69 protein-coding genes and 1 pseudogene are annotated in these 82,390 nt (G+C 73.2%); 27 read left to right on the forward strand and 43 right to left on the reverse strand.

Going from position 1 to position 82,390, the window contains the following annotated elements; all coding sequences use genetic code 11:
• The 10 genes and pseudogenes from Sru01_RS00585 to thrC all read right to left on the reverse strand — a co-directional run.
• Positions 1 to 831: hypothetical protein (locus Sru01_RS00585; protein ID WP_373869473.1), on the reverse strand; the 831-nt coding region annotated here is incomplete at its 3' end.
• 677 nt (positions 832 to 1,508) lie between these two features.
• Positions 1,509 to 2,264 (reverse strand): annotated as a pseudogene (locus Sru01_RS00590) (L-threonylcarbamoyladenylate synthase); the annotation flags it as partial.
• A gap of 58 nt (positions 2,265 to 2,322) precedes the next feature.
• Positions 2,323 to 3,177, reverse strand: a complete 855-nt coding sequence (gene prmC, locus Sru01_RS00595; RefSeq protein ID WP_203981809.1) for a peptide chain release factor N(5)-glutamine methyltransferase — start codon at positions 3,175 to 3,177, stop codon at positions 2,323 to 2,325.
• Between the two features lie 26 nt (positions 3,178 to 3,203).
• Positions 3,204 to 4,256, reverse strand: a complete 1,053-nt coding sequence (gene prfA, locus Sru01_RS00600; protein ID WP_203981810.1) for a peptide chain release factor 1 — start codon at positions 4,254 to 4,256, stop codon at positions 3,204 to 3,206.
• A gap of 111 nt (positions 4,257 to 4,367) precedes the next feature.
• Positions 4,368 to 4,586 carry a 50S ribosomal protein L31 gene (rpmE, locus tag Sru01_RS00605; RefSeq protein ID WP_203981811.1) on the reverse strand — a complete coding sequence of 73 codons (219 nt, stop codon included), beginning with the start codon at positions 4,584 to 4,586 and terminating at the stop codon, positions 4,368 to 4,370.
• 230 nt (positions 4,587 to 4,816) lie between these two features.
• Positions 4,817 to 5,464: a response regulator transcription factor gene (locus Sru01_RS00610; protein WP_203981812.1), complete on the reverse strand. Its 648-nt coding sequence runs from the start codon at positions 5,462 to 5,464 to the stop codon at positions 4,817 to 4,819.
• 54 nt (positions 5,465 to 5,518) lie between these two features.
• Positions 5,519 to 6,838: a sensor histidine kinase gene (locus Sru01_RS00615; RefSeq protein WP_275412126.1), complete on the reverse strand. Its 1,320-nt coding sequence runs from the start codon at positions 6,836 to 6,838 to the stop codon at positions 5,519 to 5,521.
• 405 nt (positions 6,839 to 7,243) lie between these two features.
• Positions 7,244 to 9,262 carry a transcription termination factor Rho gene (rho, locus tag Sru01_RS00620; protein WP_203981813.1) on the reverse strand — a complete coding sequence of 673 codons (2,019 nt, stop codon included), beginning with the start codon at positions 9,260 to 9,262 and terminating at the stop codon, positions 7,244 to 7,246.
• A 451-nt stretch (positions 9,263 to 9,713) separates the two neighbouring features.
• Positions 9,714 to 10,628, reverse strand: a complete 915-nt coding sequence (gene thrB / locus Sru01_RS00625; protein WP_203981814.1) for a homoserine kinase — start codon at positions 10,626 to 10,628, stop codon at positions 9,714 to 9,716.
• Between the two features lie 101 nt (positions 10,629 to 10,729).
• Positions 10,730 to 11,788: a threonine synthase gene (gene thrC, locus Sru01_RS00630; protein ID WP_203981815.1), complete on the reverse strand. Its 1,059-nt coding sequence runs from the start codon at positions 11,786 to 11,788 to the stop codon at positions 10,730 to 10,732.
• Between the two features lie 353 nt (positions 11,789 to 12,141).
• On the opposite strand from thrC, the gene Sru01_RS36090 reads away from it, so the two are divergent.
• Positions 12,142 to 13,749 carry a glycosyltransferase gene (locus Sru01_RS36090; protein ID WP_203981816.1) on the forward strand — a complete coding sequence of 536 codons (1,608 nt, stop codon included), beginning with the start codon at positions 12,142 to 12,144 and terminating at the stop codon, positions 13,747 to 13,749.
• A gap of 324 nt (positions 13,750 to 14,073) precedes the next feature.
• Here the strand turns inward: Sru01_RS36090 and Sru01_RS00640 are convergent, their stop codons facing one another.
• The 5 genes from Sru01_RS00640 to Sru01_RS00660 all read right to left on the reverse strand — a co-directional run bounded on the left by Sru01_RS00640 (position 14,074) and on the right by Sru01_RS00660 (position 20,785).
• Complete coding sequence (locus Sru01_RS00640; RefSeq protein ID WP_203981817.1) at positions 14,074 to 15,876, reverse strand: glycosyltransferase family 2 protein; 1,803 nt, start codon at positions 15,874 to 15,876, stop codon at positions 14,074 to 14,076.
• Positions 15,873 to 17,024 (reverse strand): glycosyltransferase family protein, encoded by a 1,152-nt coding sequence (locus Sru01_RS00645; protein ID WP_203981818.1) that lies wholly within the window; start codon positions 17,022 to 17,024, stop codon positions 15,873 to 15,875. Before Sru01_RS00645 ends, Sru01_RS00640 begins: the two co-directional genes overlap by 4 nt.
• On the reverse strand, positions 17,024 to 18,310 hold the full coding sequence (locus Sru01_RS00650; RefSeq protein WP_203981872.1) for a homoserine dehydrogenase: 1,287 nt from the start codon (positions 18,308 to 18,310) through the stop codon (positions 17,024 to 17,026). Before Sru01_RS00650 ends, Sru01_RS00645 begins: the two co-directional genes overlap by 1 nt.
• A gap of 104 nt (positions 18,311 to 18,414) precedes the next feature.
• Entirely contained in the window at positions 18,415 to 19,797 is a 1,383-nt protein-coding gene (gene lysA / locus Sru01_RS00655; protein WP_203981819.1) for a diaminopimelate decarboxylase, read from the reverse strand.
• 127 nt (positions 19,798 to 19,924) lie between these two features.
• Positions 19,925 to 20,785, reverse strand: a complete 861-nt coding sequence (locus Sru01_RS00660; RefSeq protein WP_239136675.1) for a DALR anticodon-binding domain-containing protein — start codon at positions 20,783 to 20,785, stop codon at positions 19,925 to 19,927.
• A gap of 119 nt (positions 20,786 to 20,904) precedes the next feature.
• Here Sru01_RS00660 and Sru01_RS00665 point away from each other — a divergent pair, with 119 nt between their 5' ends.
• The 4 genes from Sru01_RS00665 to Sru01_RS00680 all read left to right on the forward strand — a co-directional run bounded on the left by Sru01_RS00665 (position 20,905) and on the right by Sru01_RS00680 (position 25,227).
• Positions 20,905 to 21,531 (forward strand): Uma2 family endonuclease, encoded by a 627-nt coding sequence (locus tag Sru01_RS00665; RefSeq protein WP_203981821.1) that lies wholly within the window; start codon positions 20,905 to 20,907, stop codon positions 21,529 to 21,531.
• 78 nt (positions 21,532 to 21,609) lie between these two features.
• Positions 21,610 to 22,242, forward strand: a complete 633-nt coding sequence (locus Sru01_RS00670; RefSeq protein ID WP_203981822.1) for a LysE family translocator — start codon at positions 21,610 to 21,612, stop codon at positions 22,240 to 22,242.
• A gap of 331 nt (positions 22,243 to 22,573) precedes the next feature.
• Positions 22,574 to 23,929, forward strand: a complete 1,356-nt coding sequence (locus Sru01_RS00675; RefSeq protein WP_203981823.1) for an MFS transporter — start codon at positions 22,574 to 22,576, stop codon at positions 23,927 to 23,929.
• Positions 23,930 to 24,018: 89 nt separating this feature from the next.
• Entirely contained in the window at positions 24,019 to 25,227 is a 1,209-nt protein-coding gene (locus tag Sru01_RS00680) for an NAD(P)/FAD-dependent oxidoreductase (protein WP_203981824.1), read from the forward strand.
• 126 nt (positions 25,228 to 25,353) lie between these two features.
• On the opposite strand, the gene dmpG is transcribed toward Sru01_RS00680, so the two are convergent.
• The 9 genes from dmpG to Sru01_RS00725 are packed head-to-tail and all read right to left on the reverse strand — an operon-like array spanning position 25,354 to position 33,711.
• Positions 25,354 to 26,367, reverse strand: a complete 1,014-nt coding sequence (gene dmpG / locus Sru01_RS00685) for a 4-hydroxy-2-oxovalerate aldolase (RefSeq protein ID WP_203981825.1) — start codon at positions 26,365 to 26,367, stop codon at positions 25,354 to 25,356.
• Positions 26,367 to 27,284, reverse strand: coding sequence for an acetaldehyde dehydrogenase (acetylating) (locus tag Sru01_RS00690; RefSeq protein ID WP_203981826.1), 918 nt, complete (start codon positions 27,282 to 27,284; stop codon positions 26,367 to 26,369). The genes dmpG and Sru01_RS00690 overlap by 1 nt, the downstream gene beginning before the upstream one ends.
• The gene (locus Sru01_RS00695) at positions 27,263 to 28,558 is read right to left on the reverse strand and encodes a carboxylesterase/lipase family protein (RefSeq protein ID WP_203981827.1); all 1,296 of its coding nucleotides are present in this window, start codon (positions 28,556 to 28,558) and stop codon (positions 27,263 to 27,265) included. Before Sru01_RS00695 ends, Sru01_RS00690 begins: the two co-directional genes overlap by 22 nt.
• Positions 28,555 to 29,556 (reverse strand): amidohydrolase family protein, encoded by a 1,002-nt coding sequence (locus tag Sru01_RS00700; protein ID WP_203981828.1) that lies wholly within the window; start codon positions 29,554 to 29,556, stop codon positions 28,555 to 28,557. The genes Sru01_RS00695 and Sru01_RS00700 overlap by 4 nt, the downstream gene beginning before the upstream one ends.
• Before the next feature lie 57 nt (positions 29,557 to 29,613).
• Positions 29,614 to 30,186 (reverse strand): 3-hydroxyanthranilate 3,4-dioxygenase, encoded by a 573-nt coding sequence (locus Sru01_RS00705; protein WP_203981829.1) that lies wholly within the window; start codon positions 30,184 to 30,186, stop codon positions 29,614 to 29,616.
• A complete protein-coding gene (locus Sru01_RS00710) occupies positions 30,183 to 30,617 on the reverse strand; it encodes a RidA family protein (protein WP_203981830.1) in 435 nt (144 codons plus the stop codon). The genes Sru01_RS00705 and Sru01_RS00710 overlap by 4 nt, the downstream gene beginning before the upstream one ends.
• Positions 30,614 to 31,396, reverse strand: coding sequence for a 2-keto-4-pentenoate hydratase (locus Sru01_RS00715; RefSeq protein ID WP_239136666.1), 783 nt, complete (start codon positions 31,394 to 31,396; stop codon positions 30,614 to 30,616). Before Sru01_RS00715 ends, Sru01_RS00710 begins: the two co-directional genes overlap by 4 nt.
• On the reverse strand, positions 31,393 to 32,229 hold the full coding sequence (locus tag Sru01_RS00720) for a 2-keto-4-pentenoate hydratase (protein WP_203981831.1): 837 nt from the start codon (positions 32,227 to 32,229) through the stop codon (positions 31,393 to 31,395). Before Sru01_RS00720 ends, Sru01_RS00715 begins: the two co-directional genes overlap by 4 nt.
• 9 nt (positions 32,230 to 32,238) lie before the next feature.
• The gene (locus tag Sru01_RS00725) at positions 32,239 to 33,711 is read right to left on the reverse strand and encodes a 2-hydroxymuconic semialdehyde dehydrogenase (RefSeq protein ID WP_203981832.1); all 1,473 of its coding nucleotides are present in this window, start codon (positions 33,709 to 33,711) and stop codon (positions 32,239 to 32,241) included.
• A 121-nt stretch (positions 33,712 to 33,832) separates the two neighbouring features.
• Between Sru01_RS00725 and Sru01_RS00730 the strand changes: the two genes are divergently transcribed.
• A complete protein-coding gene (locus Sru01_RS00730) occupies positions 33,833 to 34,783 on the forward strand; it encodes a LysR substrate-binding domain-containing protein (protein WP_239136668.1) in 951 nt (316 codons plus the stop codon).
• 107 nt (positions 34,784 to 34,890) lie between these two features.
• Here the strand turns inward: Sru01_RS00730 and rph are convergent, their stop codons facing one another.
• Both rph and Sru01_RS00740 read right to left on the reverse strand, forming a co-directional pair.
• Positions 34,891 to 37,530 (reverse strand): rifamycin-inactivating phosphotransferase, encoded by a 2,640-nt coding sequence (gene rph / locus Sru01_RS00735; RefSeq protein ID WP_203981833.1) that lies wholly within the window; start codon positions 37,528 to 37,530, stop codon positions 34,891 to 34,893.
• 59 nt (positions 37,531 to 37,589) lie between these two features.
• On the reverse strand, positions 37,590 to 38,405 hold the full coding sequence (locus Sru01_RS00740; protein WP_203981834.1) for an oxidoreductase: 816 nt from the start codon (positions 38,403 to 38,405) through the stop codon (positions 37,590 to 37,592).
• A 130-nt stretch (positions 38,406 to 38,535) separates the two neighbouring features.
• On the opposite strand from Sru01_RS00740, the gene Sru01_RS00745 reads away from it, so the two are divergent.
• Positions 38,536 to 39,132 (forward strand): TetR/AcrR family transcriptional regulator, encoded by a 597-nt coding sequence (locus Sru01_RS00745; protein ID WP_203981835.1) that lies wholly within the window; start codon positions 38,536 to 38,538, stop codon positions 39,130 to 39,132.
• Between the two features lie 318 nt (positions 39,133 to 39,450).
• Here Sru01_RS00745 and Sru01_RS00750 read toward each other — a convergent pair whose 3' ends face one another.
• Positions 39,451 to 40,821 carry an MFS transporter gene (locus Sru01_RS00750; protein ID WP_203981836.1) on the reverse strand — a complete coding sequence of 457 codons (1,371 nt, stop codon included), beginning with the start codon at positions 40,819 to 40,821 and terminating at the stop codon, positions 39,451 to 39,453.
• Positions 40,822 to 40,953: 132 nt separating this feature from the next.
• Between Sru01_RS00750 and Sru01_RS00755 the strand changes: the two genes are divergently transcribed.
• Positions 40,954 to 41,835, forward strand: coding sequence for a LysR family transcriptional regulator (locus tag Sru01_RS00755; RefSeq protein WP_203981837.1), 882 nt, complete (start codon positions 40,954 to 40,956; stop codon positions 41,833 to 41,835).
• A 25-nt stretch (positions 41,836 to 41,860) separates the two neighbouring features.
• Here the strand turns inward: Sru01_RS00755 and Sru01_RS00760 are convergent, their stop codons facing one another.
• The 3 genes from Sru01_RS00760 to Sru01_RS00770 all read right to left on the reverse strand — a co-directional run bounded on the left by Sru01_RS00760 (position 41,861) and on the right by Sru01_RS00770 (position 43,911).
• Positions 41,861 to 42,607: an SDR family oxidoreductase gene (locus Sru01_RS00760; RefSeq protein ID WP_373869474.1), complete on the reverse strand. Its 747-nt coding sequence runs from the start codon at positions 42,605 to 42,607 to the stop codon at positions 41,861 to 41,863.
• Between the two features lie 169 nt (positions 42,608 to 42,776).
• The gene (locus Sru01_RS00765; protein ID WP_203981839.1) at positions 42,777 to 43,025 is read right to left on the reverse strand and encodes a DUF397 domain-containing protein; all 249 of its coding nucleotides are present in this window, start codon (positions 43,023 to 43,025) and stop codon (positions 42,777 to 42,779) included.
• Entirely contained in the window at positions 42,961 to 43,911 is a 951-nt protein-coding gene (locus tag Sru01_RS00770; RefSeq protein WP_203981840.1) for a helix-turn-helix domain-containing protein, read from the reverse strand. The genes Sru01_RS00765 and Sru01_RS00770 overlap by 65 nt, the downstream gene beginning before the upstream one ends.
• 409 nt (positions 43,912 to 44,320) lie before the next feature.
• On the opposite strand from Sru01_RS00770, the gene Sru01_RS00775 reads away from it, so the two are divergent.
• Positions 44,321 to 44,560 carry an ATP-binding protein gene (locus tag Sru01_RS00775; protein WP_203981841.1) on the forward strand — a complete coding sequence of 80 codons (240 nt, stop codon included), beginning with the start codon at positions 44,321 to 44,323 and terminating at the stop codon, positions 44,558 to 44,560.
• 83 nt (positions 44,561 to 44,643) lie between these two features.
• Here the strand turns inward: Sru01_RS00775 and Sru01_RS00780 are convergent, their stop codons facing one another.
• Together Sru01_RS00780 and Sru01_RS00785 are read right to left on the reverse strand one after the other, a co-directional pair.
• Positions 44,644 to 45,048: a hypothetical protein gene (locus tag Sru01_RS00780; RefSeq protein ID WP_203981842.1), complete on the reverse strand. Its 405-nt coding sequence runs from the start codon at positions 45,046 to 45,048 to the stop codon at positions 44,644 to 44,646.
• 258 nt (positions 45,049 to 45,306) lie between these two features.
• On the reverse strand, positions 45,307 to 46,578 hold the full coding sequence (locus Sru01_RS00785) for an alpha/beta hydrolase family protein (RefSeq protein ID WP_203981843.1): 1,272 nt from the start codon (positions 46,576 to 46,578) through the stop codon (positions 45,307 to 45,309).
• A gap of 296 nt (positions 46,579 to 46,874) precedes the next feature.
• Here Sru01_RS00785 and Sru01_RS00790 point away from each other — a divergent pair, with 296 nt between their 5' ends.
• Positions 46,875 to 47,303: a VOC family protein gene (locus Sru01_RS00790; RefSeq protein ID WP_203981844.1), complete on the forward strand. Its 429-nt coding sequence runs from the start codon at positions 46,875 to 46,877 to the stop codon at positions 47,301 to 47,303.
• Between the two features lie 32 nt (positions 47,304 to 47,335).
• On the opposite strand, the gene Sru01_RS00795 is transcribed toward Sru01_RS00790, so the two are convergent.
• A complete protein-coding gene (locus tag Sru01_RS00795) occupies positions 47,336 to 49,318 on the reverse strand; it encodes a glycosyltransferase family 2 protein (RefSeq protein ID WP_203981845.1) in 1,983 nt (660 codons plus the stop codon).
• Between the two features lie 112 nt (positions 49,319 to 49,430).
• Here Sru01_RS00795 and Sru01_RS00800 point away from each other — a divergent pair, with 112 nt between their 5' ends.
• Together Sru01_RS00800 and treS are read left to right on the forward strand one after the other, a co-directional pair.
• On the forward strand, positions 49,431 to 51,143 hold the full coding sequence (locus tag Sru01_RS00800) for an asparagine synthetase B family protein (RefSeq protein WP_203981846.1): 1,713 nt from the start codon (positions 49,431 to 49,433) through the stop codon (positions 51,141 to 51,143).
• 313 nt (positions 51,144 to 51,456) lie between these two features.
• On the forward strand, positions 51,457 to 53,157 hold the full coding sequence (gene treS / locus Sru01_RS00805; protein ID WP_203981847.1) for a maltose alpha-D-glucosyltransferase: 1,701 nt from the start codon (positions 51,457 to 51,459) through the stop codon (positions 53,155 to 53,157).
• A gap of 43 nt (positions 53,158 to 53,200) precedes the next feature.
• Here the strand turns inward: treS and Sru01_RS00810 are convergent, their stop codons facing one another.
• Genes Sru01_RS00810 through Sru01_RS00820 form a run of 3 tightly spaced genes read right to left on the reverse strand, consistent with a single transcriptional unit; the run spans position 53,201 to position 56,779 of the window.
• Positions 53,201 to 55,465: an FtsX-like permease family protein gene (locus Sru01_RS00810; protein WP_203981848.1), complete on the reverse strand. Its 2,265-nt coding sequence runs from the start codon at positions 55,463 to 55,465 to the stop codon at positions 53,201 to 53,203.
• A gap of 6 nt (positions 55,466 to 55,471) precedes the next feature.
• Positions 55,472 to 56,230 (reverse strand): ABC transporter ATP-binding protein, encoded by a 759-nt coding sequence (locus Sru01_RS00815; RefSeq protein ID WP_239136670.1) that lies wholly within the window; start codon positions 56,228 to 56,230, stop codon positions 55,472 to 55,474.
• A 42-nt stretch (positions 56,231 to 56,272) separates the two neighbouring features.
• Positions 56,273 to 56,779: a PadR family transcriptional regulator gene (locus Sru01_RS00820; RefSeq protein ID WP_203981849.1), complete on the reverse strand. Its 507-nt coding sequence runs from the start codon at positions 56,777 to 56,779 to the stop codon at positions 56,273 to 56,275.
• A gap of 132 nt (positions 56,780 to 56,911) precedes the next feature.
• Here Sru01_RS00820 and Sru01_RS00825 point away from each other — a divergent pair, with 132 nt between their 5' ends.
• The 6 genes from Sru01_RS00825 (at position 56,912) to Sru01_RS00850 (ending at position 63,685) form a co-directional block, all read left to right on the forward strand.
• Positions 56,912 to 58,171, forward strand: a complete 1,260-nt coding sequence (locus Sru01_RS00825; protein WP_203981850.1) for an ABC transporter substrate-binding protein — start codon at positions 56,912 to 56,914, stop codon at positions 58,169 to 58,171.
• Between the two features lie 164 nt (positions 58,172 to 58,335).
• Entirely contained in the window at positions 58,336 to 59,664 is a 1,329-nt protein-coding gene (locus Sru01_RS00830) for an ABC transporter substrate-binding protein (protein ID WP_203981851.1), read from the forward strand.
• A gap of 290 nt (positions 59,665 to 59,954) precedes the next feature.
• Positions 59,955 to 61,337, forward strand: a complete 1,383-nt coding sequence (locus tag Sru01_RS00835; protein ID WP_203981876.1) for an ABC transporter permease — start codon at positions 59,955 to 59,957, stop codon at positions 61,335 to 61,337.
• Positions 61,334 to 62,230: a carbohydrate ABC transporter permease gene (locus tag Sru01_RS00840; RefSeq protein WP_203981852.1), complete on the forward strand. Its 897-nt coding sequence runs from the start codon at positions 61,334 to 61,336 to the stop codon at positions 62,228 to 62,230. Before Sru01_RS00835 ends, Sru01_RS00840 begins: the two co-directional genes overlap by 4 nt.
• 90 nt (positions 62,231 to 62,320) lie before the next feature.
• Entirely contained in the window at positions 62,321 to 62,968 is a 648-nt protein-coding gene (locus Sru01_RS00845) for a hypothetical protein (RefSeq protein ID WP_203981853.1), read from the forward strand.
• Between the two features lie 39 nt (positions 62,969 to 63,007).
• Positions 63,008 to 63,685: a uracil-DNA glycosylase gene (locus tag Sru01_RS00850; RefSeq protein ID WP_203981854.1), complete on the forward strand. Its 678-nt coding sequence runs from the start codon at positions 63,008 to 63,010 to the stop codon at positions 63,683 to 63,685.
• A 16-nt stretch (positions 63,686 to 63,701) separates the two neighbouring features.
• On the opposite strand, the gene pgm is transcribed toward Sru01_RS00850, so the two are convergent.
• Entirely contained in the window at positions 63,702 to 65,342 is a 1,641-nt protein-coding gene (gene pgm / locus Sru01_RS00855; RefSeq protein ID WP_203981855.1) for a phosphoglucomutase (alpha-D-glucose-1,6-bisphosphate-dependent), read from the reverse strand.
• 213 nt (positions 65,343 to 65,555) lie between these two features.
• Between pgm and Sru01_RS00860 the strand changes: the two genes are divergently transcribed.
• The gene (locus Sru01_RS00860; protein ID WP_203981856.1) at positions 65,556 to 66,326 is read left to right on the forward strand and encodes an SAM-dependent methyltransferase; all 771 of its coding nucleotides are present in this window, start codon (positions 65,556 to 65,558) and stop codon (positions 66,324 to 66,326) included.
• Positions 66,327 to 66,344: 18 nt separating this feature from the next.
• Here Sru01_RS00860 and Sru01_RS00865 read toward each other — a convergent pair whose 3' ends face one another.
• Positions 66,345 to 67,244: a winged helix-turn-helix transcriptional regulator gene (locus tag Sru01_RS00865; protein ID WP_203981857.1), complete on the reverse strand. Its 900-nt coding sequence runs from the start codon at positions 67,242 to 67,244 to the stop codon at positions 66,345 to 66,347.
• 66 nt (positions 67,245 to 67,310) lie between these two features.
• Between Sru01_RS00865 and Sru01_RS00870 the strand changes: the two genes are divergently transcribed.
• Genes Sru01_RS00870 through Sru01_RS00880 form a run of 3 tightly spaced genes read left to right on the forward strand, consistent with a single transcriptional unit; the run spans position 67,311 to position 70,010 of the window.
• Positions 67,311 to 68,129: an ABC transporter permease gene (locus Sru01_RS00870; protein WP_203981858.1), complete on the forward strand. Its 819-nt coding sequence runs from the start codon at positions 67,311 to 67,313 to the stop codon at positions 68,127 to 68,129.
• Position 68,130: 1 nt separating this feature from the next.
• Complete coding sequence (locus Sru01_RS00875) at positions 68,131 to 69,096, forward strand: ABC transporter ATP-binding protein (protein ID WP_203981859.1); 966 nt, start codon at positions 68,131 to 68,133, stop codon at positions 69,094 to 69,096.
• A complete protein-coding gene (locus Sru01_RS00880; RefSeq protein WP_203981860.1) occupies positions 69,093 to 70,010 on the forward strand; it encodes an ABC transporter permease in 918 nt (305 codons plus the stop codon). Before Sru01_RS00875 ends, Sru01_RS00880 begins: the two co-directional genes overlap by 4 nt.
• A gap of 6 nt (positions 70,011 to 70,016) precedes the next feature.
• Here the strand turns inward: Sru01_RS00880 and Sru01_RS00885 are convergent, their stop codons facing one another.
• On the reverse strand, positions 70,017 to 70,316 hold the full coding sequence (locus Sru01_RS00885) for an MTH1187 family thiamine-binding protein (RefSeq protein ID WP_203981861.1): 300 nt from the start codon (positions 70,314 to 70,316) through the stop codon (positions 70,017 to 70,019).
• On the reverse strand, positions 70,317 to 71,606 hold the full coding sequence (locus Sru01_RS00890) for a cryptochrome/photolyase family protein (RefSeq protein ID WP_203981862.1): 1,290 nt from the start codon (positions 71,604 to 71,606) through the stop codon (positions 70,317 to 70,319). It lies immediately after the preceding gene.
• Positions 71,607 to 71,771: 165 nt separating this feature from the next.
• On the opposite strand from Sru01_RS00890, the gene Sru01_RS00895 reads away from it, so the two are divergent.
• From Sru01_RS00895 to Sru01_RS00905, 3 genes are all read left to right on the forward strand, one after another.
• Positions 71,772 to 72,728: a MerR family transcriptional regulator gene (locus Sru01_RS00895; protein ID WP_203981863.1), complete on the forward strand. Its 957-nt coding sequence runs from the start codon at positions 71,772 to 71,774 to the stop codon at positions 72,726 to 72,728.
• A 298-nt stretch (positions 72,729 to 73,026) separates the two neighbouring features.
• Positions 73,027 to 73,551, forward strand: a complete 525-nt coding sequence (locus tag Sru01_RS00900; protein ID WP_203981864.1) for an RNA polymerase sigma factor — start codon at positions 73,027 to 73,029, stop codon at positions 73,549 to 73,551.
• Positions 73,552 to 73,579: 28 nt separating this feature from the next.
• Positions 73,580 to 73,741: a hypothetical protein gene (locus tag Sru01_RS00905; protein ID WP_203981865.1), complete on the forward strand. Its 162-nt coding sequence runs from the start codon at positions 73,580 to 73,582 to the stop codon at positions 73,739 to 73,741.
• Between the two features lie 11 nt (positions 73,742 to 73,752).
• On the opposite strand, the gene treZ is transcribed toward Sru01_RS00905, so the two are convergent.
• The 3 genes from treZ to glgX are packed head-to-tail and all read right to left on the reverse strand — an operon-like array spanning position 73,753 to position 79,932.
• Complete coding sequence (gene treZ, locus Sru01_RS00910) at positions 73,753 to 75,504, reverse strand: malto-oligosyltrehalose trehalohydrolase (RefSeq protein ID WP_203981866.1); 1,752 nt, start codon at positions 75,502 to 75,504, stop codon at positions 73,753 to 73,755.
• Between the two features lie 52 nt (positions 75,505 to 75,556).
• Positions 75,557 to 77,785 carry a malto-oligosyltrehalose synthase gene (gene treY, locus Sru01_RS00915; protein WP_203981867.1) on the reverse strand — a complete coding sequence of 743 codons (2,229 nt, stop codon included), beginning with the start codon at positions 77,783 to 77,785 and terminating at the stop codon, positions 75,557 to 75,559.
• Between the two features lie 41 nt (positions 77,786 to 77,826).
• On the reverse strand, positions 77,827 to 79,932 hold the full coding sequence (gene glgX, locus Sru01_RS00920; protein ID WP_203981868.1) for a glycogen debranching protein GlgX: 2,106 nt from the start codon (positions 79,930 to 79,932) through the stop codon (positions 77,827 to 77,829).
• A 270-nt stretch (positions 79,933 to 80,202) separates the two neighbouring features.
• Here glgX and Sru01_RS00925 point away from each other — a divergent pair, with 270 nt between their 5' ends.
• Together Sru01_RS00925 and Sru01_RS00930 are read left to right on the forward strand one after the other, a co-directional pair.
• Positions 80,203 to 81,087, forward strand: coding sequence for a sulfotransferase family protein (locus Sru01_RS00925; protein ID WP_203981869.1), 885 nt, complete (start codon positions 80,203 to 80,205; stop codon positions 81,085 to 81,087).
• Positions 81,084 to 82,259 (forward strand): glycosyltransferase family 4 protein, encoded by a 1,176-nt coding sequence (locus Sru01_RS00930; protein WP_203981870.1) that lies wholly within the window; start codon positions 81,084 to 81,086, stop codon positions 82,257 to 82,259. The genes Sru01_RS00925 and Sru01_RS00930 overlap by 4 nt, the downstream gene beginning before the upstream one ends.
• Positions 82,260 to 82,390 lie beyond the last annotated feature (131 nt).

Below are 82,390 nucleotides of genomic sequence, written 5' to 3' on the forward strand. Positions count from 1 at the left end.
TCCGTCCACCTTGGGTGTGTCGTCCCCCTGCGGGCCGTCCACCTTGGGCGTGTCGTCCCGTTGTGTCGGCTCACCCGGTGGCACCGCGTTCGGTTCCGCCCGGGGCGCCGGATCGTGATCCGGCCGGCCGGTCGGTGCGGGCCCCCGGTCGGTGCGCTCCCCCTCGGGCGCGTGGTCCCGGTCGCTCTTGGGGGCGTGGTCCTTTTCACCCTTGGGCGAGTGATCCTTGTCGCCCTTGGGGGAGTGATCCTTGTCGCCCTTGGGTCCATGGTCTTGATCGCTCTTGGGCGCATGGTCCTTGTCGCCCTTGGGGGAGTGATCCTTGTCGTCTTCGGGCGCGTGATGCTGCTCGGACCGGTCGTTCCTGGGTGCCGGGCCGCCGTCGTCCTTGTCGGCCTTCGGGGGGTGCTGCCGGTCCGGGCCATCGCCCTTGGGGGTGCCGTCCGGAGCGCCGGGGGACGCATGCTTCTTGTCACCCTTGTCGGCACCGTCGGATTTCTTACCCTTATCGGGATCGTCGCTCGGGCCATGCCCGGTGGGTGGGCCCTGCCGGTCAGGGGCGGTGTCTTTCATCCCCTTGGGACCGGTATCCGAGTCCTTGTGCTTTTCCTTCTTCTCCAACAGGGCCAGCCGGGCGTTGACATCCTTGACCAGGGCGTCTCCGGCCGCGGCGACCTGGGAGGGCCGCTGCCCCGCGGGCACGGACAGGCCCGCCGCACCGGTGAGCTGGGTGACCCGGGCCTCGACGCTGCGCATCTGGGCACCGGCCCGGCCGACCTCGGCCAGCAGCTCGCGCACCAGCTTGGGGTCCATTCCGTCCAGCTTGCCCATGGGCGTCTCCCTGGTCGTGGTCGCGCTCCCTGGTCGATCCGCGCGACGGCCCGGCCATCCGCTCGCCGCCCATGCTCTCTCGTCACGCGCCGTGACTCAAGAGCACGGACGTGCCTCACGGTACCGACGCGGCCGGAATCGACGGCCGCTTGATAGCCATCCGGCATCGGTCGTCCCCGACGGCGGCCCCGGACCCACCGGGTGGCGCCGCCCGGCCCGCCAGGTCGGATCACCCGCCAATGGTCTTCGCCACCCGCGATCGTCAGGTGACCGCCGCACCCGCCGAACCGGGCAGGTCGCGTGAGCGCCGGTGACCACGTCGGCCACCGGGCCCCGCCTCAGCCGGCCGCCGGCCCCTCCGGGCCGGTCGGCCTCCCGGCCGGGTCGCCGGGCTTCGCACCGTTCACCCGCTCGTCGACGGCGGCCGGCTTCGCCTCGGCCGCCGGCGTCTCGCCATCGACGGGCTTCGCCTCGTCCACGGGCTTCGCGCCGTCCGCCGGCCCGGCCTCAGCCGCCGGCTTCACGCCGTCCACCGGCTTCACCTCGTCCACCGGCTCCTCGGTGTCCACCGGCTTCACGCCGTCCGCCGGCTTCACGGCGTCCGAGGGGCGCACGTCGTCCGCCCGGTCCGCCGCGTTCGCGGGCCTGACGTCCCCGGCCGCGGGCACATCGTGCACCGGACGCCGGTCGTCGGCGGGGTCGGTACCGTCGGCGGGCTGCTCGCCGGCCGACGGGGCCGGGGCGGGAGCCGCGGCGGTGGCCGGGGCCGCGGGCTCGTCCTCGTGGCCGGAGTCGGTGGCGACGTAGCCGATGACGCCGCGCAGCCTGCCCACCGAGATCGCGCCCTGGCGCAGCACCCGCGGCACCGCGGTGGTCAGGTCCACGATCGTGGAGGGCACGTTGTCGGCGCACGGGCCGGCGTCGAGGTAGACCGCGACGGACTCGCCGAGTTGCTCCTCGGCCTCGGCGGCGGTGGTCGCCGGCGGTGCCCCGGACCGGTTGGCGCTGCTCACCGCCATCGGGCCGGTCTCCTTGAGCAGCTCCAGCGCCACCGCGTGCAGCGGCATGCGGACCGCGACGGTGCCCTTGGTGTCGCCGAGATCCCAGTTCAGCGAGCGGCTCACCCGGCAGATGATCGTCAGCGGGCCCGGCCAGAAGGTGTCGATCAGGTCCTGGCCGTAGGTGCCGAGATCCTCCACCAGGGCGGTCGCCGCGCGGACCGTGCCCACCAGCACGGGGACCGGCATGTCACGGCCCCGGCCCTTGGCCTCCAGCAGCGCCATCACGGCCGAAGGGCTGAAGGCGTCGGCACCGATGCCGTAGACGGTGTCGGTCGGCAGGACCACCAGCTCGCCGGCCTGGACGGCGGTCACCGCAGCGGCCAGCCCGGCGGTCCGCCCCTCGGCGTCGGAGCAGTCATAACGTCGACTCACGACGGTCATCCTTCCATGCGCGGCGGGGCGCGCCGGCCGGTACGCCGGCGCCGGCCCGCTATTCCTGGCCGTAGCGGGCCGTGACGAAGCGGTCGCGGCCCGCCAGATCGGGATGGTCACGAATGTCCCGCCAGCCCCGGTCCTCGGCGAACTCCAGGTAGACCGCCGATCCCTGCTGGTCGGCGTGCTCGACCGCGACCAGGCCGCCCGGGCGCAGCAGCCGCCGCGCGGTGCGCTCCACGGCGCGCACCTCGTCCAGCCCGTCGTCGCCCGAGCCGTACAGTGCGCGCGCCGGGTCGTAGTCGCGGACCTCCGGGTCGCGCGGGACCGCGCCGGGCGGGATGTAGGGCGGGTTGGAGACCACCAGATCGACCTGGCCCGCCAGCTCGGGCAGGCAGTCGGTCAGGTCCTCCGGATGCAGGACGACCCGGCCCTGCCCGTATTCGACGATGTTGCGCTTGGCCCAGCCGTAGGCGAGCGGGTCGACCTCCACCGCGTGCACCCGGGCCAGCGCCACCTCCTGGGCGATGGACAGGGCGATCGCCCCCGAACCGGTGCCGAGGTCGACCACGAGCGGCGCGGCGACGTCCATCTCGCGCAGCCGGTCGATCGCCCAGCCGGCCACCACCTCGGTCTCCGGTCGCGGGACGAAGACGCCGGGGCCCACCTCCAGGGACAGGTACCGGAAGTAGGCACGGCCGGTGATGTGCTGGAGCGGTTCGCGGGCCTCGCGCCGGGCCACGCCCTCCCAGAAGAGGGCGTCGAACTCCGAGTCGGGCACCGTGTGCAGCTGGCCCCGCCGGACACCGTGGACGAAAGCCGCGATCTCCTCGGCATCGGTCCGCGGCGAGGGCACCCCCGCCTCGGCCAGCCGGGCGGTGGCGAGGGCGATCTCGTCCATCAGCAAGGTCATGGGAGCTTCGTCACATCAGGTCGTCGTCATGAGTGGGCGGCGAGCTTCTCTGCCATCTCGGCGTCGGCCAGGGCCTGGATGACCGCGGAGAGCTCGCCGTCCAGCACCTGGTCCAGGTTGTAGGCCTTGTAACCTACCCGGTGATCGGAGATCCGGTTCTCCGGGAAGTTGTACGTTCGGACGCGCTCGGAGCGGTCGACCGTGCGCACCTGCGACCGCCGCTCGGCGGACGCGGCGGCGTCGGCCTCCTCCTGGGCGATGGCCAGCAGCCGGGCGCGCAGGATGCGCAGCGCCGACTCCTTGTTCTGCAGCTGGCTCTTCTCGTTCTGGCAGGAGACGACCACGCCGGTCGGCACGTGGGTGATCCGCACCGCCGAGTCGGTGGTGTTGACGCTCTGCCCGCCGGGCCCGGAGCTGCGGAACACGTCGACCCGCAGGTCGTTCGGGTCGATCTGCACCTCGACCTCCTCCGCCTCGGGATACACCAGCACGCCGGCGGCGGAGGTGTGGATGCGCCCCTGCGACTCGGTGACCGGCACCCGCTGCACGCGGTGCACGCCGCCCTCGTACTTCAGCCTGGACCAGACACCGTCCGCGCCCCGGCCCTTCATCGCGACCGTCACGTCCTTGTACCCGCCGAGGTCGGAGTGCTGGGCGTCGATGATCTCGGTCTTCCAGCCGGCCCGCTCGGCGTAGCGCAGGTACATCCGCAGCAGATCGCCGGCGAACAGGGCCGACTCCTCGCCGCCCTCACCCGCCTTGATCTCCATGATGATGTCCTTGCCGTCGTTGGGGTCACGCGGCACCAGCAGGTGGCGCAGCCGTTCCTCCAGCGGGGCGATCCGGCCCGCCAGCTCGGCGGCCTCCTCGGCGAACGCCTGGTCCTCGGGGGCGAGCTCCCGGGCCGCCTGCAGGTCTTCGCGCACGCCCTCGAGCTCGCGGTAGGCGGTGATGATCGGCGTCAACTCCGCGTACCGCCGGCCCAGCGTCCGCGCCAGGTTCTGGTCCGCGTGCACGGCGGGATCGGCGAGCTTGAGCTCGAGCTCGGCGTGTTCGGCGAGCAACTCGTCGAGATTCACCGCGTGTCCTTCTTCCTTGCCATCCGGCGCGAACCTGGGCCATCACCAAGAACGCCGACCCGGGCACGCCCCCAGGACGGGGGCGGTTCCGGGCCGGCGTTCCTCGCGGAGCTACTTGCTCGCGGCCTTCTTGCCGAAGCGCTTCTCGAAGCGGGCCACCCGGCCACCGGTGTCCAGGATCTTCTGCTTGCCCGTGTAGAACGGGTGGCAGGCGGAGCAGACGTCGGCGTGGATGACGCCGTTCTTCGCGGTGCTGCGCGTGGTGAAGCTGGCGCCACAGGCACAGGTCACCTGCGTGATGCCGTACTCCGGGTGAATGTCGGGCTTCATTTTCGTCCTCTCTGGGCGCGGCCGCCGGGTCGCCCTCGTCGCTCGCGGTCGGACCGACACGCGGGGCGGGCGGGAACCGGAACCGCCATGGTTCGGCTACCAGTGTGCCAGATCCTGTAACCCGGCCAGGCCACGGATCATTCCCGCGCTCCCCGACCCCCGCGCGCCCGGCACGGGGGCCCGCGGGCGATCTCCGCCCCGGCGGGCCGGCCCGGCCGCCGCAGGCGGCCTCACCGGTCGGAGCCGAGGTAGGCGAGCACGGCGAGCACGCGCCGATGGTCGTCGGGAGCGGGATCGAGACCGAGCTTACCGAAGATGCCGGAGATGTGTTTCTCCACCGCCCCGGCGGTGACCCCCAGCCGGCCGGCGATCGCGGTGTTCGACCGGCCCTGGGCCATCAGGTGCAGCACCTCCGACTCGCGGGCGCTGAGCGCGGCGACCGGGTCGCCGCGGCGCCGGCTCAGCAACTGGCCGACCACCTCGGGATCGAGCACCGTGCCGCCGGCCGCCACCCGCCGTACCGCGTCGAGAAACTCCGCGACATCGGCGATCCGCTCCTTCAGCAGGTAACCGACGGCCGCCGCGCCGCGGCCGACCAGCTCGGTGGCGTACCGCTCCTCGACGTACTGCGACAGCACCAGCACCGGCAGCCCGGGCCGGTGGCGCCGCGCCTCGATCGCCGCCCGCAGTCCCTCGTCGGTGTGCGTGGGCGGCATGCGCACGTCGACGACCGCCAGGTCCGGCCGATGCTCCCGGACCGCCGCCACCAGGCCGGGACCGTCGCCGGCCGCCGCCACCGTCTCGATGTCCCCGTCGGCGAGCAGCCTGACCAGCCCTTCCCTCAGCAGCACCGAGTCCTCGGCTATCACCACTCGCATCTCGTCCCCCTCCGGTACCGGACCGGGCGGGTCGCACCGCCACCGGTCATGTGATCACCACTCCACCGGCAACTCCGCGCGGACGACGGTCGGACCACCGGGCGGGCTCCGCACGGTGAGGGTGCCGTCGATCGTGGCCGCCCGGTCGGCGAGGCCGGCCAGGCCGCCGCCGGCCCGGACCCGCGCCCCGCCGGCCCCGTCGTCGCCGACCTCGACGACGACCCGGCCGCCGCGCCGGCCGACCCGGACCGACGCCCGGCCGGCCGAGGCGTGCTTGGCGGCGTTGGTGAGCGCCTCGGCCACGACGAAGTAGGCGATGCTCTCCACGGCCGGCGGCGGCCGCTCGTCGATCTCCACCGACACCGAGACCTGCACCGGCGCCCGGGCCGCCAGGGACGACAGGGCCGCGTCCAGGCCGCGGTCGGTGAGGATGGCCGGATGGATGCCCCGGGCCAGGTCCCGCAGCTCGGCGATGGCGGCCTTGGCGCCGTCGTGCGCCTGGGCGATCAGCGCCCGCGCGGCGTCGGGGTCGGTGTCGAGCTTGGCCCGGGCCCGGCCGAGGTCCATGGCGACGGTGAGCAGCCGCTGCTGCGCGCCGTCATGCAGGTCGCGCTCGATGCGGCGCCGCTCGGCCTCCGCGGCGTCCACCCCGCGGGCCCGGCTGGCCTTCAGGTGGCGCACCCGGACCTCGTCACCGGGACCGAGCAGGGCGACGGCCAGGGCGCCGTGCAACCAGGCCAGGCCGCGGACCGCGTACAGGGTGGCCACCAGCAGGACCAGGCCGGCGGCGGCCCAGGCCAGCCCCTCGGGCACGCTGTCGATCACCACGTTCCCGTTCACCACGGTGCGGCCGCCGGCCGCCACCAGGGCCGGCTGGAGGAGGAACGCGGCACAGCAGACGGCCAGGATGATCGTGACGAGGAACTCGACCAGGCCGAGCGGGAACAGCAGCAGCAGGTAGCCGAGATCCTTCCAGGTGGCCGGGTCGCCGAACAGCGCCGCCAGCCGGCGTACCGGACCGCCGGCCGGGGACGGCCGGTACGGGTCGGGGATGGCCAGGCCGAGGGCGAGCCGGAGCATCCGCCGCTCCAGCATGGCGCCGCCCCGCCACAGCAGCATCGTCACCAGCAGGAGCGGGAGCCCGGCCCAGACGAGCATGGTCACCAGCGCCACCGGGATGGCGGTGGCCAGGATCACGAACCACGTCACGCCGGACACGGCGCTGACGACCGTGATGTACGGCAGGGCGCGCCAGGTCGCCGGATCGACCAGCAGGCCCAGCGGGCCGTGCGGGCCGAGCGGGACCCGCAGCCGCAGCGGCCGTCGTTCCGCCTGCCCGGCCGCCATCGCGCCCTCCCTCCGAATCCCGGTCACCGGGTGTCTCCCGGTGGGACGAGCCTGCCAAGGCCGGCGGCCCGGCACCATGGTGCAGGCCGTACCCGGCCACCTGGGGCGGGCCCCACCTCCGGCCGTGACCGCCGCAATCGCCGCGCGGGTGACCGGCGGCACGCGGCGCGCCGCCGCACGGTGACCGCCCGGCGCCCGGCACCACGAAGCGTGCGGTACGCCGCGCCCGGAAACGGCGAGTGCCGGACGGAGGGCGGCCCGCCGGAAACGCCTAAATCGCCGGAAACGCCGAAGACACGGCGGGCCGGGTGGCACCACCGTGTCTTCGGCGGACGGGTCGGTTCGATGGATCGCGACACGCATGCCGGCCCACCGGACCGCGACGGGGACACCGGCCGGCCGCGCGGGTCCGCGCGGCCGGCCGGCGCCGCGTCAGTCGCGGTCGGAGCTGACCGTGGTCTTCTGCACCTGCAGCAGGAACTCGGCGTTCGACTGCGTCTCGCGCATCTTCTCCAGCAGCAGCTCCAGAGCCTGCTGCATGTCGAGGGCGTGCAGCACGCGGCGCAGCTTCCAGACGATCTGCAGCTCGTCCTTCGACATCAGGATCTCCTCCTTGCGGGTGCTGGACGCGTCGACGTCCACCGCGGGGAAGATCCGCTTGTCGGCCAGGGAACGGCTGAGCTTGAGCTCGGCGTTGCCGGTGCCCTTGAACTCCTCGAAGATGACCTCGTCCATCTTGGAACCGGTCTCGACCAGCGCGGTGGCGAGGATCGTCAGCGAGCCGCCGTTCTCGATGTTGCGGGCGGCACCGAAGAAGCGCTTCGGCGGGTACAGGGCCGTGGAGTCCACACCACCGGACAGGATGCGCCCGGAGGCCGGAGCGGCCAGGTTGTAGGCGCGGCCGAGCCGGGTGATCGAGTCGAGGAGCACGACCACGTCGTGGCCCAGCTCCACCAGGCGCTTGGCGCGCTCGATGGCGAGCTCGGCGACCGTGGTGTGGTCCTCGGCGGGCCGGTCGAAGGTCGAGTGGATGACCTCGCCCTTCACCGACCGCTGCATGTCGGTGACCTCTTCGGGACGCTCGTCCACCAGGACGACCATCAGGTGGCACTCGGGGTTGTTCCGGGTGATCGCGTTGGCGATCGCCTGGAGCACCATCGTCTTGCCCGCCTTCGGCGGCGAGACGATCAGCCCGCGCTGGCCCTTACCGATCGGCGTCACCAGGTCGATGATGCGCGTGGTCAGAATGTTGGCATCGGTCTCCAGCCGCAACCGCTCCTGCGGGTACAGCGGGGTCAGCTTGGCGAACTCCGGCCGGCTGCGCGCCTGCTCGGGATCCATGCCGTTGACCGTGTCGAGCCGCACCAGGGCGTTGAACTTCTCCCGGCGCTCGCCGTCGCGGGGCTGGCGCACCGCACCGGTGACGACATCGCCCTTGCGCAGGCCGTTCCGCCGGATCTGCGCCAGCGAGACGTACACGTCGTTGGCGCCGGGCAGGTAGCCGCTGGTGCGCACGAACGCGTAGTTGTCCAGGATGTCGAGGATGCCGGCGATCGGGATCAGGACGTCGTCGTCGCCGACCACCGGCTCGTTGCTGTCGAAGCGGTCGCGGCCCCGGCGGTTGCGCTCCCGGAACCGGCCGCGGCGGCCGCGGCGGTCGTCGTCACCCTGGACCTGCAGGTCGCGGCCCTGGTCACGATCGCGACCCTGGTCACGGTCGCGACCCTGGTCGCGGTCGCGACCCTGGTCGCGGTCCCGGCCCTGCCCTTGGTCCCGGCCCTGGTCGCGGTTCTGGTCGCGGCCCTGGTCACGGCCCTGGTCACGACGGCCCTGCGATTCGCCGGCGTCCGCGGCACGTGCCTCGGGCCGGTTCGCGTCGCCACGGTTGTCGGGGCGGTTGTCACCACGATCACCACGGTCCCGCCGGTCGCCGCGCGAACGGCGCTCGCCGCGCTCGCGGCGCGACTCGCCGCGCTCGGGGCGCGGGTCGGCCTGGGGATCGGCGGGTGCGGCGGCGGGCGCCGCGACGGCGGCCTGCTCGGCCGGGGCGGCCTCGACCTGGGGCTCCTCGCGCGTCTCGGCGACGGCCTCGGCGGGCGCGGGGCGGGAACGCTCCCGGCGGCTACGGGCCGGACGCTCGACGACGGCGGGCTCGGCGGCGACCGCCGGAGCGGGCGCGGCGGGCGCGGCGGCCTCGGAGGAAGGGGCACCGTCCGCGGACGATACGCCCTGCTTCTCCTGGATGGCCGCGATCAACTGGCTCTTGCGCATCCGGCCGGTCCCGCTGATGCCAAGGCTCGACGCCAGAGCCTGCAGCTCAGGCAGCACCATGGCGGCGAGCCCGGTACCGGAGCGACGGCGCGGCCGGGCCGCGGCGCGGGTGGGGGTGTCGCCGGCGGCCGACGGCGCGGCGCCGGTGGCGTCGGAGAGGAGTTCGGTGGTGTCGCTCAACTAAAAGGTCCTTCCCAGGGGTCGGGCACCGGCCATGATCAGCCAGGCGTCCCGGTGATGCGACCCGGCGGGACAGACCGGGTCGGGCCAGGCGAATTTCTTGGGTGTCGGGGTGCCGGTGCGTCGGACCGGCACGTGGCCGTCACCGTCGAGATTCGGGAGCCGTTGGGGGTCCGGGGGTCGCCCCCCGGCTGGTTACCGCCGACCAGATGTCGATGCCAGACGAACGCGCATGTCCCCGATCACCCCGCCTCTCGACACGCCAACCGGATGTGGAGCAACCGGAGACGATGGATTCGAGAAGCCCGCTGTGCGGCCTACGTCTCGCGACGCAGGGCGCGACCCAGCGATGTATGGCTGACAAGCACGCACCCGCAACGGGGGCATCTGGTGCGGCTATCAGCCTAACATCACCAGCGCACACTGCTATTCCCTGAAGGTCGAAGATGCATCAGCGTGTCTCGGGAAAATGGACGCTCGCCCCGGACCGGTCGACGTCCAGTAGCTGGATGTGCCAGTCACTACCCACTTCCGACGCGATCGAATCATGGGTGTCCGACGTTCCGAACACCAGAATCGTCGGACCGGCCCCCGATACGACGGCGGGCACCCCCGCCGCGCGCAGACGTTCTACCAGATCGGCCGTGCCCGGCATCGCAGGCGCGCGGTAGGTCTGGTGCAGGCGGTCCTCGGTGGCGGCGAGGAGCAACCCGCTCTCCGGGCGCCGGGTGAGGGCCGCGATGAGCAGGGCCGCGCGTCCGGCGTTGGCCGCCGCGTCGGTGTGCGGCACGTCCTTCGGCAGCAGCCCGCGCGCCTCCGCGGTGGCGAGCCGGGTTCCCGGCACCAGCACCACGGGCCGGACCTCCCCGTGCGGGCTCAGCCCCAGCTTACGCGGTGTACCGGAGGGGTCGGTCCAGGCGATGGTCAGGCCGCCGGTCAGGCACGGCGCCACGTTGTCGGGATGGCCCTCGATCTCGGTGGCCAGCGCGAACACCTCGTCGTCCGGCAGATCGGGCGCGGCCAGCGCGCGACCGGCGAGCAGGCCGGCGCAGATGGCCGCGGAGGAGGACCCGAGGCCGCGGGCGTGCGGGATGCGGTTGCGGCAGCGCAGCCGCACGCCGGCCGGCTGCGGCACGCCGGCCCGGTCCAGCACGGCCCGCAGCGACCGGACGACCAGGTGGCCCTCCCCCGGGTCGAGCTCGCCCGCCCCCTGACCTTCGACCTGGACCTCGGTCGGGCCGCCGGGCAGCAGCTCCGCCGCCACCTCGTCGTACAGGCCGAGGGCGAGGCCCAGCGAGTCGAACCCCGGGCCCAGATTGGCACTGGTGGCCGGCACCCGGACGGCCACGGTGCGGCTGGCTGGCATCGATCTCCTCTTGCTTGGTGGGCGCACCGCCCGGCCCGCTTTCGGGCGCGCGGGCTCCGGCGGGCGCCGCCGCCGGCCCCCACCCGCCCCGCGGACGGCGGTCAGGCGAGCTTGAGCGCGGCGGCGGCCTCGAAGGCGTCGACCGGGATCGTCAGCGGGGTGGGCGCGCCGGAGATGGCCCAGTCGGGGTCCTTCAGCCCGTTTCCGGTCACCGTGCACACCACCCGCTCGCCGCCGGCCAGCAGGCCCTGCTCGTGGGCCTGGAGCAGGCCGGCGACGCTCGCGGCCGAGGCGAGCTCCACGAACACGCCCTCCTCCTGCGCGAGCAGCCTGTACGCCGCGGCGATCTGCCGGTCGGTGACCGCCTGGATGTCGCCGCCGGACTCGTCGCGGGCCGCCTCGGCCAGCGCCCACGAGGCGGGGTTGCCGATCCGGATCGCGGTGGCGATGGTGTGCGGGTGGGTGACCGGGCTGCCGCCGACGATCGGCGCGGCGCCGCTGGCCTGGAAGCCGAGCATGCGCGGGCGCCGGGTCGCCACCCCGTCCGCCGCGTACTCCTGGTAGCCCATCCAGTAGGCGGAGATGTTGCCCGCGTTGCCCACCGGGATGCAGTGCACGTCCGGCGCGTCGCCGAGCACGTCGACGATCTCGAAGGCGGCGGTCTTCTGGCCCTGCAGGCGGTGCGGGTTGACCGAGTTGACCAGGGCGATCGGGTAGTTCTCGGCGAGCTTCCTGGTCATCTCCAGGCAGTCGTCGAACGAGCCGTCGACCTGGAGCAGCCGGGCGCCGTGCACCAGGGCCTGCGCCAGCTTGCCCATCGCGATCTTGCCGCGCGGGACCAGGACGGCGCAGGTCAGCCCGGCGCGAACCGCGTAGGCGGCGGCCGAGGCCGAGGTGTTGCCGGTGGAGGCGCAGATGACCGCCTTGGCGCCCTCCTCCACGGCCTTGCTGATGGCCACGGTCATGCCGCGGTCCTTGAAGCTGCCGGTCGGGTTGAGTCCTTCGACCTTGAGGTGGACCTCGCATCCGGTCAGCGCGGACAGGCGCGCGGCCGGCAGCAGCGGCGTACCGCCCTCCAGCAGCGTGACCACAGGCGTCGTCCCGCTCACGGGTAGCCGGTCGCGGTACTCCTCGATAAGGCCACGCCAAGCCCTGAACATCGTCGCTCCTCCCGCGGCCGTGCGGCGGTGGCACGGCGGCGTGTCACAGGGGTCCGCCCCCGGCGGTGTCAGGCACGAGTCTACGGCGGGCGGGTCCCTCCCCGCGCGCGCCGTCCACTGGCTGGACCGGCCGCGCTGTCCCCTCCATCCTCCGTCATGGGGCGGGCGCCCGTCGCGCCGGCCACCGGATTCGGCAACATCGGAGAAACCGCGGGGTCGCGGGCTCTCATGAACCTCCAAGGATCTTTGGGTATGGTCGGCCTCTTCTGGCGGCCACCGCTCCGCCTTCCACCTGGCCGGAGGCCCCAGGGTCTCGTCGACGCATGTGACCGGAGGGAAGAGGCGTCCTGCTGATGACCGAAACGCGCGGAGGGCCCGCCGAGGGCCCGGCGGGCGGTGCCGGAGCGGCCCGGCCGAGGATCCGGCACAACGATTACTCGCCGCTGGTACCGCCGGCGCTCGGCTCCTGGACGCCGGAGCTGACGGTCAGCGTGGTGATCCCCGCGCACGGGGGCGGGCACCGCCTGGACCTGACCCTGGCCGCGCTGGCGGCGCAGACCTACCCGGCGCGGCTGATGGAGGTCGTCGTGGTGGACGACGGCAGCGAGCCGCCGCTGCGGCTGCCGGAGATCAGGCCGGAGCACACCCGGCTGGTACGGGCGCCCGGCGACGGCTGGGGGGCGGGGCACGCGGTCAACACCGGGGCGGACCGGTCGGACGGCGAGATCGTCCAGCGGCTGGACGCGGACATGGTCGTCTTCCGGGAGCACATCGAGGCGCTGATGCGCTGGCAGCACCTGACCGACTACGTGGTGACGATCGGGGGCAAGGTCTTCGCCGAGGAACCGCCGCTGACCGCGGCCGAGGTGCACCGCGCGGTGCGCGAGGGCACCGTGGAGTCGCTGTTCGACATGGCGGCGGCGGTGCCGAGCTCGACCGAGGCGACGATCCGCCGCCTGGACGGGCTGCGCGCGAGCAAGAATCCCTACCACGTCTGCACCGGGGCCACCGTCTCGGTGCGCCGCTCGCTGTTCCGGCGGGTGGGCGGCCTCGATCCGGCGGTGCGCCGCGGCCAGGACACCGAGTTCGCCTACCGGCTGGCGCAGGCCGGGGCGGTGTTCGTCCCGGACCTTTCGGCGCGCGCCGTCCACCTGGGGCTGCCCGCGCAGCGGGTGGACACCGAGGCGACGGTGCGGGTGGTCGCCCCGTTCCTGGCCCATCGGGTGCCGCTGCGCCGTGACCTGCGCAAGGAACCGGGCCGGCGCTGGCTGGTGCCGTACGTGGAGGTCGTGTTCGACGTCGCCGGCGCCACCGAGCCTCAGGTGCGGGCGGCGGTGACCGCGGCGCTGGGCGGGAGCCTGCCCGATGTCGCCGTCACGCTGGCCGGGCCGTGGGACGAGTTGCCCGAGGGCCGCCACCGGGTGCTCGGCGACCCGCGCCTCGAGGCGCGGCTGGTGCGCGAGCACTTCCGGCACGATCCGGCCGTCCGGCTGGCCGCGGCGGCGGCGGACCCGGCGCCGGTCCCGTTCCGTTACTCCGGTCCGGTGGACGTACCGCTCGCCCGGCGGGCCCTGGAGACGATGATCAAGGTGCTCACCGAGGAGCGGGCCGGGCTGCTGCTGATCGCCCTGCCCGGCGGGCGGACGGCCCGGCTGGAGCGCACCGAGGCGGTGAACCGCGCCCGCCTGCTCGCGGCGCCCGGCGAGGACCTCGACCAGGTGATCGAGCAGACCCACGGGGTGGTCCGCGAGCAGGCCCGGCGGTTCTGGCCGGCGCCCGCCGGGGACACCCGGCCGGACGCGCCCGCACCGGCCCAGACCGGCACGCCGGCGCCGCGGCGGGCCGAGCCGGACGCGGACGACCCCGGGCCGCCCGGCGAGGGCGATACCCGGGCCGCGGCGCCCCACCCGAGCGCCCGGAGGCTGGTCGGGCGGCTGCGCACGGTGTTGCGCGGCAGATGAGAGGACTCCCCTCCCCCACGTGCTCGGGGGCGGGGCGAGAGTGGCGGCGGGCCGGCCCGTGCGACGGCCGGCCCCGCCGCGACTCGCCGGGCCGGGACACGCGGTGCGAGCGCGTGTCCCGGCCCGAAAGCGCGGCCCTTGCGGGCCCAGGCCGGCGGGCGGCGCCGGCCGGCCCGTCCGACGACCGAGAGGCGGCCGGCATCGTCGCGCAACCGTGCGACGGACGGCCCGCCCGCGGCGCCCTGGTGCGCCCCTCATGACCGGTCGGCCGCCGGACACCCGGCGCCGGCGATCAACCGGCGAGGCCGGGCGGATCGGCCGGCATCAGCGCGTGGGACCGGGCGGATCGGCGGGCTCGGCGGGGCCGGGCGGCAGGTCCGCGGCGGCCGGGAGCGCCGCGGCGTTCCCCGGCGGCGGCCCGCCCGGCCGCCGGGCGGAGATGCGCTTCATGACCGCGCGGAACCGGCCGGTGCGCAGCGCGGCGATCTCCCGCCGCAGGGCGCCCGCCTCCCGGCGCAGCCCGCCCACCTCGCGGCGCAGCTCGACGGCGCCGGACCGCCAGCGGCCCGCCTCCTCGCGCCACCGGCCGACCTGGCCGCGCAGCCGCTCGACCTCCTTGGTCAGCCGGGCGATCTCCGCCTCGCTCTCCAGCCGGGCCCGGTAGGCGGCGCGGCGGCCCCGTGGCGGTTCCGCCCCGGCGGCGGGCCGGAAGCCGAGCGTCTCGCCGTCGGCCCAGACCGTGCCGTACAGCTCCTCCACCAGGTCGTCCAGGGCGTGCGACCCGGCACGCGGGCCGTGCAACGCCGGGCCGGACGGCTCCGCCCGCGCGGACGCCTCGCCCGTCTCGGCGGCGGCGACCAGCGCGGCGCGGGCGAAGGCGGCGCGGCGCTCCAGCCGGGCGGTCACCACGGCCTCCGGCGTCTCGTCGAGCAGCACGCCGACCAGGCCGTGGTCGCCGTCCACCGCCAGGTCCAGCAGCGCCGCCAGGGTGTCCTCGCCGGGCACCCGGCCCGCGGGCAGCAGCAGGCGGAACGGTGCCGATCTCGGCGGGGCGGCGGTGACGAAGCGTACCCGGCCCTCGTGCGCGTAGTGGCCGCGGACCAGCGCCAGGTCCAGCCGGGGATCGGTGAGCGGGGCGCGCCGCTCGGGGGCCAGGCCGTCCCACGGACCGGCCAGCAGCACGGCGACGTCGGGCACCGTGCCGGCCAGCACGGCGTCCACGGTGGCCCGGGTGTCCTCGTACCCGCCGGCCTCGACCAGCACCTCCAGGTAGGGCACCTTCCACCGGCGCGCCGGGTGGCCCCGCAGCCAGCGGTAGGCGGGGATGCGGTCGGCGATCAGTGCGTGGCTCACCCGGTCGATGGGCGCCTTGTCGCGCATGCGCATGGACGGGCCCAGGTGGAAACCGCGGGCCAGCGGCTCGGGGACGAACACCGCGCCGGCCTGCGCCAGCCGGTATCCCATCTCGGTGTCCTGGCCGAGGAACAGCTCCTCGTCCATCGGACCGGCGGCCTCGACCAGCCGGCGGGCGACCGAGGTGGCGCCGCCGACGTGCAGGCTGAAGGCGCGGGCGGAGCCGCGGGTGAGACCGTCGGTGCGCGCCACCAGGTCGACCAGCCACCGGTGCGGCTCGGCGGGCTCGAACAGCGCCCCGAGGTCGCCGGCCGCGCCGACCTCGGCCGGGGCGGGCAGCGGGGCGGTGGTGAAGCGGAGGTAGCCGGTGACGACGAGGTAGGGGGCCAGGTGGTGCCACCGCAGGTGCGCCTCGACCTCGTGCCGGTCGGGCACCACGTCGGAGTCCAGCCAGTGGATCACCTCGCCGGTGGCGGCGGCCAGCCCGGCGTTGCGCGCGTCCGCCCGGCCGGGTGTACGGCAGACGATCAGCCGGGTGCCCGCGGGCCGGGCCGGCGGCAGCCGCAGCGGCGGGCTGCTGCCGTTGTCCACCACGATCACCTCGGTGAGCTCGGCCGGGTAGGTCTGGGCGGCCAGCCCCGCGAGCACCAGGTCCAGCTTCTCCTGGCCGCCGTAGGCCGGGATCACGACGCTGACCCGCAGGCGCGGGGTCCACGAGCCGAGTTCGGGCGGGGACAGGACGGTGTGGTCGTTGCCGCGGACGCGAGGGATCATGCGATTTCCAGGATGTGGCTCGGCCGGAAGCCGCGCCACTGTCCGGTGGCCACCCGCAGGAAGTGCGCGAGCGGGAGCTGCCAGGTGTGGCCGGCCGCGAGCGTGCGGCGCAGGACGTAGCCCAGGCCCTGGGTGCGGTAGATGCGGGCGCCGGCCGCGTGCGCCGCCTTCAGGAACCGGGAGTCCACCCCGCGGACCACCCTCTCGAATCCGCCGATCTCATGGAACTTCGCCCGAGGAACCAGGATGGTACCGCCGGCCACATGATCGGACCACACCTCGCTCTTGTAATCGGTGCGGCGTACCGTGACGTCCAGCGGCTCCAGGTAGAAGAACTCCGCCGCGGTGCCCACGATGTCGGCGCCGCTGTAGGAGCGGGCGAGCAGCAGGTCCGCCAGATGCTCCGGGGAGTACCAGTCATCGTCGTCCCATTTGGCGATGTCCGCGCCGGCCGCCCGGTCCGCCGCCCGGTCCAGCACCTCGCCGAACGGTACGTCCGCGCCGGCCTCCAGCACCGTGATCGGCAGCGGGAACGCCGCCACCGCCCGCCGGACCTCCTCCTGCCCGGCCGGGACGCCGTGCAGGGCGAGCACCACCTCCACCTGGACGCGCCGCTGCCGGGCGATCTGCGCCAGCGCCCCGCCCAGCAGGTCGGGCCGCCGGCTCGCCATCACCACGCTGACCTGCGGCGCGACCCCGTCCTTGGTCCCATCACCCGGCGCAGCACCTGACCCGGCGTACCGGGCCGCGTGGCGGCGCAGCCGCAGGCTGTGCTCCTCCCGGCGCAGGTCCGCCACCGAGCGCGGCCCACCGTCGCGGTCGCCGTACCGGCCGGGCGCCCAGGAGGTGAGCAGGCCGGCCAGGCCGGGATCCGCACCGGCCGCCCAGGCAGGCACCTCGCCCTCGGCGTACACCGGCACCCCGGCCGCGGCCAGCGCGCGGACCGTCTCCAGCACGCCCGCCGGCTCGGCCGGCCAGCGCACCGCCACCCCCTCGAACGGGCGCAGCCGGCCGATGTCGGCCGCGGCCGGCGGGGTCGCCGCAACCGCCCCGGCGAGCACCGGCCGCCCGCCGTCGAACGACAGCTCGGCCGGGCCCTCGGCGGGTGTGCGGACGTACCCCAGGGGGGTGGGATCGCCCTCGGCCATCAGGGGTTCTCGTCGCCTTCCACGCGCATCACGCTGGTCACGCCGCGGACGATGTCCAGGCCGCGCAGGTCCTCGATCGTGGCCGACAGCGCGGCGTCGCTGGCCCGGTGGCTCACCAGCACCAGCTGGGCGTCGTCACCGCGCCCCTCCTGGCGGACGGTCTGGATCGACACGTCGTGCCTGGCGAAGATCTCGGCCACCGTGGCGAGCACACCCGGCTTGTCGGCCACGTCCAGCGACACGTGGTAGCGGGTCACCGTCTCGCCCATCGGGTGCACCGACAGGTCGGCGTACGTCGACTCCTGCGGCCCGCAGGTGCCGGCCAGCCGGTTGCGGGCGACGGCCACCAGGTCGCCGAGCACCGCCGAGGCGGTGGGCGCCCCGCCGGCCCCCTTGCCGTAGAACATCAGCTGGCCGCCGGACTCGGCCTCCACGAACACCGCGTTGTAGGCCTCCCGGACACCGGCCAGCGGATGGCTGCGCGGGATCATCGCCGGGTGCACCCGCACCCCGACCGTCCGCCCGTCGTCGGCGCGGGCGCAGATGGCCAGCAGCTTGATCACGTATCCCATGGCGTTCGCGCTGGACACGTCGGTCGAGGTGATCTCGGTGATGCCCTCGCGGTGCACGTCGGCGGCGGTGACCCGGGTGTGGAAGGCGAGGCCGGCCAGGATCGCCGCCTTGGCCGCGGCGTCGAAGCCCTCCACGTCGGCGGTCGGGTCGGCCTCGGCGTATCCCAGCGCCTGGGCCTCCTCCAGCGCGTCGGTGAACGAGGCGCCGGAGGAGTCCATCTTGTCGAGGATGTAGTTGGTGGTGCCGTTGACGATGCCGAGCACCCGGTGCACCCGGTCGCCGGCCAGCGACTCGCGCAGCGGGCGCAGCAGCGGGATCGCCCCGGCCACGCTGGCCTCGAAGTAAAGATCGGCGCCGTGCCGCTTGGCCGTCCCGTGCACGGTGGCGCCGTCCTCGGCGAGCAGCGCCTTGTTCGCGGTGACGACCGACTTGCCCCCGGCCATCGCGGCAAGGATCAGCGACCGGGCCGGCTCGATGCCGCCGATCACCTCGACCACGATGTCGACGTCCTCCCGGGCGACCAGCCCTTCGGCGTCGGTGGTCAGCAGGGCCGGGTCCACCTCGCCGTCCCGCTTGCGGCCCAGGCGCCGGACGGCGACCCCGGCGAGCTCCAGCGGAGCGCCGATCCGGGCGGCCAGGTCGTCGGCCTGCTCGCCCATCAGCCGGACGACCTGCGACCCGACCACCCCGCAGCCGAGCAGCGCGACCCGCAGCGGGCGGCCGGGCTCGCCGGCCCGCTCGTGCCGGCCCCGCCGGACGGCGGGCCCGTCCTGCGCGGACTCCACGCTCACCGCGGGCTCCGCCGGTGCCACCGGTTTCACAGTTGCCCCCTAAGCAGGTCGTCCTCGGTCTCCCTCCGCATGATGACCCGGGAGACGCCGTCACGCACCGCCACCACGGCGGGCTTGGGCAGGTAGTTGTAGTTGTGGGCCAGCGACCGGCAGTAGGCGCCGGTGGCCGGCACCGCGAGCAGGTCGCCGGCGGTGACGTCGCGCGGCAGCCAGACGTCCCGGACCACGATGTCGCCGCTCTCGCAGTGCTTGCCGACGACCCGCGACAGCATGGGCGGCGCGTCGCTGGACCGGGAGGCCAGCACGCAGCTGTACTCGGCGCCGTACAGCGAGGTGCGCAGGTTGTCGCTCATGCCGCCGTCCACGCTGACGTAGGTGCGCAACCCCTCGACGTCCTTGACCGTGCCGACCTCGTAGATCGTCACGCCGCCCGGCCCGGCGATCGTGCGGCCCGGCTCCACGGTGAGCCGGGGCACCGGCAGGCCGGCGTCCTCGCAGACCCGGCTGACGATCTGGCGCAGCCCGTCGGCGATCGGCTTGATGTCGGGCGCGTCGTCGGACTCCAGATAGGCGATGCCGTAGCCGCCGCCGAGGTCGAGCTCGGGCAGCACCACGCCGTGTTCCTGCTTGATCTGGGTGAGCAGCACGGCCAGCCGCCGGGCCGCCACCTCGAACCCCGCGGTGTCGAAGATCTGGGAGCCGATGTGGGAGTGCAGGCCGACCAGCTCCAGCTGGGGCAGGGCCAGCACCCGGCGCACCGCCTCGGCCGCGGCGCCGCTGCCGAGCGACAGGCCGAACTTCTGGTCGTCGTGCGCGGTCGCGATGAACTCGTGGGTGTGCGCCTCGACGCCGGTGGTGACCCGGATCTGCACCTTGGCCCGCACGCCGAGCTCCTCGGCCAGGTAGCCGACCCGGGCGATCTCGTCGAACGAGTCGACCACGATGCGCCCGACGCCGGCCCGCAGGGCCCGCTCCAGCTCGGCCGGCGACTTGTTGTTGCCGTGCATCGCGATGCGCTCGGGCGGGAAGCCGACGCTGAGCGCCACGGCCAGCTCGCCGCTGCTGCACACGTCCAGGCCGAGCCCCTCCTGGTCGACCCAGCGGGCGACCTCCTTGCACAGGAAGGCCTTGCCCGCGTAGTAGACGTCGTCGCCGTGGAAGGCGGCCTTGAAGTCGCGGCAGCGCGAGCGGAAGTCGGCCTCGTCGACGACGTACAGCGGCGTGCCGTACTCGCGGGCGAGGTCGCGGACGTCGGCGCCGGCGATGACGATCGTCCCGTCCCGGCGGGCGGAGTTCCGCGGCCAGATGGCGGGCACGAGCGAGTTGAGGTCGGCGGGAGCCTGCGGAGGGCGCTCTTCGGGCAGCACGTCCGCGTGGCGGTCACCGGCCGGGTGGGCGAATCGACTCACCTGAACGAGGCTATCCGACCCGGTGATCCCGCCGCGCCCGCTGCTCAACCTGCGAGACGGCCGGCTGAAAGATCTTCCGGGCGGACCGGCGGACAGCGTACCGTTTTCAGCCCTTTGCCGGTTTTAACTAGATTTTGCGGGGAGGGGGGACCCCCAGCTCCGCCATCCCCTCCCCCAGAACCCGGCGGACCGCCCGCGCCTGCCACCGGCGCGCGACGTGCACGCCGGCCGCCGGCTCGTCCCCGGACGGCAGCGCGGGCGCGTGCTCGAAGGCGTAGTGGTACGCCAGCGCGAGCCGCTCCAGGTACGCCCGCCGGGACGGATCGCGCCGCGCCCGCCGGCTCGGCACCTCGGCCAGCAGCCGCACCACCGCCCGATCATGCGGACCGGCCAGCTCCTCGCCGCGGAACCCCGCCGCGCCCTCGGCGGCCCGGGCCGGCTCGTCCCCGAGGGAACCCGCGCCGGGCGCGGCGGCCGCCAGATCCCGCGCCCAGCGGGCCACCCATCCGGCGCGCACGTAGGCGTACCTGACCACGAAGCCCGGGTTGTCCCAGGTCCGCGGGAAGTCCGGCCACCACTCCTCCACCGGCCCGCCCGCCGCCGGCACCGGCATCGGCCCGCCGGTCACCGGCACGACCGGCTCCGGCCCGTTCCGCGCGCCGGCGCGCCAGCCCGCCCGCGTCCCGGATTCCGGCTCGAGTTCCGGTTCCGGTTCCGGCTCGGGTTCCGGTTCCGGTTTCGGCTCGGCGAGGATCTCCCGGACGATGTCGCCGGGCACCGCGGGCTCGATGAGCAGCAGGCCGTCCGCCCGGACCCGCACCGCCCGCACCTCCGGCAGGGCGCGCAGCCGCGCCGCCAGCTCCCCGGCCGCCGCGGGCCAGGCGCCGCCGCCCCGCGCCAGGGCCGCCGCCGAGACGTACACCGCCGCGCGCTCCCACGACCCGCCAGGCGCCGGCGGCGCACCCAGCACCGCCGTCACCGCCCCCATGAACACCCTCCGCAGCCTACCGGCCACCCGGCCGCCACGACCGTCTCCCAGAACCGGGCGCACCTCACCCGGGCGCCGTAGGCTGGGCGCCAGCAGCGGACATCGACGAGGAGATCCTGGTGAAGGCACTGCCGGACGACAGCTGGCTTCGCAAGATCCGCCCGCAGCCCGCGCAGGTGACCGCCGAGGAGTACGAGCAGCTGCCCGAGGAGATCGCGAGGGCGATCGAGATCGTCGACGGCCACGTCGTCTACTGCGCGGCACCGACGCCGAACCACCAGACGGCCGGACGGCGGCTGGCCAACATGCTGGAGCGCCATGCCCGTGCCGTGATGGCGCAGGGGCACGAGTGCCTGACCGTGAACAACGACGTCGACCTGCGGTTGCGGGACGTCCCGCTGCTGAACCGGCGCCCCGACGTGGCGCTCTACCGATGCCTCGACGAGGAACGCGGCGAGCGGCTCCGCGCCGAGCACGCGCTGCTGGTGGTCGAGATCGTCTCGCCCGGTTCAGAGACGCAGGATACGACCGACAAGCTGGGCGAGTACGCCAAGGCGGGCATCCCGCACTACTGGATCGTCCGCCTGGACCGCACCGGCGTCTCGATCATCGAGCGTTACCGGCTGGACCGCGCGTCCATGCTCTACAAGCACGTCGGCACCTTCATGAAGGACGAGCCCGGGGGCCCCCCGAGCATCGCCAATCCCATCCCGATGGTGATCGACTGGTCCGACCTGCTGTTCTGACGGGCCGCGGGATCGACGGAGGTCTCCGCCGATCGCTAGAGTCGTCCGGAAGATCCATTGACTCACCCGGGAGGAAGCATGAGCTCGGGACCGCAGGTGCTGGCGTTCGCCGGGGTGGTGCTGCTGGGCGCGATGTCCCCCGGCCCGGACTTCGCGGTGGTGGTCCGCCGCTCGGCGCTGTCCGGCCGGCACCGGGGCATGGCCGCGGCGGTGGGCGTCGCCGCGGGCGTCTTCGTCTGGGCCGCGGCGGCGGCGACCGGAGTCGCCGCCCTGGTCGCCGCCTCGGCCTTCGCGTTCACCGCCGTGAAGATCGTCGGCGCCGCCTACCTGTTCTACCTGGGGATCCGATCCCTGCACGCCGCGACCCGCCGCCGGCAGGCCGCGCCGGAGCCGACGGGCGGGTCCGGGGACGGCGGGTGGGCGGCGTTCCGGGAAGGGCTGCTCTGCAACGTGCTCAACCCCAAGGCGGCGGTGTTCTTCCTGGCGCTCATGCCGCAGTTCGTGTCCGCGGACGCGTCGCTCGCCGACACGCTGGCGCTGTCGGCCGCCGGGCTCGCCGCCGCGCTGGCCTGGTTCCTGGCGGTGGCCAATCTGGTGGGCGCGCTGCGCCGGCTGTTCGCCCGGCCGGCCGCGCGCCGGGCGATCGACGCCGTCTCAGGCGCCGCGCTGATCGCCCTCGGCGTCCGCCTGGTCACCACCTCGCGCACCTGACCTCACTCCGCCACCGCCCGGGCACCCGGACCGGTCCGTTCCGGTTCCAGGAAGCCGGGCGCGTGTCGTCCGCCGTGCCCCGGCGAGTCCCCGCCGCTCGCGGGTGGCGTACGGCAGTCCGGTTCGCAGGCCCGTACCGCCGCGGCCGATCGGACGGTTTCCACCTCAGCGTCACCATGGATATATCAATAACCGCATAGCTTCACCTCGAAAAGCTATTTGACCCGCATATCTCCCGGTTCACAGACTGACTCCATCACCGGAACCGACGTGAACCTCGGGGGGCGGCCACCGGGCCGCAACGTGTCGGCGTCAAAGAAGGGAGGGAGCTATGAGCGACTCCACCCGTACGCATTCGAGGGCTCCTCGGTCGAAGGCCAACAAGGTCGCGTTCGCCAGCCTGATCGGCACCACGATGGAGTGGTACGACTTCTATCTCTACGGCACCGCCGCCGCACTGGTGTTCAACAAACAGTTCTTCTCGTCGCTCAGCCCCACCTCCGGAACGCTCGCCTCGTTCGCGACGTTCGCCGTCGGGTTCCTCGCGCGCCCGCTCGGCGGGATCATCTTCGGGCACTTCGGCGACCGGGTCGGCCGGAAGGCCACCTTGGTCGTCTCATTGCTCGTCATGGGGCTCGCGTCGACCATGATCGGGCTGCTGCCCACCTACGCCGACATAGGACTCTGGGCCCCGGTGCTGCTGGTCGCGCTGCGGCTGCTTCAGGGCATCGGCCTCGGCGGCGAGACCAGCGGCGCGGTGCTCATGTCCGTCGAGCACGCCCCCAGCGCCCGCAGCAACTTCTTCGGCGGGTTCCCGCAGATGGGGGTACCGGCCGGCCTGGTGCTGGCGAATCTGGTGTATTTCGCGGCGACATCCCTGTCGACGGCGGAATCGTTCACCACCTGGGTCTGGCGGGTGCCGTTCGTCCTGAGCATCGTCCTGGTCGCCATCGGGCTGGTCATCCGGCTGCGCCTCACCGAATCGCCGAGCTTCAGTGCCGTCCGGGAAAAGGACGAACTGGTCGACATACCCGGGTGGGCCGCCCTGAAAGGCCACTGGCCCAAGATCATCGCAACCGTGCTGATGGTCACCGCCGCGTCCTCCTGCTCCTACGTCTTCACCGTGTTCTCGCTCTCGTACGGTTCGGCGAACCTGGGACTGGACCGCCAGACGCTCCTGCTCGGCGTCACCATCGGCAGCGTGCTGTGGCTGCTGTCCATCCCGTTCTGGTCGCGCGCCGCCGACCGGTACGGGCGCCGGCGGATCTTCCTGTTCGGATCGGTCGTGCTGCTGCTGGCGGCCGCCGCCTACTTCCCCATCTTCAACATCGGCACCACCCTGACGGCCGGCGTGGCGTTCCTCTGCATGGCGTTGACCACGCCGATCTCCCATGCGCTTCAGGGCAGCATCATGGCCGACGTCTTCCCGGCGGCGATGCGCTACTCCGGCATGGGGATCATCCTCGGGCTCGGCTCGCTCATCGGCGGCACCGCGCCGCTGATCGCCACCGCCCTGTTCGCCGGCGCCGGGACGACGACCCCGGTCACCCTCTATCTGGTCGGCATCTGCACGACCAGCCTCGTCGCCGCGATCGTGCTCTTCCGGCTGGCGCCCGGTATCGACAAGGGTCAGCATCTCGGGGCGCCGATCCCCGGGCCGGCCCGCGACCCCCAGCCGACCGTCTGACCCCTCCACGACCGTGGCGGGCCGGGCCGGGTGCCGGCGGGCCCGGCCCGTCACGTTGACCGACCTTTTCCGTGAAAGGATTACTACACATGGTGGACATACTCATCATCGGTGGCGGATTCGCCGGGGTGTGGAGCGCCGCAGCCGCGGCCAGGGTGCGCGCGGAGACCGGCTCGGACCTGTCGATCACCCTGATCGCCCCCGGCAAGGATCTGGTCATCCGGCCACGGCTGTACGAGGCCGACCCGGACCGGATGCGGGTGCCGCTGGACCGCTTCCTGACGCCGATCGGTGTGCGCCACGTGCCGGCGACCGTGTCGTCCATCGACGCCGGGAACCGGACCGTGACGGCGATCGACCGGGGCGGCCGGCCGCTGGATTTCCGCTACCGGCGGTTGGTGCTGGCCACCGGCAGCCGGTTGCGGCCCGCCGGCATTCCCGGTGCCGAACATCTCCATGACGTGGACACCATCGAGCGGGCGGTCGCCCTGGATCGTCATCTGCGCGGCCTTCCCGAAGGCCCCGGCCGCCGGACCGCCGTGGTCGTGGGAGCCGGGTTCACCGGTCTGGAGGTGGCCACCGAACTGGCCGGCCGGCTGGCCGCCCTCGCGGATCCGGCCGACCCGGCGGACCGTCCGCGAGTGGTGCTGGTCGAACGCGCCGGCGAGATCGGCCCGGATCTCGGCCCCGGCCCCCGGCCCGCCATCGCCGCCGCTCTGGACCGGCTGGGAATCGAGGTCCGGCTGGGGCAGAGCATCGCCTCGGTGGCACCCGGCGCCGTGTCGTTCACCGATGGCACCGAACTGGCGGCGGACACGGTCATCTGGACGGCGGGCGTGCAGGCGAGCCCGTTGACCGCGCAGATCCCGGGCCGGCGGGACGCCCTCGGACGGTTGCAGGTGGACGGGCACCTCCATGTCCCGGAGGCCCCCGGCGTTCTGGCGGCCGGCGACACCGCCGCGGCCACCGCCGAACCGGGACACCTGGTGCTGCAGTGCTGCCAGCACGCCATCCCTCTCGGCAAGTACGCGGGCCACAACGCGGCGGCCGGCCTGCTCGGCCTGCCGCTCGCGACGTTCGACCCCGCCCCGTACGCGACCTGCGTCGACCTCGGCGGTGCGGGAGCGGTGCTGACCAGCGGCTGGGAGCGGACCGTGCTGAGCACCGGCGACGCGGCGAAGCAACGAAAGATCGCCACGAACCAGGAACGGATCTACCCGCCGCTCGACGACGCCGCCGAGATCCTGCGCGCCGCCGACTACCGCGTGGGGATCCGCCCGCCGGCCGCCCGGATCTGAGCCGCCCCGGGCGGCCGGGCCCTCCGCCCGGCCGCCCTCGCGCGGACCGGACCGGCCGCCCCCACATACCGCGAGATAGCACGAGGTCCCCTGCCGATCCTCGGCAGGGGACCTCGTGCTCGTCGCTCACGTCCGGGACTTCACCAGGTCGAGCGCCACGTCGACGATCATGTCCTCCTGGCCGCCCACCATCCCGCGCCGGCCGACCTCGACCAGGATGTCGCGGGCCGGCAGGCCGTATCGCCGGGCGGCGTCCTCGGCGTGCCGCAGGAAGCTGGAATAGACGCCGGCATAGCCGAGGGTGAGGGTCTCCCGGTCCACCTGGACGGGACGGTTCTGCAGCGGGCGTACGAGATCGTCGGCCGCGTCCATCAGGGCGAAGACGTCACAGCCGTGCGCCCAGCCCATCAGGTCGGCCACCGCGACGAACGCCTCCAGCGGGCAGTTCCCGGCTCCGGCGCCCATCCCGGCGAGCGACGCGTCGACGCGCCGGACGCCGCTCTCCACCGCGACGACCGAGTTGGCGACGCCGAGGCCGAGGTTGTGATGGGCGTGCACGCCGATCTCGGTGTCCGGGTCGAGCACGTCCCGGTAGGCGCGGATCCGCTGCCGGATGCCGTCCATCGTCAGGCGCCCGCCCGAGTCGGTGACGTAGACGCAGTGCGCTCCGTACGATTCCATCAGCCTGGCCTGCCGGGCCAGCTCCTCGGGCGGCGCCAGGTGCGCCATCATCAAAAACCCGGCCACGTCCATGCCGAGTTCGCGGGCCGCCGCGATGTGCTGCGCCGCGACGTCCGCCTCGGTGCAGTGGGTGGCGACCCGGACGGAGCGAACGCCCAGCCGGTGCGCGCGCCGCAGGTCGGCGACCGTGCCGATTCCGGGAAGCAGCAGGGCGGTCAGCGTGGCCCGGGAGACCACCTCGGCCGCCGCCGCGATCCATTCCTCGTCATCGTGGGCGCCGGGACCGTAGTTGACGCTGGAGCCGGCCAGTCCGTCGCCGTGGGTCACCTCGATCGCGTCCACCCCGGCGGCGTCCAGGGCGGCGGCGATCGCCCGGACCTCGTCGACCGTGTAGCGGTGGCGGACGGCGTGCATGCCGTCCCGCAGGGTCACGTCCTGCACGAAGATTCGATCCGTCATCACGCGGCCAGCCTTTCGGCCACCCGCAGCGCCGCGGACGTCATGATGTCGAGGTTGCCGGCGTAGGCGGGCAGATAATGCGCCGCCCCTTCGACCTCGAGGAACACCGAGACCAGCCGTCCGGGACCGCGAAGGCCCGCGAACCCGGCGAGCGGGTCGCCGGGGCCGATCCGGCGGATCTGCACGTCCTGCTTGAGCCGGTAGCCGGGAACGTAGGCGGCCACCTCGGCGACCATCCGCCGGACGGACGCGACGAGCATGTCGTCGTCACCCTCCCCCACCACGCAGTAGACGGTGTCCCTCATGATCAGCGGCGGGTCCGCGGGGTTGAGGATGATGATCGCCTTTCCCCGGGCGGCACCACCGACCCGTTCCAGCGCCCTGGCGGTGGTCTCGGTGAACTCGTCGATGTTCGCCCTGGTCCCGGGCCCCGCGGAGCGCGACGCGATCGATGCCACGATCTCGGCGTAGTGCACCGGAGTGACCCCGGACACCGCCGCCACGATCGGCACGGTGGCCTGACCACCGCAGGTGACCATGTTCACGCCGGGCGAGTCCAGGTGCTCGCCGAGGTTGACCGCCGGCACGACATAGGGGCCGAGCGCCGCGGGCGTCAGATCGATGATCTTCTTGCGGTAGGGGGCGAGAACCTCGGCGTTGTGGCGGTGGGCGCCGGCCGAGGTGGCGTCCAGTACCACCGCGATGTCCTGGAAGCCGTCCATGTCCAGCAAGCCCTCGACCCCTTCGTGGGTCGTGGCCACGCCGAGCCGGCGGGCGCGGGCCAGCCCGTCGGACCGCGGGTCGATGCCGACCATGGCCGCCATTTCGAGCGTCCGGGAGGTCCGAATCACTTTGATCATCAGATCCGTGCCGATGTTGCCCGATCCGATGATCGCTACCTTGCTCGGGAATGCCATTCCTCTCCTCCGATGTCCGGTTCCGCCAGCCGGGAGAAGCCGGTGGTCTCATCGCCCCGGCAGAAGGCGGCGAAGGCCGCCGTCACCGCCCGGCCGAACGTCTCGACGGCAGGGCCGGTCCCGGCGAGCGGCGCCACCCGGGCGTCGGCGAACGTACCGAGATGGAATGGCACGTCCGCCAGATGGCAGGCGCCGAGCCGGGCACCATGCCGGGTGAACGGCGAGGGACGGGCGTAGCGCACCCGGGTCACCGGGCCATGGTGCGCGCGCGCGACCTCGTCCGCCGGGTCCACGAACACCTCGCGGGTGCGCGCCGCCACCTCCGCCGGCGGGACCGTGCCGGCCGCCGCGTACAACCGCATCTCCTCGGTGGTGGTCGACACCAGCAGCGGTATCCGGCCGGCCGCACCGGCACGGACGGCCTCGACCGGGTGGCGGGGCAGCAGGCTCCCGTCGACCACCGGCGCCACCGGCAACACTCCCGCGACGAGCCGGCGGCCGGACATGGCGACGTCCTGGGCGGCCAGCAGAGCCCGGAGCGGCACCGACCCGAGGCCGGCGCCGCGACCGAGCGCGCGCCGCACCGCGGCCGCCTGATCGGCGGCCTCGGCCGGCGTGGCGAATCCGTACGGTACGGCGCTGAGCAGCGCGGCCCGGGCGAACAACCCGCGCGCCTCCGGGCAGGTCATCAGGGCCAGCACGCTGGTGCCGCCCGCCGAGTGCCCGGCCAGGGTGACCCGATCGGGGTTCCCGCCGAACGCGGCCGCGTTCGCCCGCACCCAGCGCAACGCGGCGATCTGGTCGCGCAGGCCGAGGTTCGCGGGGGTGGCGTCGTGGTGGCCGAAGCCGAGAAAGCCCAGCCGGTAGTTCACCGTGACGACGACCAGCCCGTGGGCACGCGCCAGTGCCGCGCCGTCGTACATCGCCTGCGCGCCTGATCCGGACACGAAGGCCCCACCGTGCAGGAAGACCAGCACCGGCCGCCGTTCGCCGTCACACCCGGGAGTCCAGACGGTGAGGGTGAGGCAGTCCTCCCGGCTGCGCGCCGCGTCGAGCGCCAGCCCTGGAACCCAGGCCATCCGGCCGGGCCGCTGGGCGGCCGGCGGCCCATGGTCCCGGGCGTCCTGCTCGCCGGACCAATGCTCCACCGGCTCCGGCGGGGTGAAGCGCCGGGCCGGCGCGGCGTAGCGGACCCCGCGAAAGGTCACGGCTCCGCTCTCGTCGTGGCCGCGCAGCAGACCTCCGGTGACCCTGGCCCGCGCGGCGGTGCTCATGGCCGGTCCAGCCCGAAGAACTCCCGGGCGTTGCCGCCGAGGATGCGGCTTCGCGCCGCGTCGGTGAGCTCGGCGCATTCCCGCACGGTGGCGCCCGGGCTGAGCTCCCCGAGCGGGAAAGGGTAGTCCGTACCGAGCATGACACGCTCCACGCCCATGACGTCGACCAGCAGCCGGAGCGCGCGCGGGTCGAAGACCGCCGAGTCGACGTAGAAGCGGGAGACGTACTCCGACGGCGGCACCGGCGAATCGGCGCGGACGATGTCGCGGTTGCGCCAGGCGTTGTCGGCCCGGCCGAGGAGGTAGGGGAACGACCCGCCACCGTGACAGAAACAGAGCCGCAGTGACCGCGGGAGCCGCTCGAACGCCCCGGAGAGGATCAATCCGAGAATGCTCCGGTGGGTTTCGGCGGGCATGCCGACCAGCCACGAGAGCATGTGGTGGCCCATGCGCCCGGCCGCGAGCATGTCCCATGGATGGACGAGTACCGGCATGTCCTCTTCGGCGCAGTGGGCCAGGAACTCCACCAGCGCGTGATCGTCGAGATCGCGGTCGCCCACATGGTTGCCGATGTGCACACCGCGGTGCCCCGCGGCCGCCGCCTTGGTGACCGTCTCGGCGGCCAGCCCGACGTCCTGCAACGGGACCTGGCACAAGGGCAGCAACCGATCGGGGGCCTGGGCGCAGTGCTCCAGGATCCGGTCGTTCACCAGATCGCACCAGTCCACGGCGCGGCCGGCGTCGGCGGCGTACCCGAACATCAGCGGGGTCGAGGAGACCACCTGCAGGTCGACGCCCAGCGCGTCCATGTCCGCGAGCCGGCGTTCGGGGTCCCACAGCGCCTGGCCCACCGGACGGTAGGGGTCGTCACCGCTCATCATCATTCCGGTGCCGTCTTGGTGCACGCGCAGCCACGGCTCGCCCGCGCCGGCCAGGATCCGGCTCTCGGCGCGGGAGATGGCCGGGAAGACATGGGCGTGCACATCGATGACCGTCACGGGATCTCCGTTCGTCCAGCCGGCCGTGAACGCGGCCGGAGTGGCGCTCTGCGCGGGTCAGGAGCGAGAGGCGGTGACGGGCCGCAGGTCGGCGGGCCACTGCCGGCCGGGATGCCGGGCGCCGCAGTGCGGGCAGGTCCGGTCGCCGGCGTAGAAACGCTCGAAGAGCGGCGGCAGGTCGTCGACGATGGAGCGCAGCTGCACCTCCGACCGGTGGACGAGGTGGTGGCACTCCATGCAATACCACTCGAAGGCATCGATGTCGCCGGCCGGGCGGGTGAACTCCACGACCAGCCCGATGCTGCCGGGCTCCGGCCGCTGCGGCGAGTGCCGCACGTGCGGCGGCAGCAGGAAGACGTCACCCTCGTTGATCTGGACGTCCACCGGAGGCCGGCCCTCCTCCTCCATGACGCGCAGCACCATGTTCCCGCTGAGCTGGTAGAAGAACTCCTCCAGCGGGTCGTCGTGGAAGTCGGTCCGCTGGTTCGGCCCGCCGACCACGGTGACGATCAGCCCGGTGTCCTCCCAGATCTGTACGTTGCCCACCGGCGGCTTGAGCAGCTCTCGGTGCTCGTCGATCCAGCGCTGGAAGTTGAACGGCTGGCCGTGGGACAGCGGCGGCAGGCTCATGGTGCGGATTCCTCTCTGGGACGGGGGATGTGCGCGACGCAGGCGATCTCGATGAGCAGGTGCGGGTGCGGCAGCTGGTGTACCGCGACCGTGGTGCGGGCCGGGCCGTTCTCGTCGAAGTACTCGGCGTAGATCTCGTTGTACCCGCCGAAGTCGTTCATGCTGACCAGGTAGGTGGTCACGTTGACCACGTCGGCGAGATCACCGCCCGCGGCGAGCAGGAGCGCGCGGACGTTCTCCAGCACGGCGCGGGTCTGCAGCCGGATGTCCAGCCGGGTGACTCCCATGTCATCGGCGGCCGCGCCCGCGAACGTGCCGTCCGGCCGCCGCGAGCTGGTCCCGGACACGAACACCAGATCGCCCGCGCGCCGCAGGTGCGGGAACCGGCCACGCGGCCGGGCCGCTCCCGGCACGATGATGGCGTCGGTCATCGGACGGTCACCTCGACCTGCCCGAGCCCGCTGCCGACCACCCGGACGTGGGCCTTCGGCGGCAACGGCACCGCGGCGGTCGCCGCGCCGGCGAGCACGATCCAGCCGGGCTCCAGCTCGATTCCGGCCGCGCCGGCCAGCCGGGCGGCGGCCGCCAGCGACCGCAGCGGATCTCCGAGGATCGCGGCCGAGGAACCGGTCGCCACCGCCCGTCCGTCGATCTCCAGGATCAGCCCGGTGTTGGCGATGCCGGCCGGTGGGTGCCACGGCCCGACCCCGAAGGCCGCCGCCGAGGCGTTGTCGGCGATCACGTCGGGCAGGGTGAACCGGAAGTCCTGGTACCGGGAGTCGAGCACCTCGTAGGCGACCGCGACTCCGGCCACCGCGGCGGCCACCTGGGTCGGCGGAGTGTCCGCGGAGATCGGGCGGCCGAGCAGGAAGGCCACTTCCGGCTCGATCCGCGGATGGACGAGACCCCCACCGTCGAGCGTGCCGCCGTCCTCGATGAGCATCCCATCGCTCAGCAGCCCCCAGATGAGGTCGTCCACCCCCATCTGCGCCATCTTCGCCTTGCTGGTGAAACCCAGCTTCACGCCGAGCGGTCGCTCGCCCCGAGCACGACGCCGCTCGAACGCCGCCCGCTGCACCTGGTAGGCGGTGGGGACGTCGAGCGGCGTCGTGTCGGCCGGCCGGGAGACCATCCGGCCGGAGCGGGCGGCGTCATCCAGGATCTCCGCGAGCGCCGCCACGTCGATCGGGCCGGTCGATGTGTCGTTCATGTGTTCTCCTCGGCGGCGAAGGCCACCCGGACGTCGCCGAGTCCGGCGATCCGGGCCTCCAGGACGTCACCCGGGGCGACGGTCACCACCGGGCCCAGGGCGCCGGTGAGCACGGTGTCTCCCTCCCGGAGCGGCCGGCCGAGCCGGACGAGCGTGTCGGCCAGCCACAGCGCCGCGTTCAGCGGATGCCCCAGGCACGCCGCGCCGATTCCGGTGGACACCTGGTCGCCCCGCCGCTCCAGGACCATCCCGGCGGTCCGCAGGTCCACGTCCCGCAGCCGCACCGGCCGGGTGCCGAGCACGTAGCGTCCGGCACTGGCGTTGTCGGCGACCGTGTCGGTGATGGTGATGTCCCAGTCCCGGATCCGGCTGTCCACCACCTCGATGGCGGGCAGCGCGAACGCGGTGGCGCGGACCAGGTCGGCGATCGTGTGGCGCTCGCGGGTGAGGTCCCGGTCCAGGACCAGCGCGACCTCGGCCTCGGCCCTGGGCTGGAGCAGCGCCCCGGCGGGGATCTCGGCTCCGTCCGGTACCGCCATGTCGGCCAGCAGCAGGCCGAAGTCGGGGGTGTCCACGCCGAGTTGTCGCTGGACGGCGGGTGATGTCAATCCGATCTTGTGACCGACCGGTCGCCGGCCCTGGGCCAGCCACTCCCGGGTGAGGCGTTCCTGTACCTGGTAGGCGGCGGCGAGGCGGTCGTCCCCGGTGCCGATGAGGTCACGCACGGGAGCACAGGGAGCGCCGGTGGCGTAAGCGGCCCGGAGCCGCCCGGCCGCCGTGTCGAGCGCCGTGTCGAGCGCCCCGTCGAGCGCGGTTTTGGATGTCCCGGTCACTGCCCCACCTCAGATCTGGACGCAGACGTTGACGGGCTCGGAGAAGAAATCGAGGGAATGCTCGCCGCCTTCTCTGCCGATCCCCGAGGCCTTCATGCCACCGAAGGGGGTTCGCAGGTCGCGCACGTTCCAGCAGTTGACCCAGACGGTCCCGGCCTCGATCCGGGACGCCACCCGATGCGCCCGGGAGAGGTCCCGCGTCCACACCGCCGCCGCCAGTCCGTACGGGCTGTCGTTGGCCAGCAGCACCGCCTCGTCCTCGGTGTCGAACGGGGCGACGTGGCAGACCGGCCCGAAGATCTCTTCGCGGACCGGCCTGGCGTTCTCCGGCAGACCGGTCAGTACCGTCGGCTCGACGTAGAATCCCTGGTCACGGGCGTCACCGAAGACGGGTACGCCGCCCCCGGCGACCACCGTGGCGCCCCCGGCAGCGGCCATCCGGTAATAGGACAGGACCTTGTCCCGGTGGTCCGCCGAGATCATCGGCCCGTAGCCGGTGAGCGCGCGGGCCCGCTCGCCGAGCGCCGCGACGAACTCCGCGAAGATGGGCCGCTCGACGTACACCCGCTCGGTGCACAGGCAGATCTGGCCCGAGTGGGCGAACGCCGACCGCAGGGTCCCGGCCACCGCCTCGGCGGGATCGGCGTCGGCGAAGACGAGCGCCGGGTTCTTGCCGCCGAGTTCGAACGAGACGGGCGTCACGTTGGCCGCGGCGGCCCGCATGATGGCACTCCCGGTGGCCGACGCCCCGGTGAAGGCGATCGCGTCCACCCCCGGATGGGCGGTCAGGAACTCTCCGGCCCCGCCGGGTCCGTGGCCGTGCACCAGGTTGAACACCCCCGGCGGCGGCCCCACCTCGTGGATCACCTCGGCGAGCAGTGCCGCGCTGCTCGGAGTCTCCTCCGACGGCTTGGCGACGACCGTGTTGCCGGCGGCCAGGGCCGGCGCGACCTTCCAGGTCATCAGCAGCAGGGGCAGGTTCCACGGCGAGATCACCGCGACCACCCCGAGCGGGCGCCGCAGCGAGTAGTTCAGGACCCGGCCGGATCCGGCGCTCCAGCCGGGGATGGCGGTGTGGTAGGCCCGCTCGGCGCTTCCGTAGAGCAGGTCGGCGTAGGCGCGGAAATTGCCGATGGCGCGAGGCACGTCGACCGTCTCGGCGAACGCCCGTGGCCGTCCGGTGTCCCGCACCTCCGCGTCGACGAACTCGTCGAACCTGTCCTGGATACGGCCGGCGATCCGGCGCAGCAGCGCGGCGCGGTCCTCAGGGCAGGTATCGCCCCAGGGGCCGCGCAGCGCGGCACCGGCCGCGCTCACCGCCTCGTCGACGGTGTCCGCCGAGCACTCGGGGACGTGCCCGACGACCGTCCCGTCGGTGGGGTCCACCAGCGGAAAGGTGTCGCTCTCCCAGCGGGACGCCCCGGCCACGTAGGCCGGCACCCTGGCCGGCACCCTGGCCGGCTCGGACGCTCGCCTCTCCATCACCATTCCCTCCGCCGTACTCCGGCGACGGCCGGACATCTGCAATGGTGTGCGAGACTCATATAACAGTCCAATACTGTTCTCGCCCGCAGATATCACCAACTCGTCATAGGGAGAGCTCATGGCCATGCGTGCGGTCGACCTGCTGAACGGGCGGCTGAAGCTCCGGCACCTGGTCCTGCTGGTCGCCATCTCCGAACAGGGCAGCGTCCTGCACGCCGCCGACCGCCTGCGCCTGGCCCAGCCGGCCGTCACCCGGGCGCTGCGCGAGGTGGAGGACCTCCTCGGCGTCCAGCTGTTCGTGCGGCACCCGCGCGGCGTGACGCCGACCCTGTTCGGCCACACGTTCATCGAGCACGCCCGCACCGTCCTGGCCGAACTCCGCCGGGCCGAGGAGCGGATCGGCGAGCTGGCCGACGGCACGGCCGGCACCGTGACCGTGGGAACGCTGCTCGCCGGATCCAACGTGTTGCTGCCCCGGGCGATCGCGGCACTCAAGTCCGAGCGGCCGGGCATCACCGTCATCGTCCAGGAGGCGACGTTCGACGCCCAGGTACCCCGCCTGCTCGACGGGGAGATCGACCTGATCCTCGGCCGCCTCAACCCGATCGAGGACGCGCCCGCCCTGCGCCAGGTCAGGCTCTACAGCGAACCGGTCCGGCTGGTCACCCGCACCGGCCATCCCGCCCATGATCTCGCCGACCCGGTGCTGGCCGACCTGCTCGCCTTTCCCTGGGTCCTGCCCCTGGAGCAGACGGCGCTGCGAACGGAACTCGACCAGGTCTTCCGCTCCCAGGGGCTCACGTTGCCGGCCGACCGGGTGGAATGCACCTCGATGCTGACGATCCGCGCCCTGCTCCGGGACACCGACATGATCGCGGCCCTGCCCGACCTGGTCGCCCGGGCCGACCCGGAGCTGGCCCCGTTGCCCGTGCCGCTCCCCTCGGTACGCCGCCCGGTCGGCGTGACCCTCCCGGCCGGGCGCCCGCTCACCCCGTCGGCGCATCTGATGCTGAAGTGGCTGCACCGCCAGGCCGCCGAGTTGCTGACCGCCCTCGACGCCACCGGCTGACGACCTCTCCCCCGGGTCCCCGGGGCCACCGCACACCGGGACGGCGCCAGGCGGCCCCGGCCCCGACCGCCGGGTGCCCGGCAGGGACGATCTCGCGGTGCCGGCGATCAGGCCGGGGACAGCACCTCCACGTACCCCTCGGTGCCGTTGACCCGGATGAGGGCGCCGTCGGGGATGCGGGCGGTCGCGCCCTGGACGCCGGCCACCGCGGGCAGGCCGTACTCGCGGGCGATCACCGCGCCGTGCGTCATCACCCCGCCGACCTCCATCACCACGCCCTTCACCGAGACGAACAGCGGTGACCAGCTGGGATCGGTGAAGGGCGTCACCAGGATGTCCCCCTCTTCCACCTCGGCGCCCGCCATGCCCGCCAGCACCCGGGCCCGTCCCTCGACGACGCCGGAGGACACCGCCACGCCCGCCAGGGCTCCCTCCGGCCGGGAACCGCCGGCGTACCCTCCGTCCAGCACCTCGCCCTCCGAAGTGATCACTCGGGGCGGGGACAGCCTGCGGTGCCGCTCGAACGCCTCCCGCCGCTCGGCGATCAGGTCCTGGTCCGGCCGCCCGGTCCGCACCGCCTCGCGGAACTCCGCCAGCGACAGGAAGTACACGTCCTCGGGAGCGCCGATCACCCCTCGACGGGCGAGTTCCGCGGCCTCGGCCATCAGGGCCTGCTTGTAGAGGCCGTACCGCTGCAGCAGGGCGTGCTTGGAGTACTCGCGGTACCCGATGAAGTGCCGCAGCAGGCTCATCCGGCGCGCCGCCTTCCGCCGCCGGCGGCCGGTCAGCCGGCCCAGCAGCCCTTCCATCGCGCGCTCGGCGGCGGCGCGCCCCTCCGCCAGCCGGGCCTCGCGCGCTCCCGGCGGCAGGCCGCGGACGTGGCCCATGATGAGCGGCACCAGCAGGGTCGGGTCCTCGCTCCAGCGGGTCCGGGTGATGTCGATGTCGCCGGAGCAGTGCATGCCGTACCTGGACAGGTAGTCCTCGATGGCTCGCCGGACCTCCGGGCCGCCCGCCAGGCCGTCGAGACCGGTGAAGAAGGTGTCCCGTCCGGCGCGCGGGAGGTACTCCGCCACCTCCGGATGCCGGCGGACCACGTCCGCGACGTCCAGCAGGTCCAAGCCCATGGCGGCCACGACGTTGTGGTCGGCGGACCGGGCGATCAGGTCGGCGGCGTTCCGCACGCCCAGCCAGGACTCCATGTGCTTGTCGACCCAGTTGGCCGACTGGATGCCGAGGAACGCCGCGGCCACGCTCACCGGGTCGAACATGATCCGGGTGAGCTCCCGGTGGTCCTCGACGATGAACGCGAACACCTCCTCCCCGGCCCGGCCGGCGATGGCCCGGCGCAGCGCCTCGACCGAGGCCTCGTTCTGCGCGATGAGCCGCGGGACCACCCCGGGGTCGTCCTGCCGGGCGAGCCGCCGGTACTGGCGGGCCATCGGCCAGAAGCCGCCCTCGCCGAAGTTCAGCACCGACGTCCGGCCGCGGGCCAGCGTGCGGGCGAAGTCCTTGCGGTCCAGCACGGTGCGCAGCGCGTCGGCCATCAGCACGTCGACCTGGCCGAGGCTCTTGAGGGTCACCGGCCGGGCCCACCAGGAGGACAGCTCGTGCGACATGTCCTTGTAGAAGCGGCTGCCGGCCACGCTCATCGGCGGGCGGCCCAGCTTCTCGTCCAGCAGGGCGAAGAACGACAGCCCGAGCGGGGTGAAGGCGTCGGTCATCATCTGCCGGTGCCCGTAGGAGATGTAGACGTGGCCGCGGCCGTCGCCGGACTCGGGGACCGGGTAGAGCGTGGTGATGGGACGGCTCTGCAGGATGTGGAAGTCGTCGCCGGCCAGCGCCCATTCGATGTCCTGGGGCGTGCCGAAGTGCGCCTCGATCCGGCGGCCCAGCTCCGCCAGCCGGCGGATCCGCGCGTCGGTGAGGGTCTGCGCGTGGCCGCCCACCAGTGGCCGTTCCTCGGTGCCGCCGTCCGGCGCGGCGCGCAGGGCCCGCGTCTGGACGCCGACCTTCCGGTCGATGATCCGGCCGGCCCGCACCCGGTAGGTGTCGGCGTCGACCAGGCCGGACACCAGCGCCTCACCCAGGCCGAATCCCGCGTCGATCGAGGTCACCGTGCGGTTACCGGTGACGGGGTCGGCGGTGAACATGATGCCGGCGGCGTCCGGCAGGACCATCCGCTGCACGACCACCGACACCCGGACCGCGCGGTGGTCGTAGCCGTTCCTGATCCGGTAGACCACGGCGCGGTCGGTGAAGGCGGACGCCCAGCACCGCCGGACGTCCCGGATGATCCGCGCGGCGCCGCGGACGTTGAGGTAGGTGTCCTGCTGCCCGGCGAACGAGCTGTCCGGCAGGTCTTCGGCGGTCGCGCTGGAGCGGACCGCCCACGCCGCGCCGGTCCCGTCGGCGCCCGTGCCGCCGAGCGCGTCCAGCAGTCCGATGATCTCCCGTTCGATCTCCGCCGGCACCGGCCGGGCCTCGATGGCGGCACGCACCCGGGCGGCGGCGCCGGTGATGGCGTGCCGGTCGTCGGGCCGCAGGCCGATCAGGGCGTCGATCAGCCGGCCGATGCCGGGATCGGCCTCGACCACCGTCCGGTAGGCCTCGGTGGTGACGCAGAAGCCGTCCGGGACCCGGACGCCGTCGATCCGGGACAGCTCCCCGAGGTTGGCGCCCTTGCCGCCGACCAGCGGGAGCAGCGTCTTGTCGATCTCGGAGAACGCCAGCACGTAAGCGCTCATGGCAGCAGCACCTGATTTCTTGGTATGGCGCGTGAAGGGAGTGGGCAGCGGGGGGATCGTCAGCGGGCGACGATCCGGTCGAACAGGCCGGCCGGCAGCAGCCGGTCGAGCAGCAGCAACGGCCTGGCCAGGTAGCCGACGGCATATCGTGGCCGGGGCGAGGAGGCGCCGAGCGCCCGCAGCACGGTCCTGGCCACGACCCGCGGGTCGGACACCTTGCCACCCGGCGCGTAGATCCGCTCCCCCGCGCGGGCCTGGGCCTCGGCGACGTCCCGATAGGCGCCCTGCCCGGACACCGCCCGCAACCGCTCGGACATGCCGTCGTCGAACTCGGTGCGGACCAGCCCGGGCTGGATGACGACGACGTTCACCCCGAACCGTCGCACCTCCTGGCGCAGCGAGTCGGAGTACCCCTCCAGGGCGTGCTTGGAGGCGTAGTACCAGGCGGCCAGCGGCAGCGACACCTCGCCGCCGATCGAGGAGATGTTGACGATCAGACCCGAGCGGCGCTCGCGCATGTGCGGCAGCACGGCGCGGGTCAGCTCGGCCAGGCCGAACAGGTTGACCTCGAAGAGGCGCCGCGCCTCGTCGACCGGGACGTCCTCGATCGCGCCGCGCAGGCCGGCGCCGGCGTTGTTCACCAGCACGTCCAGCCGCCCGTGCGCGTCGAGCACGGTGCGCACGACGCGCTCGACGTCGCCGGGGTCGGTGATGTCCATGGCCAGCGGGTGGCCGCCCGCCCGGCGGAGGCCCTCCATCCGGGCCACCCGCCGCGCGGCGCCGTAAACGGTGTGGCCGGCGCCGAGCAGTTCGAGCGCCGTGGCGCTGCCGATGCCGGAGGAGGCACCGGTGACGAGGCAGATGCGGGGTTCCATGGCAGGACCTTCGGCGATGCGGGACGGAGAACGGCAGGCGGTACCGGCCGTCCGGCCGGGGCGGACCGGACGGCCGGTTATTTACGATACAATACAGACCTGTATTCGAATAAGGGAGGGTGGTCCCGGAATGAGGGGCGACACGGCCCGGCCCCGGCGACCCGGCCGGCCGCGCAGCCAGGAGGCCGACGCGGCCATCCTCGCCGCCGCGCTCGATCTGCTGCTGGAACGCGGCGCCGACCAGACCAGCATCGAGCAGGTCGCGCAGCGCGCGGGGGTGACCCGCGCGACGGTCTACCGGCGATTCGCCGGCAAGACCACGCTGCTGATCCAGGCGATCGAGTCCCGGCACGCCGACCACGACCCCGCCGCGCTGCACTGGCCGGACGTCGGCCGCATGCTCGCCGACTGGGCCGGCTACCTGAGCGGTCCGGGCAACCGCAAGATGCTGCGCCGGCTGTACAGCGCCGCCGACGACTATCCCGAGCTGCTGCAGGCCTACCGGGACACCCACGGCCACCAGCGGGCCGCCGCGGTGCGCGCCACCCTGGAGCAGGCCCGGGACCGGGGCGAGCTGGCGCCGGACACCGATCTCGCGGCCCTGCAGCATCTGCTCCAGGGCGCCGTCCTGCACCACCTGGTGACCTTCCCGGACACCACGCCCACCGAGGAGATCGAGTCCTACCTCGCCGCGGTGACCCGCCAGGCCGGCCACCGGCCCCCCTGAACTCCTGCGACCGACGTGGACCGCCCCCGGTGTCCGCCCGGCATCACCTCCGGTGCCGGCGCGGCAAGGGCGGCCGTCAGCCGAGCATGCTCCCCCTGCGCACCCGCGCCGCCGCGCTCGCCGCCATCGCGTCCCTGGTCCTGGCCGCGCCGGCCATGGCCGCGTCGCCCACGGCCGGCAGCGCCGGCACGGTGGCTCGGGACAGCCGCCCTAGCTGCTAGCCGACCGGAGGGGGCAACGACGGCCTCCGCGGGGCATCCCCACCCCCTGCACCTCAGCGGGCCGCCGTCACCATGCGGCCGGCGGCGGCCCGCGCCATCAGCCGGCCGGCCGGTTCCGGTATCCGGCGGCGAACGCCGGCCCGGCGATGGCGCACACGGCCGCCGATAGCAGCAGGGCCCAGCCGGTGCCCGCGGTGACGGCGGCGCCCATGACGGCGACGCCGAGCGTGGCACCGACCTGGCGGACCGCGTTCAGCAGGCCGCCCGCCGCGCCGGCCGCACCGGCCGGCGCGGCGTCGACGGTGGCGGCGACCAGCGCCGGCAGCGCGAAAGAGACGCCGAATCCCGTCATCAGCAGCCCTGCCGCGATCCACGGGTAGCCGGCGCCGGCGAAGACGGCGCCGGCCAGCACCCCGCCGCCCGCCGCCAGCAGTCCCAGCCCGGCCAGCACCGGCCGCCGCGGGCCGATCCGGGCCACGATGCGTCCGGTGATCAGCGGGTTGGCGGCGAACGGAAGCGTCAGCGGCAGGAAGGCCAGCCCGGTCCGCAACGGTTCCAGGTGCCGCTCCTGCTGCAACAGCAGCGGCAGGACGAACAACCCGCCGGTCAGCGCGAAGTTGACCGCCGCGGCGGCCAGCAGCACCGCCCGCACCCGGCCCGCCCGCAGCAGGGCCCGGTTCAGCACCGGTGCCAGGCTGCGCCGTTCCAGAACCCGGAACACCGCCCCGGCCACCCCAAGCCCGGCCAGGGACGCCACCACGTGACCCCACGCCCGCGCACCGGCGGCGATCAGGACATCGGTGCCCAGGGCCAGCACCGCCGCGGCCGCCAGCTGGGCGGGCCAGTCGATCGGGCGGGCACCGCGCGGACAGGCCACCACGCGGCCCCGTATCAACACCAGCACGCCGAGGCCCAGCGGCACGTTGACCAGGAACACCGACCGCCACCCGGCGGCGCCGACCAGCGCGCCACCGATGATCGGTCCTGCCGCGACCGCCGCGCCGCTGGTGGCGGCCCACGCCGCGACCGCCCGCGCCCGGGCGACCGGCTCCGGATAGAGCCGGGCGATCATCGCCATCGACGCGGGCACGCAGGCCGCCGCGGCGATGCCCAGGACCGCGCGCAGTACCACCAGCACCCACAGCACCGGGGCGAACGCGCTGAGCAGGGACACCCCGGCGAAGACGACGATGCCGCCCCGGAAGAGCCGTTCGGCGCCGAAGCGGTCCGCCGCCGCCCCCGCCGACAGCAGCAGCGCGGCGAAGGCCACCGTGTAGCCGGTCACGGCCCACTGCAGCCCGGCCATCGACGCGTGCAGGGACGCGGCCAGGTCCGGCTCGGCGACCGACAGCACCGTCATGTCCAGCAGCACCATGAAATAGCCCAGCGAGATGCCGAGCAGCGCCCGGGCCCGCCCGCGGCGGGGAGGTGCCGCCGCCAGGGCGGCGGACGAGTTCACATCGGTCATGTCTGAACGGCTCCAAGAACGGCGAACGGAAACGACTGAAGGAACTGTGCGGATGCGCGGGCCGCCCGCTCCACCGGTGCTTTCGCCTGCGGCGTTCGGAATTTCCGAACGCCGCAGGTGGTTGCCGTCCGCGTGGAACTGCGCCAGCTCCGGGCCTTCGCGGCGGTCGTCCGGCACCGGACGGTGACCGAGGCCGCCGCCGCCCTGGACCTGGCCCCCTCGTCGCTCTCCCAGCGGATCCGGACGCTGGAGGACACGCTCGGGGTGGCACTGTTCGTGCGCGGCCCAAAGGGGATGGAGCTCACCCCCGCCGGGGAGCGGCTGCGAGGCTGGGCCCACACCCTGCTCGACCAGGCCGACCAGGCCGTCCGCGATGTCCGGGGCCACCGCCGGCGGCTACGGCTCGGCGCGCTGGAGACCCTGGCCGGGCACTACGTGCCGAGGGTCCTCGCCCGGTTCGCCGAACGCCGGCCAGACATCGAGGTGGCGGTCCACGCCGACCGCGCCCGGGACGGCCTGCTCGCCGACGTGGCCGAAGGGCGGCTGGAGGCGGCCCTCCTGCTGGACTCCGGTACCGGGATCGGCGGGCTCGGCTTCCCCGCCCCCGCCCGCCCGCTCGATTTCCTCGACCTGGACGCCGTTCCGCTTTCGCTGGTCTGCGCGCCGGGCCACCCGCTCGCCGGCCGGACCGCGCTGACTCCCGACGACCTCCGGAGCGAGCGGCTGCTGGTCAACGTGCCGGCCTGCTCCTTCTGGATGGCGGGGAACCAGATCCTCGGCCCCGGCCCGCAGCGGATCAAGGCCGGCGGCGTCCCCGTCATGCGCGCCTGGGCCGAGCATGGACTCGGGATCACCCTGCTGCCCCGGTTCGCGGTCGCCGACGGCCTCCGCGCCGGCAGCCTGGTCGAGCTGGACCTGCCGCTGCCGGATCTCAGCCTGCGGCTGGTCTGGCGGGCGGACCGCGAATCGCAGCCGGGGATGCGCGAGATCCTCTACGCCGCCGCCCGCCCCTGACCCGCCTGGCCCCGCAGCCCCGTGATCAGGCCGTGAAGCCGCCGTCGACGTGCAGGGTGGCCCCGGTGATGTATCGGGCGCCGTCCCCGGCGAGGTAGCCGACCGCCTCGGCGATCTCCTCAGGAGCGGCGTACCGGCCCAGGGCGGTGATACCGCTGATCGTCTCGGCGAACGGGCCGCCGGCGGGGTTGGCGTCGGTGTCGGTCGGCCCGGGGGCCACCACGTTCACCGTGATCCCGCGCGGGCCGACCTCCCGGGCCAGCGCCCGGGTCAACCCGGTCAGGGCGCTCTTGCTCATCGAGTACAGCGCCAGCCCGGGGAACGGCACTCGCTCGGACACGTTGCTGCCGATGTTGATGATCCGGCCGCCCTCGGCCAGATGCTTGAGCGCGGCCTGGGCAGCAGCGAACGGCGCCCGCACGTTGACGGCCAGCGTGGCGTCCACCTCCGCGAACGTGACCTGCTCCACCGGGCCGGGCAGGTAGACGGCGGCGTTGTTGACCAGGATGTCCAGCCGGCCGAACTCGGCGGCCGCCCGATCCACCGCCCCCGCCACCGCCGCGGCGTCCACGCTGTCCGCCTGGATCGCCAGGGCGCGCCGCCCGGCGAGCTTGATCCGGTCGGCCACCGCGCCGGCCCGCTCGGCGTCCTGCCGGTAGGTGAAGGCGACGTCCGCGCCGTCCTCGGCCAGCCGCACCGCGACCGCCGCCCCGATGCCCCTACTCCCGCCGGTGACCAGCGCCACCTTGCCCGTCAGATCGTTTCTGTTCATGCCGTCCATCGTGGCGGGCCCGGCCCGCCCGGGTCCGGCGCCGATCGGACCCCTGTTTCCCGCGAGAATCGGACCCCGCACCAGGCCGAACCCGCCGGCCACCGGCTCCCACGCGCGCTCGGCGATCAGCCGGTCTCACCGGAGCCGTGGCGTTCCTGAAAGCCGCGGCTCAACTTCCGCTGCCGGACACCCGCTGCCCGGTCGCCCACCGGGCCGGGGGGTCGAACTCCCGGTTCAGGACTCCCTGCCAGAAAGCCACGTATTCCTCAGGAGTGAAGCACAGCCGGGGGCCGTCCGGATCCTTGGAATCCCACACTTCTACCTGATCCTGCTTAATGTCCACTACGACACAGTTACCGTTCTCCGTGCTGAAGCTGGATTTTCTCCCGGGATACGGCGAGAGTGGGCTTGCCGCCACCTTGCGCCTCCTTCGCAGTGAGCTCGCGAGCGCTCATGCCATCGACGAGACCGGCGATCAGATCGTAGGAACTTTGCGAGCTCAACGCTCTTCCTGCAATATGTCCCCACATGAGGGTATATCGCCGCACCTCAGGTTCGGACTGGAGGATGAGGCCACTTGTTGCTTGCTCGACGTAGACCACCCCCCGGCCGTCGGCCTCGCAGAATTCCAGCAGGTCGAACGCTCCCGCCATGGCCGCGTGCGCGCCGACGGCGAACGGGAGGATCTGGATGGTGACGTTGGGCAGCCGGGCCATCATCAGCAGATGCCGGAGCTGTGATCGCATGATCTCGACACCGCCTACCTGGCGGTGGAGCACCGCCTCGTCGAGCACGACGAGCAGCCGTGCGGCGCATCCTTCCCGGACGAGCACCTCCTGCCGGGCCTGCCGCACCGCGACGGTCTCATCGACATCGATCGCGCCCTCGACGTCGGTCGCCGTGATCACCTCGCGCGCATAGTCCGGAACCTGCAAGATCCCGGGCACGACCTGCGGGTGATAGCTGCGGATGACCGCCGCGTCCGCTTCGAGCCCCAGGTACACCTCGAACTTCGGTTTCAGCCCCTTCCGGAAGCGATGCCACCAGTCCCGGGTGCCGGCACGACGAGAGAGTTCGAGCAGTTCCTCCCGGCGGACACCATCCGTCACCTGATACAGATCGAGCAAACTTTTTACATCTTTCGGACGTATACCACGTTCGGCGCGTTCAACGCGGCTGACCCACGAGGCATCGCATTCCATTTCCCTTGCGACATCCTCCAGGCTTATACCGCGAGCACTCCGGAGCTTGCGCAGCTCCTGGGCGAGCCTGCGCCGCTGGGCAAGTGGACTCGTATTGCGCACGCGGCTTTTCCCTTCTTAACAGATCTAATCTGGACAGAATCCCAGCGAGCACACGCCGTTTTTGGCAAACTGCCTGAACTCGCTTGCCAACCCAGTTGGACCGTAGACAAGATGCCATCATGCCAGCGACAGACACGCTGCGCATTCGATCGAACACGAATCGCAGTTCGACGACATGGGGACCTATCCAAAGGAGCCTCGATGAGCGGAAGTCCGGGTGGGGTGCGCGGAGCAAGTTGGGGGGTACCCCCAGATCTCGCCGCGGTAGGGGCGGCGCGACGGCGGGCCCGGGAAGTGCTCGACCTCTGGCGGTTCGGCGATCAGACAGACGACGTCCTCGTCGTGATCGGGGAACTGCTCGCGAACGCCGTCACACACGGGTCACCACCCGTGAAGATGTCGCTTGAAGATGTCGCTCTGGCTCACGCCCGACAAGTTGTGCGTCCGGGTCACCGACCACGGCTCTGGACGCCCGCAGCAGCTGGATCTAGGCCTCGACGCGACCCATGGCCGGGGAATGCCCATAGTGGCCGCGCTGGCCACTACCTGCGGCGTCTTGCCGCTGCCGTGCGGCACCGGCAAGACGGTGTGGGCGCGCTGGCACCGCACGCACACCGTCCCGTCGGCGGCTCATGGTCAGCGGCGTTGACGCCGGAGGGAACCTGAGAACACCTAAGAACAAAGGAAGAGCCCGCCCCCGTGACGGGGCCGGGCTCCGGGAGGGGCGGGGCGTCAGGCGGGGCGGCGGAGGGCGGTGAGCTGGAGGGCGGCGAAGGCGGCGACCACGACGGCCTGGAGGACGGCCCAGACGGCGCCGAGGGTGGTGAACGAGACCAGGCCGAGGGCCACGACGGCGACGCTCTCCAGGGCCCAGGCCACGTTCACCACGATCACGGCGCGGACCGCGTTGACGGGTGCGGCGGGGCGCCGGGCGAGCAGGCCTACCGCGATGCCGTAGACCAGCAGGAAGGCGCCGATGGCGCGCAGCAGGGCCGGGTCCGGGCCGAGCAGGTCGGCCAGCGGGCCCGCGGCGACCAGATAGGCCAGGCCGTTGGCCCCGGTGACGGCCGCGTCCAGGCCGAGCGCGAGGCGGAGGAGTCGGGTGCGGTCCGCGGTGGCGGCGGTCAGGGCGGTCATCTCATGCTCCTTCGGAGTTCGTCCGTTGAGAGAACCGTCCCATCCCGCCCCGCACCCGCGCGATTACGCGCCAGGTAATCCCCCTGCCTCCCGCACCGGGAATGTCCGTGCCCCGGACCCGCGACCGAGGGCCGCCTGGGACGCGGGAGACGCCTCGCGCCACCGGTCAGGTGGAGGTCCCCGCCGGACCACCCTGGAGGAGTCCGCTCGGGCCGCCCGGCCGCCGCCGCGACGTCGCCCCGGCCGGTTCGCCGCCGGTCAGGGGTTCTGGAAGGTGACCTCGGGATAGGCGGTGGACGGTCCGGCCAGCAGCGGCGCGTCCTTCCCGCGCAGGCTCCGGTCGAAGAAGGCGCCCACGTAGGCCCGGGTGATGTCGGCCGACCGGCCGCCCGGCAGCGGCGCCTGCGGGTCGGTGACGCCGAGCTGCTCGCCCAGGACCGGGATGTCGATGAACGAGAAGTGCCCGGTGTCGCGTACGGTCAGCCAGCGCTTCCAGCCGTCCAGGCGCGCCCAGTCGCGCGGCCAGCTGGTGTCGGTCGAGCCGGGCGAGTGCCCGGCCGCGGTGCCGATCATCATGAACGGCCGCCCGCCGAGCCCGGCCGGGGGCACCGGCGCGAAGAACGTGCCGTCCAGGTTCACCCCGGCGCGGACCCGCCGGTCGGCCGCCATGACGCTCGCCGCGGCGTTGCCGCCCAGGGAATGACCCACCGCGCCGACCCGCCTGGTGTCGATCATCTTCCAGCGCTTCCAGGCGGGCCGCCGGTCGCTCGCACCGTCATCGGACGCCGGTGCCCGGCGGCCGGCCACCGCGTCCAGGACGAAGGAGAGGTCGGCCGCCCGGCCGGTGGCGGCCTTCGCCAGCAGCTTCCGCTCTTCGTCCTGCGCCGGTGCCGCCTCGATGACGTCGCAGGCGACGCAGGTCAGAGTCCGGCCGCCGGGGAAGGTGGTGCCGAAGGACTCGTAGGCGTGGTCGACCAGCGCGACCACGTAGCCGCGCGAGGCCAGCTCCTCCGACAGGACGCTGAGGGTGGCCCGGTTGAGCGAGAAGCCGGGCGACGCCAGCACCAGCGGGTGCCGCCCGCCGGCGGCCCGGGCCCCGGCGCGGGCGTTAGTCCGGGTCGCGGCCAGCCGCTCCGGCTCCAGCAGTTCCTCCTGCCCCTGGGACTTCAGCAGCAGGCGGGCCTCCTCGACCGTCAGGTACGGTGCCGGGGTGCCGCCATCGGTCCGGCGGGCCGGGTAGTACATCGAGACCATCAGCTCCCGGCCACGGGCCGACGGCACCCACGGGTCGCGGCGGCTCGTGTCGAGAAGGTGCAGCACGTCCCGGCCCACCGCATACGGCCCGGTGGGCGCGGGCAGCCGCAGATCAACCGCGGCGGCGGAGCCGCCCGGACCATGCGGCAGGCCTCCCCGCGCCGGACCGGAGACGGCGGGGACCGCTGCCGCCGACGACGGTGGCGCGGTGACGGTGACGGTGACGGTGACGGCCGGCAGGACGAAGGCCAGGACGGCGGCCCGGCGGATGGGCATGACCACGGGAATCCGTTCGATAAGGGGCCTTCATCGGGAAAGGCCTGGATTCCCGAAACTAGTGATCGGACGATCACGGCCCATCGGCCGATCGGCGAGAGCTACCCCTGACCTTCGTCAGGGGTCCCCGCCCGCGGAGCGGCTCCGCGGGCCGGCCATCCCGTGCCACCTGCCGGATGGCCGCCGGTCGATGCCGGAGCCCGTCTCCCCGACTCGGCCCGGCACGCACCGTCGCGGGCCTGGGAGGTACCGGTGCCGGACGGGTACCTGTCGGTGCCGACCGGCAGGATGCCGGCATGGAACCGCGCATCTCCGTGATCACGCTCGGCGTGGCCGACCTGTCCAGGTCCTACGAGTTCTACAAGCACGGCCTCGGGCTGCCCACCACCCGTACCCCCGACCAGGGCATCGTTTTCTTCACCACGTCCGGGACGGCGCTGGCGCTCTATCCCTACGACCGGCTCGCCGAGGACGTCGGTCCCGGCTGGGACGTGCCCCGGTCCAGGTTCACCGGCATCACCCTGGCCCACAACGTGCGCGAACGCCGCCAGGTGGGCGAGGTTCTCGCCCTGGCCGCGGCGGCCGGCGCCGAGATCGTCAAGCCGGCCGCCGACACCTTCTGGGGCGGCCACTCCGGCTACTTCGCCGACCCGGACGGCTATCTGTGGGAGGTCGCCTGGGGCGCCTTCGAGATCGACCCCGACGGCTCACTCCAGATCCCCTGACCTCTCCCTCCCGGCCCCGCCCGGCGGAGTGGCTAGATCAGGGCGAGGACGGCCGGGTCGGGGGTGGGGTGGGCGACCTGGGCGGAGGAGAGCAGGGCGGGGGTGGGCGGGCCGGCGGGGAGCTGGAGGTAGGAGAAGCGGTCGGCGGAGTAGACACGGACGCCGTCGGCCCGGCACTGGCGCATCAGCGCCTGGTCCCAGTCCTCGGAGACGTCGGCGATGCCGAGCTCGACCAGCGCGGGCCGGCGGGCCAGCACGGTGCCGCCGGTGATCTCGGGGAGGAACCGGTGCTCGGCGCCCGGCCGGCGCAGCAGGGTGGTACCGGCCTCGGCCAGGTGGACGTAGTGGCCGGCCTTGCCGACGATCTCGGCCTCCACCGCGGCGAAGTGGCGCACCAGGTCGGCCAGGTAGTGCTCACCGTACCGGTCGCGCGGGTCGAGCACGGCGACCAGGTCGCCGTCGGCCAGCCGGATCGCCCGGTCCAGTGCGGCGCCCCGGGTGACCGGCCCACCGGTCTCCCGGATCACCAGATCGCCCGGGTGGACGGCGCGGGCGGCCTTCTCCACCACGGCGGCGTCCATCCCCTGCACGGCGATGACCAGCTGCCCGGCCGGGTACGCCTGCCCACCGGCCGCGGCCAGCAGCCGGTCCAGCTCGTCCGGCCCGGTGACGGCGGCGACGGCGGTGATCGCGGCGGCGTTGCGCACCGAGGCCAGGCCGGCGCCGTCCAGGATGGGGTCCAGCAGCGGGGTCACCGGCACGGTGGCCCGCCAGGCGAGGTGGGCCTCGGTGGCGCAGTCGGTCTCGGCGGCCAGGTAGTCGCGCACCTTTGCCGCCGCCGTCTCGTCCGGGGCGATCGGGGCGGCGAGCTGCATGATCGGCGTGCCGCAGGCGGCCAGCTCCTCCACGGTCCGGGCGTCGGCGTCCGGGCCGGCCAGCACCATGGCGACCGACCGGTAGGCGGTGAGCAGGTCGTCGTAGGTCGCCTTGGGGCCGGCCAGCGGCCGCCAGCCCGCGCCGGCCGGCGGCTCGCCGGTCAGCGCCGCGCCGAGCAGGCCGACGCCGGCCCGCTCGCCGGCCGCGGGCAGCGGGTTGTGCACCCGGGGCTGCACCGCGAGCGGGAGGACGCCGACCCGGTCGTACTTGAGCGCGGCCCGCCATTCCCGGGCCCGCGCCTCGGAGACCGCCAGCACGAGATCGAAATGCGTCGCCGCCGGCACCGCCTCCGACAGCGGGCCGCCGGAGTGCCAGAACACCGTGCGGATGCCGCGCCGGCCGCACTCCTCGACCAGGTCGCGCAGGCCCCGGGTCCGGCCGGCCAGTTCCTCCAGCCAGCGTCCGCCGTTGCCCTGCAGCGGCCCGGGGCGCACCGACTCCACGAACAGCAGGTTCGGCCGGTGCTGGTCGAGCATGGCCGCCCAGTTGTCCGGCCCGAAGTTGGTGACCTGGCGCCACTCGTACCGCAGCAGCGCCTCGGTGCGCCGGTCGACGATGGCCGCCACGGTGAGGTAGGGCCGGGCCAGCGGGCCCTTGGGCACCACGAAGTGCTCGGCCATCGCCGGGGAGACCCGCGGCCCGGCGGGCTCGGCGGGCACCGGCGGCACCGGCTCGGGCCCGGCGAGCGGCTCGGGCGCGAAGTCGGCGCGCCGGGGGGCGGGCCGCTTGTGCACCGGGGCGCGCAGCGTGCGGGCCACCTCGCCGGGTTTCCTGGCGTTGATCGCGTCGCCGAGCTTGGACCACCGGCTGTCCTGCAGCGACTCCAGCTTCCACTGGGCGGCCGCGGCCTGGTAGCGCTGCTCGGCGAGATTCTTGGCGAGGCGGGCCGCCTGCCGCTCGGCGGCCTTCAGCCGGGCCTCGGTCTCGCGCAGCCGGGTGCGGGCCTCGGCCTCCGCGGCGGCCGCCCGGGCGAGCCGCTCCTCGTAGTCGGCCAGCAGCCGGGTGAGCTCGGCGGCTCCCGCGGCCGCCTCGACGGCGGCCTCCAGCGCGCGCCGGGTGCCGTCCAGCTCTTCGTTCATGCCATCACCGTGTCCCAGACGTCGAGCGAACATAATCGCAGATCTCTGCGGACCATCCCGAATCACCGCGACTCCGTAAACTCTGCACGTGCTCGCCGAGGGGAGAGGTCCCATGCGCAACGGGAATTGGCCGGACTACACCGCGCGGCCGTACGTCTGCGGCGCGATCGGGGCGGCCGACCCGGCCCGGCTGGACGTGCTGCGCGCCGCCGGCCCGCCGGTGGGCGAGGTGCACCGGACGCCGGGCGCGGCGCTGTACGCCTCGGGGCCGCTCGCCCCGTACGCGGGCAGCGCGGTCGCCGGCCCGGCGGACGCTCCTGCGGGCGGCGGCACGGGTGGCGGAGCGCGGTTCGCCTGGGGCGAGCGGCGGCCGGACGGCGCGGGCCCGTGGCTCACGGTGGCCGAGACCTTCGAGACGCCGGGCCTGATCGACGAGCCGGAGGCGGTCACCCTGCACACCGGGGCCTTCGGCCTGGTGGACGTCTACTACCTGTCCGACGGCGACGCGGTGTACTTCGCCGGCCACATCGAGCCGCTGCTCGCGCTGGCCCGCCGGCCGCTGGAGATCAACTGGGACGCCTGGGCGGCCATTCTCAAGCTGACCTACCCGCTGCTGGAGGACACCCCCTACCGGGAGGTCCGCCGGCTGCCCGGCGCCACCGCGCTGGTGTGGTCCCGGTGGACCCGCACGTTCGCGGTGGACCGCCGCGCGCCGCGCTGGGTGCGCGAGGAGCCGTTCGACCGGGGGGTCACCGGCGGCGACATCGTCGCGCTGCTGCACGAGGCGCTCAAGCCGTTCGACGACCGGCCGGTGCTGGTGCCGGTGAGCGGCGGGTACGACTCGCGGCTGCTCGCCTCGGTGGCGGTGGCCCGCCGGATGGACGTGGAGTCCTGGACGACCAGCCCGGACGACGGCCTGGACAACGACCTGGACTTCGCCCGGCACGTGACCGCCGCGCTCGGCGTGCCGCACCGGGTGGTCCCGCAGGACGCCGGGGCCTATCCCGACGAGGCGCGGTGGACGGCCCGCCGGCTGGAGTACCTGACCAGCCATCACGCCTGGTACGCGCCGTTCGCCCGCGAGGTGCACCGGGCCGGCCGGCCGGTGGTGGACGGGCTGGCCGGCGGCCCGCTGATGAAGAACTTCCTGATCACCGCGGACGCGGTGGGCGCCGGGTCGTCGGCCGACCGGCGGGCGGCGCTGCTGGCCGCGCTGGCCACCGGGGATCCGCACATCCCGGTGCTGTCGGAGCGGGCCGCCGCATTCGTCGACGACCGGGTGGCGACCGCGTTCGGGCAGGCCACCTCGATGCTGCGCGGGCACCGCTCGGAGCTGCCGCTGAGCGTGCTGCACACCCGCACCGCGCGCGGCATCGCCCGTTCGCCGGTCAACCTGGTCGGCCCGGAGGTGACGCCGGTCTTCCCGTTCCTGCACCCGGACTTCTTCGACGCCGCCCTGTCGGTGCCGGTGGCCCGCAAGGAGGGCGGCCGGTTCTACCGGGAGATCCTCCGGGCGGCGAACCCGCGGGTGGCCGCGCTGCCGTCGACCAACGCGGCGCTGCCGCACCGGCGGGTGCCGCTGCGCTCGGCCGGCCCGGCGGCGCGGGCGTGGGGCCACCGGATGCTGCGCCAGGCGGCCACCGTGCCCGGCCTGCTGTCCGCGCCGATGCTGGAGGTGGTGGCCGCCGGCCCGGACGCGCTGGCCGCGTTCGGGTCGTGGAACTCCCGGTTCTGGCTGCGCGGGCTGGTGCTTTTCGGTTCCTGGTTGACCGACTACCAGGACGTGCTCGGCGACCGCACGCCGCCGTGGGCGGCCGAGGGCTGAGCGGTACGGCCGCGACCGGGTCACCGGCCCGGTGACCTGCTATGACACCGTCCCACCACGGAGGGTGCGTGCGGTGATACGCGAGCATTCCACGGAGTGACGAAGATTACCCGGAAAGCCCGCTGGGCGAGATCGCGGATCACCGCCGGACATCCGTAATGGCCTGCTAGTCTTCCGCGAAACAGCGCCGAAACACGTCGCACGCCGAGGTCACCCCTGCGGCGGCGGCGTCGGGCGGGAGCCGCAGGGATGACGGCTCCGGCGGCGCGGTCCCCTGTGTGCATCGCCCTACTTTCTCCATGCGAGCGAACCTATGAGCGCTTCACCCTGCCCGGAAACCGGCCCCGAGTCGGTCTCCGAGGAGTTCATCTCGACCGACCCCCGGTGGTACAAGCGGGCCGTCTTCTACGAAGTGCTGGTGCGCGGCTTCCGCGACTCCAACGGCGACGGGACCGGCGACCTGCGCGGCCTGATCGAGAAACTCGACTACCTGCAGTGGCTCGGTGTGGACTGCCTGTGGTTGCTGCCGTTGTACGAATCGCCGCTGCGCGACGGCGGGTACGACATCGCGGACTACATGAAGATCCTGCAGGAGTTCGGCGACCTGGCCGACTTCGTGCAGCTGGTCGAGCAGGCCCATGCCCGGGGCATCCGCATCATCACCGACCTGGTGATGAACCACACCAGCGACCAGCACCCGTGGTTCCAGGCCTCCCGGCACGACCCGGAGGGCCCGTACGGGGACTTCTACGTCTGGTCCGACGATCCCACCGGCTATCCGGACGCGCCGATCATCTTCGTCGGGGCCGAGGACTCCAACTGGACCTACGACCCGGTGCGCGGGCAGTACTACTGGCACCGGTTCTTCCACCACCAGCCGGACCTCAACTACGAGAACCCGGCGGTGCAGGACGCCATGCTGGAGGTGCTGAGGTTCTGGCTGGACCTCGGCATCGACGGCTTCCGGCTGGACGCGGTCCCCTACCTGTTCGAGCGCGAGGGCACCGCCTGCGCCGGGCTGCCGGAGACCCACGCCTACCTCAAGCGGGTCCGGGCCGAGGTGGACCGCCTCTACCCCGACCGGGTCCTGCTCGCCGAGGCCAACGGCTGGCCCGAGGACGTGGTGGAGTACTTCGGCGATCCGACCGTCGGCGGCGACGAGTGCCACATGGCGTTCCACTTCCCGCTCATGCCGCGCATCTTCATGGCGGTGCGCCGGGAGTCGCGGGAGCCGATCTCGGAGATCATGTCCCGCACCCCCAAGCTTCCGGAGAACGCCCAGTGGGGCATCTTCCTCCGCAACCACGACGAGCTGACGCTCGAGACGGTCACCGAGGAAGAGCGCGACTACATGCACGCCGAGTACGCCAAGGACCCGCGGATGCGGGCCTACCTGGGCATCCGGCGCCGGCTGGCCCCGCTGCTGGACAACGACCGCGACCAGATCGAGCTGTTCACCGCGCTGCTGCTGTCCATGCCCGGCTCGCCGGTCATGTACTACGGCGACGAGATCGGCATGGGCGACAACATCTGGCTGGAGGACCGCGATTCGGTGCGCACCCCGATGCAGTGGAGCCCGGACCGCAACGCCGGCTTCTCCGGCGGCGACCCCGGACGGCTGTACCTGCCGGCCGTCATGGACCCGATCTACGGCTACCAGGCGGTCAACGTCGAGGCGCAGATGAAGAGCTCCTCCTCGCTGCTGCAGTTCACCCGCAACCTGCTGGCCACCCGCCGGGACCATCCGGTGTTCGGCACCGGCGCCTACACCGAGCTGTGGTCGCCGAACTACCGCGTGCTGGCGTTCCTCCGCGAGGAGGGCGACGACATCATGCTGTGCGTCAACAACCTGTCCAAGCACCCGCAGCCGGTCGAGCTGGACCTGCGGCGCTTCATGGGCATGGTCCCGGTGGAGTGCCGGGGCGGGGTGCCGTTCCCGACGATCGGCGAGCTCCCCTACCTGCTCACCCTGCCCGGCCACGGCTTCTACTGGTTCTCGCTCACCCGGCGGTGAGCGGCCTCCCCCCGGCCCGCGCGGCCGGGGGGATCTCGCGCGCTCAGCGCGGGGTGACCGGGATCCGGGCCCGGGCGGCCCGGCGGGCCGGGATCAGCGCGATCAGCAGCGCGGCGCCGACCGCGGTCAGCACGGCGAGCAGCAGGGTCAGTGGCGCCGGCGCCCGGCCGATGCCCGCCCCCATGCCGCTCGCCGCGCCCTGCAGGTCGATCAGCCCGGACGACAGCAGGGCGCCCGCCACCGCGCCGGCGCCGGCGCCGAGCACCACCAGCAGCCCGGTCCCGGTCACCAGGGTGGCCATCACCTGGCGCGGGGTCAGGCCCATCGCCTTCAGCACCGCCAGGTCCAGCGCGTGGTCGCGCAGCCCCACCGCGCTCGCGGTCAGCAGGTTCGCCGCGCCGATCAGTGCCAGCACCACCACCAGCGCCACGATGATCACCCGGATCACCACCAGCCGGTCGGCCGGGTTGACCACGTAGGACACCTCCAGCCCCTGTGACTGCAGCCGGGTCCGCACCGCCGCCAGGTCGGCACCGGGCCGCAGCACCAGCGCGTGGTACTGCGGCGGCAGGGCGTCCTTGGCGGCCAGCCCGTCCAGCGGCACCGACAGCACCTCGCCGTCCTGCTCGGGCTCCAGCACCCGCCCGACGATCCGGACGATCACCGGGGTGCCGCCGACCGTCACCCGGATCACGTCGCCGACCTGCACGTGCAGCAGGTCCAGCAGGCCCTGCCCGGCGACGGCCTCGCCGCGGTCGCGGAACAGCCGCCCCTCCACCACGCTGAACGGGTAGGGGTCGGTGACGCTGCCGAGCGCCCGGGCGCGCACCGTGCGCGTCTGCCCGGGGACGAGCGCGTCCACCTCGCTGCCGGGGTAGGCGGCCAGCACGTCGGGATCGGCCAGGGCCACCTGGCCGGCCGAGGTGGCCGGCACCGCGCCCGGGCGGGCCAGCAGCGGCGCCGCCTGGCCGACCCGCTCGGGGTGGCGCTGGAAGGCGTCCAGCGTCGCCCAGCAGCCCAGCCCGATCGTGATCATCATCATCGGGACGGCCACCCCGAACGTGGTCAGGAAGGCGGGCAGCCGGCGGGTGAAGGCGTCGCGCGCGCCGAGCACCAGGGCGGGCGGCAGCCGTACCAGCAGCGCCAGCCGGGCCAGCCGCGACAGGTGGCCGCGCGGCGGGGCCACCGGGGCGGCCGGCAGCGGCGGCGTTCCGCCGCCGCGCCAGGCGGGCAACCAGACCGCGACCACGACCATGGCCGCGGCGCCGAAGGCGATGGCCAGCAGCGGCACCGGCGACAGCGGCACCGCGACGGTGTCGGCCAGCGCGTACGCGGTGACCAGCCGGCCGCACAGCACGCCGGCCACGATGCCGGCCAGGCCGAGCGCGCCGTGCTCGGCGAGCAGCATGCGCGCCACCTGCCGGCGGGTGAAGCCGAGCGACTTGAGCGTGGCGATGTCGCGCCGCTGGGTGAGCACCCGCCCGCCGGTGGCGTTGGCGATGGCCAGCGCCGCGGCCACCAGTCCGGCCACGCCGAACAGCGCCAGCAGCACGCCGAGCAGCCGGTTGTCCAGCTCCATCGAGGCCTCGACCTCGCGCCAGGTGGTCACCCGCTGGACCTGGCCGGCCAGCTTGGTGATGGCGTGCTGCGCGACCAGCGCGGTGTCGTCGGGGTCGGCCAGCCGCAGCCCGACGACCGACTCGCTTCGGGCGATCTTGGGCTCCACCTGGTCCAGGGTGCCGGGAAGGATCCAGGCCAGCCCGGGAGTCCATTCGGGGTAGAACCCCTGGTCGCCGCTCTCGGCCAGCCCCGCGACGGTGAGGGCGTGGGTGCGGCCGTCCAGCCCGACGACCGGGAAGGCGCCGCCGGCGCGCAGGCCGGAGGCGCGGGCGAACGAGCGCTCGACGACCACGCCGGCCGGGTCCGCGGCGTCCAGCCAGCGCCCGTCCCGGACGATCGGCCGGCCGACGGCGGGCAGCACCGGCGACATCTCCTGCAGGGCCACCGGGGCCTTCTTGCCGCCCAGCGCGAAGGTGGCCGGCGCGCTGCGGTAGGGGCCCGCGATGTCGGCCACGCCGTCCAGCGACCGCAGCAGCGCCGGATCAGGGGCGTCCTTGGTGTGCACCCACACGTGGGCGCCGTTGCCCCGGGCGAACAGGCCGCGCCAGGGGTTGGTGCCGTCCTCCAGCAGGGTCGCCGCGGTGATCAGCGCGGTGACGATGCCGGCCACGGCGAGCACCGTGAGGATCGCCTGCCCCCGCCGCGCCCGCAGGTCGGCACGGATCCAGCGCCGCTCCGCGGCGTTCACCGGCCGTCAGCTCCGCAGCTCGACGACGTCGCCGGCGCCGCCCCGGGTCCGGCGCCGGGGGGCGACGGCGCCGTCGTCCACGATCTGGCCGTCCAGCAGGGTGACCACCCGGTCGGCCAGACCGGCGACCCGGCCGTCGTGGGTGACCAGCACGATGGTCTGCCCCTGCCGGTGCACCTCGCCGAGCAGTCGCAGCACGTCGCGGGTGTTACGGCTGTCGAGGTTGCCGGTCGGCTCGTCGGCCAGCAGCACGCGCGGCTGGTTGGCCAGCGCCCGGGCCAGGGCCACCCGCTGCTGCTCGCCGCCGGACAGCTGGGCGGGCGCGGAGTCGGCCTTGTCGGCCAGCCCCAGCTCGCCGAGAAGGTACTCGCGCCGCTCGCGCGCGTGCCTGGGCGTGGTGCCGGCCAGCAGCGCGGGCAGCTCGACGTTGTCGGCGACGGTCATGTTGTCGACCAGGTTGAAGAACTGGAAGACGAAACCGATCTGCTGCCGGCGCAGCACCGCCCAGGCGCTCTCGTTCAGGGTGTCCACCCGGCGGCCCTCGACCCAGATCTCCCCGCTGGTGCGGGTGTCCAGGCCGCCGAGCATGTGCACGAGCGTGGACTTGCCGGACCCCGACGGCCCCATGACGGCGACGAACTCACCCGGCTCGACCCGCAGGTCGACGCCGCGCACCGCCGGCACCGGAAGCCCTCCGGTCTGGTAGATCTTCACCAGGTTGACCGTGCGTATCGCCGGCTGACCGGCCTCGCTCGCCGTGGTCACTTCGATCGCCCACCACTTCCCGTACGCGCCATGAGGCGGTCCTCAGGTCAGCTCCTCCTGGCAGCGCTCCAGCCAGTCGAGGTCCGCCTGAAGATGTAGCATCGCACCTTCGATGAGCAGCTGCGCGGGCCGGTTGTCGTGATCGGTCCGCTGAGCGAGATCCACCAGATCGCGCATGATAGCGAGATAGTGCCGGCGCTGGCGGTTGATCAGCGCCATCCGGTCGGCGATGCCGGTGAGCGGGGCGAGCACCAGCTTCATGAAGAACTCGTCGCGGACCCGCGGCCCCTCGGTCGGGGAGTCCACCCACTCGTCCAGCACCTCCCGGCCGGCCGCGGTGCAGTAGTAGACCTTCTTGTTCGGGCGGTTGGACTGTTCGACGTCCACCCCGCTGACCAGGCCGTCCTTCTCCAGCCGGCCCAGGGTCACGTAGATCTGGCCGATGTTGGGGGACGGGTAGGCGGTGCCGAAGATCTGCTCGAGGGCCTGTTTCAGCTCGTAGCCGTGGGCAGGTTCCTTGGCGAGGAGCGCCAGCAGATGGAGCCGCACGCTCTGACCTCCCTCGGGCGTCACGTTATCTGAGTGTTACTACATGATCCGTTGACGCCCACATTAGCGCTATGCATAACATGCATGCATCTACCTAACACGCATGTAACCCAATCAACACCTGGAGGACACGTGCGCCGCCTGATTCCGTCTCTGCTGGCAGCGGTGCTGCTCAGCGGCTGCACGGGCCTCGGCGAGCGCGCGGCCGTGCCGGGCGCCGAGATCGACGGCACCGGGCCGATGACCTTCGCCACCGGCCGGGACACCACCGGCTACCTGCAGCCGCTGATCGACGAGTGGAACGACCGGCACCCCAAGGAGCGGGTCAGGCTCCTTGAACTGCCCGAGGCCGCCGACGAGCAGCGCGCCCAGATGGTGGCCAACCTCCAGGCGAAGAGCGAGCGTTACGACGTCCTCGGACTGGACGTGGTGTGGACGGCGGAGTTCGCCGGCGCCGGCTGGATCGTGCCCCTCGACCGGAGCATGTTCCCGCTGGACCGGCTGCTGCCGCCGGTGGTGGACACCGCCGTCTACCAGGGCAAGCTCTACGCGATGCCGTACACCAGCAACGCCGGGCTGCTCTACTACCGCAAGGACATCCTCGACCGCGAAGGTCTCAAGCCGCCCAAGACCTGGGCGGAGCTGCGCGAGCAGGCGGTCCGGCTCGGCAAGAAGTACAAGATGGACGGCTACGCCGGCCAGTTCCTCGCCTACGAAGGGCTGACCGTCAACTTCGCCGAGGCCGTGCAGTCGGCCGGCGGCCAGATCCTCAGCCCGGACGGCACCAAGGTCACCCTGGACCTGCACACCGCCACCACCGGGCTGGACTTCCTGGTCGGCGGGCTGCGGCAGGGCTGGATCCCCCAGGACGCGCTCTCCTACAAGGAGGAGGAGTCGCGGCTGGCCTTCCAGCAGGGGAAGCTGCTGTTCGCCCGCAACTGGCCGCCCGCCTACGGTCCGGCGACGCGGTCCGCCGTGGCCGGGAAGTTCGCGGTGACGCGGCTCCCCGGTCGCGACGGCCCGGGGTCGAGCTCGCTCGGCGGTCTGAACCTGGCGATCAGCGCGTACTCCCGGCACCAGAAGTCCGCCCTGGAGTTCATCCGTTACTTCACCGGGCTCGCCAACGAGCGCCGCGTGCTGACCGACGGATCCTTCCCGCCGGTGTGGTCGGAGTTGTACGACGATCCCGACCTCATCAAGCGGTATCCATACCTCCCCGTTCTCAAAGAGAGCATCATGTCCGCCCGGCCTCGGCCGGTCACCCCGAAGTACGACCAGGTCAGCCTGATGATCTCCAGCGCCGTCTCCGACGCGCTCAACTTCCGAGAACCGGGCGAGGACACCATCGCCACCCTCAAGCAGCAGCTCAGCGAGATCATTCGCACTCCATAGCCACCGGGGGCGATCCCTCCGGCCTGTTCACCCTTCATCCCGCTTCATCGAACACCTACGCCATCCATTGATCCGGCCATTCCGTCGTTTCATCCCATTCGCGACACATCTGGCCGTTCCCTTACAAATCGACATACCTTCTCCGAACTTCAGGAGGCATAACCATGCGTGTCAGGACGACTGCGACGGTCGCCGGGCTCATGCTCGCGGCCGCGGCCTGTGGCAGCGGCGGCCAGTCCACCGATGCCGCCCCCTCGGCCGGCGGCAGCAGCGCCCCCGCCGCCGCCAAGTCCCTGGAGGGCACCACCGTGGAGGTGGCGGCCAAGTGGACCGGCGAGGAGCAGGAGAACTTCCAGAAGGTGCTGACGGCCTTCGAGCAGAAGACCGGCGCCAAGGTCACCTACGCCTCCACCGGTGAGGACACCGGCGCCTACCTCGGCCCGCGCATCCAGGGCGGCAGCCCGCCGGACGTGGCGATCCTGCCGCAGCCCGGCCTGGTGCAGCAGTACGCCGACCAGAAGGCGCTCAAGCCCCTCACCGCCGAGGTCCAGACCCAGATCGACCAGAACTACACCCCGTACTGGAAGAGCCTCGGCTCGGCCGGCGGCCAGGTCTACGGCGTGATGGTCAAGGCGGCGCACAAGTCGCTCATCTGGTACCGCGCCCCCGCCTTCGAGGACGCCGGCGCCCAGCCCGCCACCACCTGGGACGAGCTGATCGGCAAGACCGCGCAGACGCTCGCCGACTCCGGCACCGCGCCGTTCGCGCTGTGCGGGGCCTCCGGCTGGACGCTCACCGACCTGTTCGAGAACGTCTACCTGTCCACCGCCGGGCCGGAGAACTACGACAAGCTCTCCAAGCACGAGATCCCGTGGACCGACCCCTCGGTCACCACCGCCCTGGAGAAGCTCGCGCAGATCTTCGGCAAGAAGGAGTTCATGCTGGGCGGCGCCTCCGGCGCCCTGCAGACCGACTTCCCGACCTGCGCCACCCAGGTCTACGGCCAGAAGAAGGCCGCCATGGTCAGCGAGGGCGACTTCGTCGCCTCCTCGGCGGTCCAGTCCGGCGCCAAGGTCGGCGAGGACGCCAAGATCATGCCGTTCCCCAAGGCCGGCGACACCGCACCGGTCGTGCTGGGCGGCGACATCGCGGTCGCGCTGAAGGACAACAAGGGCGCCATGGCGCTGCTGGAGTACCTCGCCTCGGCCGAGGGCGGCTCGGTGTGGGCCAAGCTCCCCGGCTACCTCTCGCCGAACCGCAACGTCTCCCCGGACAACTACCCCGATGACCTGACCAAGCAGCTCGCCCAGACCATCATCTCCGCCGGCGAGGCCGTGCGGTACGACATGTCGGACCTGGCGCCGAGCGCCTTCGGCGGCACCGACGGCAAGGGCGAGTGGAAGCGCCTCCAGGACTTCCTGCGCGACCCCAAGGACATCAAGGGCACCCAGGAGAAGCTCGAGGCCGACGCCGCCAAGGCCTGGAAGAAGTAGGGGCGAGGGCCGTGACCGAAAGGTTGGGCGGCCGGCGCACCCCCCGCGGCGACGACGACGTCGTCGCCCGCGGGGGCTCCCCCGGTCCGGACGAGACCACCGAGACGACGGCCGGCCCGGCCGGCACCGCCGCCCCGGCCACCGGCGACGCCGGCGGGGCGGCCCCCGCCGGGGACGCGACCGAGGGCGCGCCGGCCAAGGACACGCCGGCGAGCGCCGGCGAGGTCGCCGGCGAGCAGGCCACCGGCGGCGGGGACGCCGCCACGCGAACGCATCCCGCACTGGCCGACGTGGCCACCGGCGAGGACGGCACCACCAGCAGCGCGCCCCCGTCGGTGCCGACCGGCGGCCCGGCCGCCGGGAAGGTGTCCTACGGAGGCTCGGGCAACCTCGGCCCCTCCCCCAAGGTGGCCGTCTTCTTCCTGCTGCCGGCGTTCGTCCTACTCGGTGCCTGGGTGGTCTACCCGATCATCTACTCCATCTGGCGCAGCATGTTCGACGCCAACGGCGACGGGTTCGTCGGGCTGGCCAACTACGGCGCCATCTTCAGCGACGCGGGCATGCTCACCACGATCAGGAACAACCTGATCTGGGTGGTCATCGCCCCCAGCCTGGTGACCGCGCTCGGCCTGCTCTTCGCGGTGCTGACCGAGCGGATCCGCTGGGCCACCGCGTTCAAGCTGATCGTCTTCATGCCCATGGCGGTGTCGCTGCTCGCCTCCGGCGTCATCTTCCGGCTCGTCTACGAGCAGGACCCCGACAAGGGCGTGGCGAACGCGGTCATCACCTCGGTGCACGACGTGTTCGCCAAGAGCAGCGGCTATCCCGGCGCCCGCCCCCGGGAGAACGACCAGGCCCCGGTGGCCGTGGAGAACGGCGCGGTCGTCACCAGGCAGGGCGCCCAGCCGGGCGGCCAGGTGCTCATCCCGCTGGTCGGCATGAAGCCCGCCGACATGCCGGAGGGCGCGGCGACCGCCAAGCCCGCCACCGGCGCGCCCGGCGAGCTGGCCGGCACGGTCTGGCTCGACTTCACCCAGGGCGGCGGCGGCCAGGTCAACCAGATCGACGGCAGCGAGAAGGGCATGCCGGAGGTCACCGTCGAGGCGGTGTCCGGCGGAGCCGTGAAGGCCACCACCACGACCGCCGCCGACGGCACCTTCCGCTTCAGCGGGCTGCCCGCCGGCACCTACCAGGTGCGGTTGCCGCAGGACAACTTCGCGCAGCCGTTCGGCGGGCTCACCTGGCTCGGCCCGACCCTCATCACGCCGGCCATCATCGGCGCGTTCATCTGGGTGTGGGCCGGATTCGCGATGGTGCTGATCGCGGCGGGCCTGTCGGCCATCCCGCGCGACGCGCTGGAGGCGGCCCGCATCGACGGCGCCACGGAGTGGCAGGTGTTCCGCCGGATCACCATCCCGCTGCTGTCGCCGGTGCTGCTGGTCGTCCTGGTCACCATGATCATCAATACGCTGAAGGTCTTCGACCTGGTCTTCGTGATCGCTCCCGGATCCGTGCAGCCGAACGCCAACGTGATCGCGCTGGAGATGTGGCGCGTGTCCTTCGGCGGCGGCGGCAACCAGGGCCTGGGCAGCGCGCTCGCGATCTTCCTGCTCGTGCTGGTGCTGCCGTTCATGGCCCTCAACATCCGGCGGTTCCGAAGGGATCAGGCATGACGACCATCACCGCGCCCGGCACGGGCGGCCAGGCGGGCGCGGTCCGCCGTGGGGCGCTCTCCCGGGTGATCGACAAGCTCGGCGGCGGCCTGGTGCAGGTCGTCCTGATCGTCCTGGCGCTGTTCTGGCTGCTGCCCACCCTCGGCCTGCTGGTGGTGTCGCTGCGCGACGACACCGCCAACAACTCCAGCGGCTGGTGGACCTTCTTCACCAAGCCGGCGCAGCTCACCTTCCAGAACTACGCCGACCTGCTGGCGAGCGGGTTCACCAGCTCCTTCTGGAACACCGTGGCGATCACGGTGCCGGCCACCATCCTGGTCATCGGCATCGCGGCGATGGCCGGTTACGCGTTCGCCTGGATGGAGTTCCCCGGCCGGGACGCGCTGTTCCTGGTGGTGATCGCCCTGCTGGTGGTGCCGATCCAGATCGCGCTGATCCCCATCGCCAAGCTGTACGGCTTCCTCGGGATCTTCGGCTCGATCCCCGGCGTCGTGCTGTTCCACGTGGCGTTCGGCCTGCCGTTCGCCATCTTCCTGCTGCGCAACTTCTTCGCCGGCATCCCGAAGGAACTGCTGGAGGCGGCGCGGATGGACGGCGCCGCGGAGTGGAAGATCTTCGCGACGGTGGTGTTCCCGCTGGCCAAGCCGGCGGTCGCCTCCCTCGGCATCTTCCAGTTCCTCTGGGTGTGGAACGACCTGCTGGTCGCACTGGTCTACGCCGACTCGGCCAACCAGCCGATGACCAAGGCACTGCAGTCACAGATGCGGCAGTTCGGGACGAACATCGACATCCTCGCGCCCGGCGCGTTCCTGTCGCTGATCATCCCCCTGGTGCTGTTCTTCTCGTTCCAGCGCTACTTCGTCCAGGGCCTGCTGGCCGGTTCGGTCAAGTAGCGGACGCCGATCCGGGTGCTCGCCTCGCGGGGGCAGGCGGGCACCCGGAAAACGCTCGCGATCACGTTGGGTAGCGATACGATTACCGGCATGTTCGAGAACGAGCCGTCCCCCCGCGTCGCCTCCCACCGGGAGGTCGACGATCTGCGCGCGTTCGCCGTGGCGACCGCGGAGAAGATGCACCGCCTCACCATCGAGAGCAGCGAGCATCGGTACTACCTCAGAGGCATCGCGAGTGATCTGGCCCATCTGAAGGACAGCCACGACGACCTGCTCAAGCAGAGCACGGAGCTGTGCACCCGGATGCTCTCGGTGGAGGCCGGAGTCAACGACTTCCGCGCCCGCTTCATCACATTGCACGACGACGTCGCGGCGATGAAGACCGAGATGGCCACCCTGGCCACCAGGGCCGAGCTCGACCAGGTCCGGGTCGAGGTGGGTGAGATCAAGAACACCATGGCCACCCGGGTCGAGCTCGCCCAGGTCCGCACCGAGATCGGCGACGTGCGCACCGAGATCGGCGACCTGCGTACCGAGATGGGCGAGATCAGGGCCACCATGGCCACCAAGACCGAGCTGGACGAGGTCCGCGGCGAGGTCGGCGAGCTGCGCACCGAGGTCGGTGAGCTGCGCACCGAGGTCGGTGAGCTGCGCACCGAGGTGGGCGGGCTGCGCACCGAGGTGTCCTCGGTGACCGGGAAGGTGGACGTGCTGCTCGCCCACTTCGGGCTCAACTAGCGGGCCTCCCCTGTCGTAGGTCACGGCTAAGATCCCGGCATGACCGGACGTCCATTGAACGAGGTCGTCGAGCCCGGCTGGGCCGCCGCCCTGGAACCCGTCGCCGAGCGCGTCGCCGCGCTCGGCGACTTCCTCAGGCAGGAGATCGCCGAGGGTCGGCAGTACCTCCCCGCCGGCCCCAACGTCCTGCGGGCCTTCCAGCAGCCCTTCGACCAGGTGCGGGTGCTCATCGTGGGGCAGGATCCCTACCCCACCCCCGGTCACCCGGTCGGCCTGAGCTTCTCGGTCGCGCCGGACGTGCGCCCTATCCCCGGCAGCCTGGTCAACATCTTCAAGGAGTACACCGCCGACCTCGGCCACCCCGCGCCGGCGGGCGGCGACCTGACGCCGTGGACCGAGCAGGGCGTCCTGCTGCTCAACCGGGTGCTCACCGTCGCCCCCGGCAAGCCGGCCTCGCACCGCGGCAAGGGCTGGGAGCAGGTGACCGAGCAGGCGATCCACGCGCTGGTCGCGCGGAACACCCCGCTGGTCGCCATCCTGTGGGGCCGCGACGCCCGCTCGCTGAAGCCGATGCTCGGCCACGTCCCCTGCGTGGAGTCCGCGCATCCGAGCCCGCTGTCGGCGCGCAACGGCTTCTTCGGCAGCCGTCCGTTCAGCCGGGCGAACCAGCTGCTGGAACAGCAGGGCGCCGCGCCCGTGGAGTGGAAGCTTCCCTGACCCGGCCCGGCCGCCGTCAGCCGCCGAGCACGCCGTCGACCAGGGCCCGGGCCTCCTCCTGCACCCGCGCGAGGTGGTCGGGGCCCTGGAACGACTCGGCGTAGATCTTGTACACGTCCTCGGTGCCGGACGGGCGGGCGGCGAACCAGGCGTCGGCCGTGGCGACCTTGATCCCGCCGAGCGCGGCGCCGTTGCCCGGCGCCGCGGTCTGCACGGCCGTCACCGGCGCGCCGGCCAGCGTGCCGGCCGTGACGTCCTCAGCCGACAGCCTGCCGAGCGCCGCCTTCTGCTCCCGGGTGGCCGGGGCGTCCACCCGGGCGTAGGCCGGGTCGCCGAACCGGGCGGTGAGTTCGGCGTAGTGCTCGCTCGGCGACCGCCCGGTGACCGCGATGATCTCGGCGGCCAGCAGCGCGAGGATGATGCCGTCCTTGTCGGTGGTCCACACCGAGCCGTCGCGCCGCAGGAACGACGCGCCCGCGCTCTCCTCGCCGCCGAAGCCGAGCGACCCGTCCAGCAGCCCGCCGACGAACCACTTGAAGCCGACCGGCACCTCGTAGAGCTCGCGCCCGAGGTCGGCGGCCACTCGGTCGATCATGCCGCTGCTGACCATGGTCTTGCCGACCCGGGCACCGGCCGGCCAGCCGGGCCGGTGCCCCCACAGGTAGGAGATCGCCACGGCCAGGTAGTGGTTGGGGTTCATCAGCCCGGCGTCCGGGGTCACGATGCCGTGCCGGTCGGCGTCGGCGTCGTTGCCGGTCGACACCTGATAGGCGGACCGGCCGGCGATCAGCGAGGCCATCGCGTACGGCGACGAGCAGTCCATGCGGATCTTGCCGTCCCAGTCGAGCGTCATGAAGCGCCAGGTGGGGTCCACCTCGGGGTTGACCACGGTCAGGTCCAGCCGGTGCCGTTCGGCGATCTCCCCCCAGTAGGCCACGCTGGCCCCGCCCAGCGGGTCGGCGCCGATCCGCACGCCGGCCGCCCGGACGGCGTCCAGGTCGAGCACGGCGGGCAGGTCGGCCACGTACCGGCCGAGGAAGTCGTATCGCCCGGTGGTGGCGGCGGCCAGCGCCCGCTCGTAGGGGATCCGCCGGACCTCCTTCAGCCCGCCGGCGATCAGCGCGTTGGCGCGCTCCTGGATCCAGGAGGTGGCGTCGGTGTCGGCCGGTCCGCCGTTCGGCGGGTTGTACTTGTAGCCGCCGTCGCCGGGCGGGTTGTGGGAGGGCGTGACGACCACGCCGTCGGCCAGTCCGGTGCCGCGCCCCTGGTTGTGGGTGAGGATCGCGTGGGACACCGCCGGCGTCGGGGTGAAGCCGTCGCGCTCGTCGATCAGGACGGTCACCTCGTTGGCGGCGAAGACCTCCAGCGCCGAGACCCGGGCCGGCTCGGACAGCGCGTGGGTGTCGGCGCCGAGGAACAGCGGGCCGTCGGTGCCCTGCCGGGCCCGGTACTCGCAGATGGCCTGGCTGGTGGCCAGGATGTGCTCCTCGTTGAACGCGGTCGTCAGCGACGATCCGCGGTGGCCGGAGGTGCCGAAGGCGACCCGCTCGCCGGGCCGCTGCGGATCGGGGTGCCGCGCGTAGTACGCCGTCACGAGGCGGGGCACATCAACCAGGTCGGACGTCTGGGCCGGCCGGCCGGCGCGCTCGTGCACCATGAGAAACTCCTCGTCCCGTACGGGTTCCGGACAGGATGCCACCTACCCCCGGGACGTCCCGTTCATCCCGGCTCCTACCACCAGGTGGATGGTATCCACGGCGCGTCCCGACATGTCCGGCGGCCGTCACGATAGCGACATTCCTCCCCGGTAGCCCGGCCGGTTTCGCTACCATGACGGCTACCTGACCCGGTGGAGCTCGAGGAGGACGCGGTGCGCGCAGATTCCCCGCACGGGCTGGACGTCCGCACCCCCAACTCGGCCCGCATCTACGACTTCATGCTCGGCGGCAAGGACAACTTCGCCGCCGATCGGGAGGCGGCCGCGCAGATCCTCCGGGTCTGCCCGCAGGCACGGGACGGCGTCCGCCTCAACCGCGAGTTCCTGGTCAACGCGGTCCGCCACCTGGCCGCCGAGGCCGGCGTCCGGCAGTTCGTCGACATCGGGGCGGGCCTGCCGACGCAGAACAACGTGCACGAGGTCGCGCACGCGGTGGACCGGTCGGCGCGGGTGGTGTACGTCGACAACGACCCGATCGTCTGCGTGCACGGCCGGGCGCTGCTGGCCGACGCGAACACGGTGGCGATGGTCGAGGCCGACCTGCGTGATCCGGGCGACCTGTACGCCAGGATCGACGAGACCGGGCTCATCGACTGGGACCGGCCGGTCGCCGTGCTGATGGTGGCGATGCTGCACTTCGTCCCCGACCCTTACGATGCCGTGGCCCGGCTGCGCGAGTTGATGGCGCCGGGCGGCCACCTGGTGATCAGCCACCTGACCAGGGACGAGGGGGACGGCGAGCTGACCGACCGGCTGCGCGACATCTACTCGCGCAGCGGCACTCCGGTGGTGCCGCGCACGATCCCGGAGATCCGCGCGCTGTTCGGCGACTTCGAACTGATCGAGGACGAGCAGTTCATGCCCGCCTACCTGGTGCGGCGGTTCGCGGCCCTCGGCTGGGGATCCGTCGGCCGCAAGCCCTGATCCCCCGGCGGGAGCGGCTCACCCGCCGGCCGCGACGCGCGCCGCCACCGCCCGCGCCTCGGCGACCGCCGCCGGGATGTCGAGCACCGGGTAGATCACCAGCCGGACGGTCCGGGCCGGATCGGCGACCAGGATCAGCCGCTTCAGCCGGGTCGTCTGGCCGGTCCGGAAGGTCGGCAGCCGGAGCGCGGCGGCCAGCGCCGACTCCGCGTCCGACAGCAGCGGGAAGGTTACGCCCTCGGCCAGGGCGAACGCGCGCTGCTCGTCGGGGCGCTGGGTGCTGATCCCGTGCACGGTGACGCCGGCGGCGGCGAGTTCCGGCGCGATGTCGCGGAACAGCCGGTTCTCCAGAGTGCACCCCGCCGCGCCGGGCACCTGGTCCCAGTCGGGCGGCAGCGGGCCGGGCCGCCCGGTGGCCGGGTAGGTGAAGATCACTGTAGCCCCGGCCGGGGCCACCACGTCCACCTCTCCCGGTTCCGCCCGCGGCGGCAGTACGGCCGGCAGCGGCAGCGGGCCGGGGATCGCGGCGCCCGCCAGCGCGTGGACCCGCGCCGCCTCCCGGCCGTCCGGCGCGGCGGTCCCGGTGAGCGAGCCGTCGGCCAGCAGCCAGCGGTCCGCCCAGTCCTGCATGGAGATCAGCACCGGCGCCAGCGCCCGGCCCCGTCCGGTCAGCAGGTACTCGTGCCGGGTGGGCCCGGTCTGGTAGGGCCGCCGGGCCAGCACGCCGTGCTCCACCAGGTGCCGGAGCCGCTCGGTGAGCACCTTGCGGGAGATGCCGAGCTCGGCCAGCAGTTCTTCGAAGCGGTGGTGCCCGCGGGTCACCTCGCGGACGATCAGCAGACTCCACCAGTCGCCGATGACCGCCGCGGCCTGTGCGATCGCACAGGCCAGGTCCTGCTCACGTGGTTCCCTGGCCATGCCGCCACTTTACGCCCTCCTCGGTCTCTGATAGAAACTCATAAGTTCCTAAAGGAGACTAATATCGTGTCCGTGCTGTCCTTCCCGGTCCAAGTGGGCTGGGCGACGTTCCGGCGCACCTGGCGGGTGACCCGCCGCGCCTATCCCTGGTCCTACTTCATCGGCACCCTGATGCTCGGGGTGTTCACCGTCGGGCTGGCCCATCTCGGCCTGCAGGCGATCGGCGGCGGGCAGGTGGCCGCCGGCTTCACCGCCGCCACCGGATCGGCGGACTACCTCGGCTACATCACCGTGGGGGCCGCGGCTTTCATGTTCACCACGCACGGGGTGCTGTGGGTGGGCAAGGCGCTGATCGAGGAGCAGCGGGCCGGCACGCTCGGCGCGCTGCTGCTGGCGCCGGCCCGCCGGCTACCCTACCTGCTGGGCTTCGCCGGTTTCGCCTTCACCGCCATCGCGCTGGAGGTGGCCGTGCTGCTCGGCTGCGCGCTCGCGCTCGGCGCCCGGCCGGCCGCCATGGGCGCGTCGCAGGCGGCGCTCGCGGTGCTCACGTTGGGCGTGGCGGTGTTCGGCATGTCGGTGGTGCTCGGCGGCGTCATGATCACTGCCGGTGAGGCGCACATCACCCAGAACACCGTGTTCTTCGCCATCGCCCTGCTGTCCGGCTTCACCTTCCCGCGGCAGGACCTGCCGGTGGTCCTGCAGTGGCTCGGCGAGCTGGTGCCGACCACCGCCGCGATGGACGTGATCCGCGGGGTGTTCACCACCGGCGCCGGCGTCCCGCCCGGCCGGGCGGCGGTGGCGGTGCTGCTCGGCCTCGCCTACACCGCGGCCGGCCTGGCCTACCTGCCGCGCGCCGAGCGGCACTCCATGGAGAGGAATCACTGACATGATCAGGACCGTCGGGCTGCGCAAGGAGTTCCGCACCCGCCGCGCGACCACGACCGCGGTCGCCGGGCTCACCCTGGAGATCCCCCGCGGCCGGGTGACCGGACTGCTCGGGCTGAACGGCGCGGGCAAGACCACCACCATCAAGATCCTCGCCACCCTGCTGCGGCCGACGGCCGGCACGGTGCTGGTGGACGACCTGGACCCGCTGCGCGACGCCGGGGCGGTGCGGCGCCGGATCAACCTCATCGCGGGCGGCGAGCGCATGGTGTACGCGCGGATGACCGGCCGGGAGAACCTGTGGTACTTCGGCCGGCTCTACGACGTGCCGGGCGCCGTGCTGCGCCCCCGGGTGGCCGAGCTGCTGGAGCTGGTCGGGCTGTCGGCCGCCGCCGACACCAGGGTGGAGCGGTACTCGCGCGGAATGACGCAGCGGCTGTCCATCGCACGCGGCCTGATCAACGATCCGGCCTACCTGCTGCTGGACGAGCCGACCCTCGGCCTGGACGCGCCGATCGCCCGCGACCTGCGCCGGGTGGTCGCCCGGCTGGCCGCCGAGGGCACCGGCGTGCTGCTCACCTCGCACTACCTCGCCGAGGTGGAGGAGCTGTGCCAGCACGTGTACGTGATCGCCGGCGGGCATCACCTCACCGCCGGCAGCCCGGCCGAGCTGACCGCGCGGGCCGGCTGCCACCGGTCCGTCCGGGTCACCGTGACCGGCGCCGGGCCGGAGGTGGCCGCCGCGGTGGAGTCGCTGGCCGCCGATCTCGGCGCCGCGGCCGTGCTGGACCGGGCGGCGGACGGCTCGCTGGTCGCCTCGCTGAGCCACCCCGGGGAGATCGCCGGCCCGCTCGCCATGGCCGTGGTCGGCGCCGGCGGCACGCTCGCCGGCCTGGAGGTCGCCGAGCCGACGCTGGAGGACGCGATCCTGGCGCTCAACGACCGGGCCGGGATGGTGAGCGCGTGATCACGCTGCGGCCGCACGAGAAGCTGCTGTACCGGGCCACGCCGCGGCGGGCGGCAGCGGGCCGCCGGACCCGGCGGCCCGCCGGTCAGGCGCTGCGGCACGCGGGCCGGGTGTTCGCGGCCGAGGCCCTCAAGCAGCACCGCCGGTCCTTCGGCAGCAAGCTGGTGGTCTTCTCCATGCTGATCTGGCCGGTGATGCAGCTGGCGGCCACCTACTACACCGTCCGCCCGCTGGCCGCCACCCCCGGCATCGCCGAGCGCTGGCCGCTCGCCGCCGACCCCGGGCTGCTGCTGGCCTTCCTCGCCACCGGCACGCTCGGCTTCACCTTCTTCTTCTCGCTGGTGCAGTCGGCCTGGCACTTCTCGTTCGAGCGCGTCACCGGAACGCTGGAACTGCTGTTCCTTTCCCCGGCCGACCGCCTGGTGATCGTGGTGGCCAACGGCTTCGGCGCGCTGGTGCAGAACGCCTGGCTGTTCACCTGCTTCATGATCGCCGCGTTCACCGTGCTCGACGTGGTCCATGTCGCCCATCCGGCGATGTACGCGGTGGTGTTCCTCGCCCTGCTGGTGCCCGCCATCGCCTGGGGGGCGTTCCTCAACAGCGTGCTGATCTTCTCCCGGGACTCGGCGTTCCTCTACACGCTGCTGGACGACCCGATGTGGTTCGCCGCCGGAGTGCGGCTGCCGCTGTTCGCGCTGCCGGGGTGGATCCGGGCGGCCGGCTCGGTGCTGCCGCTGACCGGCAGCCTGGTCGTGGTGCGCGGCGCGCTGCTGTCCGGGCAGACCGCCGGCGAGCTGGCCCCGGAGCTGGCCGCGCTGGCCGGCCTGTCGGCGCTGCTCTTCGCCGCGGCCGTGCTGGCGCTGCGGCTCGGCGAGGCGAACGCGCAGCGTACCGGCCGGCTGCGGCTGTTCTGAGCCGGGTCAGGCCGGCGGGCCGAGGTGGCGCTCCAGGGAGTCGACCTTGCCGGTCATCGCGCCGGTCACCCCAGCGCGCACGTCGGCCTTGAGCACCAGGCTCACCCGGGGTGCCACCTCGGCCACCGCCTCGACGGCCCGCCGCACGACGTCCATCACCTCGTCCCACTCGCCCTCGACCGTGGTGAACATCGCGTCGGTGCTGTTGGGCAGCCCGCTGTCGCGCACCACCCGCACCGCCCTGGCCACCGGCTCCGACACGCCCTCGCCCACGCCCAGCGGGGTCACCGAGAAAGCTACGATCATTCACCCATTGTCCAGGGCGACGAGCGGCGCCGGGTAGCCGGCCACCTTGGGGGACGCCTTCCACGGCTGGTGGACCAGCCCGGCGGGCAGGCCGGCCAGCTCGGGGACGTACCGCCGCACGTACTCGCCACCGGGGTCGAAGCGGTGCGCCTGGCGCAGCGGGTTGAGCATCCGGTTGGGCCGGGTGTCGTTGCCGGTGCCGGCGACCCACTGCCAGTTCCCCCAGTTGTTGGCCACGTCACCGTCCAGCAGCAGCTCGGCGAAGTGCTCCCCGCCGACCCGCCAGTGCACCCGCAGCCTCTTGGTCAGGAAGGAGCCCACGATCATGCGGGCGCGGTTGTGCATCCATCCCTCGGCGAGCAGTTGCCGCATGCCGGCGTCCACGATCGGCACGCCGGTCATGCCCTCGCGCCAGGCCTGCGCGGCGTCCGGATCGTCGTTCCACTCCACCTGGCGTGGCCGGTAGTCGCGCCGGGGCAGCTCGGGGAAGGCCATCGCGACCTGGTGGAAGAAGTCGCGCCAGCACAGCTGCCGGACGAAGGCGTCCGCGCCGGGGTGCCCGCTCGCCCGGGCGACCACCTCCGAGGGGGACACGCAGCCGAACCGCAGGTACGGGCTCAGCATGGAGGTCTGGTCCTCGGCCAGCTCGTCGTGGCCTTCGGCGTAGTCGGCCAGGCAGAGCTTCACCCACAGCTCCAGCCGCCGGCGCGCCACGCTCTCGCCGCCGCGTAGCCCGCCGGCCGGCCGGCGGCGGGCGGCGGGCACCTCCCCGGGGTCGAGCCCGGCGGGCAGCCGGACCACCCGGGGCGCGGCCAGCACCCGGCGGTGCGGTTCGGCCGTCCAGGCCCGCCAGTAGGGGGTGAACACCCGGTAGTGATCACCGGCGGCGGGGGTGAGATCACCCGGCGGCACCACGGTGACGCCCGGGAAGAGCCGGAAGTCCAGCCGGTGCTCCCGGCAGGCCTCGCCGAGCCGCCGCTCGCGGCGCCGGGCGTACCGGCTCACGTCGGCCGACGCCCAGATCGCCGCCGCGGGCAGCTCGGTGGCCAGCCGGACCGCCTCGGCCACCGGGTCACCGCGCCGCACCACCAGGTCGCCGCCGAGATCGCGCAGCGAGGAGCGCAGGTCGTCCAGCGACTCGGCCAGGAACACGTCCCGGTGCCGGCCTCGGATGCCGGGGTCGGCGACGAACAGCGGCACCACCGTGCGCGCGCGGGCGCACGCCTCGGCCAGCGCCGGATGGTCGTGCACCCGCAGGTCCCGGTTGAGCAGCACGATGATCGTGTCCACGTTCCTGAATTCGGTGGCGAGCGGGCCGCCGGTTGCGTCCGGACGGGCCCCGGTCTCGAATACCAGGGTGTGACCGAAAGCAGGGGAACGGCTCGGGAACCGGCCGTCGCCTGGCACCCTTTTACCTCGGCGGGTGACTCCGCCGCGGAGCACTGGACGATGCGCATGGACGAGCAGACCGCCGGCGAGGCCGGCGAGCCGGGGGACGACGGGCCGAGTTACGGCATCGGCGCGGTCGCCCGGCGGCTCGGCGTGCCCGCGCCCACCCTGCGCACCTGGAATCTCCGCTACGGCATCGGACCTAGCCATCGCAGCCCCGGCGGGCACCGCCGGTACGGCGCGCTGGACCTGCGGCGGCTGGAGGAGATGAACCGGCTGATCAAGGCGGGCCTGCCGCCGGCCGAGGCGGCGCAGGCGGCGCTCGGCACCCGGGTCGCGCCGCCCGGCCGACCGGCGGGCACCCGCCTGGTGCCGGTGGAGGTCACCCCGCCCGCGGCGCCGGCCCATCCCAGGGTACCGACCGCCGCGGCGCTGGCCCGGGCCGCGGTCAACCTGGACGGCGCCGCGGTGGTGGCCGGTCTCGCGGCCGCGCTGGCCGAGCACGGCGTGCCGTGGACCTGGCGGCACCTGGTGCTGCCGGTCTTCGACACCATCGTCCGGCGGCAGGAGACGACCGGCGCGGGCGTGGAGATCGAGCACCTGTTCTCCGAGCGGCTGCTCAGCGCGCTGAGCGAGCGCGCCGGGCGCCCGCCGGTCCCCGCCCATCCCCGCCCAGTGCTGCTGGCCTGTGCCGCGGACGACCAGCACAGCCTGCCGCTGTACGCGCTGGCCGCCACGCTGACCGGCTCGCACGCCCTGGAGACCCGGGTGCTCGGGCCGCGCACCCCCTACGCCGCGCTGGGTGACGCGATGCGCCGGCTCGGCCCGGTGGCGGTCTTCGTATGGTCCCAGCTGGAGGAGACCGGTGATCCGGCCCCGCTGGGCCGGTTGCCGGTGCTGCGCCCGGCGAGCCGGATCATCGTCGGCGGGCCCGGCTGGTGGGACGTCCCGCTGCCCGCGGGCGTGACCCGGGCCGTCTCGCTGCCCGACGCCGTCACCCAGGTGCTGGCCGGCCTCCACTAGCGGCCGCCGCGTATCGCGACGGCCAGGTGCCCGATCGCCGGGCCCGCGCCGCCGGCCGGGCGGCATCCATGGCCGGCCGCCGCGCCGCACCGGCCGGGTGCCCGCCGGGCGACGCGAACCTGCGTGCCCTGCGGGGATCCGCGCCGGGCCGGCCACCCGTCCAGGGCCGGTGACCGGCCGCCCGGCGATCTCCGGCGCGAAATCCATGACACCGATTTGACCCGGGATGGGTTGCGCCACGCCGCCCAGGGCAGCTACGAATAGGTTTTGAATAAGTTTCTGACCCGAGGAGGGTCCTATGACGGAAACCCTGGGCGCCCGGCTGGCGAGCGGCGACGACGCCGCGCTGGCCGAGTGCCTTCGCACCCACGCGGGGTTGATCGCGTCCTACCTGCGCAAACTGGTCCCGGCGCAGGACGTCGAGGACGTGCGGCAGGTGGTCTTCGCCGAGGTGTGGCGCTCCCGCGCGCGGTACGACCCGGCCCGCAGCCTGGAGGCCTGGCTGCTCGGGATCACCCGTAAGCGCGCCATCGATCACCTGCGGGCGCGCACGCTCACCACCGTCCCGCTGGAGAGCGTGTCCGAGCCCGGCGACGAGGACGGCCGCGACACCGCCGAGGCGGTCGGGCGGCGCGACCAGATCGAGCGGGCGCTCGCCGTGCTGCCGGACGCCCAGCGCGAGGCCATCGAGCTCGCCTACTGGTCGGACCTGACCCAGCGCGAGATCGCCGAACGGCTCGACGTGCCGCTGGGCACCGTCAAGGCCCGTACCTCCCGCGGCCTGCACCGGCTGTCGGCCGTGCTGTCCCCTCTCGCGGCGTGACCGCGCGCCGCCAGGGCACGACCGCCATATGACCGGGCCACTCGCCCCCGACGGTCACCCGGTCCCCGAACCGGAGAGCCCGGCGACCGGCCCTCCGGTGACGCCCCTGGTGGCCTGGCCGACCGCGGGCGGCACCCGCCGGGCGGCCCGGCGGAGCGCCTGGGGCACCCCCGCCGCGCCGCCCGCCTGACGGCGGCCCGGTCAGGTGGTTCCCGGACGGACGACGGCCAGCGAGCGGGGCGGCAGAGTGAGATCCGCCCCGGCCAGCGAGATCTTCGGATCCGAGGCCAGCAGCACCGTACCCGGGGCCGGCGGCACCGTGCCGGATGCCAGCGGCACCGTCACGGTCGCCTCGCCCAGGTTGGCCGCCACCCGCAGCGTCCCCCGGTGCACGATGATCCACCGGTCCTGCTCGCTCACCTCGGTGACCACCCGGTCCAGCCGCGGGTCGGCGAGCTCCGGGCACGCCCGGCGCAGCGCGATCAGGTCGCGGTACCAGCCGAGCAGGTCCGCGTGCCCCGGCGCCGACCGCTCGTCCCAGTTCAGCTTGGAGCGGTGGAAGGTCGCCTCGTCCGACGGGTCGGGCGCCATCGCGCCCCAGTCGTCGTAGCCGTGGCCGAGGAACTCCCGCTCCCGCCGCTCGCTCTCGCCCTGCTTCAGATGCGGCTCCACGTGGTCGGTGAAGAACTGGAACGGGCTGCTCGCCCCCCACTCCTCCCCCATGAACAGCATCGGGGTGAACGGCGAGGTCAGCAGCAGGCCGGCGCCCAGCCGCAGCGCCTCGGCCGGCAGCCGGTCGCCCATCGCGCGGTTGCCGATCTGGTCGTGGTTCTGCAGGCAGGCCACGAAGCGGTATCCGGGCGTGCGCAGCCGGTCCACCGGGCGGCCGTGCACCCGCCCGCGGAAGGTCGAGTAGGTGCCGTCGTGCAGGTAGGCAGAGGTGAGCACCTTGGCCAGCGCGGCCATCGACCCGAAGTCGCAGTAGTAGCCGTGCCGCTCGCCGGTGATCGCCGAGTGCAGCGCGTGATGCACGTCGTCGTCCCAGGTGGCGGCCAGCCCGTGACCACCGGCCTCGCGCGGGGTGACCAGCCGGGGGTTGTTCATGTCGGACTCGGCGATCAGCGTCAGCGGCCGGCCGACCGCGGCGGCCAGCCCGTCCACCTCGATCGCCAGCTCCTCCAGGAAGTGCAGGGCTCGGCTGTCGACCAGCGCGTGCACGGCGTCCAGGCGCAGCCCGTCCATGTGATAGTCGCGCAGCCACTGCACGGCGTTGTCGATGAAGTAGCGGCGCACCTCGTCCGACCCCGGCCCGTCCAGGTTGACCGCCTGCCCCCAGAAGGACGCCGCCGACTCGTTGAAGTACGGCCCGAAGGGCGCCAGGAAGTTCCCCGACGGCCCCAGGTGGTTGTAGACCACGTCCAGCAGCACGCCGATCCCGGCCCGGTGGCAGGCGTCCACGAACCGCTTGAGGCCGTCCGGGCCGCCGTACTCCTCGTGCACCGCGTACAGGTCGACGCCGTCGTACCCCCAGTTGTACCGGCCGGGCACCGGCGGCACCGGCAGCAGCTCGACCAGGTCGACGCCCAGCTCCACCAGGTGCGGGATCCGGGCCGCCGCCGCGTCGAAGGTGCCCTCGGTGGTGAACGTGGCGACGTGCAGCTCGTAGATCACCGCCCCCGGCAGGGCCCGGCCCCGCCAGGCCTGGTCACTCCAGCGGAACTCGCCATGGTCGTACACCCGGCTCGGCCCGAAGATGCCCTCCGGCTGCCGGCGGGTCCGCGGGTCGGGCAGCGGGTCCCCGCCGTCCAGCCGGAAGGCGTAGTCGGTGCCGTGGCCGGCACCGGGCACCTCGGCCGTCCACCAGCCGTCCCCGCGGGCGGCCATCTCGTGCCGCTCGGTGCCGCCGATCTCCACCTCGACGCGACCGGCCGCCGGCGCCCAGACCTCGAACAATGTCCCTCCCCAGCTCGCGCGGCGGCCAAGGCCACGAGCCTGGGCCGCCCCGCTATTCCTTTTCCAGCAACGCCACGGGATAACGTGCGAGAAGGTGCGCGAACGGGACACGCCCGGTGTGCGGGGCTCCGGTGAGCACGTCCCGCCACCGGCCCGGCGGCAGGGTCAGCGTCGCCGCCCCGAAGCCGCCGCGGCGGGCCAGGCCGGCCGGGAACCGGGTGGCCACCACGACCGCCTGTTCGCCCCGGGCGAACGCGATGGCGTGCTCTCCCGGCTCGCCGGGGTCGCCGGTCTCGATCGGGGCGTACGGCGCGACCGGGTCCAGCCGGGAGCGGACCCGCAGCGCCGAAGCGGTCACGTGCAGCTTGTCGGCGTCCCAGGAGTCGCCGCCGGCGCCCAGCAGCGTGCGGCGGTAGGCGTAGTCGACCGGGCGGCGGTTGTCCGGGTCGACCAACGAGAAGTCGGTCGTCTCGCTGCCCTGGTAGACGTCCGGGATGCCGGGCATCATCAGCTGCACCAGCTTCTGGCCCAGCGAGTTGACGCGGGCGCAGGCGTCGATCCGCTCGGTGAAGGCGGCCACCGACGGCCCGCAGACCTCGATCGCCCGGGCGGCGAACTCGCGGACGCCCTGCTCGTAGGCGGCGTCCGGCGCGATCCACGAGATGGAGGTCTTCGCCTCCCTGGCCGACTTGTACAGGAACTCGGCGAACCGCTCGGTGCTGATCGGCCAGGCGGCCATCAGGTTCTGCCAGGCGAAATAGTCGAGCTTGGGGTCGAAGGAGACCTGCCGCGACCACTCGTCGACCGCCGCCGCCCACTCTGCCGGCAGTTCCGACAGCACGGCGAGCCGAGCCCGCACGTCCTCCGACCGCTTGGTGTCGTGGGTGGACAGCGTGGTCATCGTGTACGGCGCCATGCCGGCGCAGAACTCGTGGAACTCCGCGGCCGAGACGCCGAAGTGGTCCGGCTCACCGCCCACCTCGTTCAGGCAGGCCAGCGGGTACCAACGGTACAGCGCGGTGTCCTCCACGCCCTTGGCCATCACCGGCCCGCAGGTCTGCTGGAACCGGGTCACCGTCTCGGCCGGGCCGGACAGCACCAGCTCGGCCGCCCTGGCCACCAGCGCCGGGTCGGCGCGCCCGGCCGCCGCGTCGGCCGCCGCCCGGATCACCTTGACCGTCTCGGCCGGCGGCTCCTCGCCGGGCACCACGTAGGCGCGGTACACCGGCATGGCCGCCAGCAGCTCGACCATCGCCGCGCGCAGCTCAGGCTCGCGCCGGGTGAGCCGGTCCATCTCGCCGCCGAAGAACTGGGCGAGCACCTGCTTCTTGGCCTCGTAGCGGACGGTGTCGTAGTCCCGCGGGAAGCCGGTGCGCCCGGTGAACAGGTCGATCAGCGGCGCGGCGCCGGCCGGATCGACGAACAGCCGGGTCACCATGTTGAGGGCGTCGTAGCCGGTGGTGCCGTCGCACGCCCAGTCGGCCGGCAGCCGCTCGTCCCCGATGAGGATCTTCTCGGCCACCGTCCACACCGGGGCCCGCTCGCGCAGCCGGGTCAGGTAACCGCGCGGATCGGCCAGCCCGTCCGGGTGGTCGACCCGCAGCCCGCTGATCACGCCGTCGGCCACCAGGCGCAGGATGACCTCGTGGGTGGCCTCGAACACCTCCGGGTCCTCCACGCGCAGCCCGATGAGCGACGACACGTCGAAGAACCGGCGGTATCCGGGCGGGGTGCGCCAGGGGGCCAGCCGGTAGAACTGGTCGGCGAGGCCGCCGCCGCCCGGCCGCACCGGGAACTCGTGGTCGTGGTAGCGCAGCACGTCACCGTCCGCCACGACCTCGGCGGACACGTCCACGCCGTCACCGAGCACGGGCATGGTGACCTTGCCGTCCGCCCAGTCGATGTCGAACCAGCCCGCCGACGCGGCCGCCGGCCCGTGCTGGAGCACGTCCCACAGGCGGGCGTTGGCCGACTCGGGCACCGGCACGGTCATGTGGTTGGGCACGATGTCGGCCACCAGCGGCAGCCCGCGGGCGGCGAGCGCCCGCAGGCCCTCCTCGCCGCCGAACTCCGCCCTGATCCGGGTGTGGTCGGTGACGTCGTAGCCGTGCTGCGAGGACGGCACCGCCTGCAGCACCGGCGACAGGTAGAGGTGGCTCACCCCCAGCTCGGCCAGGTAGCCGGTCAGCCCGGCCGCCGCGTCGAACCCGAACTCGGGGGTGAGCTGGAGTCGGTAGGTGGCCGTCGGGACGCCCCCGGCGGGCGGTACGGGCTCGGTCACGGTCGGTCCTTCCGGTGGTGCGTCGGCGGGCGGGGCGGCGGTCAGGCGCGGCGCAGCACCCGGACCGAACGGCCCGCGACGGGCACCTGCTCGCCCGCCCGGTACAGCCTCGCGTCGACCTCGATGGGCACCGCGGTGTCGATCTCGGGAACCCACACGTCGCCGAAGTCCTTCGGGATCGTGAAGTCGATCAGGTCGTGGTGGGCGTTGAACATCAGCAGGAACGAGTCGTCCACGATCCGCCGGCCGCGGCGGTCCGGCTCGGTGATCGCCTCGCCGTTGAGGAAGACGCACAGCGACTTGGCGTAGCCGTTCTGCCAGTCGCCGTCGGTCATCTCGCTGCCGCCGGGGGTGAGCCAGGCGATGTCGGTCAGCTCGTCGCCCGACCCGCGCACCGCGCGGCCGAAGAAGAAGCGGCGGCGGCGGAACACCGGGTGGTCGCGGCGCAGCCGGGCCAGCCGCTGGGAGAACTCCAGCAGCAGCCAGTTCTCCCGCACGTCGGACCAGTCGACCCAGCTGATCTCGTTGTCCTGGCAGTAGGCGTTGTTGTTGCCCTGCTGGGTGCGCCCGAGCTCGTCGCCGTGCGAGAGCATCGGCACGCCCTGGGACAGGAACAGCGTGGCCAGGAAGTTGCGCTTCTGCTGCTCGCGCAGCGCCTCCACCGCGCCGCCGGCCGGGCCCTCGACTCCGCAGTTCCACGAGCGGTTGTCGTCGGTGCCGTCCCGGTTGCCCTCGCCGTTGGCGTCGTTGTGCTTGTGGTCGTAGGAGACCAGGTCGCGCAGCGTGAAACCGTCGTGGCAGGTCACGAAGTTGATCGACGCGGCCGGGCGCCGGCTGTCGTCCTGGTAGAGGTCGCTGGAGCCGGTGAGCCGGGAGGCGAACTCCGGCAGCGCGGCCGGCTCGCCCCGCCACATGTCGCGGATCGTGTCGCGGTAGCGGCCGTTCCACTCGGTCCACCGGGGCGGGAAGTTGCCCACCTGGTAGCCGCCGGGCCCCACGTCCCATGGCTCGGCGATCAGCTTGACCTGGCTGAGCACCGGATCCTGCTGGACCAGGTCGAAGAACGCCGACAGCCGGTCCACCTCGTGCAGCTCGCGGGCCAGGGTGGCGGCGAGGTCGAAGCGGAAGCCGTCCACGTGCATCTCGATGACCCAGTAGCGCAGCGAGTCCATGATCATCTGGAGCGTGTGCGGCGAGCGCATGAGCAGGCTGTTGCCGGTGCCGGTGGTGTCCATGTAGTACCGCTGGTCGTCGTCGACCAGGCGGTAGTAGGACGCGTTGTCGATGCCCCGCATGCTCAGCGTCGGCCCGAGGTGGTTGCCCTCGGCGGTGTGGTTGTAGACCACGTCGAGGATGACCTCGATGTTCGCCTCGTGCAGCGCCTTGACCATCGCCTTGAACTCCAGCACCTGCCCGCCCCGCTCGCCGGAGCTGGAGTAGGCGTTGTGCGGCGCGAAGAAGCCGATGGTGTTGTAACCCCAGTAGTTGGTCAGCCCCCGCTGCTCCAGGGTGTCGTCGGTGACGAACTGGTGCACCGGCATCAGCTCGACCGCGGTCACCCCGAGCCCGGTGAGATGATCGATGATCTCCGGGTGCCCGAGGGCGGCGTAGGTGCCGCGGATGCGCTCGGGGATGCGCGGATGCTGGATCGTCAGCCCCCGGACGTGCGCCTCGTAGATCACCGTGTCGTGGTACGGCGTGGCCGGCGGCCGGTCGTGGCCCCAGCCGAAGAACGGATTGATCACCACCGACTTCGGTACGTAGGGCGCCGAGTCGGTGTCCTCCCGGCTGTCCGGCTCGCCGAACCGGTAGCCGTACGCGGCCTGGTCCCAGCGGACGCCGCCCTCGATCGCCTTGGCGTAGGGATCGAGCAGCAGCTTGTTGGGATTGCACCGCTGGCCGCGCGCCGGGTCGTAGGGCCCGTGCACGCGGTAGCCGTACCGCTGCCCCGGCCCGACGCCGGGGAGATATCCATGCCAGACGAACGCCTCGCACTCGGTGAGCGCGACGCGCCGCTCGGTGTCGTCGTCGTCGAAGAGGCAGAGCTCGACGCGCTCGCCGACCTCTGTGTACAGCGCGAAGTTGGTTCCCGCGCCGTCGTAGGTCGCTCCCAGCGGATAGGGATCGCCGGGCCAAATCTCGATCATGTCACCGTCCGGATAGGCACGTGCCCCGTGTTCCCCTGTACACGCGGCTCATGCCGCCGAGTACGTAGATCGTGCGCTCTGGGGAGGTTCGCGCGCTGCCAGGCTACTGGACCCGCGCCGCGGTCCGGCGCCGGACACTCGGGCGGTCACCTGGACGTCACACGCCTGGCACACCGTGTTGATCCGCGCCGCTCCGCCGGCGCCGAGCATCCCGTCATACCGGACAGACGCTTATGAATTTCCCAGAAACCGCAGGTAGCCTCACCCTGCATGGATTGGAAGCGCAGAGCGAACCATGCCCTCGAAGAGGTCACCGGGTACCGGCTGAGCCGGGCCGGCGCCCCGGCGCCGGCCGGCCCGCCGGACGCCGCCCCCGGCGAGGAGCCGCTCGTCCGCCCGCCGGCCGACCCGGTGGCCGACCGGCTGCTGCGCGCCCCCGTCTTCATCCTCTCCCCGGTGCGCTCGGGGTCCACGCTGCTGCGCGCCCTGCTCGACGCCCACCCGCTGCTGCACGCGCCGCACGAGCTGCACGTCCGCCGGCTGACCGTGGGCTTCGGCACCAAGCTCGCCCGGCAGGCGATGGAGGAGCTCGGCCACGATCGCGGCGACCTGGAACACCTGCTGTGGGACCGGGTGCTGCACCGCGAGCTGGTACGCAGCGGCAAGAAGATCATCGTGGACAAGACCCCGGCCAACGCCTTCGCCTACCGGCGGATCGCCACCTGCTGGCCGGACGCGCGCTTCGTCTTCCTGCTGCGCCACCCGGGCTCCATCGCCCGGTCCTGGCACGAGGCCAGCCCGGACCGGCGCACCCCGGAGGAGGCCGCGCTGGACGCGCTGCGGTACATGAAGGCGGTCGAGCGGGCCCGCGGGGCGCTGTCCGGGCTCACCGTGCGCTACGAGGACCTGACCGCCGAGCCCGAGGCCGAACTGCGCCGGATCTGCGACTTCCTGGACGTCCCGTTCGAGCCGGGCATGCTCGAGTACGGCGAGGGGCTGGTACTGCGCAAAGGCCTCGGCGACTGGAAGGACAAGATCCGGGCCGGCCAGGTGCTGCCCGGCCGGGAACCGCCGGCCGCCGACGCGCTGCCCGCGCCGCTGCGTGCCATGTGCTCCACCTGGGGCTACTCCGCCGACCAGGCGGAGGGCCCGTGAGGATCCGCTACATGCTGCTGCACGCCTACGGGATGGGCGGCACCATCCGCACCGTCATCAGCCAGGCCAACCACATGGCGGACGCCGGGCACGAGGTGGAGATCGTCAGCGTGGTCCGCCGCCGGAAGAACCCGCAGTTCGCCATCGACCCGCGGGTCCGGGTCATCACGCTGGCCGACCAGCGCGCCGGGGTGAGTCCCGACTCCACCGTCCGGCGCGTCTGGCGTCGGGTGCGCGGGAAGATCGTGCCGCGCGGCGAGTTCGCCGCCGGCTACTTCACCGAGCGCGTCGAGAAGGCGGTCATCGACTACGTCACCGGACTGGACGGCGGCGTGCTGGTGACCACCCGGCCCGCGCTCAATCTCATCAGCGCGCGCCGCGCGCCGGACCACGTGGTGCGGGTCGGCCAGGAGCACATGAACCTGGCGACCTACAAGAAAGGGGTGCGGGAGGCGATCGGCCGCTACTACGGCGGCCTCGACGCGGTGGCGGTGCTCACCGAGACCGACCGGGCCGACTTTCGGCGGGCCGTCCCGGGCCTGCGGGTCGAGCGGATCCCGAACGCGGTGCACCGGATCGACCGGGCCAGGTCCGCCCTTACCGCCCCCGTCATGGTGGCCGCCGGGCGGCTGTTCACGCAGAAGGGCTTCGACCTGCTCATCCCGGCCTTCGCCGAGGTCGTCAAGGCGCATCCGGACTGGCGGCTGCGCATCTTCGGCTCCGGGCCGAAGAAGGACATGCTGCAGGCCATGATCGACGAGCGGGGGCTCGGCGGGGCGGTCACGCTGATGGGCCGCACCGAGCACCTGGACCGTGAGCTCGCCGCGGCGTCGGCCTACGTGCTCAGCTCCCGGTTCGAGGGACTGCCGATGGTGATGATCGAGGCGATGGCGCACGGGCTGCCCATCGTCGCGTTCGACTGCCCGACCGGCCCGCGCGACGTGCTGACCCACGGCGAGGACGGTCTGCTCGTTCCGCCGGGGGACATCGCGGCGCTGGCCGCGGGCATGCGGCGGGTGGTGGAGGAGCCGGAGCTGCGGCGCCGCCTCGGCGGGGCCGCGGCGCGGACGGTGCGCGCCTACGCGCCGGCGGTGGTCATGCCCACCTGGGAGGCGCTGTTCACCGAGCTGACCCTGGGCAGGCGGCGGAGCGCGGACCGGCCGGGCCGCTGAGGCGGACTCGGACGCCGAGTCGGGTTCAGCACGCGATGGCCGGGGGCGGACACGGTGCCTGGCTCGCCCGCGACCCGCGCTCAGACGCGGTGCGGGCTCAAACGCGGTGCGGGCTCAGACGCGGTGCGGGC

This window comes from Sphaerisporangium rufum (assembly GCF_016863395.1).
Classification (GTDB): domain Bacteria; phylum Actinomycetota; class Actinomycetes; order Streptosporangiales; family Streptosporangiaceae; genus Sphaerisporangium; species Sphaerisporangium rufum.

Bases quoted from the DNA above. Each gene is read 5' to 3' on its own strand.
- prmC (WP_203981809.1), bottom strand. From the start codon at position 3,177: ATGACCTTGCTGATGGACGAGATCGCCCTCGCCACCGCCCGGCTGGCC.
- rpmE (WP_203981811.1), bottom strand. From the start codon at position 4,586: ATGAAGCCCGACATTCACCCGGAGTACGGCATCACGCAGGTGACCTGT.
- Sru01_RS00610 (WP_203981812.1), bottom strand. From the start codon at position 5,464: ATGCGAGTGGTGATAGCCGAGGACTCGGTGCTGCTGAGGGAAGGGCTG.
- thrB (WP_203981814.1), bottom strand. From the start codon at position 10,628: ATGCCAGCCAGCCGCACCGTGGCCGTCCGGGTGCCGGCCACCAGTGCC.
- thrC (WP_203981815.1), bottom strand. From the start codon at position 11,788: ATGTTCAGGGCTTGGCGTGGCCTTATCGAGGAGTACCGCGACCGGCTA.
- Sru01_RS36090 (WP_203981816.1), top strand. From the start codon at position 12,142: ATGACCGAAACGCGCGGAGGGCCCGCCGAGGGCCCGGCGGGCGGTGCC.
- Sru01_RS00640 (WP_203981817.1), bottom strand. From the start codon at position 15,876: ATGATCCCTCGCGTCCGCGGCAACGACCACACCGTCCTGTCCCCGCCC.
- Sru01_RS00645 (WP_203981818.1), bottom strand. From the start codon at position 17,024: ATGGCCGAGGGCGATCCCACCCCCCTGGGGTACGTCCGCACACCCGCC.
- Sru01_RS00660 (WP_239136675.1), bottom strand. From the start codon at position 20,785: ATGGGGGCGGTGACGGCGGTGCTGGGTGCGCCGCCGGCGCCTGGCGGG.
- Sru01_RS00670 (WP_203981822.1), top strand. From the start codon at position 21,610: ATGAGCTCGGGACCGCAGGTGCTGGCGTTCGCCGGGGTGGTGCTGCTG.
- Sru01_RS00675 (WP_203981823.1), top strand. From the start codon at position 22,574: ATGAGCGACTCCACCCGTACGCATTCGAGGGCTCCTCGGTCGAAGGCC.
- Sru01_RS00680 (WP_203981824.1), top strand. From the start codon at position 24,019: ATGGTGGACATACTCATCATCGGTGGCGGATTCGCCGGGGTGTGGAGC.
- dmpG (WP_203981825.1), bottom strand. From the start codon at position 26,367: ATGACGGATCGAATCTTCGTGCAGGACGTGACCCTGCGGGACGGCATG.
- Sru01_RS00690 (WP_203981826.1), bottom strand. From the start codon at position 27,284: ATGGCATTCCCGAGCAAGGTAGCGATCATCGGATCGGGCAACATCGGC.
- Sru01_RS00695 (WP_203981827.1), bottom strand. From the start codon at position 28,558: ATGAGCACCGCCGCGCGGGCCAGGGTCACCGGAGGTCTGCTGCGCGGC.
- Sru01_RS00705 (WP_203981829.1), bottom strand. From the start codon at position 30,186: ATGAGCCTGCCGCCGCTGTCCCACGGCCAGCCGTTCAACTTCCAGCGC.
- Sru01_RS00710 (WP_203981830.1), bottom strand. From the start codon at position 30,617: ATGACCGACGCCATCATCGTGCCGGGAGCGGCCCGGCCGCGTGGCCGG.
- Sru01_RS00715 (WP_239136666.1), bottom strand. From the start codon at position 31,396: ATGAACGACACATCGACCGGCCCGATCGACGTGGCGGCGCTCGCGGAG.
- Sru01_RS00725 (WP_203981832.1), bottom strand. From the start codon at position 33,711: ATGGAGAGGCGAGCGTCCGAGCCGGCCAGGGTGCCGGCCAGGGTGCCG.
- Sru01_RS00730 (WP_239136668.1), top strand. From the start codon at position 33,833: ATGGCCATGCGTGCGGTCGACCTGCTGAACGGGCGGCTGAAGCTCCGG.
- rph (WP_203981833.1), bottom strand. From the start codon at position 37,530: ATGAGCGCTTACGTGCTGGCGTTCTCCGAGATCGACAAGACGCTGCTC.
- Sru01_RS00740 (WP_203981834.1), bottom strand. From the start codon at position 38,405: ATGGAACCCCGCATCTGCCTCGTCACCGGTGCCTCCTCCGGCATCGGC.
- Sru01_RS00745 (WP_203981835.1), top strand. From the start codon at position 38,536: ATGAGGGGCGACACGGCCCGGCCCCGGCGACCCGGCCGGCCGCGCAGC.
- Sru01_RS00750 (WP_203981836.1), bottom strand. From the start codon at position 40,821: ATGACCGATGTGAACTCGTCCGCCGCCCTGGCGGCGGCACCTCCCCGC.
- Sru01_RS00760 (WP_373869474.1), bottom strand. From the start codon at position 42,607: ATGAACAGAAACGATCTGACGGGCAAGGTGGCGCTGGTCACCGGCGGG.
- Sru01_RS00775 (WP_203981841.1), top strand. From the start codon at position 44,321: ATGTCGCTCTGGCTCACGCCCGACAAGTTGTGCGTCCGGGTCACCGAC.
- Sru01_RS00780 (WP_203981842.1), bottom strand. From the start codon at position 45,048: ATGACCGCCCTGACCGCCGCCACCGCGGACCGCACCCGACTCCTCCGC.
- Sru01_RS00785 (WP_203981843.1), bottom strand. From the start codon at position 46,578: ATGCCCATCCGCCGGGCCGCCGTCCTGGCCTTCGTCCTGCCGGCCGTC.
- Sru01_RS00790 (WP_203981844.1), top strand. From the start codon at position 46,875: ATGGAACCGCGCATCTCCGTGATCACGCTCGGCGTGGCCGACCTGTCC.
- Sru01_RS00795 (WP_203981845.1), bottom strand. From the start codon at position 49,318: ATGAACGAAGAGCTGGACGGCACCCGGCGCGCGCTGGAGGCCGCCGTC.
- Sru01_RS00800 (WP_203981846.1), top strand. From the start codon at position 49,431: ATGCGCAACGGGAATTGGCCGGACTACACCGCGCGGCCGTACGTCTGC.
- treS (WP_203981847.1), top strand. From the start codon at position 51,457: ATGAGCGCTTCACCCTGCCCGGAAACCGGCCCCGAGTCGGTCTCCGAG.
- Sru01_RS00830 (WP_203981851.1), top strand. From the start codon at position 58,336: ATGCGTGTCAGGACGACTGCGACGGTCGCCGGGCTCATGCTCGCGGCC.
- Sru01_RS00840 (WP_203981852.1), top strand. From the start codon at position 61,334: ATGACGACCATCACCGCGCCCGGCACGGGCGGCCAGGCGGGCGCGGTC.
- Sru01_RS00845 (WP_203981853.1), top strand. From the start codon at position 62,321: ATGTTCGAGAACGAGCCGTCCCCCCGCGTCGCCTCCCACCGGGAGGTC.
- Sru01_RS00850 (WP_203981854.1), top strand. From the start codon at position 63,008: ATGACCGGACGTCCATTGAACGAGGTCGTCGAGCCCGGCTGGGCCGCC.
- pgm (WP_203981855.1), bottom strand. From the start codon at position 65,342: ATGGTGCACGAGCGCGCCGGCCGGCCGGCCCAGACGTCCGACCTGGTT.
- Sru01_RS00865 (WP_203981857.1), bottom strand. From the start codon at position 67,244: ATGGCCAGGGAACCACGTGAGCAGGACCTGGCCTGTGCGATCGCACAG.
- Sru01_RS00875 (WP_203981859.1), top strand. From the start codon at position 68,131: ATGATCAGGACCGTCGGGCTGCGCAAGGAGTTCCGCACCCGCCGCGCG.
- Sru01_RS00885 (WP_203981861.1), bottom strand. From the start codon at position 70,316: ATGATCGTAGCTTTCTCGGTGACCCCGCTGGGCGTGGGCGAGGGCGTG.
- Sru01_RS00895 (WP_203981863.1), top strand. From the start codon at position 71,772: ATGGACGAGCAGACCGCCGGCGAGGCCGGCGAGCCGGGGGACGACGGG.
- Sru01_RS00900 (WP_203981864.1), top strand. From the start codon at position 73,027: ATGACGGAAACCCTGGGCGCCCGGCTGGCGAGCGGCGACGACGCCGCG.
- Sru01_RS00905 (WP_203981865.1), top strand. From the start codon at position 73,580: ATGACCGGGCCACTCGCCCCCGACGGTCACCCGGTCCCCGAACCGGAG.
- glgX (WP_203981868.1), bottom strand. From the start codon at position 79,932: ATGATCGAGATTTGGCCCGGCGATCCCTATCCGCTGGGAGCGACCTAC.
- Sru01_RS00925 (WP_203981869.1), top strand. From the start codon at position 80,203: ATGGATTGGAAGCGCAGAGCGAACCATGCCCTCGAAGAGGTCACCGGG.